This is a genomic window from Comamonas sp. JNW (assembly GCF_003105075.1).
Classification (GTDB): Bacteria; Pseudomonadota; Gammaproteobacteria; order Burkholderiales; family Burkholderiaceae_C; genus Comamonas; species Comamonas squillarum.
This window is the reverse complement of the sequence record NZ_QETI01000001.1, coordinates 1-112814: the sequence shown is the minus strand read 5'-3', so window position 1 is coordinate 112814 and position 112814 is coordinate 1. Positions and strand designations below refer to the sequence as shown.

The window sequence follows — 112814 nt, the reverse complement described above, 5'->3', positions numbered from 1 at the left end:
ACGTGGGCCTGATGGCGCAAAAGGCCGAGGAATACGGCTCGCACGACAAGACCTTCGAGATCAGCGAAGACGGCGTGGCCAACATCGTGGACATCGCCACCGGCGAAGTGCTGATGAGCCAGAACGTGGAGCAGGGCGACATCTGGCGCATGTGCCAGGTCAAGGATGCCCCAATCCGCGACTGGGTCAAGCTGGCTGTCACCCGCGCCCGCAACTCCGGCATGCCTGCCGTGTTCTGGCTGGATCCGTACCGCCCACACGAAGCCGAGCTGATCAAGAAGGTGCAAACCTACCTGAAGGACCACGACACGAACGGCCTGGACATCCACATCCTGTCGCAAGTGCGCGCGATGCGCTTCACGCTGGAGCGCGCAGCCCGTGGCCTGGACACCATCTCGGTGACCGGCAACATCCTGCGTGACTACCTGACCGACCTGTTCCCGATTCTGGAGCTGGGCACCTCGGCCAAGATGCTGTCGGTGGTGCCGCTGATGCAAGGCGGCGGTCTGTACGAAACCGGCGCTGGCGGCTCGGCCCCCAAGCATGTCGAGCAGCTGGTGGAAGAAAACCACCTGCGCTGGGATTCGCTGGGAGAGTTCCTGGCGCTGGCCGTGTCCTTCGAAGAGCTGGGCATCAAGAACAACAACGAGCGCGCCAAGCTGCTGGCCCAGACCCTGGACCAGGCCACCGGCAAGCTGCTCGACGAGAACAAGTCGCCATCGCGCCGCACCGGTGAGCTGGACAACCGTGGCTCGCAGTTCTACATCGCGCTGTACTGGGCCCAGGCCCTGGCCGCGCAAACGACCGATGCCGAACTGGCAGCCAAGTTTGCGCCCCTGGCCAAGAGCCTGGCCGAGAATGAAGCCAAGATCGTGGCCGAACTCAAGGACGTGCAAGGCAAGCCTGCTGACATCGGCGGCTACTACCAGCCTGACGCCGCCAAGCTGGACGCCGTGATGCGCCCCAGCAGCACCTTCAACGCAGCGGTGGCTGCACTGGGCTGATAAGGCCCATGCCCGGGCTGGCTGATGCCGCCCAGGCTGTTTTTGCGCAACCGGCAGACCCGTGAGGGCTGCCGGTTTTTTTTATTTGCTGTCGGGTTGGAGGCCGGCATGTGTTGGCGCCATATACCTTCGTATATCGCCCCCATCCCAATGGCGGCGGCATCTACCCCAAAGACCAGTGGCGATTGGCGCGCCAGCCTGCGAGAATTCTTTTTGTCGTCGCGAAAGACCTGCACTGTCGCACAGCGATGACGCTCCGCCCCGGTCCATGTAAGCGCCCGACGATTGCCGCCGATGCGCACCTCAGTTGTTGAAGCACGACATGGGCATCCGCAGAACTTTTGACCTGGAGAAAAGCCATGGACCCCGATCCTGAGCCTGACATGCGCTGCTGCAAGCGCCGCCTCCCTTTGCAGTGCACACCACCCCCTATCGGGCCATCGCCCTAAGTCCATCTCGCGCCTGAATGCATGAGAGGCCTTGGCGAGGCGCTGCCCCAAGGACCTTCTCATGCTGTTTTTTCACTCCCCATCCACCGCGCTTTTGCAGCGCGTCATCCGGGCCGCTGTGGCGTCTGACGCCTCTTCGGTGCTGCCCGCCTTTCTGGCATCCCAGGGCGACAAGCCATTCGCCCAGGCGCTGTCGGGCCTCTCCGGCCCGGTGGCAGCCGATGCACTGGCAATGCTGCCCACCGCTGACCGGGCACGGGTGGTCGCCCTCTTGAGCCGGGTTGCCCGTCAGCGCCTGCAGGGCCTTGACCGCCCAGCCAGGTTGACGGCTTCCCGGCCCTCGGGCCGCTCCCGCGCGCTGTGCTGGCTAGGGGGCCCACGGGCCGATTTGCCCGCAGACCGGTCCGCCGCGAGCGCCCGCCGTTAGCACCTGCGCTGCGCGTTGCCACACGCGGCGCCTGCAGGCCTTTTCTTGCCAACCCGCTATCCCGCCAGCCCCTGGCACGCGCTTTTGCGCGCCAGGGCCGGGCAGGGCTGCGCCAACCAGGATGCACCATGCCATCTTCCCAATACCCGTCGCCCGGTGGATTACCACTGCCGGTCAACACCGAGCGGGCCCTCCATGGCCTCGTCTGGAGCCGGCCTGCACGCCGCCCCTTTGCAGTGCCGCCGCAGCGGCCCCGGCACTGGTCACGCTATGAGCGCCTGTCCTTGTCGATGCTGGGTCTTACCTGGGGCATCTTGTTGCTTGCCGTGGCAGCTTTGCATTTTGGCAACTACCACCGGGATACCAAGACCTCGTCCACCTCGGGCTCGCACGCGGGCTTTTACGAAAGCGCGCGTTCTCTCACATCCGATGCATCCGTGCAGGAGCCGTCGCCATGAGTATGCAGCGTAGCTCCCACCTGTTCCAACCCGCTGCCGATGCCAACGGGGACGCTGTGCCCCAGTGGCTGCGGATCCGTGCCGATGAGCCTGGCAAGCTGGCAGACATCAAGCAAAGCCTGGGGCTGGACATAGCCTACGGCCTGCAACGCAACCTGAGCCAGGATGGCGAGTTCAGCTACTTTGCGATCACGTTTTTAGGCGTGGAGCAAGGCTGCAAGAGAGCCAGTCGCGTCATTTTTGTGCTTGGCCGGGACATGCTCCTTTCTCTGGAGCCCAGCGACGCACCCCAGGCGCTGGAGATGGCGCAAGCCAGGATGCAACGCCAAGGCCATGGAGCGCGGGCATTCGAGAGTTTTGTGCTGGTCCTGCAGGCCATCAATGATGCGACCGATGCGTTGCTGGACTCGCTCAACAGCGATCTGGGGCGCGTGCTGGTGCAGACCAACGCGGTGCTGGGCAGCCTGGAGGCGCGGGACCGCGATTTTGGCGTAAGCGATGTGGTGGCAGCGCAGCTGGACCTGGGCGAGGTCGAAGAGCTGCTGTCCGATTGCCTGGAGAGCCAGCTGCAGCTGGCGCTGGCGGCCCGCCATGCGCTGGCGCGGATGCCCCTAGCTGATGCGCCACTCCAGCCGCTGCTTAGCACCTTGATCGAAGACATCGAGGCCGTGGAGGAGCATGTGAGCTTTGTGCATGACCGGGTGCGCCTGCTCCAGACCACCAACAACATGGCGCTGAACGTCAAACAAAACCAGATCGTCAAGGTGTTCTCCGTCGTGACGGCCGTGTTCCTGCCCGCGATGCTGATCTCTACCTACTACAGCATGAACGTTGCCCGCATGCCGATCCTTGAGTGGCAATACGGCGAGCCCTTCACCATCGCCCTGACGGCTGGGTTGGCGCTGCTGCCGCTGCTCTATGTCAAACACCGCGGCTGGCTGCGTTGAGCGCAGCGATGCCATTGCAAAGACCACATTTCTGCTTGCCACAAGAAGCAGTGCGAAGTCTGGTGACCCCCTACCTGGAGTATTTCTGATGCCGCCAACGACTGACAAAATCAGCTTTAGCTACACCACGCTCAACCGCCAACTCGAAGGCCTGGTGTGGAATGCCGACCTGAGCTTGCAAGATGCTAGCCAGGCCGCATCGCAGCGCCGCCAGGCGATCAACGAGGCACGTGCCAGCCGCCCGCGTACCGCGCAGATTGAGCGCGAAATCATGATCGCGGTGATCGTGCTGTATGCACTCATCCTGGGCAGCTTTGCCGCGCTGCATCTGTATGGGGGCTATGTGCTGGACCAGCAGGACAGGGCCAACCAAGCCGCTGAACCCGCGCCGACCGCCAGTGAGGTGCAGCGATGAGCGAGGCACGTATCCACTGCCACGCGGCCGGTGGCCTCATAGACGCCCGCCTGGCCCAGGCCGGCTGGCTGCGCCTCAACGCCCAGCAGGGCGAGTCGCTGGCGGCTGCGCAGCGTCTGCATAGGCTCAACCTGTCCTGGGAGCGCGGCCGGGCGGCAACGCAGGAAGGTGACTTTATCGTCATCCCTGTGGAGCTGGTCCTGCTCCAGGACGAGGCGTTCCGGGAGACGGTCGTGCTTTTTGCGCTCGGCAAGGAGCGGCTCATCAGCGTGGAGCAGGGCCCGCGCATGCATGCCCTGGACCAGGCTGGCGAGCAACTGCTCGCGTCCATGGGCGATGGCTGCGCCCTCGACCCCTGCACAGCGATGTTCTGCATGCTCGACGCACTCAACGACGCGGCCCATGCCAGCTTGCGCGATATCGCCGCGCGCCTGGACGAGCGCAGCGATGCCGTGGCCGCGGCCAGCGGCGGGTTTGACACCGCCAAGCGCCAGGCAGGGGTGGCGGATATCGCCAGCACCGCCATGGCACTGGGTGAGGCCGAGGAGCTGGTGGCCAAGGCGGTTGAGGGGCAGTTGATGCTGGCGCGTGCGGGCCGTTGGCTGCGGCGCGCGGCAGGCGATGCACACTGGGGGCCGCGCTTGCCGGTGCTGCTGTCGGACATCCACAGCCTGCGGCGCTATGCCCGGTTTCAGCATGACAAGATCCGCAACCTGCAGCAGTCACTGATGACGACCCTCGATATCAAGCAGAACCAGGTGATCAAGGTGTTCACCGTGGTCACCGCTGTTTTCACACCTCCCACCCTGGTCGCTGCGTTTTACGGGCAGAACTTTGCCTACATGCCCGAGCTGGCGCTGCCTTGGGGGGAGTGGATGGTCATGGGGCTGACAGGCCTGTTCGCGCTGGTGCCGCTGGCCTACATCAAACGCAAGGGGTGGATGCGATGACGTGGGATCAAACCTTGTCTCTATGGACGCGCCTGCATGCCGCCAGCCCCCAGGCGCTCGATGACCTGGGCAGGCGCCATGGCATCGACCTGCTGCCAACAACCGCGCAGCGCCAATGGGGTGCGGGTGCTGCGATGCGCATCCGATGCGCGCGCGTGCAAGACGGGAGGGTGCTGGTGGCCGATCTGCTGTGGCACCAGGCTGCGGATGCGCAGGCGCTCTACACGGTCGAGACAGGCTACCGCATGCTGCGCCCGGGTCAGGCGCTCGAGCGCTTCAAGGCGCAGGGCTTGCCAGCGGGCAGCGCGCATGCCGTCGCGCTGGTGCTGCTGCACCAGTTGCTGGGCCAGACCGGTCTGGTGCTGGACGGCATCGACAAGGGGCTGGCGACCTCGATGCGCTCGCTGCGGAGCTTCCAGTTGACGGTGGGCACGCCCGGCACCCGGGGTGCCCAAGACCTGACCGATGTAGACAGCCATCTGTCCATGCTCCACCGGCCGCTGTCGGTGGTTGTGCAGGCGCTCGATGACCTGGCCCAGGCAGCCATGCAGCTGCGCCGCGGTGCTTGGCAGGGATCACAGCTGCAGAGCATTCATGTGGATGCGCTGCTGGCCGAGATCGAGGGCGTACAGCGGCGGGCTCGCTGCATGCTCGATCGCCAGCGCTTCCACCGCCGTGCGGCCGAGGAGACGGTGGCAATGAGCGACCTGAATGTGACCAAGGTATTCAGTGTGCTCTGGGCGGCCTTTATTCCGGGTACGGCCCTGATCAACTGGTATGGCCAGAATTTTCGGGTGATGCCCGAGCTGTCCTGGCAGGGCTCGCTCTGGATGCAGTTGCTCGCCGTATTGGTGCTCACCGCCATCCCTGTCTGGATGGTCAAGCACTCGGGCACATTGCGATGACAGCACCAAGTCCATTGCATCGGTTGTTTTTGCGCCATTGCCTCACCCGCCGTTTGCCCTTTATCTTTCACCTGCCCCTTTTTCAGCAGCCAGGCCGCTGCGCCTGTCGCAGGATGCGACAGCGCCCTGGCCGCGCCATGACCGAGCCCGCTATGTCGCCATTGTTTTTTCCCAGGGTCGCCTTGCGCTCGGCCCCGCCCCGGCAGCCATCCGTCCGCCGGGCTTGGGCCCGTACGCTGTCCGGCGGTGCAGCCGCACTGGCCGCCGCAGCCGCAATGCCAGCCCTGGCGCAGACCAGCCTGCGCCTGTATGGCACGGTCGATGCCGCCATCGGCTGGACCCGGGTGAGCGGGGCGCCAACGCAAAAGAACCTGCTGAGTGGCGGCCAGTCCGATTCGCTCTGGGGCCTGCAGGGCCGTGAGGCACTGGGTAGCAGCAGCTACGCCGCCTTTGCGCTGGAAGGCGGCCTGGATGCCGCCCACGGCGCGCCCGATGACCCGACAAGGCCATTCAACTACCAGTCCTGGGTGGGGGTGGGCAATGCGAGCCTGGGCGAGCTGCGCCTGGGGCGCCAGTACACCGTGGGCCAGGCCTTTGTCAGCGCGATCGAGGTGGGGGCCTGGCGCGACTTTGGCGTGGGTGCCTTGTTGCGGGCCTCGGACAACTACCAGGTGTCCCAGCAGATCAGCTGGCGCAGCCCGCAGTGGGGCGGTGTACAGCTGGGCGCCAGTTACAGCTTTGATGCGGGTGACGCGCCAGCCGCAGGCACGACGGGCAGCGCCACCCACAAGCTCTACAGTTTGGCACTGCGCTATGAGGACGGCCCCTGGCTGCTGGCTGCGAGCTGGGAGCAGGCCAATGCCGTCCTTTTGCACGCTGGCTTGGCTGGCCGGCACCCCAGCGCCGCGCAACTGGGTGCCAGCTACAACTTTGGTGTGGCACGCCTGGCGGCGGGCTGGAGCCGCCAGCGCAATGGCTTTGTCGGGCGCAATGGCGGCGATGGTTCGGCGGATTTGCAGGCGGCCGGGCTCAAGGGGCTGGGGCCGATCGAGTTCATCGATGGCGGCCGCCTGGACGCGCTCTATCTGGGTGTGTCCATTCCTCTGAACCACGGCGAGCTGCAAGCACAGTGGTCCCAGGCGCGGCCCAACTGGGATTGGCAGGACAGCGGTGCGCGCGCGAAAACCAGCCAGGTGATGTCGTTGGGCTATATCCACCCGCTGTCGCTGCGCACCAGTGTCTATGCCTTTGTTGCCCATGGGCGTGCCTATGCACTGGATGCGGCCGTGGATGCCAGCCAGACCACCGTGAGCCGGGTGGCTTTTGGACTGAACACCCGTTTTTGATGTGGGGGGCCTTTGGTCCCACGTTGCCGTTGACGTGGTAGCCTTTTGCGATCCCTGCAACCCAGCGCCGCTTTGTGTGCGTGTTTCTGATGACGACCCCGTTCCTGCCACCCCAACTCTGGCGCCGCCCAGGCCTGCACGTCATGGCGATGCTGCTCGCGCTGGTGCTGCTGTTTCTGATCGACACGGCGACCCGTTACGAAGTGGCGGTGTCGGTGTTCTACACCGTGGTCATTGTGGCGATGGCCCATGTGCTGGCCTTGCGGGGGCTCATGGTGCTCACCGGCAGCTGCATTGCGCTGACTTGGCTGAGCTTTTTCATCACCCGCTATGGCGACCTGCGCGCAGGCCAGATCAATATGCTGATCAGCACGGTGGCCATTCTGATCACGGGCTACCTGGCCTGCAGGGCGGAATTGGCGCGCGCGGCCGCCCATGAGGCCCAGGCCAGGCTCTTGCGCATCTCGCGCATCCACAGCCTGGAGGGCTTGGCCACCTCGATTGCGCATGAGCTCAACCAGCCGTTGGCAGCGATCGTGACCAGCGGCCATGCCTGCCAGCGCTGGATGGAGCAAGACCCGCCCAACCTGGACAAGGCCCGGCAGGCGCTCTTGCGCATTCTGGGCGATGCCGACCGGGCCAGCGCCATCATTGGCCGGGTGCGCAAGCTCAGCAAGGGCGAACCCGCCAGCCCCAGGCCCTTTGTCTTCAACGCCGCCGTGCGCGAAGTGCTGGCGCTGTCCCAGGCGGAGATACAGCGACTGGACATCGCGATGCGTGCCGATCTGGCCGCTGGGCTTCCCCTGGCGCTGGCCGATCCGGTGCAGGTCCAGCAGGTCATCGCCAATCTGGTGCTCAATGCGATGGAGGCCACGGCCTTGGTGGATATAGCGCGCCGCACCATCCTGGTGGAATCGCTGCAGCTGCAGGACAAGCTGGTGTTTCGGGTATCGGATGGCGGCCCGGGCCTGCCCGCTGGTGCGCAGGAGCAGGTGTTTGAACCTTTCTGGACCACCAAGCATGAGGGCATTGGCGTGGGGCTGAGCATCAGCCGCAGCATTGTCGAGAGCAATGGTGGCCATATCTGGGCGGAGCCCCATGTACAGGGTGGGGCGGTGTTTGCATTCAGCGTGCCGGTGGCGCCGCAGGAGGGCCCGGCATGACGGAAGCTGCGATGGTCTATGTGGTCGATGACGACCACTCGGTGCGCGCCGCGCTGGAGGATCTGCTCGCCTCTGTCGGCTTGCCGGTGCGCTCCTTCGCCTCTGCGGCCGAATTTTTGGCGCATCCGCCCGCTGATGCGCCCGCCTGCCTGGTGCTCGATGTGCGCATGCCCGGGCAAAGCGGCATGGAGTTCCAGCGCCAGATGCAGAGCCTGGGCCTGCTGCTGCCCGTGGTCTTCATCACCGGACACGGCGATATTGCGATGGGCGTCAAGGCCATCAAGCAGGGCGCCATCGACTTTCTGGCCAAACCTTTTCGGGACCAGGATCTGCTCGATGCCATCCACCACGGCATTGCGCAAGACCGCGCCCGGCGCCTGCAGGATGCGGACCGGGCCGAGAGCCATGGCCGCTGGCAGGCGCTCTCCGAAGGCGAGCGCGACGTGGTGCGGCTGGTGGTGCAGGGCCTGCTCAACAAGCAGATTGCGCACCAGCTGCAGCTGAGTGAAGTGACAGTGAAAGTGCGGCGTAGCAATGCGATGCGCAAGCTGCAGCTGAGCTCAGTGGCCGATCTGGTGCGCCTGACTGAAAAGCTGGGCGTCTAGCTGCTGGCCAGGACCCCAGTGCGGTGCGGGAGAGGAGCCGAGGCTGAAGCCAGCCTTACGCCATGATGGCGGCATGGGTGTTTCTTGGATGACCGATGCTATCTAATTGATAGCTTCAAAGCCATGTGCGCGATGATAAGATATGCGTTTTTGCTTGTAAATGCTGTGCCCGCATGTAGGCGGCCTTCGGTTGCGCTGACTGCGACGGCGGTTTGGTCTTAACATGCTGCACCTGCCTTTGTTGCATCGCCGCATTGTCTGCCTGCGGCTGGCCGTGGGCCGTTCGGCGCGGTTGGGCATTTATCGACAGAACTGAGAAAGATCAGCAGGCGGCGCGGCCCTTGGCATGCGCCCCCGGCTTGAGCAACACATTACATGCTGGTTCCATTTTTGATTATGTTGCGCGAGGGCATCGAGGCCGCGCTGATCGTTGGCATCATTGCCAGTTTCCTGCGCCACACGGGCCGCGCCCGCCTGATGCCCGCCGTCTGGGCCGGGGTGTTTCTTGCGCTGGGCCTGTCGCTGTTTGTCGGCGCTGGGCTGCAGTGGATGGCGGCCGAGTTTCCGCAAAAGCAGCAGGAGCTGTTTGAAGGCCTGGTCGGTTTTATCGCCGTGGGCATGCTGACGGGCATGGTGTTCTGGATGCGCAAGGCCTCGCGCTCGATCAAGGGCGAGTTGCAGGCCTCGGTCGACAAGGCGCTAAGCACCTCGGGCAGTGCCAGCTGGGCGCTGATCGGCATGGTCTTTCTGGCCGTGGCACGCGAAGGGGTGGAATCGGTCTTCTTCTTGCTCGCCATCTTCCAGCAAAGCTCGGGCTGGAGTGCCGCTGCCGGCGCGTTCCTCGGCGTGGCGCTGTCGGTGCTGCTGGGCATTGGACTCTACAAAGGCGGTGTGCGCATCAATCTGCGCCAGTTCTTCCGCTACACCGGCGTCTTTATCTTGGTGGTCGCGGCTGGCCTGCTGGCTGGCGCGGTGCGCCGCCTGCATGAGGCCGGTGTCTGGAACCAGCTGCAGCAAGTCGTGTTCGACAGCAGTGGTGTTTTGCCCGAGGACAGCCCGCTGGGCGTGATTCTGGGCGGCCTGCTGGGCTATATGCATGCGCCGGTCGTCGGCGAAGTGCTGGCCTGGGCGCTGTACCTGGCCGTGACCTTGGTGATGTTTTTCTGGCCGGTCAAGGTGGCGCCTGCTGTGGCCGACGTGCCTGCCGCATCCACCCCCGCCGCTGCACCGACCCCCGTGCCCGCTGCCGAGCCTGCGCCCCGGCTGGGCCCGGTGGTGCTGGGCAGTGTGGTCGTGTTCCTGCTGGGTGCTGCTGCCTTCTGGCAGGCGTCGACCGCGCCGCATGCCAGCGGCGCTGCTGCGGGTAGCTCCACCTCGGCCGATGGCGTGCCGGTGGTGACCATTGAAATCAACCAGGGCACCTGCACCCCCAATGCGGTGACGGTGCCGGCCGGCAAGGTGATCTTCCGCATCGTCAACCAATCGCAGCGCGCGCTGGAGTGGGAGATTCTGGACGGCGTGATGGTGCTCGAAGAGCGCGAGAACATTCTGCCGGGAATGACGCAGCAGCTGAGCGCGCGCCTGGTGCCTGGCAACTACGAGATGACCTGCGGGCTGCTCAATGCTGCGCGCGGCAGCCTGACGGTGACGACCTCGGACGCCTTCAAGGCCGAGGCGGCCAAGCCGCCGGTGACCGCCTTCCTGGGCGCACTGGCCGAGTACCAGGTCTATATGCTGACCGAGACGGCCAGCCTGCAAGAGATGGTCGATGCGCTGCAGCAGCGCCTGGCCCACCCGCTGGACGCCGGTGCGATGCCGCAAGACGGCTACCCCGCCGATGCACAGCAGCTGGCTGCGCTGGGGCGTGGCCAGTACCAAAAGCTGGCACCGCTGGCGGTGCAGTATGGTGATTTGAATGGCCGCATCGATGCGCGTGCCGCAGACTTTGCGCTGCGCGACAAGGACCCGGCCTTTGTGGGCCTGCAGCGCATTGCTGCTGGCCTGCAAGCGGGTGAGGCGGCAGACCAGCTGCTGCCGCTGGCCACCAGCTTGCAGACGGATGTGCAGCAACTGGCCCAGCGCCTGGGTGATGCAGCTCTGCAACCCCAGTCGATTGCCGCCGCTGCGGCCAAGGCGCTGGAGCGTGCCTCCACCTTGATTCCTGGCGAGGCGACCACGCCCGAGCAGGGCCTGGCCGTGCTGCAGTTTGTCTACGGCAGCTGGGCTGCGGCCAACAAGGCCCAGCAAGTGCTGGGCCCCGTGCTGGCCAATGCCAACCCGGGCCTGAACCAGCAGCTGCAAGACAGCCTGGCCAAGCTGCGCCAGCGCATGCAAGAGCTGGGCGTGCCCGCCGATGACAGCCAAGTGGCCGACACAGCCGGCACCGCGCTGAACCCGGTGCAGTGCCAGAACCTGGCCCAGGCGCTCTACCAGGCATCGCAAAGCATGGCCAAGGTCAATGCAGCGCTGGGCTTGCAGCCCTGAACTTTCCGCCTTCTATTTCTACAAATAACACACAGAAAGCACCACATGTCTTTGTTCAAGAACAGGAACGCGTCTCAATCCGCAGCTCCGGGCAGCACCGACCCCGCCAGGCGGCGCTGGCTGGGGGAAGCCGCTGGCGTCATGGGCGCCGGTGTGCTGGCGGGCATGCCTGCACGCCAGGCGCTGGCTGCGGAAGACGCCTCGCCCGGCAACACCCAGGTGGCCGATGCGCCGCATACCAGTGTGTCGCAGCAGCGCGTGCCGTTCTACGGCAAGCACCAGGCCGGTATTGTCACGCCCCGGCCGCTGGCCGGCATGTTGGTCAGCTTTGATGTGCTAGCCAGCAACCAGGCGGAGCTCGAGCGCCTGTTCAAAACCCTGACCGAGCGCATCCACTTTCTGACCCAGGGCGGCGCGCAACCAGTGCTCGATCCCAAGCTGCCGCCGGCCGGCTCGGGCATTTTGGGCCCGGTGGTGCAGCCCGATGCACTGACGGTGACCGTCGGCGTGGGCCACAGCCTGTTTGATAGCCGCTTTGGTCTGAAGAACCAGTGCCCCAAGCGCCTGACCCCCATGCAGCAGCACCCCAATGACGCGCTGCAGGCCGCGCTCTGCCATGGCGATCTGTCGATCCAGTTCTGCGCCAACACGCCCGATACCAATATCCATGCGCTGCGCGACATCATCAAGAACCTGCCCGATCTGCTGATGGTGCGCTGGAAGCAGGAGGGCTCGGTGCCGCCGATCCCCGCCGCCGTGGGCCAGCCCGCTGAGAGCGCGCGCAACTTTCTGGGCTTCCGTGATGGCTCGGCCAACCCGCAGTCCGATGACGACGCGATGATGCGCCGCATTGTCTGGGTGCAGCCCGAGTCGGACGAGCCCGCCTGGGCCGCTGGTGGCAGCTACCAGGCCGTGCGCATCATCCGCAACTTTGTCGAGCGCTGGGACCGCACGCCGCTGGGCGAGCAAGAGGCCATCATGGGCCGTGACAAGGACAGCGGTGCGCCGCTGGATGCGCGCAAGAAGACCGAGCACGACACGCCCGACTATGCGGCCGACCCCGAAGGCAGGAAGACGCCGATGGATGCGCATATCCGCCTGGCCAACCCACGCAACCACGGCAGCGAGGCCAACCTGATCCTGCGCCGCCCCTTCAACTACTCCAATGGCGTGACCAAGTCGGGCCAGCTGGAGATGGGCCTGCTGTTCATCTGCTACCAGGCCGATCTGGAAAAGGGCTTTGTCACGGTGCAAAAGCGGCTCGACGGCGAGCCGCTCGAAGAATACATCAAGCCCATTGGCGGCGGCTTTTTCTATGTGCTGCCGGGCGTGGCCGACGCCCATGACTGGCTGGGACGCGGCCTGCTGGCCGCTGCCGCCAAGGCCTGATCTCGTTTCCTAACCAGCCACTGGTGTCTGTACTGCAAGGCCTGGGCGCGTCCATCTTCATGAAGGACGCCAGCCTGGGTCTGGCATTGGGATGCTGGAAGCCAAAAATTATCAATCTAACAGTATCTAGGAGTTCTCGTATGTCCATGCGTCGCCAATTCTTGCAAGGCCTGCTGCTGGCCGGCAGTGCCAGCGTCATTCCCCTGTCCAGCTGGGCAGCAGACGGCGTGTCTGCGCTGGAGCTGGTCAAGCCGCTGGCCGAGTACAAGCTGTACGTCAACACCAACCTGCGCGAGCTGGTCAAGGGTGTGCAGGCCTTTACCGATGCGGTCAAGGCCGGCAAGGTCGAAGAAGCCAAGAAGATGTACGCCACCGTGCGTCGCCCTTATGAGCGCATCGAGCCTATCGCCGAGCTGTTTGCCGATCTGGACAAGAGCATGGACTCGCGCGCCGATGACCATGAAAAAGCCGAGAAGGACCCGGGCTTCACCGGCTTCCACCGCATCGAGTACGGCCTGTGGGTCGAGAAGAGCACCAAGGGCCTGACCCCCTTTGCCGACAAGCTGCTGGCCGACGCCAAGGAGCTGCAAAAGCGCGTGAGCGGCCTGACCTTCCCGCCTGAAAAGGTCGTGGGCGGCGCAGCCGTGCTGATGGAAGAGGTGGCTGCCACCAAGATCTCGGGTGAAGAAGAGCGCTACAGCCACACCGACCTGGACGACTTCCAGGCCAATTTTGAAGGTGCGGACAAGATTTTTGAACTGCTGCGCCCCCTGGTCGAGAAAAAGGACAAGGCCTTTGTCGAGAAGACCGCATCGAACTTCAAGACCGTGTTCGACATCTTGGCCAAGTACCGCAAGCCCGATGGCAGCTTTGAGCTGTACACCAAGCTGAATGAGGCCGACCGCAAGATCTTGGCCGGCCGCGTGAACACGCTGGCCGAAGACCTGTCCAAGCTGCGCGGCATGCTTGGCCTGAACTGATAGCGCCCTCAGCTTGCTGAACGATGGACCGCACCTGTGCAAGGGGCGGTTTTTTTAGGGCCGACGCGGTTGCTGACCAGCAGGCCCGGATTGGCCGACAATGGCGGCTGCATTTTGAACCGCTAGCGCTATGAACGACACCACCACCAGCCCCAAAGGGGGCGAGACCGACTGGGCCGCCTGGAGCCGCGAAGCCGTCGAGACCATGATGGCCCGCAATACCGAGTGGCCCCGCCAGTTTGGCCTGCACAGCGCGCCGCACTACCACTGGGATCTGCAAAGCGCCAGCCTGGTGCTGCAGGCGCCCTTGCATGAGGTGCAGGGCACCGTCTGCCTGGTGGGTACCAGCAGCGAGAGCGAAGGCAGCTTTGTGTGGAGCTGGGCCAATGCCAATATCCCCGCCCAGCATGGCCAGGCCTTGGAGGTCGTCCACGACTTTGGCCGCGAGCACCAGCTGGCCTTGCTGACAACCGCAAGCATCCCCGGCGGCCGGCCCGAGGCAACCGAGTGCCTCTGCATTGCCGCCCGGCTGCAGCGCGCCATTGGCACCTTTATCGACCAGCAAGGCGATATCACGCTGTACTTCAGCATCCTGCATCTGCAGGTGGTGCAGAACCCGGACCAGGCGCTGCAGTAAAGGCTCGTCGCCCGCAGCTTGCCGCCCGCAGCTAGCTAGCTGCTCGGCAATGCAAGCCCAGGCTGCAACCAAAGGGGTCCAGCAGCATGGCCGCTGTGGCCCCCAGGCTGGTCGTCATCGGCCCCCGGTAGAGCCGCGCGCCATGGGCCTGCAGGCGCTCGATAGCAGCGCCCAGATCAGCCACCTCCCAGTACACCGTCGTGCCGCCCACCCCGCCCGGGCATTTGCCATCGGCGGGATGAAAGCCGATCAACAGCCCCGGGCCCTGCACAAAGGCATAGTGCGCGTTCTCGTGCTGCACCTCTGTGCCCAAGAGCTGGGCATACCAGGCCGCTGCGGCATCGATATCGGCGACAAACAGCACGACGGAGTCCAGTTTTTTGAACAAGGCTATTCTTTGCTTTGAGGGGGAGGTGGTGGGCTGCGCGATTGTGGCATGGCGCAGCGGGGCGTGAGCTTCGGTGCAGTACATCCGCGGTGTTTGCTTCATACAAACACTCATTCAGCCTAAGGCAGATATTGTGTTGCATTGACCGGCTGAATTCACAACCCGTTGCAGCGGGACGCTTCACAAAGCTGAACTACAGCAGCGCAGCGATTGCCGTCCTCGCTTTCGTCATCTGAGTCCGAATGATTCAAAATGAATCCGATCCATCAAATGCCGGGGCCAAACACCTAGGGCAGCGGTGGCGATCCAAGGTTTCATAGTAGCAACTCCGTGCGAAAAGACAGTCTCAAAAGCGTAGAGCAGTCTGAATCTGCCTTTTGTTGGAGGAGTTCGATCCATCTGCGGTCTCAATCCATTTTGACTTGCGCGGCTTTCACCGCCGCCTGCATGCGCAGCTTTTCGCTCGCCATAAAACGGGTCGCCACATCCGGCGGGGTGAGCTGGATTTCGTAGCCCTGGGCGATTAGCGCTTCGCGGGCTTCTGGGGAGGCAATGCCTTGGACAAAGCCTTGGTAGAGGCGGTCCATTTCGGCCTTGGGTACACCCGCTGGGGCAATGGCGGCGATCCAGCCGTCCAGCTCGTACTGCGGCAGGCCTTGTTCGGCAATGGTGGGCACATCGGGCAGGCTGGCGCTGCGTTTGGCGCTGGTGATGCCAATGGCGCGCAGGTTCCCGGCCTTGATGTGGGCCATGGCGGGTGCGACCGCCACCACCCCCAGCTGCACCTGGCCGCTGAGCAAGTCATTCATCAGCTGGCCCATGCCCTTGTAGGGGATGTGGGGCACATCGATCTGTGCCTGCTCGACAAACATGGCAGCGCCCAAATGCAGGATGGTGCCATTGCCCGATGAGCCGTAATTGAGGGTGCCGGGATGGGCCTTGGCGTGGGCAATCAGCTCCTGCACAGTACGTGCGGGCACCTTGGGGTTGGCCACCAGCACAAAGGGCGTGGTGCCGATGATGGTGATGGGCGCGATGTCCTTGATCGAATCAAAGGGAATGTTTTTGTACAGGCTGGGGTTGACGACGTGGTTGTTGCTGACGATGCCGATGGTGTCCCCATCTTTGGATGCCCGCACAATCTGCGCCGTGCCGGTGATGCCGCCTGCGCCAGGCAGGTTCTCAATCACCAGGGTCTGGCCCAGGGCTTTGCTGATGGGCGTGCTGATGGCGCGAATGGCGCCGTCGGCCCCCGAGCCCGCCGATAGCGGCAAGATGACGCGCAGCGCTTTGTCGTGCCCTGCCGGCTTGGTTTGCGCCAGCGCGGGCAAGGCGCCACTAGTGAAGCTGGCCAGCGCCATGGCCAGTACGGTGCGGCGGGTGAATGGGCGGGTGGGGTGCATGTTTGTCTCCTGATTGCGGCTTTTCGCCTGTCTATAAAGGATTTTATGCTCTTATATTAGTAGCATTATGCAGCTGCCTGGGCGGCCTGCATGGCGCTGATCTGCGCGGCGTCGTAGCCCAGGCTGGCCAGCAACTCGGCGGTGTGCTCGCCCAGACGCGGCGGGTTTTGGCGTACGGTCAGGCGCTCGCCCGCCATGCGCAGCGGCAGCAACGTGGTCTGTGCGGTTTGGCCGGCGCGTTCGCCGTCGGTCAGCGTTACCTCTGCCAAACCGCCGGAGGCCTGCAGGTGTGGGTCGTCCAGCAGTTGTTCTGGCTTACTGATGGGGGCGTAGGGCAGAGCGTTGTCTTCAAATATTTTGGCGACCTGTGCGACATCCATGCGGGCCAGGCGCGCGCGCAGATCGGCGAGCAGGGCCGAGCGCTCGCGTACGCGTTCGTTGTTGGTGGTGTAGCGCGGGTTGGCCAGTAGATCGGCCCAGCCAAAGGCCTGGCACATGGTGCGCCACTGGGCATCGCTCACGGCGGCCAAAAAGATCTGCTCGCCGTCTTGGACGGTGAACACGTCGTACACTGACCAGGCCGAGATGCGGTTGGGCATGGGCTCGGCCGCCTCGCCCGTCACGGCAAACTGCATCATGTGCTGGCCGACGAGGAAGACGTTGTTCTCGAACAGCGCCGAGTCAATCTCTTGCCCCTTGCCGGTTTGGGCGCGCTGCATCAGCGCTGCCATGGCGCCGATCGCGCCAAACATGCCGCCCATGATGTCGTTCACGCTGGTGCCCGCGCGCAGCGGGTCGCCGGGACGGCCCGTCATGTAGGCCAGGCCCCCCATCATCTGCACGACCTCGTCCAGCGCTGTGCGGTGCTCGTACGGCCCGGGCAAAAAGCCAGTGTGGTTCACATAGATCAGGCGCTCGTTCAGCTTGGACAGCGCGGCATAATCCAGGCCGTACTTGGTCATCACGCCGGGCTTGAAGTTTTGCGCCACTACATCGGCCGTGCTGGCCAGGCGTATGGCCGCTTCCAGTCCCTGGGGCTGGCGCAGGTCCAGCGCAATGCTTTTTTTGTTGCGATTGAACATGGGGAAAAAGCCGGCGCCCGCACCCAGCAAGTAACGCGTGCGGTCACCCTCGACAGGTTCGACCTTGATGACTTCGGCCCCCAGGTCGGCTAGCACCATGCCGCAGGTGGGGCCCATGACCATGTGGGTGAATTCGACCACGCGGATACCGGCGAGGGGGAGCGATGGAGAGGGAGATGGAGTACTCATATTTTAATAGCTACTAGCGCGCATGGGGTGAGCGTCAGCGGTTGATTTGGTCTAAAACTTAAGGGCAAATGGCGGTAGAGGCCTGGGGTGCTGCAATCACCCCCGCTTGCCACAGGCTGCCGTGCAGCCGCTCGTTGGGCAGCCAGGCGTGCATGCGTTGGCGCAGCTGCAGAAGGGCGGGAACATCCAGACCCGAATCAATGCCCATGCGCTGCAGCATATAGGCCAGGTCTTCGGTGGTCACATTTCCACTGGCACCCGGTGCATGCGGGCAGCCGCCAATGCCGCCCAGGCAGGCGTCAAAGTGGGTGATGCCGGTTTGCCAGGCCGCATAGGCGTTGGCCAGACCCATGCCGCGGGTGTCGTGAAAATGGGCGGTGCGCAGCCGGTCGCCCACCAGGTTCCGGGCTTTTTCAAACAAACGGCGCACGCTGTCGGGGTCGGCATAGCCCACGGTATCGGCCAGGCTCACATGGTCGGCGCCTGCGTCCAGCAAGGCCTGCATCAGGCGCAGCACCTCGCTTTCGGCCACATCGCCTTGCAGCGTGCAGCCAAAGGCCGTACCCACGCCGCCTTCAATGTGGGCGCGGCTGCCCGCTGCGTCGCGCACTGCGCGGATGCGGGCGACTTCCGCCACGACATCGTCAGGTGTTTTGCGCAGGTTGGCCAGGCTGTGCGCATGGCTGGCCGACAACGGCACGACCATGGACTGCGCGCCCGCTGCCAAGGCGCGCTCGGCGCCTTTGAGGTTGGGTACCAGGACAGAGGCGAGCAAGCCGGGTTTGCTGCAGGCATGGGCGAGAACGGCTTCGGTATCGGCCAGCTGGGGCAGCAGGTGCGCGGGCACCATCGATCCCACCTCCATCTCCCGCATACCGGCGTCGTAGGCGGCGTCAATCCAGGCGCATTTGTCGGCGGTGCTGACGATGCTGGCCAGGCTTTGCAGGCCATCGCGCAGGCCAACTTCGCGAATGCTGGCGCGCCGTGTAGCAAGGGTTGAGGTGGCGGTCATCGTGTCTCCTGGCTTTTGTCGTTGGCTCTGATTTTAGATTTTCCAAAGCATCAGCAATAATCCAATGCGGAAGCGGTTTCGTTCCAAAAAGGAAAATCATGTATGACCTGAGTCTGCTGAACCTGCGGCTGTTTGTGCAGGTATGCGAGCAGCGCAGCATTGCCCGTGTGGCGCAGGCCGAGGCGCTGGTGGCATCTGCCATCAGCAAGCGCCTGGCGCAGCTTGAGCACCAGATGGGCGCGCCCTTGTTCATCCGCGAACGGCGCGGCCTGCGCCCCACGGCGGCGGGTGAGACTTTGCTAGAGCATGCGCGCACCATGCTGGCCGCCGCCAACCACATGCAGCAAGAAATGGCGGCCTATAGCAAGGGCGTACAGGGGCAGGTACGGGTATTGGTCACGGCGTCGGTGATGGCCGAATCCTTGGCCGACCATGTCGCAAGTTTTTTGCAGCAACCCGCGCACACCAGTATCCGTGTGACTTTGGAGGAGTGCGTGAGCCCGGATGTGGTGCGCGGCGTGCGCGAAGGGCGTGCGGCCATGGGGATTTGCTGGGACGCAGCCGATTTGAGCGGCCTGCAGACCCAGCCCTATAGCAGCGACCACCTGGCCATTGCGGCCCACAAAAGCCACCCCATCGCACGCATGGCGCAAAGCGCAGCGGTGCACTTCTCTGACGTACTGGACTACGAACATGTCAGCATGCCGGCGTTGAGCGCAGTGCAAATTTTGCTCACCCGCGCCGCCGCACAAGAAGGAAAGGCGCTGCGCCACCGCGTGCACGTCTCCAACTTTGATGCCGCGCTGCGCGTGGTCCAGGCCAATCTGGCGATCAGCGTGGTGCCGCGCGAAGTGGCACTGAGCTTTGCCGCCAACACGGATGTTCGGGTGATTCCGCTGGCGGACAGCTGGGCGAAGCGGCAGTTTGCGATCAGCTACCGGGACGCGGCCTTGCTGTCGTCGGCGGCCAAGGCTTTGTTGAACCATTTGGCGGCGCAGTAGCCGCAGGCCTTGCAGGGCAAGGCGACGGGCGAGACCTTCAATAGGGCGGGCAAGACCGATATTCTCCTGCGCGAGGGCGACCGCAACGTCTTCATCGCAGAGTGCAAGTTCTGAATGGGGCCGAAAGCCTTCGGTGAGGCCATTGACCAGCGGCTTGGCTACACCACGTGGCGCGATAGGAAAACCGCGATCCTCGTTTTCAATCGTGGCACTGAGACCTCAACCGTTCTCACCGGCATCGACACTGTTGCCAAGCCGCACGGCAACTTCAAACGCGCCGTGGCGTGACCGCACGAGAGCGGCTTCCGATACGTCTTTCATAGCAGCGGCGACAAGAACCGCGAGTTGGTCCTGACAGTGCTCGTGTTTCACGTGCCGACATTGCGAAAAACGGTGATGCCTTACGGAAAAGCGTATGGCAATGGCGATTGGCAGGTTTCGACGTCAGCGGCTGTTCGATGCCGCATTCTGACCGGCAGCAATCAGCCTGAAGTCGTCTATCGGAGCTGCCTTGCGGCTGTCCTCTACCGGCCGATAGCCGCCATCCTAGTTTCGAATGGACCAGGCGCATCAGCAGTCTCACGGGCCGGCGACAGGCTTGAAGCCGCCCCTGCACATCCTCTGGCTGAGCTCAAAACGCTCCGAGTTCAAACTTCAGTGAGAAAAATTCAAAACCCATGGAGAACCGACAAAAACTTGCAAGGTCGATAGAAATCACAACAAGCGCTTGACCTTAGCGGGGGTAATGGTTCTTTGCAGAGCTGATGGCACAGATTCATTTCATGTAACTACAATAGTTGCATGAAGCATAACAGCCAGTTTTCAGATGTTCTCCATGTGCTGCTGCACCTGGCCGAGGCGCAGACGCCGCTGACCTCCGAGGTCCTGGCGCAGACCATGGACACCAACCCAGTGGTGCTGCGGCGCTTGATGGCCGGCTTGCGCGAGGCGGGCATGGTCTCGTCCGGCAAGGGCCATGGGGGCGGCTGGCTGATTGCGCCCAGCTGGGGCGAGACGACGCTGCGCGATATCCACCAGGCGCTGGGCGCACCGGCGCTGGTGTCGCTGGGCTTTCGCGAGGACCACCCCGAGTGCCTGGTCGCACAGGTCGTGAACAGCTCGCTGCGCAGCGCGATGCAGGAGGCCGAGGCCTCGCTCCTGGCCCAGCTGGGCGGCATCACCCTGGCGCAGCTGTCTGCCCAGATCGGCGCTTCGCTGCGTGCGCACCGGCTGGCCAAAACATCCACCCCCCACCGTATAGAGGACCACCATGGACATGCACACTGATTTCGCCATCGTCGGCGGCAGCTATGCCGGTATGTCGGCTGCGTTGCAGCTGGCACGGGCGCGCCGCCAGGTCACCGTCGTCGATGCGGGCCTGCGCCGCAACCGTTTTGTGGACGAGGCCGGCAGCAGCTCGCACGGCTTTTTGTCGCGCGACGGCATGGCGCCTGCCCAGCTGTGGCAAGAGGCGCGTGCGCAATTGCTGCAATACCCAACCGTGCGCTGGATTAAAGGTGAGGCCCGGCAAGCCCGGGTGCTTCCCAGCGGCGAGCTGGCCTTGGAGGTGGGGGGCCAGTTGCTGGTGGCGCGCCGCCTGGTGCTGGCCACCGGTGTGCGCGATGAACTGCCCGCCGTGCCGGGCCTGGCCGAGCGCTGGGGCCGCAGCGTTTTCCATTGCCCGTACTGCCATGGCTATGAGGTGGGCGGCGGCGCGATTGGTGTGATTGCCGCGTCACCACTGGCCCAGCACCATGCACTGATGCTGCCCGATTGGGGCCCGACCACCTTGTTCCTCAACGGGCTCTACGAGCCGACGGAGGCGGATCTGGTCGGGTTTGCCCGGCGCGGCACCCAGATCGAGGCCACGCCGGTGCTGCGCATCGATGGCTGGGCGGATGTGGTGCTGGCCGATGGCCGGACCTTGGCTATGCAAGGCCTGTTCACGCAGCCCCGCACCACGCCCGCGAGCCCCGTGGCCCAGCAGCTCGGATGCGTGCTGGCCGATGGCCCGATGGGCCCCTATGTGCAGGTCGATGCAATGCAGCAGACCAGCGTAGCCAATGTGTTTGCCTGCGGCGATGCTGCGCGTGCAGCGGGCAGCATTGCGCTGTCGGTGGCCGATGGGGCGATGGCCGGGGTGGCGGCGCACCGCGCATCGATGCTCTGAGCCAAGGGCCGGATGCAGAAAGCGCCCCTGGCGGGCGTTTCTTCCTGGGCGGCTTGCAGCTGCTCGGCGATCAGCTGGGCTTCCAGCCCTTGGGCACGCGGGGCCGCTCGATCTTGGCCAGCTCGCAGACCACATCGGCCATGCCGGAAAAATCGATACCGCCAAACGCGCTGGCACGCGCCAGGCTAAAGGACTCATGCACGGCAGCGGCCACGGGCATAGGCACACGGGCCGCGTGCGCGGCGCTGATGACCAGTGACAAATCCTTGTGCGCCAGATCGATGGTAAAGCCCGGCGAAGTATCGCCAGCCAGCACCTTGTTGGGAAAGTTCATGCGCAGCTGGCCATTGTTGGCCGAGGTACCCAAGAGCACCTGCAGGGTTTTGCTGATGTCGAGCCCAAAGCGCTGCGACAGGGCCAGCGCCTCGGCATTGACCTGGCACAAGGTGATGGCCACATAGTTGTTGACCAGCTTGGTGCGCCCGCCTGTGCCCACCGGGCCGCAGTGGTAGGTAGTGGTGCCCATCGCATCGAGCAGCGGTTTGACCTTGGCGAAATCGGCCTCGCTCGCGCCCACCATGAACAGGCTCTCGCCCCGGTCGGCATGCTCGGCCAGGCGCCCCACTGGGGCGTCGACCACGGTTATCTGGCGGCCGGCGGCCGCTTTGCTGAGCCGGTCGGTGGCGAGCGGGTCAATGGTGCTCATGTCCAGCAAGATGGTGCCGGGCAGCGCGTTGGCAAAGATGCCATCGGCACCCTGGGCGATCTGCTCGACCTCGACCGAGGACGGCAGCATGGTGATGACCACCGAGCAGCGGCGTGCAATGTCGGGCACGCTCGCGGCCTCGGCGCCCAGCACGACCAGTGCCTCCACGGCCTGGGGGTTGAGGTCGGCCACCAACAGGCTGAAGCCTTTTTTCTGCAGATTGGCGGCCATCGAGCGGCCCATGCGCCCCAGGCCGATAAAACCGATGCTGTCTGTCATGGTGAGGGTCTCCTGCGAAAAGTTCTAAGTGGTATGGGAATGGAAAGAGGGCTCAGTACGCGATGTAGGCCGTCTTGATGCTGGTGTAGAAATCGACTGCATAGCGCCCTTGCTCGCGCGGGCCGTAGCTGGAGGCGCGCGTGCCGCCAAAGGGCACGTGGTAGTCGAGCCCGGCGGTGGGCAGGTTGACCATGGCCAGCCCGCTGCGCACATGCAGGCGGAAGTGGTTGGCAGCGCGCAACGAGGTGGTACAGATGCCGGCCGACAGGCCGTAGCGCGTGTCGTTGGCGGTGGCCAGTGCCTCGTCGTAGTCAGCCACCTTGATGACGCTGGCGACCGGGCCAAAAATCTCTTCCTGGTTGATGCGCATGGCGTTGTGGGTTGCGGTGAGCAGGGCAGGCCGCACAAAGTAGCCCGGGGTCGCCGCCTGCACTGGCGTGCCGCCTTCGACCAGCTCGGCGCCTTCGCGCCTGCCCAGGTCCAGGTAGTGCTGGATCTTGTCGAACTGCGACTGGTTGATGACCGGCCCGATCTGCGTGGTCTTGTCCAGGCTGTTGCCGACGACCATGGCACGCATGCGCGCCGTCAGCGCCTCGACAAAGCGGTCATGCACCCGCTCGGTGACGATGAGGCGGCTCGACGCCGTGCAGCGCTGGCCGGCCGAGTAGAAGGCGCCGTTGAGTGCGCATTCCACGGCCACATCCAGGTCGGCGTCATCGAGCACCACCAGCGGGTTCTTGCCACCCATCTCCAGCTGCAGCCGGATCATCTCGCCGATGGCGGTCTGCGCAATGCTCTGGCCCACATGCACGCTGCCGGTAAACGACACCGCATCGACGCCGCTGAGCAAGCCTTGCGCCGCATGCTTGCCGCTGCCGTTGACCAGGTTGGCCACGCCCGGCAGCAGGCCTTGCTCATCGAGAATGCGAAAGAGCGCATGGGCCACGCCGGGCGTGTATTCCGAGGGCTTGAGCACCACGGTGTTGCCAAAGGCCAGCGCCGGGGCAATCTTCCAGGCGGGGATGGCGATCGGAAAGTTCCAGGGCGTGATCAGGCTCACGACGCCCAGCGCATGGCGGCTGATCTGCACGCCGATGTCCGGCCGCACCGAAGGCAGGCTCTCGCCGCCATAGCGCAGGCATTCGCCAGCAAAGAACTGGAAGATCTGCGCGGCGCGCACCACCTCGCCCAGGCCTTCGGCCAAGGTTTTGCCCGCTTCGCGCGAGACCAGCAGGCCCAGGCTTTCCTTTTGCGCCATCATCTGGTTGGACACGCGCTGCAAAAAGTCCGAGCGCATCTGCGTGGTGGTGTGCTGCCAGCGTCCAAAGGCGGCGCGCGCTGCGGCCACGGCCTGCTGCATCTGCTGGGCATCGGCCGCCGCATACTCGCCCACCAGTTCGCGGGTGTCAGAGGGGTTCCAGCTTTGGATCGTGCTGGCGCCGGCCAGCCACTGGCCATTGATCAGGTTCTCGTTCATGTCTCACTCTCAAGGCAATAGGTGGCGCTGCGCGCATGGTGGGGGCGCAGCGCAGTCAGTCGGAAAGCGCGAGCCGGGCTTCAGGCCGCAGGCTTGAGCAGCGGGCAGGCACCTTCCTTGGACGGTGCATAGGCCTTGTCGCCCGGGATGGTGCTGACCACCTTGTAGTAGTCCCAGGGCTTGGTCGATTCGGCCGGCTTTTTCACCTGCATCAGGTACATGTCATGCACCATGGCGCCATCGGCTCGGATGTAGCCCTTGGCAAACATGTCATCGATGGGCAGCGACTTGAGCGCGGCCATCACCTGGTCGGGCTCGGTGCTGCCCGCCTTTTGCACGGCCTTCAGGTAAGTGGTGGTGGCCGAGTAGTCACCCGCCTGGAAGGTGGTGGGCATCTTCTTGTTCTTGTCGTAGAAGCGCTGGGAGAATGCGCGCGAGGCATCGCTCATGTCCCAGTACCAGCCCTCGGTCAGGTACATGCCGCCGGTGGTGCCTAGGCCCAGGCTGTGGATATCGGTGATGAAGGCCATCAGCGCGGCCACGTTCATCTTCTTGTCAATGCCAAACTCTTTGGCGGTTTTGATGGCGTTGATTGTGTCGCCGCCGCCATTGGCCAGGCCCATCACCTTTGCGCCCGAGCTTTGCGCCTTCATCACATAGGACGAGAAATCGGAGGTGCTGAGCGGATGGCGGATCGCGCCCACCACATTGCCGCCGGTTTGCTTGACCACATTGATCGCGGCCTGCTCCATCGAGTGGCCAAAGGCGTAGTCCGACGTGAGGAAGTACCAGTCCTTGTAGCCCTGGCCCACCAGCGCGGCGGCCGTGCCGCGTGCCTGCGCTGAGGTGGAGTAGGTGTAGCGCACCATATAGGGCTGGCAGGCCTCTTCGGTCAGCGAATCGGCACCGGCGCCGGCGCTGATGAACACCTTTTTCTTGTCCTTGGACAGGTTGCTGATTGCCAGCGACACGGCCGAGTTCGACCCTCCGATGATCAGGTCGACATTGTCGTTATCCCACCATTGGCGCGCCTTCGATGCGGCGATGTCGGCCTTGTTCTGGTGGTCGGCCGAGATGATCTCGATCTTGCGCCCCAGCACCTCGCCGCCAAAATCGGCCACGGCCATGCGGATCGCGTCCAGGCCACCGGGCCCATCAAAGTCCGAGTACAGGCCCGACATGTCGGTGATGAAGGCGATCTTGACCTTGTCGGGCGCGGCCTGCGCGCCGGTGGCGAGCAGGGCGGCCGTAGCCAGTGCCGCGGCAGTCAGGGGGCCGTGTGCTTTTCTCATGGTTTGTCTCCTGGAGTTTTTAAACGAAAGGCCTGCGGTGCTCTGTGTCACCTGTTAGGCGCGGGAACTAACGCAGTACAAAGGGGTTGCTCGTGGTCGCTCCGCTATTGATCCAGACCGACTTGGTCTGCAGGTATTCGTAGATCGCGCTCTGGCCGTTTTCGCGGCCCAGGCCCGAGTCCTTGTAGCCGCCAAAGGGCGCCATAAAGCTGACGGCGCGGTAGGTGTTGATCCAGACGGTGCCCGCCTGCAGGCGCTCGGACATGCGCAGCGCGCGCCCGATATCGCTAGTCCAGACGGCAGCGGCCAGGCCAAAGCGCACATCGTTGGCAATGCGCAGCGCATCGGCCTCGTCGTCAAAGGGGATCACCGACAGCACCGGGCCAAACACCTCTTCCTGCGCAATGCGCATGCCGTTGTGCACGCCGGTGAGGATGGTAGGCTCAATGAACCAGCCCTTGCCGCATTCGGCGCGGCTGGCTTTCGCACCTCCCAACACCACCCGGGCACCCTCGGCCTTGGCGATGTCGATATAGGACAGCACTTTCTCGTACTGGGGCAGGGTGGTGACCGGGCCGACCTGGGTCTCCAGGCTCATCGGGTCGCCCATGCGGGCGGTGGCGGCAAAAGCCACCAGGCGCTCGACAAAGGCATCGTGGATGCTGCGCTGTACCAAAAGCCGCGATCCGGCGATACAGGTTTGCCCCGTGGCGGCAAAGATGCCCGAGATAGCACCATACATGGCCTGCTCCAGATCGGCATCGGCAAACACGATGTTGGGCGATTTGCCGCCCAGCTCCATGGAGGCATGCTTGAGCTGGCCGGCGGCCGCCTGGTTGATCGCGCGGCCGGTCACATCGGAGCCGGTGAAGCTGACCTTGGCGACCAGCGGGTGCGCCACCAGCGCGCTGCCCACCTGCGCGCCATAGCCGGTGACCACGTTGAACACGCCGGGCGGAAAGCCAGCTTCATTGAACAGCTCGGCAAACTCCAGGGTCGAGGCCGAGGTGAACTCGGACGGCTTGACCACCACCGTGCAGCCGGCTGCCAGCGCCGGCGCAATCTTCCAGGCCAGCAGAAACAGCGGGGAGTTCCAGGGCGTGATGGCAGCCACTACGCCCAGCGGCTCATGGCGGGTAAAGGCGAAATAGCCTTTCTTGTCCAGCGGCAAGGTGGCCCCTTGCACCTTGTCGGCCAGGCCGGCGTAGTAGTGGAACCACTGCGGGATGTACTGAAGCTGGCCGCGCATCTCGGCGAACAGCTTGCCGTTGTCCATCACTTCGGTGCGGGCGAGCTTCTCGGCATCGCGCTCGATCAAGGTGGCGAGCTTGCGCAGCAATGCGCCGCGTTCGGTCGCGCTCAGCTGCGGCCAGGCGCCGCTGCTAAAGGCTTGGTGCGCCGCCTGCACGGCCGCATCGACATCGGCGGCGCTGCCATCGGGTATTTCAGCCCAGGCTTCGCCCGTGTAGGGGTTGAGGCTGGCAATCCATTGGCCGCTGGCGGGGGGCTGGGCCAGGCCGGCAATCTGAAGGGAGTAGCGTTTCATGGCAAAGGGCATTCGATGGCTGAGGGCAGCTCTGGGTGGTGCTGGCTAGTGCTGAAGAGAGCTGGATAGAGCTGAGAAGGGATGCCGGGCGGCATCCCTGCTATGGCTAGAACGGCTGCAGGCCCAGCGCGCTGCGAAAGCGGTTCTTGATGAAGGGGCCATCGCGCGGCGGCAGCGCGCGGGGCGGCTCATCGGCATGGATCAACGCCTGCACAAAGGTGGTGGCCTTGCGGGCGTTGATATGCGCGGCCAGCGCATCGGCTTCGTCCAAGGTGCGCAGCTGCTGCACCTGGGCAATGCCAAAGCCGCGCGCCACGGCCACCAGGTCGGTGCCCAGGCTGCTATGGCTCTTTTGCATGCCAGTCTCGCCGTAGTGGCCGTTGTCCAGCACGACGATGCTGAGGTTGGCGGGCGACTTGGCGGCAATCGTGGCCAGGCTGCCAATGCCCATCATCTGCTCGCCGTCGCCGGTGATGACCACTACCGGGCGCGTGGGCTGGGCCAGCGCAATGCCCAGGGCCACCGACGAGGCGCCGCCCATCGCACCCCAGAGGTAGTAGTTGTGGTCACGGTCACCGGCGGCAAACACATCGTAGGAGGCCGAGCCCAGGCCGGTGACGACCAGCGCCTCGGGGGTTTTGACCAGCAGGCGCGCGACAAACAGGCGGCGGTCCATGGCGGCGGAATTCTCGTGGGTCTGCATTACTTTCTCTCCCATTTCTTGCGGCCGATCACGTCCTGGCCAATCAACACGGCGATGCGGGCGCCGGCCATGAAGGCGCCATCGAGCGCCGCGCTGACGACCTCCTGCGCATCTTCGGGGCGGCGCACGCGCATCACATGGATGCCCATCAGCTCCATCGCCGCCTGCGTGGCCCGGCCCATCGGCGCTTGCCAGGGGTTGAACTCGGCGTACTCACCGCGCATTGTGACGATGGTGACAAAGGGGATGTCGGCGGCGCTGAGCAGCGAGAACATGTTGATGCAGTTGCCGACACCGCTGCTTTGCATCAGCAGCACCGCGCGCTGGCCGCCCAGCCAGGCGCCAGCGGCCACGGCCACGCCTTCTTCTTCGGTGGTCAGCGCCACATCGGTGATCTCGGGATCGGCGATCGCGCTTTTGATGACATAGGCGTGGCCGGCATCGGGCACATAGGCCACTTGCTGCACGCCGGCATCCTTGATGGCCTGAAAAATGTCTTTTTGCCAGGGAGGTGGGTTGGGATTGGCGTTCATCTGCTTTCCGTTTTGTGAACCAGTGAAGGCATCATAAAATGTGATGATGTGATTTGAATAATCACCATTTTTGATATCACTATCACGCAATCTGATCGAGGCTGCAGCATGGATTTCAAGCAACTCAAGGCCTTTTTGACCGTCGCCGACACCGGCAGCGTGACCCGCGCATCGGAGCTGCTGCATGTGGTGCAGCCGGCGGTGTCGCGTCAGTTGAAGCTGCTGGAGGAAGACCTGGGCTGCGCGCTGTTTGAGCGCGAGCGCCATGGCATGGTGCTGACCGAGCAGGGCCAGGAATTGGCCAGCTACGCACGCCGCGCCTTTGGCGAGCTGGAAAAAGCGCGGCTGCAGCTGGCCGGCACGCAAGACGAGGTGACGGGTCTCGTCACCATTGGCCTCTTGCCCAGCACCTGCGATGTGGTCTCCAGCGCGCTGGTCGCCGCGCTGGCCAGCCGCTACCCGGGCATCAAGCTGCGCCTGACGGTCGCCTACGCCGGCACGCTCAGGCCCTGGCTGGTGAGCGGCCAGGTCGATGTGGCCTTGCTGTATGCGGCTGAGAAACACCCCGATCTGGTGCTGGAGCCGCTCATCGAAGAGGAGTTGTGGGGCCTGGGCCCCAAGGGCTGCGGCATGGCTGGTGCCACGGCCGTGCGCATGGCCGATATGGCGGGCCGGGCGCTGGTGCTGCCCAGCAACCCGCATGGCATCCGGCTGCTGGTCGAGCATGCCTGCGCGCTGGAGAACCTGCAGCTCAACATCTGCGTGGAGACCGATGCGCTGCCGGTGCAGCGCAGCGTGGTGATCGATGGCCTGGGCTACACCATCTTGCCCCCGATTGCGGTGGTCAGCGACCTGGCAGCCGGCAGGTTGGAGGGCGCGCCGTTGACCGAGCCCGAGCTCAAGCGGGTGATTGCGCTGGCCTATGCCGCCAACCGCAGCATGACCAAGCCGGTACGCGCCACCTTGGCCGTGCTGCGCGAGATTCTGGCGGCGGCCGTTGCCTCGGGCGGCTGGCCCAGCGGCAAATGGCTGGCCGCAGCAGCAGCCAAGGCCAGCCCACCATAAAAATGCCCGCCCATCCCTGCGGCAGGGATGGGCGGGCGGCTTTTTATGGCGGCGGCTTACTTCAGGTCAAAGCGGTCCAGCTCCATCACCTTGGTCCAGGCGGCGACAAAATCCTTGACCATTTTTTCCTTGGCACCGGTCTGGGCATAGACTTCGGCCACGGCGCGCAGGATCGCATTGGAGCCAAAGACCAGATCGACGCGGCTGGCCGTCCAGCGCTGGGCACCGCTCTTGCGGTCCACGCCGACAAAGCTGCCGTCGTCCTGGGCCTTCCATTGCGTGCCCATGTCCAGCAGGTGCACAAAGAAGTCATTGCTCAAGGTGCCGGGCTTGGCCGTCAGCACGCCTTGCGGGTTGCCAGCGGTGTTGATGTTGATGGCGCGCAGGCCGCCGACCAGTACGGTCAGCTCCGGCGCGGTCAAGGTCAGCAGCTGGGCCTTGTCGATCAGCAGTGCCTCGGCCGGCGCGGCAAAGCGGCCCTGCAGGTGGTTGCGAAAACCATCGGCCTTGGGCTCGAGGTACTGGAAGGATGCGGCATCGGTCTGCTCGGCCGTTGCATCGCTGCGGCCGGGGTGGAAGGGCACGGTGGTGGGCACACCGGCATCGGCAGCGGCCTTCTCCACACCGGCATTGCCGGCCAGCACGATCAGGTCGGCCAGCGAGATACGCTTGTCACCATCAGCGGCCTTGTTGAAGCTGCGCTGAATGCCTTCGAGCACGCCCAGTACCTTGGCCAGTTGCTCGGGTTGGTTCACTTCCCAGTCCTTTTGCGGAGCCAGGCGGATGCGGGCGCCATTGGCGCCGCCGCGCATGTCTGAGCCGCGGTAGGTCGAGGCCGAAGCCCACGCAGTGCCCACCAGCTCCTGCACGCTCAAGCCCGATGCCAGGACCTGCGCCTTGAGGCTGGCCACATCATCGGTATTGACCAGCGGATGGCTGACGGCCGGGATCGGGTCTTGCCAGACCAGCTCTTCGCGGGGCACTTCGGGGCCCAGGTAGCGGCTGCGCGGGCCCATGTCGCGGTGGGTGAGTTTGAACCAGGCGCGGGCAAAAGCTTCGGCAAAGGCCTGGGGATTTTCCAGAAAGCGGCGCGAGATCTTTTCGTAAGCCGGGTCCTGGCGCAGCGACAGATCGGTGGTCAGCATGGTGGGCTTTTTGTGGGGGCCGCCATGCGCGTCGGGGATGACGTCGGGGGCATCCTTGGCCACCCATTGGATCGCACCGGCGGGGCTTTTCTCTTGCACCCATTCGTACTTGAACAGGTTCTCGAAGAAGAAATTGCTCCACTGCGCGGGGGTCTGCGTCCAGGTCACTTCAAGGCCGGAGGTGATCGCATCGCGCCCCGAGCCCGAGCCAAAGCTGCTGGTCCAGCCCAGGCCCTGGGCTTCGATGCCATCGGCCTCGGGCTCGGCGCCCACATGGCTCGCCTCCGCAGCGCCATGGGTCTTGCCAAAGGTGTGGCCGCCAGCGATCAGCGCGACAGTCTCTTCGTCGTCCATGGCCATGCGGGCAAAGGTCTCGCGGATGTCGCGCGCCGCCGAGATCGGGTCGCCATTGCCATCGGGGCCTTCGGGGTTCACATAGATCAGGCCCATCTGCACGGCAGCGAGGGGGTTTTCCAGGTCACGCTCACCGCTGTAACGGCTGTTGGCCTTGTCGCTGGTGGCCAGCCATTCCTTCTCGGCGCCCCAGTACACATCCTGGTCAGGCATCCAGGTGTCGACGCGGCCACCGGCAAAACCAAAGGTGCGAAAGCCCATGGTCTCCAGCGCGACGTTGCCGCACAGGATCATCAGATCGCCCCAGGACAACTGGTTGCCGTATTTTTGCTTGATGGGCCACAGCAGGCGGCGCGACTTGTCGATATTGACGTTGTCCGGCCAGCTGTTGAGCGGCGCAAAGCGCTGCTGCGCACGGCCTGCGCCGCCCCGGCCATCCTGCACGCGGTAGGTGCCAGCGGCATGCCAGGCCATGCGGATGAACTGAGGGCCATAGTGGCCAAAGTCGGCCGGCCACCAGTCTTGCGAGTCGGTCATCAGCGCGCGCAGGTCGCGCTTGACGGCCTCGTAATCGAGCTTCTTGAATTCGTCGGCGTAGTTAAAGTCTGCGCCCAAAGGGTTGTTGGCCGGGTGGTGCTGGCTGAGCAGATCGACGCGCAGCTGGTTGGGCCACCAGCTTTGGCTGGTCGTCCCATTGCCTTGGGCGGCCGTTTCGCTGTTGCGTGCAGTGGCGCTGTGAAAGGGGCACTTGGATTCTGTGGTCATGGGGGGTTCTCCGGTTCAAGCTGACGGGACGCCAGATACCGCGGGGGTATCCGATGAAAGGAAATTCCGATGAATATACCGGATTCCATGTTTTTTGATTATGAACGCCTTGGTGCTGCCCCACACGCTTGCGCTGATTGAATATCCGCAACGCGGTGATTGAGAAAAATCACAGGCGCCGCGAGCGGGTGGACAGCACCTGCGCAAGACCAGGGCAGACACGCGCCATTACAGCACCGCTGCATGAATCGGTGCTGTCAGACAATGACTACAAGAATGCTTCTCTGAAGCGCAGTGTGCAGGAGCGCGCTGGCCCCTGCTGTGATCAGCTGCGCATATCCTTGACCAGGGTGCTTTTGCCAAACAGGCTTTGCACCAGGTCCACCACCAGCTCGGCGGTCTGGTTGCGCAGGTCGAGCGCCGGGTTGAGCTCGACGATGTCGATCGAGCCGAGCAGGCCCGTGTCGGCAATCATCTCCATGCACAGCTGCGCTTCGCGGTAGTTGGGGCCGCCGCGCACGGTGGTTCCTGTGCCCGGTGCAATCTCGGGGTCGAGAAAATCCACATCAAAGCTCAGGTGCAGATGGGTCTGGCTGGGATCGCAACCGGCCAGCGGTGCCAGTGCGCGTAGCATGGTCTCGCGCATACCCAGCTCATCGATGGCGCGCATGTCAAACACATCGATGTTGTGGGTCTTGATCAAGTGCTTTTCCTGCGCATCGACACTGCGCAGCCCGATCTGGCACAGCGACTGCGGGCCCAGCGCCGGTGCAAAACCGGCCAGGTGCGTCAGCTCGCGCGGGCCCAGGCCTGCGAGGCAGGCCACCGGAATGCCGTGGATATTGCCCGAGGGAGAAGTCTCGGGCGTGTTGAAGTCCGCATGGGCATCAAGCCAGAGCACAAACAGGCGCTTGCCGGTGTCGCGGCAGTGGCGGGCCACGGCGCTGATCGAGCCGACCGCCAGGCTGTGGTCGCCGCCCAGCATCAAGGGCATGCGGCCTGCTGCCAGCTGCCCGTGCACGGCGTCATGCACCGCCCGGTTCCAGGCGACGGCTTCGCCAAAGTTGCGCAGATTGCCATGCTCGGCATCGCGCGGCTTGCGCTGGTTGGCCGGGCCCGCCAGGTTGCCCAGGTCGCGCACCTCGCAGCCCAGCTCTGCCAAGGCGGGCCCCAGTTGCGCTACGCGCAAGGCATCCGGCCCCATCGCAGCGCCCAGGCGCCCGGCACCGATGTCGGTGGGCACGCCGATCAGACTGAGGGCGGTGGAGGGCGAGCGAAGGAGGTCAGGCTGGGATGGCATGGCAGTGGGCTTGTTCGTGGTCGTGATGGGGGACGTCGGGCGGCAGCAGCAGCGCGAACAGGTTTTTGGGATTGCGCAATTGTGGCAGCAGGGCCAGCGGTTGCAACAGCTGGTGCTCCCGGGCCAGCGCATGCATATAGCGCAAGGCGGTGTAGTCTTCCAGCGCGAAGCCGACCGAGTCGAATACTGTTATTTCGTCCTCGTGCTGGCGGCCCGCTTGCTCGCCGCGCAGCACCTGCCACAGCTCGGTGACGGCAAAGTCCTCGGGCATATGCTGGATCTCGCCTTCGATACGGCTTTGCGGCGCAAATTCGACGAAGACCTTGGCGTCCAGCAGAATCGCCGCGTCCAGCTCGGTTTTGCCCGGGCAGTCGCCGCCCACGGCGTTCAGGTGCATGCCCGGCTCGACCATCGCGCGGCTGACGATGGTGGCATTGGTCTTGTCGGCAGTAACCGTGGTGACGATATCGGCGCCTTGCACAGCCTCGGCCGCGTTCTTGCAGCGCTGCAGTTGCAGTCCGGGCAACTGGGTTTGCAGGTTGTGGATGAGCTTGTCGGTGGCGGCAGGGTCGATATCAAACAGGCGCAGCGACTGAATGCCCAGCAGGCGGACAAAGGCCAGGGCCTGGAATTCGCTCTGTGAGCCGTTCCCAATCAGCGCCATGCTGCGGCTGCTGCGCCGTGCCAGCAGCTTGGCGGCCATCACCGAAGTGGCCGCAGTGCGCAAGGCGGTGGTCAAGGTCAACTCGCTCAGCAAAATGGGCGCGCCGGTGTCGCTGCGCATCAAGGCACCAAAGGCCATGATGGACGGAATGCCCTGCTGTGGATTTTTGGGGTGGCCATTGACATATTTGAAAGCAAAGTGGCTGGCATCGCCCACTGGCATCAATTCCATCACGCCATCGGGCGTGTGGTGGGCCAGGCGCGCGGTCTTGTCAAAGTCTTGCCAGCGCGAGAAGTCCTGCTCCAGCGCGCTGACCAGGCCGCGCAGCAGCTCGGTCAGGCCGACACGTTGCACCAGCGTGGCGGCGGCATCGGTGCTGAGAAAGTCAACTTGGCCTGGATGGTTTGTCATGGTGATGGCTCCTGGTTTTGCGTTATGGCATGCCCGCTGCGCGCACCAAAAGGCGCAGCTGCAGCGGCTGTAACCAGTGTCTGTCCACGCGGCCATAAAGCAAAGTGCAAAAAATGGTAGAAAATGACAGGATCCAGAGCAATTAGTCAGGCCGTGTTGTGCATATCGATAATATTGACCAAGCCTTGATCAGCCTGCTGCGCCAGAATGCGCGCGAGAGCGTGGCCACCTTGGCGGGCAAGCTGGGCGTGTCGCGCGGCACCGTTACCAACCGCATGGACCGCCTGGAGCGCGAGGGCCTGATCGTGGGTTACAGCGTGCGCCTGCGCCCCGACGTGCAGCCCGATGTGCTGCGCGCCTGGATGAGCATCGAGATCACCGGCAATGACACGCGGCGCGTGATGGCATCCTTGCTGGGCGAGCCCGGGGTGGCGGCGCTGCACAGCACCAACGGCCGCTGGGATCTGCTCGCCGAGCTGCAGGTGGCCAGCCTGGAGGCGCTGTCGCAGGTGCTCGAGCGCATCCGGCTGATCAAGGGCATCAGCAACAGCGAGACCAGCATCCACCTGGAGAGTTTTCGGGTGTCCTGAGTGATCTTCTGTTCAGGGCTTGTCGCTCAGCAAAAACGCCAGCGCCTGCTGCAGTTGCTGCTGAGCGTCTTCAGTGATGAGCGCATCATGGGCCAGCACCAGACGCTGCACCGGCCAGGCGCAGATGCGCGCTGCCGCGGCGCTGGCCGCTGTCCGGTCCCGGATCGCAAAGCGCAGTGCACGCGGCATCGCCAGGCGGCTGCGCGTGCCATTGAGGCTGTTGAACAGACGCGCCGACAGCGACAGATCCTGCGGGTAGTACTGCAGCACATCGGTCACGACCAGGCTGGCGCTGGGCTGGTGCAGCCAGACGCATTCATTCAGGATGGGCAGGCCTGCAAAGGGCTGCATCTGCAGGCTGTTTTGCCAGGCTGCCGGCAATGCCTGGTCCAGGCTGTGCAGCTGGGGCAGGTCCGGGCGCTTGGCCGCCAGGCCCGGTGCCCCCCATAGCGCTGCCAGCGGGTAATGCGCCTGCCATGCACCGGCAAACAGGTGGTGCATGCGGTTGGGGGCGACGATCCAGCGCACGTCGCCCAGTGCATCCAAGGCTGCGCGCAGCGTGGGCGCGGGCGCAATGGGCGAATGCAGCCACAGTGCGCCGCCGGGCAAGCGCACCACGGTCATGCGGGTGCGCACGGGCAGGCCGTGCACGCTGATCTGTTGGGTGGCGCTCCAGAGGTTGTCAGCGATCTGTTCAAGCATGGTGGGCCTTGCTGCGATGGTGGGGAATGCCTTGGATTTTCATTGTGAATCCAGGCGCTCAGGTGCAGAGAATCTGGCAATGGTCAACAATGGCAGCCATCTTTTGAGGAATCGTACATGCACTATGACGTGGTGATTGTGGGCGGCGGTGCAGGTGGACTGGAACTGGCCGCACAACTGGGGCGCAAACTGGGTGCGCGCGAAGGGCGCGAGCGGGTCTTGCTGGTGGACAAAATGCCTTTCCACATCTGGAAGCCCACCTTGCACGAAGTGGCAGCGGGCACGCTCGATGCGCACCAGGAAGGCCTGTCCTACACCGTGCTGGCGCGCCGCAACCATTTCAGCTTTGCGATGGGCGAATGCATGGGGCTCGATGCCGCCAAGCAAAGCATTGTGCTGGCGCCGGTCATCAACGATGCGGGCAAGCAGGTGGTGCCCGAGCGCGTCATCAGCTACCAGCATTTGGTGCTGGCGATGGGCAGTGGCTCCAATTCTTTTGGCACCCCAGGTATCGAGCATGCCTATCTGCTCGAGAGCGTGCGCGATGCGCAGCGCTTCCATGCCGACTGGCTTGGCGCCTGTGCCCATGCCTCGTATGCCGAGCCGCGCTCGCTGGCGGTCGCCATTGTGGGCGCCGGTGCCACGGGTGTGGAGCTGTCGGCCGAGCTGATCGAGGCGCACCAGATGCTGCTCGAGAGCCTGTCGGACAGCCAGCGCTTCCGGCTCGATATCAGCCTGATCGAAGGCGGCGAGCGGATTCTGGGCGGGCTGCCGCCCCGTATCTCGGAGCAGGCCCGTGTGGCGCTGGAGCGCAAGGGCGTGCGGGTGATGACCGGCACGCGTGTGCAGTCGCTGGCGCAGGGCCAGGTGATCACGTCCAACGGCGAGGTGCCGGCCGATCTGATCGTCTGGGCCGCAGGCATCAAGGCCGCCGACAGCAATGCGCGCCTGGGGCTGGAAGTCAACCGTATCAACCAGTTTGTCGTCGATGACCACCTGCGCACCAGTGCCAGCCGCATCTATGCGATGGGTGACTGCGCCGCTGCCACCTGGACCGAAGGCAAGACTGTGCCGGCCCGCGCCCAAGCCGCGCACCAGCAGGGCAGCTATTTGTGCAAGCTGCTGTTTGCCGCGCTCAAGCAGCGCTCGTTCAACGAAGTGTTTGTCTACCAGGACTTTGGCTCGCTGGTCTCGCTGGGCGACAACAAGGGCGTGGGCAATCTGATGGGAGGGCTCTCGGGCAAGAACTTTTTTGTGCAGGGCCTCATTGCCAAGTGGATGTATATGTCCTTGCACCTGATGCACCACCGCGCCATTTTGGGCACCGGCAAGACGGCGGTGCTGGCGCTGGCCCGTTTGCTGCAGCAGCGCGTATCGGGCCGCATGAAGCTGCACTGAAAGAACCTTGCTCGGCAGCGCCGAGCAAGTTCTTGTGCCGGGTTCAGATATCGTCCGGTCCCAGCACGATGTCGAGCGAGCTGCCCCCGGCCAGCAGCTTTTGCACCAGCTCGGCCGATGAATCTGCGCCATATTTGCGCATCAGCCGGGTGCGGTAGATCTCGACCGTGCGGTGGCTGATGCCCAGGCCTCGGCCAATTTCCTTGCTGGTCATGCCTTCGAGCAGATGGGCGGCCACTTCGCGCTCGCGGGCCGTGAGCTCGGCGCGCACCGGGCGCAGCGCGCTCAGGTCCTCAAAGCTCCAGACGCCGCCTTCATGCGGGTCCTCGCGGTTGAAGGCGCGGCCCATCACGTGGCACCAGAACATCTCGCCATTGGCGCGCTTCATGATGCGGTTGTCCGAGTACAGGCCATGCGTGCCCATGATGGGGGCGATGCGGCGGCCCAGGCGCTCGAACTCGTCGGCGCTGGGGTAGAGGATCTGAAAGGACTGGCCCATCATCAGCTCGCGCGAGGTGCGGAACATGTCGCAGACCTGCTCATTGCAGTCGATCATGACCCGCCGGTGGGACACCACCAGGCCCACAGGCGCCATTTCGAAGGCTTGTCGGTAGTCGAGTGGTGTCACTGCCATGGCAAAAATTGTCCCCTTTACGAAATACTACGTATCCTAATACGTAGTATGCTTGATTGGCGATACAAGCCCTTCTTATCAGGAGACAAGTGTGAACAAGATCTACCCCAGTGCTGCGGACGCGCTCAAAGGCGTGGTGGCAGACAAGCAGTTAATGGCCGTGGGCGGCTTTGGCCTTTGCGGGATTCCCGAGGCCTTGATCGAAGCGCTGCGCGACAGCGGTGTCAAGGACCTGACGGTGGCATCGAACAATGCCGGTGTCGATGGTTTTGGCCTGGGCAAGCTGCTGGAGACGCGCCAGATCAAGAAGATGATTGCGTCCTATGTGGGCGAAAACAAGGAGTTCGAGCGCCAGTACCTGGCCGGCGAGCTGGAGCTGGAATTCACCCCGCAAGGCACCCTGGCCGAGAAGATGCGTGCTGGCGGCGCCGGCATCCCCGCCTTCTTCACCAAGACCGGTGTGGGCACGCAAGTGGCCGAAGGCAAGGAGCTGCGCGAGTTTGACGGCGAAACCTATGTGATGGAGCGCTCCATCGTCGCTGACGTGTCGCTGGTCAAGGCCTGGCGCGCGGACAAGAGCGGCAACCTGCAGTTCCGCCTGACGGCACGCAACTTCAACCCGGCAGCAGCCACCTGCGGCAAGGTTTGCATCGTCGAGGTCGAGGAGATTGTCGAAGTGGGCGCCTTGAAGCCCGACGAGATCCATCTGCCGGGCATCTATGTGCACCGCCTGGTGCTCAACGCCACCCCCGAGAAGCGCATCGAAAAGCGCACCATCACCGAAAAGCACTAAGGAGCCAGTCATGCCTTGGACCCAAGACCAAATGGCCGCACGTGCGGCGCAAGAGCTGGAAGACGGCTTCTATGTGAACCTCGGTATCGGCATTCCTACCTTGGTGGCCAACCACACCGGTGACAAGGAAGTGTGGCTGCAATCGGAAAACGGCATGCTGGGCATCGGCCCCTTCCCAACGGAAGAAGCCATCGACGCCGACCTGATCAATGCCGGCAAGCAGACGGTGACCACAATTGCCGGCTCGTCCATCTTCAGCTCGGACCAGTCCTTTGCGATGATCCGTGGCGGCAAGATCAACCTGTCCATCCTGGGCGCCATGCAGGTGTCCGAAAAGGGTGACCTGGCCAACTGGATGATTCCAGGCAAGATGGTCAAGGGCATGGGCGGCGCGATGGACCTGGTCGCCGGCGTCAAGCGCGTCATCGTGCTGATGGAACATGTGGCCAAGAAGAAGGACGGCACCACCGACCTGAAGATCTTGAAGGACTGCACCCTGCCATTGACTGGCGTGGGCGTGGTGGACCGCATCATTACCGACCTGGGTGTGTTTGATGTGGTGCCCGAAGGCCTGAAGGTGGTTGAGCTGGCCCCCGAAGTGAGCTTTGACGATGTGCAGTCCAAGACCGGCGTCAACCTGATCCAATAAGCGCAGCTACCCAGCCCTTGCGCGCTGGTGCTGCACAAGCGAGCCCGCCCATCGATCGATGGCGGGCTTTTTTGCGTGCGGGTGGTTGCTGTCGCTTTCCCCATTGCCGGGCCAGTGCTCAGACGACATACTGCGCAGATTCCATTCGATTCCCCCCGTCCCATGAACGCTCCCTTTGCGCCTGCCGATCTTTCCCACCCCCTGTTTATCCGCCCCGATGTGCTGCGCATGCGCGAGGACATGGCGCTGGCCTTGCGTGCTGCTGCACACTTTGGCCTGGGTGAGGGCGTGTGCAACCATTTCAGCATGGCGCTGCCCGATGGCCAGCATTTCTTGCTGAACCCGCGCGGCCTGATGTGGGGCGAGATCCAGGCGGACGATGTGGTGATGGTGGACGCGCAGGGGGCCGTGGTGGCGGGCGGCCATGTGGTCGAGCCCACGGCGATGTTCATCCATGCTGCCGTGCACCGCATTGCGCGCAAGACCTGCGTACTGCACACCCACATGCCATATGCCACGGCCTTGACCTTGACGGCGCAGCGCGCGCTGGACACCACCTTGAGCCAGAACGCCATGCGCTTCCATGGCCGCCTGGCAGTTGACGCCCAGTACAACGGTTTTGCGCTCGACGACCGCGAAGGCGAGCGCATTGCGCAGGCCATGCAGGGCGCGGACATCAGCTTTTTGGGCAACCACGGCATCATCGTCTGCGGTGAGCGCATGGACTATGCGTTTGACGATCTGTACTACCTGGAGCGCGCCTGCCAGGCCCAGGTGCTGGCGCAATCGACCGGCGTGCCGCTGGCGCCCTGCGATCCGGCGCTGGCCGCGCGTGTGGCCGAGCAGGCCAATGGTGAGCGCCTGCAGTCCACCTTGTTCTTCGAGGCGTTGCGCCGCCAAATTCCTTAGAACCTGTTCAAAGTCTCTACGCAGCCGCGTTGGAGTGCAATCGGGATGAGTTCGAAGGGATGGAACGCAGCTTGCACCGAGGTGCAAGCAAGGGCCAGCGCGCAGAAATCGCCCGATTTCACTCCAACCCTTCGGGACAGTGGCTTTGCGCTGCCCGGGAAGGGGCGCCCGGCGAGGGCCGCCCGGGCAGGGGCGGTCTGCGTCGTTGCAAATCCTCGCAATAGCGCGGCTGGGCGCCCCCCTAGCATCCCATCCCGCAAAGACACTGTCGCCGCGCGAGGAGACATTGAACAGGTTCTTAAAGCGCCAGCAGCATGTCTCTCACCCAGTGCGCCACTTGCCAGGTGGCAATACCCGCGTATCGCTTAAAAATCCAATATACAGGAATTAATTTCTGATAAAGTGGGTGTATGACGGTTGACGAGTTGCTCTCTGCCAAGGTGCGCACCCTGCGCAAACAGCGTGGCTACACCTTGGAGGTGCTGGCGCAGCGCAGCGGTGTCAGCCGCTCGATGATTTCACTGATTGAGCGTGGGCAGACCAGCGCCACCGCCGCCGTGCTGGGCAAGCTGGCCCAGGCCTTGCAGGTGCCGCTGGCAGCGCTGTTTGCCGATGAGCGCCAGGCGCAAGCGCCCCAGCCCCTGGCGCGCGCAGCTGCCCAGCCGCGCTGGCGTGATCCTGCCACCGGCTATGAACGCCGGCAGCTGAGCCCGGTGGGGTTTCCTGCGCCGTTCGAGATGGTGGAGGTGGTGTTTCCGCCCGGCCAGCGCGTGGCCTTTGACAACGGCCTGCGCAGCCAGCCGCTGCACCAGCAGCTGTGGCTGCTGCAAGGCGAGCTGCAGCTGAGCCTGGGCACGCAAAGCTGGCATTTGCAGGCGGGAGACTGCCTGGCGATGGTGCTCAACCAAACCCTGGTATTTAGCAACCCCGGCACCGAGTCCGCCCGCTATTTGCTGGCGCTAGCGGCGCTGGGCGCCTCCCTGCCGGCCTTGCCTGTAGTTTTTCCTGGAGAGATCGATGACTGAGAGACACTGGGTGCGCTGTACCCATGACCGGCATGCGCCAGCAATTTTGGCGATTCTGAACGACGCCATTGTCAACAGCACGGCGCTGTATGACTACCAGCCGCGCAATGCGGGCCATATGCGTACCTGGTTTGATACCAAGCTGCAAGGCGGCTACCCGGTGATCGGCATCGAGGATGCCGCCGGCGAGTTGCTGGGCTTTTCCAGCTATGGTGCCTTCCGCGCCTACCCGGCCTACAAATACACGATGGAGCATTCGGTCTATGTGCGCGCCGATCAGCGCGGCCAGGGCCTGGGTCTGCAGCTGATGGATGCCATCATTGACGAGGCGCGCGAGCACGATGTGCATGCGCTGGTCGGCGCCATCGATGCGGCAAATGCCGGCTCGATCGCCTTGCATGAACGGCTGGGTTTCAAGTCGGTCGGCCTGATGCCCCAGGTGGGCTTTAAATTTGGGCGATGGCTGGACCTGGCCTTGTACCAATTGCTTTTGCAAACGCCGGCGAATCCGGTAGACGGCTGAGGCCGCTGGCCGCGCGCCGCTGGCCGCGCGCCACTAGCCGTGCGCCACTCGCCGTGCACCACTAGCCGTGCACCACCCACAACAGCCCACGCTGCCATGGGATAATCACTTTTTTCGCGCAGCGCAGGCCCGGCGCTGGTCAACCGACCGCACCGGCTTGCGATGGCTGTATCGAGGCTCGATCACTCTGCGCAGTGGCCGCACAACCTCTGGGTTGTCTGCGGCACTTGCCCTGATCCTTGGACTGGCACTTCGCTGCCAGCATCTGCCTTATGTCCCATCGCCAGCCTGTTCGCATCAGCGACATCCACAAGTTTGACACCATCGTCGACGCCCGCTCCCCTGCCGAGTTCGCACTCGACCATATCCCCGGGGCGATCAACTGCCCGGTGCTCAGCAACGAAGAACGCGCCCAGATCGGCACCATCTACAAGCAAGTCAGCCCCTTTGAGGCCAAGCGCCTGGGCGCTGCCTATGTGAGCGCCAATCTGGCGCGCCACCTGCACGATACCTTCCATGACCGGCCCGCGAACTGGAAGCCGCTGGTCTATTGCTGGCGCGGTGGCCTGCGCAGCGGCTCGATGGTGACCTGGTTGCGCCTGGTGGGCTGGGATGCGCAGCAGCTGGCAGGCGGCTACAAGGGCTTTCGCGGCCATGTGATCGAGCGGCTGGAGTCACTGGTACCGCGCCTGCGCTTGCAGGTGCTGTGTGGCGCCACCGGCAGCGCCAAAACGCGGGTGCTGCATGCGCTGGCCGAGCAGGGCGCGCAGGTGATTGACCTGGAAGGCTATGCCAGCCACAAGGGCTCGCTGCTGGGCCAGCTGCCTGGTGTAGAGCAGCCGAGCCAGAAGCACTTCGAGACCTTGCTGGCCACGCAGATCGGCCAGTTCGATCTGGAGCGCCCGGTGTTTATCGAAGGCGAAAGCGCCAAGATCGGCCGCATCTCCGTGCCGATGGCGCTGGTCGAGCATATGCGCCAGGCACCCGTCATCGAAGTGCAGGCCTCAGCGCAGGCGCGCCTGGACTATCTGCTGCGCGACTATGCCTACCTGGGTGCCGATGCCGGTGTGCTGGCCACCAAGCTGGGCTATCTCAAGGATCTGCAGGGCAAGGAGGTGGTCGGCCGCTGGCAAGGCTGGGCAGCGCAAGGCGAGCTCGCGCCGCTGTTTGCCGAGTTGATGGACCTGCACTACGACCCGCATTACGAGCGCAGCCAGGCGCGCAACTTTGCCCACTGGGATTCGCGCCAAAGCCTGCAGACGGAGGACCTGTCGGACGCGCGCATTGGCGAGTTGGCCGCGCAGATCAGGCAGCTGGCTGTTTAGGCCTGATTGGGCATCAGAACGTCGGCAGCCCGAATCGCTGGCCCAGCGGCGAAAACAGCAGGCACAGCGCCACCAGGTTGAGCAACACCGTCAGCCAGAACACCTGCAGAAAATCCCGCTTGCTGGATTTGTGGCGCAGCCAGCGCTGGGCCAGCAAGGCCCCCGGCCATCCGCCCAGCAAACCCAGCAGCCACAAATGCTTTTCAGGGGTGCGCCAATGCCCCTGCTGCGCGGCAGCCTTGTCCCAGGCATACCAGGCAAAGGTGACGAGCGAGGCCAACACATACCAGCCTGCAGCGCGCCAGGTGGAGCCAAAGCACAGGCCCAATCCCAGCAGCAGAATCGCCAATGTGGGGATCAGCAGCAGGGCTGCCCCGCCGGATGGGCCTGATCTGGCGGCACTGGTAGCCTGGCGCTGAGTGCGCGCAGCTGCGGCCCGTGGGCGTGCGGTATGCGAAGCGGGCGATGCCGCTGCGCCTGGTGCGCCCGCGCCCAGCACGCGGGCGCGGCTGGCCCGGGGTTTGTCGCCTGCGGGCTTGTCCAGCTCATAGCTCAGCCGCTGGCGGGCTTGGGGCCGGGCGGCAGGGTTTTGGAAGGCGGAGATATGCACAAACACCTGGGGGCCGCCGCCATCGGGGGCGATAAAGCCAAAGCCGCGCTCGTCGTTCCAGGATTGTAAGGTGCCTTCAAGCAGCATAGGCCTCCAGGTGCGCTGCGGCTTCGTCCCATTGGTTCTCGCTGAAGACAGCGACGCCGGCTTGGCGCAGCAGGCTGCAGGCCAGGCCTTCGCCGGGCACGGTGCGGCCGGCAAACTGCCCGTCATAGACCTGGCTGGAGCCGCATGTAGGGCTGAACTCCTTGAGTACCGCGACGCGGATGCCATGGCGCTGCACCAGTTGCAGTGCCAATTGGGCGCCGTGCAAAAAGGCGGCGGTCACATCGTTGCCCGCGCTGTCGCGCACCTGGGCCGCATGGCGCAGCACCGCGATGCTGGTGCCACCAACGATTTCGGCTGGCAATCGGGGCGTTGGCAGGCCTGCGGCCATCTCGGGGCAGAGGCTGACCACCTGCTGCTGCGCGAGCCAGCGATCGAGCACTGTGTGTTGCGCCCTTTTGTGGCTGCCGTCATAGCGCACGGGCTGGCCCAGCAGGCAGCCACTGACCAAGACCTTGGGCGCTGCGGGCTTCAGCATGCCAGCAGCTCCACCTGCAGGGCCTGCGCGCTGGTTTCGCAGCGCAGGCTATTGCCGCCCAGCTGCAATTGCAGCCCATTGGCAAACTGCAGCTGCAGGCAGAGCGTCTCTGCCTGAAAATCGCTGGGCACTGGCAGCGTGCTGAGCCGTTGCTCGCCCAGCTGCAGCCAGCCGCTGGCCAGCAAGCCAAAGGCTTGCGCTTCATGCGCGAGCGCGGGCGGGCAGGGGTTCAGCACCAGGCGCAGACCATTGCTGTAGCGGCGCTGGGTCTCGATCCCCTGGCGCTCGCTGATCAGCGCGGCTGAGAATTCGATGCTGCAGCCTTCGGTAGTGCGGTGGATGCGGCTGATTTCGGAGTCGGCAAATTCAAACTGGCGAGGCATTCCGCGATTGTCGCAGACCCAGGGTGCGGCCTGCAGCAACTCTGCAGGGCTCATGCCGCCCCGGATGGCGCCACGCAGTCAGCCAGCCAGGGCATCGCTGATGCACTCCAGATCTGCCGCTGTGGCGGCAGCTGCGCGCGCTCTTCCACGCAGCCCAGGCGGATCACCACGAACTCCGGGTTCTGCGCGGCGCAGCCATACAGTGGCGTTGCGCAGACGGGGCAGAAGACCTGGTCGCGGCGCTGGCCGCTTTGCGCGGTCTTGGTATAGGTCTGGATCGTGCCTTGCAGCGAGAAATCGGCGATCGCGGCGCTGACAATCGCCCGCATCGGCGCGCCCGACAGCACTTGGCAGTCGCTGCAATGGCATACGCTGACCTGGGCAGGATCGATCAAGGCGGTAAAGCGAACCCCTTGGCAGTGGCATGCGCCGTGGATGAGCATTGCAGGACCTGAGGAAAGTGGGCAGGGATTGCTGCTTTGTACTGCATCGTGCCCACCCTTGCATAGGCCTACTCGCTACCCATGAGGCGATGCAGCTAGAGGCCTTGATGGCATGACTCTTGCATAACTGTCAACAAGCGAAAGCCGCAGCTGCGCCGCAGGCCTGTAGGAATATCTTTACAGTCTCTGGCGCAGTAACTATGGTTGCATATAGAAACAACCAAGGGTTCTGTGTGAAAGCTTGATGAATTGCAGAAAATCAATAAAAACAATTAGTTATGGAGTACTTGAGCCTGAACTCATGCATAATTTCGCAAAATTCCACGGGAAAACCCCGGTAATTTGGGGAATAACTGGTTTGGATTTTGTTACATATTTATGAATTGTCTTCAAAATAAACCGTGCTAAAGTCGCCCGCTATGTCACCGAAATGGATTTGCACCCTCATCGTCGCCGCGTCTGTCAGCGCACATGCCGCCCCCGAGAGCGAACACAAGCCATCCGATCTGGATTTGCTGCTGGGCATTGGCCAAAGCAGTCTGTCCAAGCTCGATTCGGTGCATCACCAGGTCAAGGACCAGGCCAATGTGCTGATCAGCAATGCGCTGAGCCTCATTGGCGTGCCTTACCGCCGTGGCGGTAACAGCGCAGAGACGGGTTTTGATTGCAGTGGTCTGGTACGCGCCGTGTATGCGGAGAGCTGGGGCAAGATCCTGCCGCGCCGCGCAGAAGAGCAGGCGGCTGCGACCGACAAGATTGATAAAGCGGAGCTCAAGCCCGGTGATCTGGTGTTCTTCAACACCATGCGCCGGGCTTTCAGCCATGTGGGGATCTATATGGGCGATGGCAAGTTCATCCACTCGCCCCGCACTGGCAAGACCGTTCGGGTCGAGAGCATGGATATTGCCTACTGGGAAAAGCGCTTTGACGGCGCCCGCCGGGTAGAGCTGAGCGATGAGGCGCGTACCAAGCTGATGCAGCAGGTCAACCTCGATGGTGCGGAAGCGCAGGACCTGATCGGCCGCGTGATGTCCAAGGCCAATATGCGTGTGAACTGAGCGCCTTGCCCTGTGCGTCAGGCGCTGCAAGCGAACCAAGCTTCCTTCGGGAGGCTTTTTTGTTGCCTGCGCGGTGCTGGTTGTCTGGTTTGCGCCGTGGGGTAGGGTCTCAGTCATGCGCCCCCCCGCTATATATATATAAAAGCGGCGCGGGGTACTGGCGTTAAAAAGGCTGCCTCCTGGCAGCCTGGGTGGGCGACTTGCTGGGCAGGCTCCAGCAAGGTCTTACTTGACCATCTGCAAGATATCGCGGAAGTCTTCGTGCTCGCAACTGCGCAGCCATTCGAAGATGACCATCTCGGTGGTGACCAACTCGGCGCCGGCGCCGGCCAGGCGGTCAAAGGCGGCATCGCGGTTGCGCTCGGTGCGGCTGCTGCAGGCGTCGGTGACCACGCAGACATCAAACTCGTCTTCGAGCAGCTCCAGCGCAGTTTGCAGCAGGCAGACATGGGCCTCGCAGCCGGCAATGATGATGCTGTTGCGCTCAGGCGCGGCTTGCTGGGGCTTTTGCAGGTGCTTGGGCAGGCTGCGGGCATTGCCGCCCTGGGGTTTGGCGGGAGGGCGCAGCCATTCGTTCAGGCCTTCCGGCACTGCACTGAAAAACATCTTGGCCAAGGTCTTGTTGCACAGGCCACGCAGCTGCGCCGCATTGGGGCCGAGCTTGCTGGGGTTTTGCTCGGTACCAAACACGGGCACCTGCAGCTGCTGGGCTACCTGGGCCAGGAGCGTGGCGTTTTTCAACACCTGCGCGCCATCAAAAATGGCGGGCATCAGTTTTTCCTGGTAGTCAACCAGCACCAGCTGGGATTCTTCAAAATCTATAAGCATGCGGCATTTTACCCGTGGCAGCGTGCAGCTGCTGGAGCGGCATGGCGCAGGCGTTGGAGGGGAGGGAGAAATGCACTGGCGCGCGGCGCAGCGCCGAGCCAGTCTGGCGCAGATTTAGTGCTTGTCCTGGTCCAGCGCAGGCGCATACACCACCGGCAGCACAATCCCCGCTTCATGCGCCACGCGCACGCAGTCGCGCAGGTGCTGCTCGCCCAGGTAGCGCAAGGTGGCGTAGCCCAGGGCAGCCGACACCGCCTGGCCGGCAATCGGCACATATTTGCTGGCCTGCTGCACCGTCAGGCGCATGCCCAGCGCCTTGGCGCCGCGCAGGATCACATCCTTGGTGATCAGCTTGCCCACCAGCACACCGCCGAGCATGTTGACGGTGTTTTGCACCTTGGCGCGTTTGGCAGGGGTCAGGCGCGCAATCTGCTCGTCGCTCAGACCAAAGTAATTGCTGATTTGCGGAATCAGCCGCGACAGCAGGGCTGCATCGACCGCCATGTCGAGCCCGGGCACCGGCGTGGCGCTGGCCAGGGCGGCCATCAAGGCTTTGCGGTGCAGCAGCTTCTGGGACTGCTCAACCGCCTCCAGCAGCGCAGGGTTGCCCGTCTGGGCGGCCAGTTGCAGTGCGGAGAGGGGGCGGGGCTTGCGTCCAAGTTTCATGGGTGTTCGGGAGTGAGGTCAAAAGCGGAAAAAACCTGCGGCAGCGGGTGGTCCCGGCTGGCGCAGGCTGCCGGGTGCTTAGCGCTTGCGCACCAGGCCGTAGATCACCAGCAAGATGATGGCGCCGACGACGGAGGCAATCCAGCCAGCGGCCTGGCCTTCCTGGTACCAGCCCATCGCCACGCCGGCGTAAGTGGCCAGCAGCGAGCCGGCAATGCCCAGGAGGATTGTCATGATCCAGCCCATCTTGTCGTCCCCAGGCTTGATGGCGCGTGCAATGAGGCCAACAATCAGGCCGATGAAAATGGTTCCAATGATGGACATGCGTAGTTCTCCGTTGAGCTGTGAACGCCAGCGCCTCGGGTTGAGGCGGCCCTGGCCAATACGCCCTGAAGCGTACCAAGGCACTTTAAGGCCGTTTGTAGGAGAAGGCTTCAAATCCCGCGGCTTTACGTCATAAACAACGGTGAACTGGCGCTGTCATGCGCATGAAAAAAGCAGCCGGCGCCGCTAAGAACTTGTTCAAAGTCTCTACGCAACCGCGTTGGAGTGCAATCGGGATGAGTTCGAAGGGCTGGTCCGCAGCTTGCACCGGGGTGCAAGCAAGGGCCAGCGCGAAGAAATCGCCCGATTTCACTCCAACCCTTAGGGACAGTGGCTTTGCGGGCGCCCGGCTAGGGCCGCCCGGGCAGGGGCGGTCTGCGTCGTTGCAAATCCTCGCAATAGCTGGGCTATTGCTGCGGTATTGCGCGGCTGGGCGCCCCCCTCGCATCCCATCTCGCAAAGACACTGTCGCGGCGCGAGGAGACATTGAACAGGTTCTAAGGGCGCGGGCTGCTTTTCGCTGGCCTGGGCCTCAACGGGCTCAGGCTGCAGAGCGGTTATGCGCTCAGGCGACGACCTTGGCGATCGATGCGCAGACGTGCTCGATGTTCTTGCTGTTGAGCGCAGCCACGCACATGCGGCCCGTGTCCGTGCCGTAGACGCCGAACTCGGAGCGCAGGCGTACCATCTGGTCCTTGCTCAGGCCCGAGTACGAGAACATGCCGATCTGGGTGGTGATGAAGCCCATATCCTGCTTCACGCCAGCGGCCTTGAGGCCGTCGACCAGCTTCTGGCGCATTTCCTTGATGCGCACGCGCATCTCGCCCAGTTCCTTTTCCCACAGCGCGCGCAGCTCGGGGTTGTTCAGCACCGCAGCCACCACGGCGCCACCGTGGGTTGGTGGGTTGGAGTAATTGGTGCGGATGACGACCTTGAGCTGGCTCAGCACGCGGCTGGCTTCCTCCTTGTCGGTGGCAACCACGGACAGCGCGCCCACGCGCTCACCGTAGAGCGAGAAGCTCTTGGAGAACGAGGTCGACACAAAAATGTTCAGGCCTGCTGCGATGAACTTGCCGATCACGGCGCCGTCTTCGGCGATGCCGTGGCCAAAGCCCTGGTAGGCCATGTCCAGGAAGGCGACCAGGTTTTTGGCCTTGACGACTTCGATGACCTTGTCCCACTGGGCGGCGCTGATGTCGTAGCCGGTGGGGTTATGGCAGCAGGCGTGCAGCACCACCACGGTGCCAGCGGCGGCTGCGTTCAGGTCGGCGATCATGCCGTCGAAATCGATGGCGCGGTTGGCCGCGTCGTAGTAGCGGTAGCTGGCCACTTCAAAACCGGCGTTCTGGAAGATCGCGCGGTGGTTTTCCCAGCTCGGGTCGGAGATCAGCACCTTGGCTTGGGGGTTGAGGCGCTTCAGGAAGTCGGCACCGATCTTCAGGCCTCCGGTGCCGCCCACGGCTTGCACCGTGGCCACGCGGCCGGAAGCGACAACCTCGGAGTCAGCGCCGAACACCAGGGCCTTGACGGCGTTGTCATAGGCAGCGATACCGTCGATAGGCAGGTAGCCACGGGGCGTGGGCTTGTCCATCATGGCTTTCTCTGCGGCCTGCACGCACTGCAGCAGCGGCAGCTTGCCGTTGTCGTCGAAATACACGCCCACGCCCAGGTTCACTTTTTGCGGGTTGGTGTCGGCGGCATACTGCTCATTGAGACCCAGGATCGGGTCGCGTGGGGCCATTTCGACGGAAGAGAAAAGAGACATGTGTAGTCCTTGGTAGGTAGAAATCTGGCTTTGTACCCCCAAATGCCAAACAAGAGGCCATCGCCTCCACCGCAATTTTGCAGTACGCTTTGGGGTTAACCCCGTATTCTAGCGACGCCCGCTCGCGCGTGGCATACCCGACCTATGCACGAAGTCACTCCAGAGGCACCCCGCGAGGGGGAATTCATCCAATATCCGGGCTCGCCCTTCACCTTGTTCCAGCCGTATCCGCCTGCGGGCGACCAGCCGGCGGCCATCGATGCGCTGGTGGAAGGCATTGATGACGGTGAGGCCTTTCAGACCTTGCTGGGCGTCACGGGCTCGGGCAAGACCTTCACGATGGCCAATGTGATTGCGCGCACCGGGCGCCCGGCCATCGTGTTTGCGCCCAACAAGACGCTGGCCGCGCAGCTGTACAGCGAGTTTCGCGAGTTCTTTCCGAAGAACGCGGTGGAGTACTTCGTCAGCTACTACGACTACTACCAGCCCGAGGCCTATGTGCCCCAGCGCGATCTGTTCATCGAAAAGGACAGCGCCATCAACGAGCACATCGAGCAGATGCGCTTGTCGGCCACCAAGAGTGTGCTCGAGCGCCGCGACACCATCGTCGTGGCCACCGTCTCGGCCATCTACGGTATCGGCTCGCCAGAGTCCTATACCAAGATGCGTTTTATCCTGCGCGTGGGCGATGAGCTGAGCCAGCGCGATGCGATTGGCCAGCTGGTGCGCATGCAGTACAAGCGCAACGATGCCGATTTCTCACGCGGTACCTTCCGGGTGCGGGGCGACACCATCGATGTGTTTCCGTCCGAGCACAGCGAGATGGCGGTGCGCATCGAGCTGTTTGACGACGAGGTCGAAAGCCTGCAGCTGTTTGACCCCCTGACGGGCCGCGTGCGCCAGAAGGTGCCGCGTTTCACGATCTACCCCAGCAGCCACTATGTGACCCCGCGCGACCAGGTGCTGGTGGCCGTGGAGACCATCAAGGAAGAGTTGGCGCTGCGCCTCAAGCAGTTGGTGGGCGAGGGCAAGCTGGTCGAAGCCCAGCGCCTGGAGCAGCGCACCCGGTTTGACCTGGAGATGCTGACCGAGGTGGGGCACTGCAAGGGCATTGAGAACTACAGCCGCCACCTCTCGGGCGCGGCGCCGGGCGACCCGCCGCCGACGATGACCGACTACATGCCCAAGGACGCGCTGATGTTTCTCGATGAGAGCCACCAGATGATCGGCCAGCTCAACGCCATGTACAACGGTGACAAGGCGCGCAAGACCACCTTGGTCGAGTATGGCTTTCGCCTGCCCAGCGCGCTGGACAACCGCCCGCTCAAGTTTGGTGAGTTCGAGCAGCGCATGCGCCAGGTGGTGTTTGTCTCGGCCACGCCGGCTGAATACGAGAAAACCCATGCGGGCAAGATCGTCGAGCAGGTGGTGCGGCCCACCGGCCTGGTCGACCCCGAAGTGGAAGTGCGGCCCGCCACCCACCAAGTGGACGATGTGCTGCAGGAAATCCATGCACGGGTGAAGGTGCAGGAGCGGGTGCTGATTACCACCCTGACCAAGCGCATGGCCGAGCAACTGACCGAGTACCTGACCGACAACGGCGTGAAGGTACGCTACCTGCACTCCGATGTGGAGACGGTGGAGCGCGTCGAGATCATCCGCGACCTGCGCCTGGGCACTTTTGATGTGCTGGTGGGGATCAACCTGCTGCGCGAAGGCCTGGATATCCCCGAGGTCTCGCTGGTGGCGATTCTGGATGCGGACAAGGAAGGCTTTCTGCGCGCCGAGCGCAGCCTGATCCAGACGATTGGCCGTGCGGCGCGCAACATGAACGGCAAGGCCATCCTCTATGCCGACCGCATTACCGACTCGATGCGCAAGGCGATGGACGAGACCAGCCGCCGCCGCGAGAAGCAGATGGCCTTCAATGCGGAGCATGGCATCGTGCCGCGCAGCATTGTCAAGCAAGTGCGTGATTTGATCGATGGCGTCTACAGCACCAAGGCCAGTGACGACATGGACCGCGCCCAGCAGGTGGCGATGAGCCGCGCCCAGGTCGAGGACATGTCCGAGAAAGAGATTGCCAAGGAAATCAAGCGCCTGGAAAAGCAGATGCTGGAGGCAGCGCGCAACCTCGAATTCGAGGCCGCAGCCCAGGCCCGCGACCAATTAACCATATTGAAACAAAGGGCTTTTGGTGCCTCTCCAGAGGCAGGGAATACCCGCAGCCTCTAGTGATGTCAGTTTCTGTAAGTAATCTTTGCTTACCCGAGCGAATTCAGGGGGCATTGTGCTATACTGACACAAATTACTCAACAACAAGAAAAAAGCCTATCGATGAATGGGACCTACCCTGCATGCAGGGTGGAGCGACAGGCTACGACGATGTCATTGCGGGTGGCTTGCTTGCATTGGGCGTCTATGGTTATCAAGCCTGACCTCTAAGGAACGATTATGCGTCTCACCACCAAAGGCCGATTTGCAGTGACTGCAATGATTGATCTGGCTTTGCGCCAGAACAATGGCCCGGTAACTTTGGCTGCGATCAGCCAGCGTCAGCAGATCTCGCTGTCGTATCTGGAGCAGCTGTTTGGCAAGCTGCGCCGCCACGAACTGGTGGAGTCCACCCGTGGCCCTGGTGGCGGCTACACGTTGGCCCGCAAGGCCGCTGAGATCACAGTTGCCGACATCATTGTGTCGGTAGATGAACCTATTGACGCCACGCAGTGTGGTGGCAAGGAAAACTGCATGGGTGAGGCCGGTCGCTGCATGACGCACGAGCTGTGGGCATCGCTGAACCAGCGCATGGTGGAGTTTCTCGATTCGGTCACCTTGCAAAAGCTGGTCGATGACCAACTGGCCAAGGGCATCCAGATCGAAGACAAGCCCATCGTGCGCCGCGCTATCTCGACCACGCCGGTTGTCAAGCCCATCCGTGTCACCGCACCGAACTCGGTGTTTGCACTGGGCAATGTATTTGCCAAATCCTGATTCTTGATGCGGCGCTGGTCGCCGCATCCCCCGGTGTCTTCCAGGGTGCCGGGAGGTCTTGTTACGCCCTGAACGGGGTGCGGCAAGTTCATTCGATGATTGCGTTTTGAGTTTTTGCGGGTGCCCACCAGCACGCGCCAGTAGAGCCAGATATGGACACGACCCCACATTTCCCCATTTACCTTGATTACGGCGCCACTACGCCAGTGGACCCCCGCGTGGTTGAAGCGATGATTCCCTGGTTGTCCGAGAACTACGGCAACCCTGCGTCGCGCAGCCATGCTTGGGGCTGGACGGCGGAAGAGGCGGTTGAAAAGGCCCGTGCGCAGGTCGCCGCGCTGATCAATGCCGATCCGCGTGAAATCGTCTGGACCAGTGGCGCGACCGAGTCGGACAACTTGGCGCTCAAGGGTGCTGCGCAGTTCTACAAGGGCAAGGGCAAGCACCTGATCACCGTCAAGACCGAGCACAAGGCCGTGCTGGACACGATGCGTGCGCTCGAGCGTGAAGGCTTTGAGGTCACCTACCTGGATGTGAAGGAAGACGGTCTGCTGGATCTGGATGTCTTCAAGGCCGCGATTCGCCCCGACACCATCGTGGTCAGCGTCATGTTCGTGAACAACGAAACCGGCGTGATCCAGGACATCGACACCATTGGGAACATCTGCCGCGAAAAGGGCATCATTTTCCACGTGGACGCTGCCCAGGCCACCGGCAAGGTCGAGATCGATGTGACCGCGCTGAAGGTCGACCTGATGAGCCTGGCCTCGCACAAGACCTACGGTCCCAAGGGCATTGGCGCGCTGTATGTGCGCCGCAAACCCCGTGTGCGCATCGAGGCGCAAATGCACGGCGGTGGCCATGAACGCGGCATGCGCTCGGGCACCTTGGCTACGCACCAGATCGTCGGTATGGGCGAGGCTTTCCGCATCGCCAAGGAAGACATGGCCAAGGACTACGCCCACGCTAAGGCGCTGCAGCAGCGCATGTTGGACGGCCTGATGGACATCGAGCAGGTGTTTATCAACGGTGATCTGAACCACCGCGTGCCGCACAACCTGAACATCAGCTTCAACTTCGTCGAAGGCGAATCGCTGATCATGGGCATCAAGGGTCTGGCCGTGTCCTCGGGTTCGGCCTGCACCTCGGCCAGTCTGGAGCCCAGCTATGTGCTGCGCGCGCTGGGCCGCAGCGATGAGCTGGCCCACAGCAGCCTGCGCATGACGTTTGGCCGCTTCACGACGAATGAAGACATTGACTACGCCGTGGCATCGATCCGTGAGAACGTGACCAAGCTGCGCGAGTTGAGCCCGCTGTGGGAAATGTACAAAGACGGTGTGGATCTGAGCACCATCCAGTGGGCTGCCCACTAATCCGGCGCAGCCGCTAACTGTAAAGAGGTACCAAGATGGCATATTCTGACAAAGTGATTGATCATTACGAGAACCCCCGCAACGTGGGCTCTTTTGACAAGGGTGATGAATCGGTGGGCACCGGCATGGTCGGCGCTCCTGCCTGCGGCGACGTGATGAAGCTGCAGATCAAGGTCAATGCGGACACCGGCGTGATCGAAGACGCACGCTTCAAGACCTATGGCTGCGGCTCGGCAATCGCCTCGTCGTCGCTGGTGACTGAATGGGTCAAGGGCAAGACGCTCGACGAAGCCGCTGCGCTCAAGAACGCGCAGATCGCCGAAGAGCTGGCCCTGCCACCGGTGAAGATCCACTGCTCGATCCTGGCTGAAGACGCGATCAAGGCGGCGGTCAACGACTACAAGGCCAAGCACACTGCCAAGGCGGAGGCTTAAAACGCCATGGCTGTCACGCTTTCTGAGTCGGCTGCGCGCCACATCAACCGCTACCTGTCGCGTCGCGGCCATGGGGTGGGTGTGCGCCTGGGCGTGAAGACCACCGGCTGCTCGGGTCTGGCCTACAAGCTGGAGTACGTGGACGAGGCAGCGCCCGAGGACGTGGTGTTCGAAGACCATGGCGTCAAGGTGCTGGTCGATCCCAAAAGCATGGCCTACATCGACGGCACCGAGCTGGACTTTGTGCGCGAGGGCCTCAACGAGGGCTTCAAGTTCCACAACCCCAACGAGCGTGATCGCTGCGGTTGTGGCGAGAGCTTCAGAATCTGAGGCCTCAGGTTCAGGCGCCCGGTTTGTCGTCACTGACAGGCCTGGCCTTGTTTGTCGGCATCGCTGATGCCAAAACTGCAAACCGCCTGTGCTTTTGCCAGGCGGTTTTTTCATGATGAATCTGCAATCCAACGATTTTGAACTGTTCGCCGTGCCGGTGCAGTTTGCGCAAGATGCCCAGCAATTGGCCGAGCGCTGGAAGGCCTTGCAAAAGCAAGCCCACCCGGACCGCTTTGCATCGCAAGGCGCTGCTGCTCAGCGCGTGGCCATGCAGTGGTCGGTGCGCATCAATGAGGCCTACCAGCGCTTGAAGGACCCGCTCAAGCGCGCCGCCTACCTGTGCGAGATGCATGACGCGCCCATCCGCGCCGAAGACAACACCGCCATGCCCACCGCTTTTCTGATGGAGCAGATGGAGTGGCGCGAGGCGTTGGAAGAGGCGCAGAGCCAGGCCGATGTCGATGCGCTCGATGACCAGGTCGCCAGCGCGCGCCGTGCAATGCTGCAGCGCTGCCAGCAGCTGTTGGATGTGGAGCGCGACTACGCGCAGGCGGCCCAGCAGGTGAGAGCCCTCATGTTTGTTGCGCGATTTAGTGGCGACATCGACCGCCGTCGCGAGCAACTGGGACAATAGGCTGGTGACCAAAGCAGGGCGGCCCATGAGGCCGCACAGCATGCTTTGGCGAACCCTCCGTTGAGACCGCTTCCCCCGCGCCCCGTGCGGGCCGCAGGCAAGAGAACACAAGATAGATCGCATCCATGGCATTGCTCCAAATTTCAGAACCTGGCCAATCTCCTGATCCGCACCAGCGCCGTATTGCGGTGGGCATTGATCTGGGCACCACGCACTCGCTGGTCGCTGCCGTGCGCAACGGCGTGGCCGAATGCCTGCCGGATGACGAAGGCCGGGTGCTGCTGCCATCGGTGGTGCATTACCGGGCCAATGGCAAGCGCGATATCGGCTATGCGGCGCTTGGCCATCCCGGCGTCGATGCCGCCAACACCATTGCCTCGGCCAAGCGCCTGATGGGCCGCAACCTGGCCGATATCCATGCGCCCGAGCAACTGGCCTATGCGCTTGTGCAGCCCGACGATAGCGGCATGGTGGCCATCGAGACGGTGGCCGGCCTCAAGACCCCGGTGGAGATCAGCGCCGAGATTCTGGCCACCTTGCGCTACCGCGCCGAAGACACCTTTGACAATGACCTGTACGGCGCCGTGATCACCGTGCCAGCCTACTTTGACGACGCGCAGCGCCAGGCCACCAAGGATGCGGCCCAGCTGGCCGGCATCAAGCTGCTGCGCCTGATCAACGAGCCCACGGCAGCGGCGATTGCCTATGGCCTGGACAATGCCTCCGAAGGCATCTATGCCGTCTATGACCTGGGCGGCGGCACCTTTGATATTTCCGTGCTGCGCCTGACGCGCGGCGTGTTCGAAGTCATCGCCACCGGCGGTGACTCGGCGCTGGGCGGTGACGACTATGACGCCGCACTGGGCCAGTGGGTGCTGGAGAAAACCGGCGGCGCGGTGCAGAGCGCGCAGGACAAGGCGGTATTGCGCCTGGCTGCCAAGACCGCCAAAGAGGCGCTGACCGATGCCGACCAGGTGACGTTCTCCGCGCAACTGTCCGGCCAGAACATTGCGCTGCCGCTGAGCCGGGCCGATTTTGATGCGGCCACGCAAGCCTTGACGGCCCGCACCCTGACGGCCGTGCGCCGCGCGCTGGCCGATGCCCAGCTGGCCAAGGACGAGGTGCAAGGCGTGGTGATGGTGGGGGGCTCGACGCGCATGCCCCAGGTGCAGACGGCGGTCGGCAACTTCTTTGGCAAGCCACCGTTGACCAACCTGAACCCTGACGAGGTGGTGGCCCTGGGCGCCGCGATCCAGGCCAACCAGCTCGCCGGCAACGACAACAATGGCGACCTGCTGCTGCTCGATGTGATCCCGCTGTCGCTGGGCATCGAGACCATGGGCGGCCTGGTCGAGCGCATCGTCAGCCGCAACGAAACCATTCCGACCGCACGCGGCCAGGACTTCACGACCTACAAGGACGGCCAGACGGCCTTGGCCATCCATGTGGTGCAGGGCGAGCGCGATCTGGTGGCTGATTGCCGCAGCCTGGCGCGCTTTGAGCTGCGCGGCATCCCGCCGATGGCGGCGGGCGCTGCACGCATCCGTGTGTCCTTCACCATCGATGCCGATGGCCTGCTGAGCGTGGGCGCGCAAGAGCTGGTGAGCGGGGTGGAGGCGCATATCGATGTGAAGCCCTCGTACGGTCTCTCGGACGACCAGATTGCAAACATGCTGCGCGACAGCTTCAGCACCGCCCAGGCCGATATGCAGGCGCGTGCGCTGGTCGAAGCGCGCGTTGATGGCGACCGCCTGCTGATTGCTACCCAAAGTGCGCTCGATGCCGATGGCGACCTGCTGGCCGAGGCCGAGCGCAGCCAGGTCGATGCGCTGATGGACCAGCTGCGCCGCGCCCTGTCCAGCAGCGAGAGCGCCGCTGAGATCGAGGCCAGCACCGATGCACTGGCCAAGGGCACCGAGGCCTTTGCCGCCGAGCGCATGAACCGTGGCATTCGCCAGGCCCTGGCCGGCAAGAACGTGCAATCCATTTAACCGACTACAGCAAGAAGAATCTCATTCCCATGCCTATCATCAAAATCCTGCCCCATGCCGAATACTGTCCCCAAGGCGCCGAGATCAAGGCGCCCACCGGAACGTCGATCTGCGAGGCGCTGCTGGACAATGGCATCAACATCGAACACGCCTGCGACATGAGCCGGGCCTGCACCACCTGCCACGTGATCGTGCGCCAGGGTTTCGACTCCATGGACCCTTCCGAAGAGGAAGAAGACGATCTGCTCGACCGCGCCTGGGGCCTGGAGCCGCAGTCGCGCCTGTCCTGCCAGGCCATTTTGGCGCGCGAGGATGTGACCGTGGAGATCCCCAAGTACTCGATCAACCACGCCAAGGAAAACCACTGAGCGTGGGCTGGGCCGGGCGCGCGGGTGCGAGCGGCTTTTACAATCGGTGTTTTGAGTCGAGGAAGCTGTAGATGTCGCGCCAAATTGTTCTGGATACGGAAACCACGGGTCTGTCAGTCGTCGATGGTGACCGTGTCATTGAGCTCGGCTGCGTCGAGCTGCTCAACCGCAAGCTCACCGGCAATAACCTGCACCTGTACTTCAATGCCGACAGGGAAAGCCATGAAGACGCGCTGCGCGTGCACGGCATCACCAGCGAGTTTCTGGCCGACAAGCCGCGTTTCCACGAGAAAGCCGAAGAGATCCGGGCTTACCTCGAAGGCGCCGAGCTGATCATCCACAATGCGCCATTCGACATGGGCTTCCTGAACAAGGAGTTCGAACGGGTGGGCATGCCGCCCCTGGTCAGCATGGTGAGCGGTGTGCTGGATTCGCTCCTGATGGCGCGCGACATGTTCCCGGGCAAGCGCAACTCGCTCGACGCGCTATGCGACCGCCTGGAAGTGGACAATTCCGGCCGCGACCTGCACGGCGCTTTGCTCGACGCTGAGCTGCTCGCTGACGTCTACATCAACATGACGCGCGGGCAGGAACAGCTGCTCTCGTCTGAGAGCATGGCATCGAACAACAAGTCCAACGCGGCCATGGTGGTCAAGAAGGTGGATTTTGCACAGTTCGATCTGCCCGTGATCCTGCCGTCGGAGGCGGAGCTGGCCGCCCACGACGAGGTGCTGACGCAGCTGGACAAATCCAGTGGCGGCAAAACTATTTGGAGAAAATTGGCCTAATTTTCACAGCCAGCAAATATTTGCTGTCATAATAGAGGGCTTGACGGCGAGAGATTTTGGGTGATTAGCTCAGCGGTAGAGCACTGCCTTCACACGGCAGGGGTCACATGTTCGATCCATGTATCACCCACCAATCCATCGTCGTTGCGGTATGTCCCTTGAGGCATGCTTGGGGTGATTAGCTCAGCGGTAGAGCACTGCCTTCACACGGCAGGGGTCACATGTTCGATCCATGTATCACCCACCACAATTTAGTTTCGGTAGGCCTCTTTGGGGCGTGCCTGGGGTGATTAGCTCAGCGGTAGAGCACTGCCTTCACACGGCAGGGGTCACATGTTCGATCCATGTATCACCCACCAACCAACAAACCTCTTGAATGTTCTGTTCAAGAGGTTTTTTGTTTTTTGCGCGCTTGTGCACACGCTGCGCAGGCTACAGCGCACCGCCGTCCACCACGCCGTTCATGTATCGTGCCTGTCGCTGCCAGGTAAATCCCGCCCCGGTGCTGCACAACTCGGCCACCAAGGCCTAGGATGGCAGGTTTTGGGACTACCACCGTACCGATATGACCGCTCACACACTCGCTTTGGGTGCTGGCCTGGCCGCCTTGCTCGCTGGCAGTGGCTGGGCAGCTTCAAGCTCGCCATCCACCCCCACCCCACCATCGGCACCACAGACCTGTACCGAACAGGCTTCAGACGCCTGTTTCCAAGGCTTTGCGCTGCCGGGCCAGGCCGGGCGCATGCATTTCTATGCCTCGCAGGCGCCGCAGGCCGAAAAGGCCGACGGGTCGGCCGGGCCGCAAACGGTGCTCTTGATCATGCATGGCTTCCCGCGCGATGCCAACCGCAGCTTCAATGCCGCGCTGGACGCCGCGCGCAAGGCGGGGCGCCTGGATGAGACCCTGGTCATTGCGCCGCTCTACCAGGTGGGCAGTGACAAGGCCGAGCACTGCCATACCAAGGGCACGCCTGCGCCGGAGCCAGGTGATGCCTTGTGGACCTGTGGCAGCTGGCTGGCCGGACAAAACTCCCAGGCCGGTGCTGGCAGGACCCCGATCAATGCCATTGCTGCGCTCGATGCCTTGGTCGCCCATATCCACCAGCGCTGGCCCAGCGTGCGCCACATCACCTTGGCGGGATTTTCTGCCGGTGGACAAATGCTCCAGCGCAGCATCGGCTTTGCCCAGCAGCCGCCTGCCGGTGTATCGCTGCGCTATGTCGTTGCGGACCCTGGCATCTGGCTGTACTTTGATCCGCTGCGCCCGCAGCCCCAGCGCGCGGGCCGCGATGTGGACTGGGCGGCCTGCAGCGATGGTGGTTGCGACTACCGCATGCAACTGCCTCAAGAGGCATCCTGCCCGGGCTACCACGACTGGAAATACGGCACGCAGGCGCTGCCGTCCAGCCTGGGGCCCGCCGCTGCGCAGGCGCGCGAGCGCTACCGCCAGGCGGATATTCACTATCTGGAAGGTGCCCTCGACAACCATGCCGGCAAGGGCACGAGCTATGGCGCGCTCGATAAATCTTGCGCTGCCATGCTGCAAGGGCCGTTTCGCCGCCAGCGGGGGGAGGGCTATGCCGCCTATGTGGCCCAGGTGCTGCAGCCAGTGCGCCCGCAGCCGCTGTCCATCGTGCCGGGCTGCGCCCATGATGTCGCCTGCGTATTGCCCTCGGATGCAGCGCGGCCGGCCTTGTTTGGCATCCTGCCTTGATGGCGCGCTGTGCGGCTCTAACGAGGCGCGCGGAGCGCTTTAGCGTGCGGGCTGGGTTGCAGGCAGCGCAGCTGGGATTGCCGCAGCAGGTGCCGTGCTGGTCAGCATGCTGCGGTCCAGCACCTCGATATCGTTCAGCGCCAAGGTGCCGGCCGCCTGCTTGAGCTTGAGCTGGCCGAGCAAGGTGTTGTAGCGGGCAAGGGCCAGGTCGCGCTTGGTCTGGTAGAGCTGGCTTTGGGCGTTGAGCACATCGATATTGATGCGCACACCCACCTGGTAGCCGGTCAGGTTGGCATCGAGCGCGAGCTGGCTCGATGCCTCGGCGGCTTCCAGTGCCTTGACCTGGCTGGCGTTGGACTGCAGGCCAAAGAAGGCGCTGCGCACGTTCTGCGCCACGGTGCGGCGGGCATTGTCCAGGTCGGCCTCTGCCTTGCTCTCCAGCGCCAGGGTTTCCTTGACCCGGTTCTGCACGGAGAAACCGGCAAACAGCGGCACATTGAGCACCACGCCCACGGTGGCCTGGTTGGCGTTGTAGCCATGGGTGGGCATGGTGATGCTGCCCTTGGGGTAGAGCTGGCGGCCAACAGTGGCCTGCAGGTCGATGGTGGGCAGGTGGCCGGTTTCGGCCTTCTTGGTGTCCAGCCGGGCGTTGGTGGTGGCCAACTGGGCGATGCGGATCTGGGGCTGCTCGCTCTGGGCCTGGTCCACCCACATCAGCACATTGTCGGGCGTGGTCGCCGGCAGCAGCACCGGTTGCTTGAGCGGCCAGGGCTGGTTGCCAGGCGTGCCCACGGCATTGTCCAGCGCCAGGCGCTTGACGGTCAGGTCATTCTCGGCGGCGATCTCTTGCGCACGCACCAGGTCATAGCGGGCCTCGGCTTCGCGCGAATCGGTGATGGTGGCCGTGCCCACATCAAAGTTGCGTTTGGCAGCGGCCAGCTGCTCCTTGACGGCAGCCTTTTGGGCCTGCACAAACACCATGCTGTCCTGCGCGGCCAGCACATCAAAGTAGGCCTGGGCCACCCGCACCAGCAAATCCTGGCTCGCGGCATCGAGCTGCAGCCGGGCGATATCGCCGCCCAATTTGCCTTGTTCCAGCGCAATGCGGTTGGCCGGGCGGTAGAGCGGCTGGCTGGCCGTGATGCCAATCTGGTGGTCGGGGCCGTTCAGGCGCAGCTCGGGGTTGTTGATGGCCGTGTGGCTGTACTGCGACTGCGCCTGCAGGCCCACCTGCGGCAGCAGCCCGGCGCGTGCCTGCTCGCCCCGGGAGATGGCCGCGTCCAGGTTGGCGCGGGCTGATTGCCACTGCGCGTCATAGCCGCTGGCCTGCTCCACCATCTGCATCAGGCTCTGGGCCTGGGCCGGCAACTGGGCCAGGCCCAGCAGCAGCGCAGCAGCTGCGGCGCGGGTTGTTCTCAGACGAGGCAGGGCTGGGGCTTGGCGCATGGTGCAGAAGGGGGGTGGTACAAGGGGAGGCGCGGCCAGGCCAGAGGCCCGATGCCGCGCCGCAAACGGCGCGGGCCGCAGGTCAGTAGCGCGGCACCGAGGGGTCGCGCTCGGCCGTCCAGAGGTCGATGCCACCGGTCAGGTTGCTGACCTGGCTGTAGCCCTGGCGCTCCAGGAACACGGCGACCTGCATGCTGCGCATGCCGTGGTGGCAGAGGCAGGCGATGGGGCGGTCTTCATCGAGCAGGTTGAGCGACGCGGGAATCTGCTGCATCGGGATATTCAGCAGCTCAAAACCTTCGGGCTTGACCGAGGCAGTCTGCAGCTCCCAGGGCTCGCGCACATCCAGCACCAGGGGGTTCTGGTCCGCATGCTGGGCCAGCCATTCGTTGAGTTGCGCGGGGCGGATTTGCTCCATACATCACTTTCTGCAGCGCAGCCGGCCCTAAGGCCGCCGCGCTGCGGGGGTCATCAGAACTTGAAGCGGGGTGCCTCGGCAAAGCCCTTGAGGCGGGCCACCACGGTGTCCCAAGGCTGGCTGATCGTCAGCTTGCCTTGCGTGCGGGTGTAGACGGTGGTGCGCATCATCGGCTCGGTGCCCACAAAAGCGATCAGACGGCCGCCTTCCTTGAGCTTGTCGAGCAGCGCCGCTGGCACTTCGTAGACCGAGCCGCTCAGCACGATCACGTCATAGCTGCCGCCGATGGCCTGGGCGTTGGAGCCATCTTCCAGCACCACATCGACATTCTTGATCTGGGCGCGGTGCAGGTTGGCACGGGCCAGCTCGACCAGCGCAGGCTCGATCTCCAGCGAGGTGACCTGCTTGGCCAGGCGCGACATCAGTGCAGCCATGTAGCCCGAGCCGGTGCCGATTTCGAGCACGTTTTCATGGGCTTGCAGCTTCAGGTCCTGCAGCACGCGTGCTTCGACGCGGGGAGGAAGCATGCAGTGGCCATTGGCTACGGCTTCTTCGCCGTCATCGCCCAGCAGTGGCAGCTGGATGTCCATGAACGCCATGTCCTGCAGGCCATCGGGAACAAATTCTTCACGGCGCAGCGTGCCGATCAGCGCCAGCACCTGTTCGTCGCCCAGGCTCCAGGGGCGAACCTGCTGCTCGACCATGTTGTAGCGTGCTGCGCGGTATTTATCATCCGTGCTGGGGGACATGTTCAGTGGCAAACTCATTGCAGACTCCGGTTGGCTTGTTGGGGGTGGGGCAAGAAAAAACCCCTTATTTTAGGCCGCTTAGGGTTCCATAGCGGGACGCCGCCACTTTTGAGAGGCCCATTTCGCAAAATCATCGAGGTAGCAGTACACCACGGGCACCACCACCAGGGTCAACAGCGACGAGGTGATCACCCCACCAATCACCGCCTGGCCCAGTGGCGCGCGCTGCTCGGCCCCTTCGCTCATCGCAAAGGCCAGCGGCACCATGCCAAACACCATGGCCAGGGTGGTCATCAAGATGGGGCGCAGCCGCACCTGGGCCGCCAGCAGCAGTGCCTGCTCACGCGGCAGGCCCGGCACCATCTGGCCGTCTTCGCCAGGCTGGGGCTGGCGGGCGCGTATCGCAAAGTCCACCAGCAAGATCGCATTCTTGGTGACCAGGCCCATTAGCAAGATGACGCCGATGATCGAGAACATCGACAAGGTGGTGCCAAACATCATCAAGGTGAGCACGACGCCAATCAAGGTCAGTGGCAGCGAGGTCATCAGCGCCAGCGGCTGCAAAAAGCTGCGGAACTGGCTGGCCAGGATCATGTAGATAAAGATCACCGCCAAGGCCAGTGCCGAGAGCGCGTAGCCAAACGACTCCTGCATGTTCTTGGTGCTGCCGGCAAATTCATAGCGGTAGCCGGGCGGGAAGGTGGTCTGCGCCAGCACCGCGCGGATATCGGCTGCCACTTCGCCGGCGCTGCGCTGGTTGGCGTTGGCATTGAAGGCGACTTCGCGGTTCATCGCGCGGCGGTTGATGCGGTTGGGGCCGGTGGTCTCGGTCAAGGTGGCCAGCTGGCTCAGGCGCACCGTATGGGGCTGGCCATTGGCGCCGATCGCCGTCAGCGGCAGCTGGGCCAGCATCTGCGGGTTCTCGCGCGCCTCGGGCGCCAGGCGCACCCGCACGTCATAGGTCTGGTTGTCGCCCGCGCGCCAGTTGCCCACCGTGTCGCCTTCCACCAGCGTGCGCAATGCGGTGGCCACCTGGCCCATCGGCAGGCCCAGGTCGGACGCGGCATCGCGGTTGAACTGCAGCTGCACGATGGGCTCGCGCTCCAGCACGCTGCTGTCGAGGTCCACCAAGCCGGGGATGTGCTGCAGGCGCTCGCTCACCTGGCGCGCCAGGCGCTCGAGCTCTTGCAGATCCGGGCCTTGCAGTGAAAACTCCACCTGCTTTTGGCCGCCCACCGCTTCGAGCAGGCCCACGTGCGTCACCTGGATGCCGGCGATCTGGTTGAGCTCAGCGCGCAGGCTGGCCGATATCTGCTGCACATCCTGGCTGCGTTCGCTGCGGTCCACCAGGCGCACATACATGCTCGCGTAGTTCTTGCCGTTGGCATTGCCGGTGTTGATGGTGGTCAAGGTGTAGCGCACGGCCGGGTTGCGGCGCACCACGTCCTCGACCTGGCGCGCGCGCGCCTCGGTCGCCTCCACCGACGCGCCCACTGGCACATTGAAGCGGATCTGGGTTTCGGAAAAATCAGCGCGCGGCACAAACTCGGTGCCCAGCAGTGGCAGCAGCAGCAGGCTGAGGATAAAGATCGCCAGCGCCACCAGCAGGCTGGTCAAGCGGTGGCGCAGCGCCCAGGCCAGCATGCGCTGGTAGCCGGCGCTCAGCTGCTCGGTGGCGGCCTCAAAGCCGGCCAGCGCCCGGTCGAGCGCCCGTGCAAGCCCGTTGCGCGCGGGCTTGCCGCCCTTGTGCACGCTGGGGTCATGCCAGACGCTGGAGAGCATCGGGTCCAAGGTGAAGCTGACAAACATCGACAGCAGCACGGCGACCACAATGGTCAGGCCAAACTCATGGAAGAACTTGCCGATGATGCCGCCCATGAAGCCAATGGGCAGAAACACCGCGACGATCGACAAGGTGGTGGCCAGAACGGCCAGGCCAATCTCCTGCGTGCCTTCCAGCGCCGCGCGGTAGGCCGATTTGCCCATCTGCAGGTGGCGCACGATGTTCTCCCGCACGACGATGGCGTCATCGATCAGCAGGCCCACGCACAGCGACAAGGCCATCAGGGTCACCATATTGATCGTGAAACCAAAGGCATACATGAAAAAGAAGGTGCCGATGATGGAGATCGGCAAGGTCAGCCCGGTGATGACCGTCGAGCGCCAGGAGTGCAGGAACAGATACACGATCAGCACCGTGAGCACGGCCCCCTCGACCAGGGTCTGGCGCACATTGTCTACGGCAACCCGTATCGGGCGCGAGGCATCGGCAATCGGCTCCAGCCGCAGGCCCGGCGGCAGCTCGGGCGTGATCTCGGCCACCGCGCGGCGCAGGCCGTCGACCACCTCGATGGTGTTTTCCTCCTGCGATTTCTGGATCGACAGCAGCAGGGTGCGCGTGCCGTTGTACAAGGCCAGGTTCTTCAGCTCCTGCGCGCCATCCTGCACGCGCGCTACCTGGTGCAGGTAGATGGGCGCGCCATTGCGGCGGGCCACGATGATCTGGTTGAAGTCCTCGGGCCGCTTCATGCGGGAGTCAATCTGCACCAGCCGGTCCTGCTCGCGCGAGCGCACCGAGCCCAGCGGCAGATCCTGGTTTTCGCGGCGCACGGCATCGGCCACTTCGCTCGCCGAGATGGACAGCGCCTCCATCTGCTGCGGATTCAGGTAGACATTGATCTCGCGCGGTGTGCCGCCCACGAGGCTCACGGCCCCCACGCCGCGCACATTCTCGAGGCGCTTCTTGAGCACCTGGTCCGCCCAGGAGGTCATCGCAATCGCGCTCGGTGGCGTGCCCCGGCTCGGATCGGGCAGCAGGGCCAGCGACCAGACGGCGGCGTCCGCCGGGTCAAAGCGGATCACGCGCGGGTCTTTGACCTCGTCGCGCAGCAAGGGGCGCACGGCAGCGATCTTCTCGCGCACATCCTCAGCCGCGCGGCGCCCGTCCACATAGATCTGGAACTCCATGATGATGACGGCCGTGCCCTCGTAGCTGCGCGAGGTAAGGGCGCTGATGCCGGCGACCGCATTGACCGCTTCCTCGATTTTTTTGGTGACTTCGCTCTCGACAATCTCCGGCGCAGCGCCGGGGTAATCGACCGTGATGACGACCACCGGAAAATCGATATTGGGAAACTGGTCGACCTTGAGGCGCTGCAGCGAGAACAGGCCCAGCACCACCAGCGCGGCCATCATCATCGTGGCCAGCACCGGGTTGTTCAGGCTGAGGCGGGTGAACCACATGGATCAGGACGCGGGCAATGCGGATGGGGGCGGTGCTGCAGACTTAGGCGCATGCTTTGGGGCGGCATCTGGCGCAGGGGCCAGCCGCACCGGCGTCGCTGCGCGCAGCTGGCCCACCTGGCCACCCAGAATGCGTTGGCCGGCCTGCAGGCCCTGGGTCACCGCGACCCAGGTCTTGCCATCGCGCTGGCTGCGCGCGCCCAGCACCACGGGCTGGTGCTGTACCCGCAGCGTATCGCTGCGTTCGCCCGATCCGCCGTTTGGGCTCAGCAACTGCACATAAGGCTCGGGCTTGTCGGTGCGCACGGCAGCCAGCGGCACGGCAAGCGTCTGCAGCTCGCCGGTAGCCAACTGCCCCTGCAGGTACAGCCCCTGGCGCAGCGCCGGTGCGGCAGCGCCTGCGGGCGCCGCTGGCGGCGCAATGCGCAAATACACCGTCACGCTGCGGCTGCTGGCGTCGGCTTGGGGGTTGATGCGCGCCACCTGCGCGCTGACGGTCTGGCCGCTGCCATCGACCTGCAACTGCGCTGTCTGGCCCAGGCGCAGCTGCAGCGAATCGGCCGCCGGCATCTGGGCCTGCAGCTCCAGCTCACGCAGGTCGACAATCTCCAGCACATTGGCGTCCGGCCCGACCTTTTCACCGTTGCTGACCCATTTGCGGGCCACCTGGCCCTGGATGGGGCTGCGCAACACGGTATCACTGAGGTTTTTGCGCAGCACATCCGCGGCCGAGCGGGCCGCCTGGTAGTTGGCCTGCGCAGCCTGTAACTGCGACTGCGAAGATTCAAGGGCCGTCGCCGAGATAAAGCCCTGGTTGGCCAACGCGCGGTTGTTGTCGTACTGGCGCTGCTGGATATCTTGCTGCGCGCGGGCGGCATCGGCCTGCTGCTGGGCCTGGGCCAGGCGGGCCTGGCTCTCGGTGCTGTCCACCCGGGCGACGACCTGGCCGGCCTGCACCGGGTCCCCTTCGCGCAGTTGCAGCTGCTGGAGCTCGCCGGCAATGCGGGCCTTGATGATGGCGGTATGCACCGCCTGCACCGTGCCGCTGATGGGCAGGCTCAGCACCAGGGTCTGCGGCGCCACGGTGATCGCGTCGCTGGCGGCCAGCTGGTAGACCGCCTGCGCCTTGGCCTGCTCGGCCTGGGCGAGGGCTTGCTGGCGCTGCTGTTGGGTTTTCAAACCACGCCACAGCCCGCTGGCGAGCAGGGCGACGACCACGGCAGCGGCCAGCCAGGGCAGTGCGCGCTTCATGGGACAGCACCCTGAGGTGGGCGGCCCAGCCCATGCATCAGCGCATCGGCCTGCATCTGCAAAAAACGTGGCACATCAAAATCCGGGCTGGGCAGGCAAAAGCCGCCGGTGCTTTTGACGCTGGCGCAAAAGATCAGCGGGGCCAGCACCAGGGTCACGCCATAGTCCAGGTCCAGCGGGGCGAGCTCACCGCGCTCCATGCCCCGGCGCAGCACGCGCTCGATCAGGCGGTTGCCGGGCAGCACCACTTCCTGGCGGTAGAAGGCCGCGATCTCGGGAAAGTTATGCGCCTCGGCCATCACCAAGTGCGGCAGTCCGCAGGCCTTGGTCGAGCCAATGCGCTGCCACCAGACCTCGTAGCAGTAGTGGACCAAGGTGGCCGTGTCATGCTGGTAGCTGTCGAGCTCCAGATCCCACTCGGCAAAGCGGCTGCTGAGCACATGGCGCACCACGGCCTGGAACAGCTCTTGTTTGCTCGGAAAATACAGAAACAGCGTGCCCTTGGAGACGCCAGCCTGGCGGGCCACTTCTTCGACCTTGGTGGCCGAATAGCCTTTGCTGACAAACAGGTCCAGCGCCGCATCCAGCAGCTCGCCGGGCCGGGCCTCTTTGCGGCGGCTGCGGCGGGGCGCAGGCGTGGCCACAGCAGGGGGGGAAGGCGGGGTGGACACGGTGGGCAACGCAATCTAACAGTTAATGACCAGTGGGTTAGTAATGTAGGCGGCTGCCCGCGACAAGTCAAGCAAAACGACCTGAAACAAATAGAGCACCCATTGGCATCAGGCTGTCTTTTTCTCTGCTAAAAATGGTTCCGGCCCCCGCCTTTTCTCAGTGAGCCGGAGTCCATTTTTGCCCTTTTTGTTGCCGGAGTCATGATGTCCAGTGAAACCCAGTCCCCCGTGGAAAAAATCTATCTCGCCGGTGGTTGTTTTTGGTGTACCGAGGCCGTGTTCGGGAGGGTGCGTGGCGTTGTCAAGGTCGTCAGCGGCTATGCCAATGGCCAGATCGCCAATCCCACGTACGAGCAGGTCTGCACGGGCACGACGGGCCATGCCGAATGCGTAGAGCTGACGTTCGAGCCGCAGGTGCTGCCGCTCGATAAGGTGCTGCACATCTTCTTTGCGACGCATGACCCGACGACGCTCAACCGCCAGGGCAACGATGTGGGCCCGCAGTACCGCAGCGGCATCTACACCACCACGCCCGAACAGCTGGCCCAGGCCCAGGCCTTTGTCGACAAGCTCAATGCCTCGGGTCAGATGGGCGCGCCGGTGGTCACCGAGGTGGAGCCGCTGCAGCATTTCTGGAACGCCGAGGCCTACCACCAGGACTATTTCGACAACAACCCGCGCCAACCCTATTGCACCTACGTGGTGGCGCCCAAGGTCGACAAGCTGGAAACCCGCTTTGCAGACTGGTTGAAGTAGGGCCGCTTGCCTGCCGGGCCCGCACGATGGGCATAATGCAACACAATTGCATCAAAGCCATTGCTCCCAGCCACCGATGTCCGCCCGCACTCCATCCCCCGCCACTGCCGCTTTAAGCGTGCAGTCCCTGCCGCCCGGCATGCGTGCCACGCGCGCCACCAAGGCCTTGCTGGCTCTGGTCGGCAGCCAGCCGGGCATGCAGTGGTCCGTGGCCGAGGTGCAGGCCCGTCTGCAGAAGATGGGCGTCGATGTCAACCGGGTCACCAGCTACCGCCTGCTCGACCGCCTGGCCGCTGCCGGCAAGCTGGTCAAAAGTGTAGATGCCGAGCGCCTGACGCGCTATGCGCTGCGGGCTGAAGCACAGGAGCCGCTGCAGGTGCGCTATGAATGCACCGACTGCCATTCGGTGCAAAGCCTGGAGGAGCGTGCCGGTGACGCCGCCACGGCCCAGGTCAACCAGGCGATGGCGCAGTACCTGCAGGTGCTGCAGGAGCAGGGCCTGGCGCCGGAACAGACCGAGCTGCGTCTGCAGGGACTATGCGCCGACTGCAAGCACGACCCCAAAAAATCCTGATCTCCACTCAGGCCCGCTTGCGGGCAATCAGCCCCGTCGACAGCATGGTGCCGCCAATCACGACGGCACCGCACCCCAGCATCCAGGCGGTGATGGGTTCTGCCAAAAACCAGTTGCCATAGACCAGCGCAAACACTGGCGCCAAAAAGGTGACCGCAATCGCGCGGCTCGGCCCGGCCGTCTGGATGATGTGGAAATACAGGATATAGGCCACGCTGGTGCACAGCAGCGCCAGGGCCGCGACGGCCAACCACGAGCCCCAGGACGGCGTCTGGCTGGGCCACATCGCAATCGTCGGGATCAGCAAGCACAGGCTGGCACCGACCATGCTGCCGGTGGCAGTGGCCAGGGGCGGCACGCCCACCAGGTAACGCTTGGCAAAACTGGCTGCCACGCCGTAGCTCAGTGACGCACACAGACAGGCGGCGATCGCGGCATAGGCGCTCCAGCTGGCCGCGCCAGCGGTGGCGGGCTTGTCATGCAGCGCGAGCAGGGCCACGCCGGTAAAGCCGATCAACAGGCCGGTGACGCGCAGGCCGGTGATGCGGTCGCCCAGCCAGAGCCAGGCCACCAAGGCGCCAAACAGCGGGGCGCAGGCATTGAGCACCGAGGCCATGCCGGTGGGCATATAAACCACCGCATAGGCGAACAGCGAAAAAGGAATGGCCGAATTGATGATGCCCGAGAACAGCACCGGCTTCCAGTGCTGGCGCAGCGCGGGCCATTCGCCGCGCAGCAGCATCAGCGGCAGCAAAAACAGCGCAGCCAGGATGACACGCAAGCCGGCCGTAGGCACGGCACCAAACTGCGAAGCGCCCAGGCGCATGAACAGAAAGGACGCGCCCCAGAGCACCGCCAGCAGCACAAAGGGGGGCAGCCAGCGGCTGGCGCTCGGCGCAGCCGCGGCAAGGGCGGGGCTAGGGACAGACGCAGCAGCAGAGGATGGGGTGGGGCGCATAGGATCTCGCAAGGGCAGACAGCATGCTAGCGGGCACCGTACTTGCCATTGGTGACATTCTTGCGGTGTATTGATGCGCGCCGTGCAAGGAGCAGTAAAAGCGCAGTGGCGGCGCGGCAAACCCGCGTCTGGCTGGGTCCCATTGTGCGTTTGGCGCTGCGGCGCCCTGGTCACCATATGGACAACTGGCCGGCCATCGCCTCGAGCGTGCCTACAATAGCTGTCTCGCAGCAAAGGCGCGGCTTCTCATGGAGGCCGTTTTTCATGCCTGTTTTGCGCCAACAACAAGGTGAGTTCTGTGCCGATTTCTTCTGCAATCTTCAAAGCCTATGACATCCGCGGCGTTGTGCCGAGCACGCTCAACGAGAGCGTGGCACTGAAGCTGGGCCGGGCCTTTGGCCAGCAGGCGATTGCCGCTGGCGAGCTGGTGGTCGCCGTGGGGCGTGATGGCCGGCTGTCAGGCGATGCGCTCAGCCGCGCGCTGATGCAAGGCCTGGTGGAAGCCGGTATCGAGGTCATCGATGTGGGCCGCGTGACCACGCCCATGCTGTATTTTGCCGCCAGCACCTTGTGCCACAGCGGCATCCAGGTGACCGGCAGCCACAACCCCAAGGACTACAACGGCTTCAAGATGGTGCTGGCCGGCCGCGCGATCTATGGCGAAGAGATCCAGAAACTGCGCCAGATCATGGAGAAGGAATGCTGGCGCTTCCAGGGCGGCGGCAAGCTGCGCCAGGCCGATGTGACGGCCGCCTATGTCGAGCGCATCGTCTCGGACATCAAGCTGGCGCGGCCCATGAAGATCGTCGTGGACAGCGGCAACGGCATTGCTGGCGCCACCGCACCTGGCATCTTCCGCGCGCTGGGCTGCGAGGTGACTGAGCTCTTCTCCGAGGTCGATGGCAACTTCCCCAACCACCATCCCGACCCCAGCAAGCCCGAGAACCTGCGCGACCTGATCGAGGCACTGCAGACCGGTGATGCGGAACTGGGCCTGGCCTTTGATGGCGATGGCGACCGCCTGGGTATCGTGACCAAGGATGGGCAGAATATTTTCCCCGACCGCCAGATGATGCTGTTCGCCCAGGATGTGCTCTCGCGCGTGCCTGGTGGCGAGATCGTCTACGACGTCAAGTGCTCGCAGCGCCTGGCGCCGGCCATTGAGGCGGCCGGCGGCAAACCGGTGATGTACAAGACCGGGCATTCGCTCATCAAGGCCCGCATGCGCGAGACCAATGCGCCTTTGGGCGGCGAGATGAGCGGCCATATCTTCTTCAAGGAGCGCTGGTACGGCTTTGACGACGGCACCTACGCCGGCTGCCGCCTGCTGGAGATCCTGAGCAAGGCCCAAAACCCTTGCGCGCTGCTGCATGCGCTGCCCAGCAGCTACAGCACGCCCGAGCTCAATGTGGAATGCCAGGAGGGCGAGCCGCACAAGCTGAGCGCCCAGCTCCAGGAGATGGCGGCCGATGTGTTCAGCGCGCCGGCCCAGATCAACACCATTGATGGCATGCGCGTGGACTGGCCCGATGGTTTTGGCCTGATCCGTGCCAGCAACACCACGCCGGTGCTGGTGCTGCGCTTTGAAGGCCATACCCAGGCAGCCCTGCACCGCATCCAGAACGAGATGAAGGCGCTGCTGCTCAAGGTCAAGCCCGATGCCGTCATCGGCAGTGCGTCGCACTGAAGGACGACGCAGTCCATGGGTCTGAGCCTGACGCTCTACGGCTGGGTCGCACGGCTTGCCCGCCCGCTGGTGCGGCGCAAGCTGGCGCGCCGCGCGGTGCAGGAGCCTGGCTACGCCCAGAGGGTGGAGCAGCGCTTTGGCAATTATGGCGACCTGCCGCGCTACCAGGCCGTGCCCGAGATGCCGCTGGTCTGGATCCATGCGGTTTCGCTGGGCGAGACAAGGGCTGCTGCCATCTTGCTGCGCGAGCTGCGGCTGCAGATACCGGCCTTGCGCCTGCTGCTGACCAATGGCACGGCCACCGGCCGTGAAGAAGGGCAAAAGCTGTTGCTGCCCGGCGATATCCAGGTCTGGCAGCCCTGGGATGACTGCGCCAGTGTCAGCGCCTTTTTGTGCCATTTCCGCCCCACCATCGGCATCCTGATGGAGACGGAGATGTGGCCGGGGCTGGCCGCTGGCTGCCAGCGCGAACATATACCGCTGGTGCTGGCCAATGCCCGGCTCAATGAGAAATCGCTGCGCGGCGCCCAGCGCCTGGCTTGGCTCGCGCGCCCGGCCTACCGCAGCCTGCGCTCGGTGATCGCCCAGACCGAGGCTGATGCCAGCCGCCTGCGCGCCGCAGGCGCCGAGGTGACTGCGGTGCTGGGCAATTTGAAATTCGATGTCGAGCCCGATGCCGCGCAACTGGCCCAGGGCCAGGCCTGGCACCAGGCGGCGGGCAAACCGGTGGTGATGCTGGCCAGCAGCCGTGAGGGCGAGGAGGCCCTGTGGCTGCAGGCGCTGGCGCAGCTGCGCAGCAGCGACCCGCAAGCCGCCGCAAGCGTGCAATGGCTGCTGGTGCCGCGCCACCCGCAGCGTTTTGACGAGATCGTGCAACTGCTGCAGGGCGCCGGTTTGCAGGTATCGCGCCGCAGCCAGTGGCAGAGCGGGCCGCAGCCCGCCGATGTCTGGCTGGGCGACAGCATGGGCGAGATGCAGCTGTACTACGGTCTGGCCGATGTGGCCTTGCTGGGCGGCAGCTTTGCACCGCTGGGCGGGCAGAACCTGATCGAGGCGGCCGCTTGCGGCTGCCCAGTCGTCATGGGGCCGCATACCTTTAACTTTGCGCAGGCGGCAGACAGCAGCGTGCAAGCCGATGCCGCCCTGCGCGTGGCAGGCATGGACGAGGGCCTGCAGCAGGCTGTGGCCATCGCCAGCGATACGAGCCGCCACAGCCGCATGCGCCGCGCGGCACTGCAGTTTGCCCAGGCACACCGGGGCGCAGCCAAGACCACGGCGCAGCTGGTGGCCGCGGTGCTGGAGTCGACCGAGGGCTTTGTCAATTCCAGCTTTGAGGCCTCGCTGTTCGACGAGGATTCCGTCTAAACCGTTTTCGGGCTGGCGTTCATGCCTTGGGGCGGGTGGCAAAGGCCAGCACAAAGGTCAGCGCCAGGGTCGGCAAGGCCGATCCCGCTTGCGGCGCCCAGGCGGCCAGGCTGTGGTAGAGCGCGATGCCGCCCAGCCACAGCGCCAGCGGCAGCAGCTGCACGCCGGCCTGCGGGTAAGAGAGCTGGTAGCCGCCCCATGACAGCCGGCCCAAAATCACGCCAAACAGCGGTACAAAGACAGAACTCAGGATCAGCAAGAACGGCTCGAGGCTGTGCATCGGCAGCACCATGGCGAGGCCGGTGCTGGCCACCGCCATCACAATGCCCCAGGTACGCACACGCCAGGCGGGCAGCAGGCTGTGGGCCGATACCGCGCCCGAGTAGGCATCGCCATAGGCGTTGTCCACTTCGTCGAGCAGCACCAGCGACAGCGCAACCAGACCGCCCTGGGCCAGCAGCAAGGCGGCCACCAGGTCGGTGCTGGGCAGCACCAAAGCCACCAGCACGCCCAGCGCATAGCACCAGATATTGGCAATGCCAAAACCGATCCAGGTGCCGGCCATCGCGCTGCGGCCATGGCGCCCGTAGCGGGCATAGTCGGCCACCAGCGGCAGCCAGGAAATGGGCATGGCCACCACCAGGTCGAGCGCGGGCATCACGCCCATGCCGCCAGCCCCTGGCCTGCTCCATAGCGCGGGCAGGCCTTGCTGCAGCGCCATGCCGACAAACTGCCAGCTCAGCCACAGCAGCGACAGCACCACCAGCGGCAGCGCGATGCGCGAGATCAGCTGGCGCACCAGCCGCACCATGGAGCCCGTCATCAATGCCACCAGCAGGCCGCCCCAGAGCAAGGTGGCCAGCCAGGGCCAGTACGCGGCCTGCATGCCGCCTGCCTGGCGGCCAATGGCCACCGTCGATTCGCGCATCACCACCAGCTCGAACGCACCCCAGCCCAGCAGCTGGACGATATTGAGCAGCACCGGCAGCTTGGCAAAGTGGCGGCCATAGACATGGTGGATCAGTCCGGCGCTGGACAGACCGGTGTCGCAGCCGATCTTGCCCACCCAGGCGAGCAGTCCCGCCCCCACCACCGAGCCGCCGACAATCGCCATCAGAGCCTCGGGCGTGGACAGCGCAGGCATCAGATAGGCCCCCACCTGCATCACCAGCAGGCCCACCCCTAAGCTGAACCACAGCGAGGCCAGATGCCAGCCATTGAAAACACGCTCCTCTTGAGCGACGGGATGGAGGGCGACGTTGGAGGCGGAAGAAGCGTTGGCGGTCATGGCCTGTTATTGTTTGAAGTGCTTGTAGTTAGGTTGCAGTGCAAGGCAGTCCGGACGCCTGCAAGTGCGGCTATTGTGCCCAGCCTTCATGCCCCTAAAGAGATGACTACAATCGCCAGCGAGATGACGATACAGACGGACCCTTCTACCTGGATGCGCGACGGCGTAAGCCCCAGCTGCGTGGTGCTTCCCTCGCGCGGAGAGGGGCTGCTGCTGGATTTTCTGGCCCAGCGCCTGCCGCTGGTCAGCGCTGCGCAGTGGCTCGAACGCCTGCAGGCGGGCGATGTGGTCGATGGCGCGCGCCAGAGTTTGGGCCCCACACAAGCCTTTGTGCCCGGCATGCGGGTGTACTACTGGCGCAAGGTCGAGCAGGAGCTGCCCATCCCTTTTGATGCCGAGGTGCTGTATGAGGACGAGCGCCTGCTGCTGGTGGACAAGCCCCATTTCCTGCCGGTGCTGCCGACGGGAAAATATGTGCAGAACTCCTTGCTGGTGCGGCTGAAGAACGCGACCGGCAATGCCCATCTGTCACCGCTGCACCGCATCGACCGCGATACCGCCGGGCTGCTGCTGCTGTCCAAGGATGCAGCCACGCGTGGCCAGTACCAGGCCCTGTTTCGTGACCGGGCGATGGACAAGAGCTATGAGGCAGTGGCGCCCTGGCGGACGGACTTGGTGTTTCCGCGTGAGCACCGCAGCCGCATGGAAGAGAGCCAGCGTTTTTTTCTGATGCATGAGGTGCCTGGCGAGCCCAACAGCCACAGCCATATGGCGCTGCTGGAGCAGCAGGGCGCCTGGGCGCGTTATGCCTTGAAGCCCGTCAGCGGCAAGCGCCACCAGCTGCGTGTGCACATGGCGGCGCTGGGGCTGCCGATCCGCAACGATGCCTTCTACCCGGAGGTCAATGACCCGCCCGAGGGTGACTTCTCGCGGCCCTTGCAGCTGCTGGCGCGTGAGCTGCGCTTTGTCGATCCGGTCACGGGGCAGGCGCATGTGTTTCGCAGCCGGCGCCAGTTGCTGCCCCTGGCTGACTAGAAGCAACAAAGCCGCCCAGCGGCGGCTTGTGGTGAGAGCAGGGTAGTTGGTGGCCTTAGCGGCTGAAAGACCCCATGGCCTCGCCCAGTTGCACTGGCTTGGCCGCGGCCCAGTCGGCGTTGAAGGCGCTTTTGCCTTCGGGCAGCAGCAGCACGATGGTCGAGCCCAGCAAAAAGCGGCCCATCTCATCGCCTTGTTCGAGCACAATCGGCTGGGTCTGGTAGTCCCAGCTGCGCACCTTGCGGGTGCGGGGGGGATTGACCTGGCCGTGCCAGGTGGTGGACATGCTGCCGACAATGGTCGCGCCCACCAGCACCATCACGACCGGGCCAATGCGCGATTCAAACACGCAGACCACGCGCTCGTTGCGGGCAAACAGCCCGGGCACGCCCCGCGCGGTCAGCGGGTTGACGGAGAACAGGTCCCCGGGCACATAGACCATCTTTTGCAGCTTGGCGCGCAGCGGCATGTGGATGCGGTGGTAGTCGCGCGGGCTGAGGTAGATGGTGGCGAACTGGCCGTTGTTGAACTGCGCGGCCAGCTGCGCATCGCCGCCGAGCAACGCGGTGGTGCTGTAGCTGTGGCCCTTGGCCTGGAAGATCTGGTCCTGCGCAATGGCGCCGCACTGGCTGATGGCGCCATCGACCGGGCAGACCAGGTCGGCCTGGGCCATCGGCCGCACGCCTGCGCGCAGCTCGCGGGTGAAGAAATCGTTGAAGCTCTTGTACTGCGCAATATCGGGCTGCGCCGCTTCATCCATGTTGACCTGGTACTTGCCGACAAACCAGCGGATGAAGCGGGTGGTTGCGCCGCCCAGCTCTGCCGACGCCAATGAGCCGGCCAGCGCGGTCATCCATTTCTTGGGCAGCAGGTATTGGGGCAAAACAGCAATTCGATCGCGCATGGTCAGGGCCGTCACAGTAAACCGCCGATTCTATCGACACTGTGTCGTACCGATGACAAATTGCGTTGTGAAATGCAGCTTTTGTCGGCCATATGCTGACAATTTGTCGCCAAATGCTGGGGTCGTGATGCCGATGCTGCCTGCAGGGGCGACAGCACCGGCTGTGCCTGTAGTCCAGCGTCTGATTATGATGACAGACCTCCAGCCTTGATCTCGCCTTCTGTCTCGCCATGTCTTCAGCACGCCCCCCATCGCAACCCGCAAATGCTGCGCCAGGCTCGGTCAGCCGCCGCGCGCGGCTGCAGCTGTGGTTGCGCAACTTTCTGCCATCAGCGGCGCATGTCAATGGGCTGGAGCTGGCGCGCATGGTCGTGGGCGCAATGGTGGTGCTGTGGCTCACAGGCATGGCCAGCCAGACCTGGGGTCAGCATGACCACAGCCCCTGGCTGTTTGCCGCGATGGGAGCGAGTGCCTTGCTGCTGATCGGCACGCCATCGAGCCCCATGGCGCAGCCCTGGCCGGTGATTGGCGGCTCGATGCTGTCGGCGCTGGCCGGTTGGGTGGCGGTGTTGGTGTTTCCCGATCCGCTGCTGGCAGCGGCTGTGGCGGTGGGCCTGGCCATCATGGTGATGGTGGTGCTGCGCTGCCTGCACCCGCCGGGCGCGGCGTTGGCGATGTGGATGGCGATTCAGGGCTGGCACGATGTATCGGTGCTGCTCAACCCGGTGGCGCTGAACCTGGTCGTTCTGGTGCTGCTGGCCACCGCCTACAACCGCATGACCGGCAAGCGCTACCCCGCACCCCAGCACAGCCAGAAGGCGCAGGCCGCACAACCCTCACGCGCCTCGAGCGCGCGCATCGAGGGCAGTGATCTGGACGAGGCGCTGGAGCGCTTCAATGGCGTGCTCGATGTCAGCCGCGCCGATCTGGAAGCGCTGCTGCAGGGCGCAAGCCAGGCCGCCTTCAAACGCACCTTGGGCAATATGCGCTGCGAAGATGTCATGTCCCACCCGGTGCATGCCACGCGGCCCGAGGGCAGCGTCCAGGACGCCTGGGCCCTCATGCAGCAGCATGGCGTCAAGGCCTTGCCGGTGGTCGATGCCGCGCAGCGGGTGGTGGGCATCATCACGGCCACCGATCTGCTCAACCACGCGCTGACGGCGACACCGACCGCGCTCAGCAGCAAACTCAAGCACTGGGTGCTGCGCAAGAAAGACAGCGGCCAGCGGGTGGGCGACTTGATGACCGCCGAGGTCTCCAAGGTGGGCAGCTACGACCGCATGGTCGACCTGATTGCGATCTTCTCGCGCGCCCAGCTGCACCATGTGCCGGTAGTCAACCGGCAGGGCAAGCTGGTGGGCATCATCTCCCAGACCGATCTGGTGCGGGAGATGGCAGCTGCGCTGTCGCTGCCGCACGAAGACGCCTGAGGCGAACGCTGGGTGATGGGCATGGCCCAAAACAAAGCCCTGCGACAGCAGGGCTTTGTGCTTCAGGATGCGTAGAGCCGTCCTGGGTGTGGAGCGGGGCGCGTGGCCCCGCTACCTTCGCAGCACCAGCCAGCCAAAGGCCCCCAGCGACAGCAGTGAGTAGATCAGCCCGGGGGCCGCCGCGGTCAGCATCGGGTGCCAGTTCTGCAGATTGCCGGCAAAGCCGAACACATTGTTGAGCAGGAAGAAGCTGATGCCCGCCATCACGCCGCCAAACACATAGCCGGTGATGCCGCCCGAGCGGAAATGCAGGTAGGCAAAGGGGAGCGCCAGCACGACCATCACCAGGCAGCTGATGGGGTAGAACACCTTGCGCCACAGCTCGATCTCGTAGCGCTGCGCGCTTTGGCCATTGGCCTGCAAATGGCTCACGTAGAGGAAGAGGTCGTAGGTGCTCATCTGGTCGGGCTTGAGCACGGCCGCGGCCACCATGCTGCTGGTCACCGCAGTCGGCCAGTCCATGGTGTCCAGGTTCTTGACCTCGACCCGTGCCTGGCGCTGGTCGCCCAGGTAATAGCGTTGCTCCTGGATATGGTGCAGGTGCCAGACGCCATTGCCAAACTTGCCGCCGGCGGCCGTGAGCTGCATCTGGATGCGGCCCTGGTCGTCGAAGTTGTAGACCCGCACGCGCTGCAGATCGCCTTCGGGCGAGATGGCGCGCACATTGATCGCGGCCATGCCGTCCTCGCGCTTCTCGCGCAGCCAGGCGCCGGTGCGGCCCGTGCTCAGCTGGCCAAAGCGCTGTGCGCGCACCAGCTGGCTGGCCTGCTCACCGGCAGGCGCCACATAGTCGCCAATCGCAAAAGTGAGCACCACAAAGGCCAGGCCAATGCTCAGCAGGCTGCCCAGCGCTTGCCAGGGGCCCAGGCCACTGGTGCGCAGAATGGTGAACTCGGAAGTCTGCGCCATGCGCGCCATCACAAAGATGGTGCCGATCAGCACGGTGATGGGCAGCAGCTCGTAGATGTGGTTGGGGATGTTGAGCGCCACGCTCAACAGCGCATCCTTGAGCTCATAGGTGCCGGTACCGATCCAGCGGAACTCATCGACCAGGTCAAAGAAAAAGAACAGTGCCAGGAAGGCGAGGGTGACAAAGCCGACGGTCACGGCGATGTCCCGGTAGATCATTTTGCGAAAGGTCTTCATGCGCGGCTCCCCTTGCGGCGTACCCATTGCATCAGCGAGAACTGCTGGTTGCGGCTGAGCAGCAAGGTCCAGGCGAGCAGGGCCGTCAAGCCGTGGATCAGCACGAAGGAGAGCGGCAGCGAGGCTTTGCCCGAAGACACCCAGTTCTGGGCAAAGGTCATGAGGTTGTAATAGACGATGAAGGCAAACAGGGCGAACACCAGGCTGCTGCTGCGGCCCGCGCGCGGGTTGACGCTGGCCATGGCCAGGCCCAGCACGACAAAATTGATCGCGGCGATCGCCAGGCCCAGGCGGTAACCCAGCTCGCCCAGCAGGCGGGGCTGGTCACTGGCCATCAGCTCGCGCGTGGGGATGTTTTTCACGGCGCCCATGTCGTTGGGGTCAATCGTGGCGGCGCTGCCGATGCGGGTGCCGTATTCCTTGAAGTCGCTGACCTTCAGGCCCGGATTGTCCTTGGATTTCTCGATGCGCTGGCCGTCATTGAGCACGGCAACGCGGGCGTTTTCCTGCACTTCGAGGTGGGCGCTCTTGGCGCTGGTCACAGTGTCCTTCTTCTCTTCGTTGGTGACGATGAAGACATTGCTCGCCTCGAGGTCCGAGTTGCGGTCGCGGTCGATGAAGAACACGCGCGAGCCGTCGGACGACTCCTGGAATTCCCCAGGCGCGATGCGGTCGACATCTCCGCGCTGTTCATATTGCGCGCGAAGCTGCACAATCTGCTGGTTGGCCCAGGGCCATACCAGCAAGGCCAGCACCGCAATGACGACCATGATGGGCCAGGAAAAGCGCATCAGCGGGCGCAGAAAGCTGACCAGACTTTGACCACTGCTGAACCACACGGCCATTTCACTGTCGCGGTACATGCGCGACAAAGTCGCCACCACCGCAATGAACAGGCAGAGGCTCAAAATGGTGGGCAACTGGCCCAGCACGGTGTAGCCCATCACCAGCAACACATCGGAAGGGTTGACGCTGCCACGCGAGGCCTGGCCCAGCACTTTGATGAGCATCATCGTCATCACCACAGTCACCAGCACCACCAAGGTGGCACCAAAGCTGCGGGATAGCTCTTTACGGATCGAGGAATCGAATAACATTGGCGAGAAGGAAAGCACCGATTATGAACTTTGAACTCAAAACTCTGGATTTGGCTTCGGCCGCATTGCAGTCTGGCGACCTGCTGATCGTGTTGGTGGCTGACAAGCAGCCCAAAACCAGTGATGCATTGTCTACCCTGATTGCGCACGCGCAGAGAAATGGTGATTTTGAGGCAAAAACCGGCAAGTTGCTGGCCATGTATGCGGTGCCCGCCATCGAAGCCCGGCATTTGTTGTTGCTGGGCATTGGCGATGGCTCCCCCCAGGCCGTGCGCCAGGCGCTGGCGGCTGCTTCCGCTCCACTGACGCGTGAGGGCATCGAGCGCGCAGCTGTTGTGAGCGCCCAGCCGCTTGACGCTGCTTCGCTGCACGCATTGCTGCAATGCCTGGCAGACAGCGCCTACCTCTACCGCACCACCAAGCCATCGGCCAAGGCCGTGGCGCTCAAGTCCGTGGTGCTGGGCGCGCCCAATGCTCCTGAGCTGGAGCAGGCGTTTGAGGTGGCCAAGGCCACCGCCCAGGGCGTGGCCTTTGCCCGCGAATGGGCCAACCGCCCTGCGAACTACGCCACGCCCAAGCTGCTGGCCGATGCGGCCGAATCGCTGGCCGAAGAGCACAAGCGCATCAAGTGCAAGATCCACAAGCCCGAGGACGTGGCCAAGCTGGGTATGGGCGCCTTCATCGCCGTGGCCCAGGGCTCCAAGGAGCCGCTGCGCTTTATCGAGCTGCATTACCACGGCGCCGACAAGGACCGCCAACCGGTGGTGCTGGTGGGCAAGGGCATCACCTTTGATACCGGTGGCATCTCCATCAAGCCTGCGGGCGATATGGACGAGATGAAGTACGACATGGGGGGCGCTGCCAGCGTGCTGGGCACCTTCCGTGCGCTGGCTGAGTTGAAGCCCGAGATCAATGTGGTGGGCCTGATCCCGGCCTGCGAAAACATGCCCGATGGCGGCGCGGTCAAGCCCGGTGATGTGGTCACCAGCATGAGCGGCCAGACCATCGAAATCCTGAACACCGACGCCGAAGGCCGTCTGGTGCTCTGCGATGCGCTGACCTATGCCGAGCGCTTCTCGCCCAGCGCCGTGGTCGATATCGCCACCTTGACCGGTGCATGCGTGATTGCGCTGGGCGCCCAGCGCAGCGGCCTGTTCTCGAACAACGATGCGCTGGCCCAGGCCTTGCAAGCCGCTGGCGAGCAGGCGCAAGATACCTGCTGGCGCATGCCGCTCGATGACGAATACGCCGAAGGCCTGAAGACCAACTTTGCCGATGTGGCCAATGTCGGCGGCCGGCCGGCCGGCGCCATCACGGCCGCCAAGTTCCTGCAGCGCTTTGTCGGCAGCATGGCCTGGGCGCACCTGGATATCGCCGGCACCGCCTGGCGCAGCGGCGCCAAGAAGGGCGCCACCGGCCGCCCGGTGGGCTTGCTGCTGCAGTACCTGCTTGGCAGCGCCCAAGGCGCAGCACCTGCCGAACAAGCCAAGACGGTCAAGCCCGCCAAGGCCAGCAAGGCGGACAAGCCTGCCGCAGCGGCCAAGCCGGGCAAGGCTGCGGTCAATGTGGACGGCGCTGACAAGGCGGACGCCCAATAAGCACAGCCTGCCTTATGACGACCTCCACGACGGTAGCCTTTCACTTCAACGCGCCCAGCAAGCTGGCCTATGCCTGCAAGCTGGCGCGCAAGCTCCAGCGCATGGATATTCCGCTGGTGGTGCTCGGCGAGCCGGCCATGGTGGCCCAACTCGACGAGGCGCTGTGGTCCTTTGGTGGTGCCAGCCAGTTTCTGGCCCACTGCCGGGGGGATGCCGCGCCGCAGGTGCTTGAGCGCTCGCCCACGGTGCTGCTGAGTGAGCTGGCCGATAACCTGCCGCATACCCGCGTGCTGCTGAACCTGGGCTCGGAGATGCCCGCTGACGTTACCCGCTTTGAGCGGGTGATCGAGGTGGTCAGTGCCGACGATGAGCAGGACCGGCAGCAGGCGAGGGTGCGCTGGCGCGCCTACGCCGCCATGGGCTATGCCATCGAGCGCCGCGATCTGGTGATGAAGTCGGAGGACTGAGCCATGACCGAGTCCAGAATCCCTCCCAAGTTTGTGCCCACCTTGACCGAGGAAGCCGCACAGGACGCCGCGGACGCGCTGCCCCAGGTGGTGCCCGGCGGGGCTGCCGCGGGCGCGCCCGACAGCACACCGGCTGGCGTGGATGTGCTGCGCAGGCGCCGCGATGCGGATGTGCCGGCCTCGGGCGCCTGGGCGCAGCCCGCTGCCGATATTGCCGACCTGCCCACCTACAGCGGCTGGGCGCAGCAGGCAGATGCAGCATTGCCATTGGGCAGCAGCGCGCAAGCTGTTGCCGCCCCCAATCCGCCTGCAGCGGACAGCAACAGCCTTCCGAGCTTGGTGCAGGGCGTAGGCCCAGCGGCCGCCTTGCCGCCCGCAGGCGCAGGGGCGGTGGTGGATGACAGCGATGGCCAGGGCAACCCCGGCCTGGTGCAAAGCGCGCTGGGCGGCGAGGGCATGGCCGTGTCGGATGCGACCAGCCACCTGGTCGAGTCCGCGGCCGAGACGGCGCAGGCGCTCGAAGACGCGATCACCCGCCGCGTCACCCGGCGCGTACAGGAGACCTTGGACACGCGCCTGTCGGCTGCCGTGCTGAAGGTGGTGGAGCAGCAGACGGCCTTGCTGCAATCGTCGCTGCAACTGGAGATTGACAGCACCATCCGTGAGGCAGTGGCCGATGCGGTGGCCCGCATTTTGCGCGAGACCCAGAATCCGCAGCGCTAGGGATTCTTGCGTTATCTGCTTTTTGATGACAAAAAAGACCTAGTGAAATAACCGGCGGTTGTAAAGAACTAAAATTTCGTTCTTTGCGGCTGTCTGTCGCATCGCTTACAGTACGGCTATTCACGGTTTTTCGAGCGCCCGCCTCAAGCTGCAGGGCGCTTTCTTTATTCCAATGATTGAACTACGGGGTATCACCCAAACCTACCCGGGCAAAAACGGCCCGGTCCATGCGCTGCGCGGTGTCGATCTGAGCATTGCCGCTGGTGAAGTGTTTGGCATCATCGGACGCAGTGGTGCGGGCAAGAGCTCCCTGGTGCGCAATATCAACCTGCTCAACCGCCCCACCACTGGCCAGGTGGTGGTCAATGGCAAGGAGCTGACGGCGATGGACGATGCGCAGCTGCGTGCTGCGCGCCGTGAGATCGGCATGGTGTTCCAGCACTTCAACCTGCTGTCCTCGCGCACGGTGTTTGACAATGCCGCGCTGCCGCTGGAGCTGGCAGGCATGAGCAAGGCTGCCATCAAAAAGCGCGTGGACCCGCTCCTGGACCTGGTGGGCCTGGCAGCGCTGAGTGACCGCTACCCCTCGCAGCTGTCGGGCGGCCAAAAGCAGCGCGTGGGCATTGCCCGCGCGTTGACCAGCGAGCCCAAGGTGCTGCTGAGCGACGAGGCGACCTCGGCGCTGGACCCGGAAACCACGCGCTCGGTGCTGGCCCTGCTCAAGCAGATCAACAAGGACATGGGTTTGACGGTGGTGCTGATCACGCACCAGATGCAGGTGGTCAAGCAGATCGCCGACCGCGTGGCGGTGATGGAGGCCGGCAAGGTCGTCGAGATGGGCTCGGTCATCGAGGTCTTCACCCGTCCCCAGCAACCCATCACCAAGAGCCTGATCGACGAGATCGTGCCCCAGGAGCTGCCCGCCAGCGTCATCGACCGCGTGCGCAGCCTCAATGGTGCGCTCTCCAGCGGCCAGGGCAAGCTGCTGCGCTTGTCCTATGCTGGCAACCTCGCCTACCAGCCCATCCTCTCGCGCCTGATCCGTGACTTTGGCCTGGATGTGAGCATCCTCAACGGCCAGGTCGATGAGATCCAGGACCAAACCTTCGGCTTCCTGGCGGTCTACGCCAGCGGTGATCTGGCCCAGCTCCATGCCGCTGTGGAAGCGCTGCGCGCCTCGGGCGTGATGGTGCAGGAAGTCAATACCGAGGCCTCGGCCGCTTAACACCCGCAAAGAGGTCATCGATGTTTGAGAATTTTTCTGAAATGATGCTGCAGCTGTTTGCCACATCCTTGTGGGAGACGCTGATCATGGTGGGCATCTCCGGCGTGGCCGGTGCGCTGATCGGCATTCCGCTGGGTGTGTTTCTGCGCCTGACAGACCATGGCGGCATCTTGCAAAACGGCGCTGCCAACAAGATCGTCGGCTGGCTGGTGAATGCCGTGCGCTCGACACCCTTCATCATCTTGCTGGTCGCCATCATCCCGTTCACCCGCTTTATCACCGGCTCGTCCATCGGCACGGCCGCGGCCATTGTGCCGCTGACGCTGGCCGCTGCGCCTTTTATCGCCCGCCTGGTGGAGACCTCGCTGCGTGAAGTGGACCATGGCCTCGTCGAAGCGGCCCAGGCCATGGGTGCGACCTCCTGGCAAATCGTCTGGAAGGTGCTGCTGCCCGAGGCGCTGCCCGGCATCGTCGCGGGCCTGACCATCAGCTTTGTGTCGCTGACCGGCTACTCGGCCATGGCCGGCGCCATTGGCGGCGGCGGTCTGGGCGATCTGGGTATCCGCTATGGCTACCAGCGCTTTTTGCCGGACATCATGCTGGCGGTGGTGGTCATCCTGATCATCTTTGTGCAGCTGGTGCAAAGCCTGGGTGACTGGGCGGTGCGGCGCCTGAGCCACAAATAATCCGCTGGCGCAAACGCTTGCCCGTCCAAAGCCCATGTGCCCTGCCCATGGGCTTTTTGCTTGGGGCCAGCCGCGGCTGTCACCCAAGGGCATTGCGCGCTCTGGGCGCTGCCTACAATGGCGCATTGCCCACGCCTTGGAGACTGCCATGAATGCCGCCTTGCCCACCGCCACGGCCACTGCCACCGCACATGCCCTGCCACTGCAGGCGCTGGATCCCGCGCAATGGCTGCGGGCCAAGCCCTTGCTCGATGAGAACTGGATCCACGCCCACCCGGCACTGGCGCGGGCCTTGCCGGTGGTGCTGGCCCGCGATGTGGGTCAGGACTGGCACAAGGCCGGCACCTTTCGCCACCATTTGCTGGGGGTGACGCGGACCTTGCAGCTGTGGCAGCAACCGGAAGATGTCAAGCTGCTGGGCCTGCTGCACAGTGTCTACGGCAATGCCTTTGTCGACCTGGTCAAGTTCGATGCCAGCAGCGAGCGCAGCCAGCTCGCCGCGCTGGTGGGCGAGCCTGCCGAGCAGCTGGTCTACGAGTTCTGCATTCTCTCGCGCGCCCAGTTTGTGCAGAAGGTGCTCGCTGGGGCCATCGAGCCCGATGGCGCCGTGCTGCTGGACCACAAGGGCGCGCCGCGCCGGGTTGCGCCCTATACCGTAGCCGCCTTCATCATCGTCAGCATGGCCGACACCATCGAGCAGTGGTTCAGCTGGCAGGACGATATTTTCTCCAGCTTCCCGCAGGTGCCTCAGCGTCCGCAAAAGGCGCACTGGATGGCCTCGCTCTGGCCCGGCCCGATGCGCCCCAGCGGCCGCATGCTGTCGCAGATTGCCAGCCTGGGCCTGGCCTTGCAGCACCCGGCCTTGCAGGGCTTGCTGCCCACGCCGCCGGTGTTTGCCAACTGCACCCAGGGTCTGAGTCCATCGGCCGATGCGGCGGCCGCGTCGCTCTACTGGTCGGTGATCCAGCAGGACCAGCCGCTCACGGACCTGGATGTGGCCACCGGTGTGCTGGAGCAGGCCGTGCAGCTCAACCCCTGGGTGGGTGAGCCGCAGATGGTGCTGGCCCAGCTCTACCTGAGCGCCGGGCGCGAGGCCGATGCGCTGGCCGCTGCCGACAGCGCGCTGCAGTGTTTCAGCCAATGGGGCAATGCCTGGGATAAGCGCGTGCAATGGGATGCCTGGGTCGCCTGGACCCGCATCCTGCAGCAGCACGCCAGAAACGGCAACTGGCCCGAGCGCCTCGACAAGCTCAACAACGTCGCACTGCGGCCGGAGTAAAACGCGCCCCGACAGCGGCCGGCGGGTTGTAAGCAAATGGCAAAAAGTTCTTTGTTGCGTTGCAAAATCGGGCGTACAGTTCGGTATCGCATTTGAAAAGGTATCGCTCCCGTGCAAAAACGTACATTGCTGCAATCCGTGCTGGCCCTGGCTTTGGCCGCCGGTGTCTCTGGCGCCGCAGTCGCACAAGACAAGGAAATCAAGATCGGTGTGACCGCTGGCCCGCATGGCCAGATCATGGAGCAGGTCAAGAAGATCGCCGAAAAAGACGGCCTGAAGATCAAGGTCATCGAGTTCAGCGACTACATCCAGCCCAATGCCGCGCTGCAGTCCGGTGAGCTCGATGCCAACAGCTACCAGCACAAGCCCTATCTGGACGCCCAGATCAAGGACCGTGGCTACAAGTTTGTGGCCGCCGCCGACACCGTCAATTTCCCGATCGGCATCTACTCCAAGAAGATCAAGAAGATCGAGGAGTTGAAGGAAGGCGCGCGCTTTGGCCTGCCCAATGACCCGACCAATGGTGGCCGCGTATTGCTGCTGCTGCAGGCCAATGGCCTCATCAAGCTGAAGGAAAGCGCCGGTCTCAAGGCCACGCCGCTGGATGTGGTCGAGAACCCCAAGAAGCTGCGCTTTGTCGAGCTGGACGCCGCCCAGCTGCCGCGCTCGCTCGATGACCTGGACGCCGCTGCGATCAACACCAATTTCGCGATCTCGGCGGGTCTGAACCCCAAGTCCGACGCCATCGTGGTTGAAAACGCCAAGAACCCCTATGTGAATATTCTGGTGATCCGCGAAGCGGACAAGAACCAGCCCTGGGTGGCCAAGCTGGTCAAGGCCTACCACAGCGAGGAGATTCGCAAGTTTGTCGACACCCAGTTCAAGGGTGCGGTGATGCCTGGCTTCTAAGCGACTCTAGACACAACAAAAAGCCTCGCGGTTTAGGACTGCGAGGCTTTTGCTTTTAAACGGATCGGCTTAACCGCTTTAACTGCGCACCGGTGGCTTGGCCTTGGCGCGTTTGCTGCCGGGCACCATGGCCTGGGTCGCCTCTGCCGGCAGCGGCTCGACCTTGACGATGGCCAGCGACATATTGTCGCCCGAGCCCGAAGCGCGCATGCGAGCCCGCTCGATGAGGAACTGGCTGGCCTCGCGCGGCGAGAGCAGGCGTGTGATCGATGACAGCTCATCGGGCGAGAAGTAATGCCAGATCCCGTCACTGCAGGCCAAGAGCACATCGCCTTGCTTGAGCATGGGGATGCGGTGGTGGATCAAAGGCGGGTCATCGGCCGTGCCCAGGCAGTGCAGCAAGATATTCGATTGCGGGTGGTAGCGTGCTTCTTCCAGTGTGATCTGGCCCTGGTCGACCAGGGTCTGCACATAGGAATGGTCACTGGTCTGGTAGAGCAGCTGCCCGTCACGGAAATGGAAGATGCGCGAATCGCCCGAATGCACCCAGGCGCAAGCGCCGTTGGGCAAAATCAGAAAAGCCGCAATAGTGCTGTGGGGCTCTTGCTCGGCCGCAATGGCCACCAGGCGGATCAGCAAATGGGCTTCGCGCACCAGGTTGCCGAGCATTTCTTCGGCGTTGTCGGTCTCTGGCGAGTAGCGCTCGAACACCTGCTTGGCTGTCAGCATCACCTGGTCCGATGCTGCACGCCCGCCGCTGCGCCCGCCCATGCCATCGGCCACCACGGCCAGCACGCAGCCCTTGGCGCGCGGGTGGGCGAGCATGATGACCTGGTCCTGCTGGTAGGGCCGGTCGCCTTTGTGGAGGCCGGTAGCGGCAGAGAGTCGGTAGCTGGTGCTCATGCGCGAGGGGGTGGTGGGCAAATGGGGTGACGAAGGGGGAATCATAGAGCAGATTGCCCGGCGGGGCGCCAAAGCATGCGGGGTGATGCTGCCAACCGATGTTTGTATACCAACGTCTGGGGCCGTTGGGCAAGCGCAAGCCGGGGCAGGGCGTCGAACGCGCTAGACTGCGATGCCCCCGAAACCGATCCATCGATGCCCTTGTCTGCCGCCTTTGCCCGTGATGCCCCGCTGCGCCTGCGTCCGCAGCAGGAGCAGATGATCGCGGCCATCGAGGCGGCCTGGGCCCAGGGCCAGCGGGTGGCGATCGAGGCGCCCACGGGCACTGGCAAGACCTATGCCTATCTGATAGCGGCCTTGGACCGCCAGGAGCGCTTTGTGGTTAGCACCGCCACCCGGGCGCTGCAGGACCAGCTCGTAGACCGTGACATCCCGGCGCTGCTGGCCCACCAGGGCCTGCAGCGCAAGGTGGCCGTGCTCAAGGGGCGGGAGAACTATGTGTGCCTATTGGGCCTGGAGCAGGCGCGCAGCAAGCTGCAAGGCCAGCATGCGGGGGCGTTGGCCCAGGTCGAGCGCTGGGCTCAGAGCACGCAAGGGGGTGATCTGTCCGAGCTGGACGATATCAGCCATCTGACCAGCCTCGTGCCGCACATCACGGCCAGCCATGACGAATGCCTGGGCCAGCGCTGCAGCCACTTTGAGCGCTGCTTTTCCAACCAGGCCCGGGCCCGCGCCGCGCAGGCCGATATTCTGGTGATCAACCACCATCTGTTTTTCAGCGAGCTGCGCCACCGCCAGATGCTGGGGGTGGGACACGGCTTTGTGCCGCTGGCGCAGACCATGGTGATGGACGAGGCCCACCAGCTGCAGGCCATTGGCCTCAAAGTGCTGGCCAAGGGCCTGAATGTGGGCGATATGCGCGACTACCTCCAGACGGTGGAGCGCGAGACCAGCCTGCATGCACGCGGCTTTGCGCCCTGGCATGCCCTGCTGCAGCAGGTGCAGCAGGCCTTGGTGCAGTGGATGGAGGCCGAGCAGCGCTTGCTGGGCCCCGCCGATGCCCCCACCGATGCGGCAAGCCGCACCACAGGCCGCCAGGCGCTGGTCAACCTGCACAACCTGCTATCGGCCCTGGTCGCCGCCTTGCAAGGGGTGGCCGGCAGTGCGGCCGCAGTGGCCCAGCTGGCAGGCCAGGGCGATGTGATGCTGCAGGCCTTGCGCCAGTGGGCCCAGGGCGGCGGCCAGGACCGGGTGCGCTGGTGGGATTCCCCCGGTTATGTGCGCGCGGGCCAGGCGGGCGACCTGCAGGCCCATGGGCGCTATGCCTGGCGCCAGGGCTTTCGGGAGTCGCCCCTATGGCTGTGGCAGGCGCTGCAGGCGCTGGGCCCCCAGGTGCAGGCCAGCAGCTGGCTGGGGCAGGGCGTGCAGCGCTGGCTGTTTACCTCGGCCACCTTGGGCGATGATGCGGCGCTGACCTGGTTTGCCCAGGGCCTGGGCTTGCGCAGTGACAGCAGCGATAACAGTGAGACTGGTGATGCGCCCTTGCTCGCCAGCCTGCGCTTGCGCAGCCATTTCGACTGGGGCCAACAGGCCCGGCTCGTGGTGCCCCAGGGCCTGCCCGGCACGGATGCACCGGCGGCCGAGCGCGCGCAGGCACTGGCCCAGTGGCTGCTGCCTCATCTGAAGGCGCTGGGCGGGCGCTGCATGGTGCTGTGCACATCAACGGCTGCCATGCAGGCCTTGGCCCAGGCCTTGCGCCAGGGCCTGCAGGGCCAGGCCATCACCGTGCTGCAGCAGGGCGAGCAGCCCAAGCGCCGCCTGCTGCAGGCGATGCGCACGGCGCCCGGCGGCAATACCGGCCGCGTGCTGGTGGGCACCCTGGGCCTGTGGGAGGGGGTCGATCTGCCTGGCGAGGCGCTGCAGCTCCTGGTGATCGACAAACTGCCGTTTCCGCCGCGCCATGATGTTCTGCATGCAGCGCGCGTGCAGGCGCTGCGGGCTGCGGGCCGGGATGCTTTCGAGCGCTATGTTTTGCCCCAAACCGCTATGCAGCTGCGCCAGGGCGTTGGGCGGCTGATTCGGTCTGCCAGCGACCAGGGTGTGGTGGTGATCGCCGATGAACGCCTGCATAGCCGCAGCTATGGCGCGGCCTTGCTGGCGGCGCTGCCGCCGCTGCCCAGTCTGGATGACGCAGCCTTGCCGGCGTTTTTGCAATCCTTGGCAGAAAAAGAGATCCGGCCGTAAGAAAACGGCTGCTGCAAGTGGTGACCCGCAGCAGCCGCTTGGCTATTTAATCACGCGCCTCAGGCGCGTAGCATCACCACATCTTCCACCAGGGGCGCTCTTCCTTGCGGAAGCCATTGGCCAGCAGGCGGGTGTTGGGGTAGCTCGCTTCCAGCACACGCTTGGTGTCGGCGGCCATGTCGGCCATGTTCAGGCGCTCGTAGGACAGCATCAGGATGTAGAGCGCGTCCTCTTGTGCAGGCACTTCCTTGTAGTCGGCAATAGCGGCTTGCGCGCGGTTGACGGCGGCCACATAGGCGCCGCGCTCGTAGTAGTAGCGGGCGACGTGCACTTCGTACTGAGCCAGCGAGTTGACGATGTAGCGCATGCGCTTTTCAGCGTCGGGCGCGTACTTGGACTCGGGAAAGCGCGTGGTCAGCTCACGGAACGATTCGAACGAATCCTTGGCGGCCTTCTGGTCGCGCTCGGACAGGTCCTGCTTGGACACCCAGGAGAAAAGACCCAGGTTTTCGTTGAAGTTCACCAGGCCCTTGAGGTAGAGCGCATAGTCCACGCCTTCGCTGGCGGGGTGGAGCTTGACAAAGCGGTCCAACGTGGCAATGGCCTGGGCCTTTTCACCGCTCTTGTACTGGGAATAGGCCTTTTCCAGCTGGGCTTGCTGCGCCATCGCGGTGCCAGCGGCACGGCCTTCGAGCTTTTCATACAGCGGAATGGCCTTGTCGAACGAGCCGGACGACGCCTCGTCACGCGCTTCCGAATAAATCTTGTTCGGGCTCCAGCCGGCGGTGGGATCCACATCGGTCGATGAACAGCCTGCCAGCAACGCGGCAAGTGCTACAGAAGCGATAGCGGGAACCTTCGATTTGGGGTACGCAAACAGCATTTTTGGCTTGAAATCCATGGACGGAAAGCTGAAAAACTGCGTGGGGCGGCAAAGCCCGCCACGCAGCGGGGCAGCCCGTGCCGCGCCCTCTGATCTGGGCCATTGTAATCGGCGCGCAGCCCGCTGCCGCAGAGCCGGACTTGTCGCCTGTAGGGCTGTGTAACATTCCGCGCCGGATATGCCATGGTTTGCAGCGGCGGTGCTGCGGCTTTCCTACAATGCAGGGATATGTTCGTACACCTTCGCATCCATTCCGAGTTTTCCATCATCGACAGCACCAATCGCGTGGGCGATTTGATCAAGTTTGCTGCGGGTGATAGCCAGCCGGCGATGGCGCTCACCGATTTGAACAGCCTGTTTGGCGCCATCAAGTTTTACAAAGCCGGGCGCGGCGCAGGTGTCAAACCCCTTCTGGGCGCCGAGCTGACCTTGGAGCCTGAGGTGGCAGGCGGGCCGCTGTCGCGCATCATCGTGCTGATCCAGAGCCAGCAGGGCTACCTGAACCTGTCGGAACTGCTGGCGCGTATCTGGATGGCCGACACCATCAAAGCGCAGCCGCAGTGCACCTGGGCCTGGCTGGAGGAGCTGTCAGACGGCCTGATCCTGCTGTCGGGCGCCCAGGCCGGCCCCGTCGGCCAGGCGCTGATGCGTGGGGATGAAAAGACCGCCCGGGGCGTGGCACTGCGCCTGGCGGGGCTGTTCCCGCACCGTTTCTATATCGAGCTGCAGCGCGCTGGCCGCGCCGATGACGAAAGCCATGTGGCCGCTGCGGTCGCGCTGGCTGCCAATCTCAAACTGCCAGTCGTGGCCACGCACCCGGTGCAGTTCACCAAGCCTACCGATTTTGAATCGCACGAAGCCCGCGTCTGTATTGCCGAGGGCGAGACCCTGGGCAATAAAAAGCGCGTCAAGCGCTTTACCCGCGACCAGTACCTGAAATCTGCTGCCGAGATGGAGGCCCTGTTCGCCGATCTGCCCAGCGCGATTGCCAATACCGCCGAGATCGCCCGCCGCTGCAGCGTCACCCTGCAGCTGGGCAAGTACTTCCTGCCCGATTTCCCCACGCCCAATGGCATGCCGATTGACGCGTATTTCCGCAAGGCCTCGTTCGACGGGCTGGAGGAGCGCCTGCAGCTGCTGTTTCCCAACGCGGCCAAGCGCGAGGCCGAGCGGGCCAAGTATGTCGAGCGGCTGGAGTTCGAGCTGGGCATCATCTTGAAGATGGGTTTTCCCGGCTACTTCCTGATCGTGGCGGACTTTATCAACTGGGCCAAGAACAATGGCTGCCCGGTGGGGCCGGGCCGGGGATCGGGGGCGGGCTCGCTGGTGGCCTATGTGCTCAAGATCACCGATCTGGACCCGATCCACTACAACCTGCTGTTCGAGCGCTTTCTGAACCCAGAGCGCGTCTCGATGCCCGACTTTGACGTGGACTTTTGCCAGGCCAACCGGGACCGGGTGATCGACTATGTGAAGGACCTCTACGGCCGCAATGCGGTGAGCCAGATTGCGACTTTCGGCACGATGGCCGCGCGTGCGGCGATCCGCGACGTGGGCCGCGCGCTGGATATGAGCTATGGCTTTTGCGATGGCATCTCCAAGCTGATCCCAAACAAGCCGGGCCTGCATGTGACCTTGAAGTACCCGCCCAATCCTCCGAAGGACGGCGACAAGTACACCTATGCGATCAAGGAAGAGCCGATCCTGGCCGAGCGCATCGAGAAGGAAGAGGACGTCAAGACCCTGATCGAGATGGCCCAGAAGCTCGAAGGCATGACCCGCAACATCGGCATGCACGCAGGGGGCGTGGTGATTGCGCCGGGCAAGCTGACCGATTTTTGCCCGCTCTACCAGCAGCCGGGCAGCACCTCGGCGGTGGCCATGTATGACAAGGACGACGTCGAGGCCGTGGGCCTGGTCAAGTTCGACTTCTTGGGCCTGGCGACCTTGACGATTCTGGAGATCGCGCGCGAATTCATCATCAAGCGCCACAAGGGGCAGGAGAACTTCAAGTTCGAAGAGATTCCGCTCGACGACGCCCGCACCTACCAGCTCTTTTCGGCCGGCAAGACCGAAGCCGTGTTCCAGTTTGAATCGCGCGGCATGCAGCAGATGCTCAAGGAAGCCAAGCCCAGCCGCCTGGAAGACCTGATCGCGCTGAACGCGCTCTACCGGCCGGGCCCGATGGACCTGATCCCCAGCTTTGTGGCGCGCAAGCACGGCAAGGAAGTGGTGGAGTACCCGCATCCGCTGGTCGAGAAGGTGCTGTCCGAGACCTACGGCATCATGGTCTACCAGGAGCAGGTGATGCAGACCGCCCAGGTGCTGGGCGGCTACAGCCTGGGCGGCGCCGACTTGCTGCGCCGCGCGATGGGCAAGAAAAAGGTCGAGGAGATGGTGCAGCACCGGGCCACCTTCCGCGAAGGGGCCTCCAAGATCGGCATCGACGAGGCCAAGGCCGACGAAGTGTTCGATTTGATGGAGAAGTTTGCCGGCTACGGCTTCAACAAGTCGCACGCCGCGGCCTACTCGCTGCTGGCCTACCATACCGGCTGGCTCAAGGTGCACTACACGGCCGAGTTCTACTGCGGCAATATGACCGTGGAAATGGACAACACCGACAAGCTCAAGGTGCTGTACGAGGACGCGCTGAAAATGGGCGTGACCTTTGAGATGCCCGATGTGAACCGGGGCCACCACCGCTTCGAGCCGGTGACCGACAAGGTGATCCGCTATGGGCTGGGCGCCATCAAGGGCACTGGCCAGGCCGCCATCGAGGCCATTGTGGCTGCGCGCGAAGGTAAGGGCACAGGGCCGCAGGGCGATACCAAGGGCCCGTTCAAGAGCCTGTTCGACTTCTGCCTGCGCGTGGACCGCAGCAAGCTCAACAAGCGCACGGTCGAGGCGCTGATCAAGGGCGGTGCCTTTGACAGCATCCAGCTCAACCGCCGCGCGCTGATCGAATCGGTCGACGTAGCCTTTGAATTTGCCGCCACCACCCATGCCAACGCCAACCAGGGCGGCCTGTTTGACATGATGGGCGATGACGCCGTGGGCTCGAGCACGCAGGAGCCGCCACTGGCCGATGTGCTGCCCTGGGGCATCAAGGAGCGCCTGGTGCAGGAGAAGACCGCCATCGGTTTCTACCTCTCGGGCCATTTGTTTGACGAGGTGGAGCTGGAGGTGCGCCAGTTTGTGCGCACCCCCATCTCCCAGCTCAAGGACAGCCGCGAGCCCCAGACGGTGGCGGGCATCATCAGCGACATGCGCGTCATCAACGGCCAGCGCGGCAAGCTGGTGCTGTTCAAGATCGACGACAAGTCCGGTGTCATCGAGGGATCGCTGGATGAGGCCACCTGGAACCGCCACAAGGAGCAGCTCAAGGACGATGAATTCGTCATTCTGAGCGCCCGTATCGGGCAGGACCACTTCAGCGGCGGGCTGCGCGCTAAGGCGCAGCATGTCTGGGGCCTGGCCGATGCGCGTGCCCGTTTTGGCCGCTATCTGCTGGTCAACACCGACCGCCACCAGCCCGATGTTGCGCGGCTGATTCAGGAGTTTCCCGCTGTCGAGGAGCACACCGACGAGGGCGTGCTGCGCCACGGCCTCAAGATTCGCCTGGGCGTCGTCTGCGGCCAGGGCCAGGCGCGGGCCGGGGTGGAACTCAACCTGGGCGACGCCGCACGCTTTTTCCCCAGCGACCAGGCCATGGCGGCCTGGTCCCAGGAAGCGGGCCACGAAGCCATCAAAATCGTTTACGAAAGCATGGCCTAAGAGCAATTGTGCCCGGGCTGAAAAACGGCTGGACCAGCGGTTGCTGGTGCCGCCGTATTGAAGTTCATAAAAGCATCACCATCTTTGTCCATGTGGAAATTTAGCCTTATAGAATGATCTCAATGGCCACGAAACCTGTTGTTCCTCCCTCGCCGAATCTGCCTGCAACGCCCCAGCCCCCGGAGGACGGCGGCGGGGCGCTGGTGGTCGAGCGCATCGCCCAGCGGGTGGAGCCACCGAAGATGTACCAGGTGGTCATGCTCAACGATGATTTCACGCCGATGGAGTTTGTGATTGAGGTACTGCAGCATTTTTTTGGCAAGAGCCGGGAGGCGGCCACGCAGATCATGCTGAAGATCCACCTGGATGGGAAAGGTGTCTGCGGGGTGTACTCGCATGAAATCGCCGAAACCAAGGTGGCGCAGGTGATGGATGCCGCCAACGGAGCGGGTCACCCGCTTCAAGCCGTATCGGAGCCTGTTGAATAACGGAATCTGGTCCTCATCTAGAAGCAAGTTGAGTGTATTTGGCAAGCAATAAAGGAGTTTCAAATGATTGCTCAGGAACTGGAAGTCAGCTTGCACATGGCTTTTGTCGAAGCCAGGCAGCAGCGCCATGAATTCATCACCGTGGAGCATTTGCTGCTGGCCTTGCTGGACAACCCGAGTGCTTCCGAGGTGTTGCGCGCATGCTCTGCCAATATCGACGATCTGCGCGCGTCGCTGACCAATTTCATCAAGGACAATGCCCCGCAGGTGGCCGGTGAAGACGAAGTGGACACCCAGCCTACCTTGGGTTTCCAGCGCGTGATCCAGCGCGCCATCATGCATGTGCAAAGCACCGGCAATGGCAAGAAGGAAGTGACCGGCGCCAATGTGCTGGTGGCCATTTTTGGCGAAAAGGACTCGCATGCCGTGTACTACCTGCACCAGCAGGGCGTCACGCGCCTCGATGTGGTCAACTACATCGCCCATGGCATCAAGAAGAACGACACGCCCGAGCTGCCCAAGTCCGAGTCCAGCTCGGATGCGGAAGAGGTGGGCAGCAACAGCGCCGAGCGCGCTGAAAAGGCCTCGCCGCTGGAGCAGTTCACCGTCAACCTGAACCAGCAGGCCAAGGACGGCAAGATCGATCCGCTGATCGGCCGCCAGTACGAGGTCGAGCGCACGATCCAGATCCTGTGCCGCCGCCGCAAGAACAACCCGCTGCTGGTGGGTGAGGCCGGCGTGGGCAAGACGGCGATTGCCGAGGGCCTGGCATGGCGCATCACGCAAGAAGATGTGCCCGAAGTGCTGGCCGAGGCCACGGTCTACTCGCTGGACATGGGCTCGCTGTTGGCGGGCACCAAGTACCGCGGTGATTTTGAGCAGCGTCTGAAAGGCGTGCTCAAGGCCTTGAAGGACAAGCCCCATGCGATCTTGTTCATTGACGAGATCCACACCCTGATCGGTGCCGGTGCGGCCTCGGGCGGCACGCTGGATGCGTCCAACCTGCTCAAGCCGGCGCTGTCGAGCGGCCAGCTCAAGTGCATTGGCGCAACCACGTTCACCGAGTACCGCGGCATCTTCGAAAAAGATGCAGCGCTCTCTCGCCGCTTCCAGAAGGTCGATGTGGTCGAGCCGACCGTGCCCGAAACCATCGATATCCTGAAGGGCCTGAAGTCGCGCTTCGAAGAGCACCACAACGTCAAGTACGCGGTGGCCGCTTTGCAGGCAGCCGCTGAACTGTCGGCCAAGTTCATCAATGACCGCCATCTGCCCGACAAGGCGATCGATGTGATCGATGAGGCCGGCGCCGCGCAGCGCATTCTGGCGCCCTCGAAGCGCAAGAAAACCATCGGCAAGACCGAGATCGAAGAGATCGTCGCCAAGATTGCCCGCATTCCGCCGGCCAACGTCAGCAATGACGACCGCGGCAAGCTGCAGACCCTGGAGCGTGACCTGCGAAGCGTGGTCTTTGGCCAGGACAAGGCGCTCGAAGTGCTGTCCTCGGCCGTCAAGATGGCGCGCTCTGGCCTGGGCAAGGTCGACAAACCGATTGGTTCGTTCCTGTTCTCGGGCCCCACCGGTGTGGGCAAGACCGAAGCGGCCAAGCAGCTGGCCTACATCCTGGGCATCGACCTGATCCGCTTTGACATGTCCGAGTACATGGAGCGCCATGCGGTTTCGCGCCTGATCGGTGCGCCTCCCGGCTATGTCGGTTTCGACCAGGGCGGCCTGCTGACCGAGGCCGTGACCAAGAAGCCCCATGCGGTGCTGCTGCTCGACGAAATCGAGAAGGCGCATCCGGATATCTTCAATGTGCTGCTGCAGGTGATGGACCACGGCACCTTGACCGATAACAACGGACGCAAGGCCGACTTCCGCAATGTGATCATCATCATGACCACCAATGCGGGTGCCGAGACGATGAACAAGGCCGTCATTGGCTTTACTAACCCGCGTGCGGCGGGCGACGAGATGGGCGACATCAAGCGCCTGTTCACGCCCGAGTTCCGCAACCGGCTGGATGCCATCGTCAGCTTCAAGCCGCTCGACGAACAGGTCATTCTGCGTGTGGTCGACAAGTTCCTGCTCCAGCTCGAGCAGCAACTGGCCGAGAAGAAGGTCGAGGTCACGTTCAGCGACAAGCTGCGCAAGCACCTGGCCAAGACCGGCTTCGATCCGCTGATGGGTGCGCGGCCGATGCAGCGCCTGATCCAGGACACGATCCGCCGGTCGCTGGCCGACGAGCTGCTGTTTGGCCGCCTGACCGATGGCGGGCGCCTGAGCGTCGACTGGGACGACAGCAACGCCGACAAGCCCGAGGTGATGCTCGACATCCAGCCGCTGCCCAAGAAGGAGCGCGCCAAGCAAGAGCCGGCCGAGCCTGAAGAGGAAGTCGCCGCCGATTGAGGCCCTCGGGCCTTGAGGACAGAAACAGCCGCTCCATGCGGCTGTTTTTTTGCGTCGGGCTGTCACGGTGGCAGGCTACACTGGGCAGTCCCCTCAACAGGAGCGCGCTGCTGTGGCGTCCCTCTCTCCGTATCTGACCAAGGAAAATATCGTCGCGGTGCTGTCCGTGATCTGGCCGATCTACCTTGGCGTGGTGGGTATCTGGATTCTGATGCAGCGCCGCGCGCCGGTGGCCACCTTGGGCTGGCTGCTGTCCATGGGCTCCTTGCCCGTGGTGGGGCTGATCGTCTACTACTTCATCGGCCCGCAGCGCATGAAGCGCCAGCGCATCAAACGCCTGCGCGCCCGCAACAAAAACCATGTGCGCGAGACCACGCGCCGCATCCGCGACGGCCAGCCCGAGGCCCCGGCCCAGCTGCGCGAGATGGTCAAGCTGGTCGAGGCCACCTGCGGCTTCCCGATCACCTCGGCCGAAAGTGTGGAGTTGCTCAGCGGCGGCGCGGCCACCTTTGACCGCATTCTGGAAGACGTCGCCCAGGCCCGCCACCATGTGCATCTGGAATACTATATTTTCGAGCCCGACCAGACCGGCACGCGCCTGCGCGATGCGCTGGTCGAGCGGGCCAAAGCGGGGGTTAAGGTGCGCATGCTGGTCGATGCGCTGGGCTCCAAGCGCGTCAACCGCAAGTTCATCGCGCCCTTGCTGGCAGCGGGCGGCGAGTTTGCGGTCTTCCACCCCACTCGCATCGGCAGGCGTCTGCGCCCGGTAATCAACTTCCGCAGCCACCGCAAGATCCTGGTGGTAGATGGCCAGATCGGCTTTACCGGCGGCGTCAATATCACCGACGAAGAAGACCGCCGCGTCAACACCAACGCCTACCACGATGTGCACCTGCGCATGGCGGGGCCCATCGTCACCTGGCTGCAGACCACCTTCTTGGAAGACTGGGCCTATGCGCTGGAAAAGTCGCCCCAGGACATGCCTGCCAACCTGGACTTGCTGCTGCCCGATATGCCCGATGGCCGCCACGCGATGCAGCTGGTGAGCTCAGGCCCGGACAACCCGACCGAGCCCATCCACCGCGCCCATGTGGCCGCCATCCAGTCAGCCACCGTGCGGGTCTGGCTGACCACGCCTTACTTTGTGCCAACCGAGCCGGCCATGTATGCGCTGACCAGCGCCGCGCTGCGCGGCGTCGATGTGCGGCTGCTGGTGCCGGAGAAATCGGACTCCATCTTTGTGACGGCCGCTGCCCGCTCGTACTACGAGGAGCTGATCAGCGCCGGCGCCAAGGTCTACGAATACAGCGCGCGCATGCTGCACTCCAAGACCTTGGTGGTCGATGACAACCTGACCATCATCGGCACGGCCAACTTTGACAACCGAAGTTTTCGCCTGAACTACGAGGTGTGTGCGATTGGCTACGGGCCGGAGCTGAACGCCCGGCTGCAGGACCAGTTCAACACCGATCTGATGCGTTCCAAGCAGGTGGCTTCGCGCCGCAAGCAGCGCTTTTTGCCCCGGCTGGGTGATTCGATCGCGCGCCTGTTCTCGCCGCTTCTGTAGTTGCTGGCCCACGTTGCTCTGCGGCAGTGACCGGAGCAGGCATACTAGCGGGCATGCAGAACTTCTCGTCCGCCTCCGCCAGCTTTTTCTGGCATGACTACGAAACCTTTGGTGCCGTGCCGCGCCGTGACCGGCCCGCACAGTTTGCCGGCATCCGCACGGACATGGACCTCAACGAGATCGGCGAGCCGGTCATGCTGTACTGCCAGCCTGCGCTTGACTACCTGCCCAGCCCGCAGGCGAGCCTGATCACCGGCCTCACGCCCCAGCACTGCCTGGAGCAGGGCGTACCCGAGCACCAGTTTGCCGCGGCTGTAGAGGGCGAGCTGGGCCGCCCGGGCACCATTGGCGTGGGCTACAACACTATCCGTTTTGATGACGAGGTGACGCGCTACATGCTGTGGCGCAACCTGCGCGACCCCTATGCCCGCGAATGGCAAAACGGCTGCGGCCGCTGGGATCTGCTCGATGTCGTGCGCATGGTCTATGCGCTGCGCCCCGAAGGCATCCAGTGGCCCCAAAAAGATGATGGCTCGGTCAGTTTCAAGCTCGAAGACCTGGCCCGCGCCAACGGCATCCTGCATGAATCGGCGCACGATGCACTGAGCGATGTGCGCGCCACCATTGGCCTGGCGCGCCTCATCAAGCGCCTGCAGCCGCGCCTGTTTGATTTTGCGCTGGGTCTGCACAAGAAGGACCGTGTGATGCAGGAGCTGGCCCTGCCAGCCACCTCCGCCAATGGCCGGCCTTTTTTGCATGTCTCGGGCATGTACGGGGTCGAGCGCGGCTGCATTGCCGTGGTCTGGCCGCTGGCCCAGCACCCGACCAACAAGAACGAGGTCATCGCCTGGGATCTGGCCCAGGACCCCAGCTACCTCGCTGAGCTGTCGGTCGACGAGATGCGCCTGCGCATGTTCAGCGCAGCTGCTGATCTGCCCGAAGGCGTGACGCGCCTGCCGATCAAGACGGTGCACCTGAACAAATCGCCGATGGTCGTCAGCAGCCTGCGTACGCTCAGCGCCGAGCAGGCCGCCCGCTGGCAGATCGACATGGACCAGGCCTTGCGCCATGCCGCGATTGCCCGCGATCTGCCCGATATGAGCGCCACCTGGGCTGCCGTGTTTGACCGCCCACCGCTCGAGGGTGTGGATGTGGACCAGGATTTGTACAGCGGCTTTATCGGCCAGGCCGACCGCCGGCGCCTGACCCAGCTGACGACCATGCACCCGCAGGAGCTGGCCGTTGCCAAGCCCGGTTTTGACGATGAACGACTGCATGAGCTGCTGTTCCGCTACCGGGCGCGCAACTTTCCCGATTCGCTCAACCCAGAGGAGCAGCAGCGCTGGCTGGAGCTGCGCGTGGCCTTTTTGCAAGAGGGCTTGGGCGGCGCGCGCACGGCCGAGCAGATGTTTGCCGAAATCGACCAGCTGTCGGAGACGGCCGATGAGCGCGCCGAAGAGCTTTTGGGCGCACTCTACGACTGGGCCGATGCGATCATGCCCGATGCCTGAGCGGCATTGAATCAGGCTATCGCCAGCGCCAGGGCCTGCTCCAGGTTCTGGCGCGCCTGCGCCTCCAGCCGGGCCCGCATGGTCGCCGTCTGGTAAATCGCCGGGCGCTGCAAAAAGCTGCGCAGCACCGCCTGGCGGCGCAGCGCATAGTCGGCAGCGGGCACCCAGGCATATTCGGCCTGGATCTGCGCCTGGTACTGCGCAAAACGCGCGGCTGGCGCGCCCAGGATAGACAGATCTATATCGAGCATCCAGGCGCTGTCTGCCGGCAGCGGCGCTTGCGCGGGCTGGAAATGGCAGGTGGCCATGACCAGTGCATCCACCCGCTGCAAGGCATCGGGCGCGGCCCCGGCTGCCTGCATCACCGCTTGCGCCCAGTTGGCACTGCGCCTTTCATTGTCCTTGGCCTGCGGGTCATAAATCGCGTCGTGAAAGCACAGGGCCAGTGCCAGCTCTGCCGGCTGCGCTATCTGCGGGCGCAGCTGCTCGAGCCATTGCAGACATTCGGCAATATGCTGCAGGCCGTGGTAATGGCGATCCGGCCCGGCATGCGCTGCCAGCAGCTGGGGCAAGGCGTTGGGCGCAGGGGTCAGGCCCAGATCCTGCCAGGCCCGTTCCCAAGCGGCGCTGAAGATCTGGGCATCCGAGGCGCGTGCACTGCTTGCCATGACCACTCCTTGAGGCATCCTTCCCGCCATCAACCAAAGAACTGGTAGCAGACCACAATGGCGGCCACCACGCCCGAGAACTCAGCCAGCAGCGCGCAGGGCACCGCATGGCGCGCGCGCTGGATGCCGACCGCGCCAAAGTACACCGCCAGCACATAGAACGTGGTCTCGGTGCTGCCCTGGATGATGGCAGCGGCCAGCGCCGGGAAGCTGTCCACGCCATGGCTTTGCATGGTCTCGATCAGCATCGCGCGCGCGGCGCTGCCCGAGAAGGGCTTGACCAGGGCAGTAGGCAGCGCATCGACAAAGCGCGTGTCCATACCGCTCAGATCCACCAGCCAGCGGATGCCGTCGAGCGCATAGCCCAGCGCGCCCGAGGCGCGAAAGAGCCCCACGGCGCAGAGCATGGCCACCAGGTAGGGAAGCAGGCCCTTGGCGACATCAAAGCCTTCCTTGGCGCCTTCGATAAAGCTCTCGTACACGGGCACCTTGCGCAACGCGCCCACCACGACAAACAGTACCACCAGGCCAAACAAGGTGAGGTTGCCCAAGAGGGAAGACACCTGCGCCATGGCCGTGGACGTCAAGGTCGCCAAAAAGGCCATGAATCCGGCCAGCACCAGGCCGACCGGCAGCAGATAGGCCAGCACCACCGGGTGCCACAGCGGCAGGCGCTGCACGATGGCCACCGACACCAGGCCGACCAGCGTCGAGACCGAGGTGGCCAGCAAGATCGGCAGAAACACCAGGGTTGGGTCGGGCGCGCCTTGCTGCATGCGGTACATGAAGATGGTCACTGGCAGCAGGGTCAGCGACGAGGCATTGAGCACCAGAAACAGAATCTGCGCATTGCTGGCGGCCGTGGGCGAGGGGTTGATCTCTTGCAGCGCGCGCATGGCCTTAAGGCCAATGGGGGTGGCTGCGTTGTCCAGCCCCAGCGCGTTGGCAGCAAAGTTCAGCGTCATCAGGCCCAGCGCCGGGTGGCCGCGCGGCACATCGGGCATCAGCCGGGCAAACAACGGCGCAAGCCAGCGGGCCAGCATATCGACCAGGCCGGCCTTTTCCGCAATCTTCAAAAAGCCCAGCCACAGCGTGAGCGTGCCAAACAGCAGCACCATCACCTCGACCGAGAGCTTGGCCATGGCAAACAGCGCCTGCACCATGTCGCCAAAAATCTGCGCATTGCCGCCCACCAGCCACTGCGCGAACGCGGCCAAGGCCGCCACCACAAAAAAACCCAGCCACAAGCCATTGAGCATGGGACATCCTTCGTCATCCGGCGCGCCGCAGCACCGGGGCGGTGCGCCATGCCGCTGATTGTGCGCGATGCCGCAGCCTGCCCGGCGCTGGCCCATGCGGAAACTGGGCCAGGTGCTGCAAAAGCCTCTCTGGGCACCCCGCGCTTATGCGGGAAAACCACAGGCATGCGGGCTGCAGCCCGCACCCGTTTGTCAGCGCGATGCAAGGCAAAGGGAAATAATGGCTGCACAACAAAAGATGGAGACAGACTTCGATGAGCCGTTTTGCCGACTTTTACGCCCGCTCGATCCACGACCGCGATGCCTTCTGGGCCGAGCAGGCGCAGCGCATCGACTGGCATGTGCCGCCCCAGCAGATCTGTGACTACAGCAACCCGCCATTTGCGCGCTGGTTTGTCGGCGGCCAGACCAACCTCTGCCACAACGCCATCGACCGCCATGTGGCCGAGCGCGGCGACCAGGCCGCGCTGATCGCGGTATCGACCGAGACGAATACCGAGCGCAGCTACAGCTATGCCGAGTTGCACCGCGAAGTGCAGCGCATGGCCGCAGCGCTGCTGGCGCTGGGCGTCAAAAAGGGCGACCGGGTGCAGATCTACATGCCGATGATTGCCGAGGCCGCCATCGCGATGCTGGCCAGCGTGCGCATCGGTGCCATCCATTCGGTGGTGTTTGGCGGCTTTGCCTCGGGCTCGCTCGCCACCCGCATTGACGATGCCCAGCCCACGGTCATCATCAGCGCCGATGCCGGCTCGCGCGCCGGCAAAGTCGTGCCCTACAAGCCCTTGCTGGATGAGGCCATTGCGCTGGCCCGCCACAAGCCGCAAGCGGTGCTGATGGTGGACCGGGGCCTGGCTCCCATGCAGTGGGTCGCTGGCCGCGACCACCGCTGGGCCGATCTGCGTGCCCAGCACCTGGATGCCCAGGTGCCCTGCGAATGGGTGGAGGCCACCCACCCCAGCTACACGCTCTACACCAGCGGCACCACCGGCAGGCCCAAGGGCGTGCAGCGCGATACCGGAGGCTACACGGTGGCGCTGGCCGCCAGCCTGCCGGCGATCTTTGATGCAAAGCCCGGCCAGACCTTTTTTTGCACCAGCGATATCGGCTGGGTCGTGGGTCACAGCTACATCATCTATGCGCCGCTCATCGGCGGCATGGCCACCCTCATGTACGAAGGTGTGCCGCTGCGCCCGGACCCGGGCATCTGGTGGAGCCTGGTCGAGAAATACAAGGTCACGCACATGTTCTCGGCGCCCACCGCGATCCGTGTGCTCAAAAAGCAGGACCCGGAGTACCTCAGCCAGTACGACCTGAGCAGCCTGCAGGCGCTGTGGCTGGCCGGCGAGCCGCTCGATGAGCCCACAGCCAGCTGGATCAGCGGCGCCATTGGGCGCCCCATCATTGACAACTACTGGCAGACCGAGACTGGCTGGCCGATCCTGACGCTGTGCAACGGCGTCGAGCCCCAGCCATCGCGCTTTGGCAGCCCGGGCAAGGCCGTGTTTGGCTACCACATCAAGCTGATCGATGGCGAGACCGGCGCCGAGCTGGCCCTGCCGATGCAAAAGGGCGTGATTGCCATAGAAGGCCCCTTGCCCCCTGGCTGCCTGATGACGGTATGGCGCGATGACCAGCGCTTTGTCAACACCTACTGGAAGAGCATTCCAGGCCGCCTGGTCTACAGCACCTTTGATTGGGGTGTGCGTGACAAGGACGGTTACTACTTCATCCTGGGCCGCACCGATGATGTGATCAATGTCGCCGGGCACCGCCTGGGCACACGCGAGATCGAAGAGAGCATCTCCGGCCACCCCGATATTGCAGAAGTTGCCGTTGTCGGTGTGGCCGATGCCTTGAAAGGCCAGGTCGCGCTGGCCTTTGCCGTGCCGCGCAGCAATGCGGTGGCGGGCGACAGCGCCGCCTGCAGCGCGCTGGAAAAATCCGTCTGCAACCATGTCGATGCCCAGCTCGGTGCCGTCGCGCGGCCAGCGCGCGTCTACTTTGTCGCCACCTTGCCCAAGACGCGCAGCGGCAAACTGTTGCGCCGCGCGCTGCAGGCGGTGGCCGAGAAGCGCGACACGGGCGACCTATCAACGATGGAAGACCCGGCAGCGCTGCAGCAGGTGGTGGCGGCGATGGCGGCGGCTGAGCGCTAAGGCGAGTCTCCAGCAAGAGCGCCTTGCGCGCTCCTTGGAGGCTGTCTGGGCACGCATCCAATGGGGTTGTGGACGCATTGAATCAACGCGTACCCTCCAGCCCGGATTACAGCTGGCGCGCCAAGCCAGCACAGGCAGACCCTGCAAGCGCCGATCTGATGGAGGGTATTTGCCTTACATGGGATGCGCTGACCCGTCGATACAGTGAAATTTTCCAATTTGACAGGAGTTGCGCTATGGCCCAAGAAAATCCGCGTGAAAAATTGTGGGAACTGATCAAGGACATTCGCTTTGCGATGATCACGCACCAGCATGAACATGGCAGCTTGCATGCCGCGCCGATGACCACGGCCAACAAAGAGGGCATGAACGAGGATAAAAATCTGTATTTCTTGCTGGGTAGGGATTCCGATTTGTCCCGGTGCCTAAGCACCTCCAGCGCCATTAACGTGTCGTACGCCGATCCCAATAAGGACAGCTATGTTTCCGTATCGGCAACGGGGTCCATCAGTGACGATCTGGCGCTGAAAGAGCAGTTGTTCAGCCCGATGGCCAAAGCATGGTTTCCCGATGGCCCGTCCGACCCCAATTTGCAGATCCTGGTGGCGCGGGTTGATTTTGCCGAATACTGGGATGTGAAAGAAAACAAGCTAGTGCAGCTGTTCAAGATGGCCAAATCAGCGGTGACCGGTGAACGACCCGATGGCATGGGCGAGCACCGCGAGATCAAGCTGTAAATCTCGGGCCATCGGCTCCAACTGCATGCCCTGCACCATGGCCCATGGCGCAGGGCATGCCTCGTTCAGGCTGCGCTGGCGTGCTGCATGCCATAGGCCCGCTCCACCTTCGCCACCCGCACCTGGTAATGCGCATACCAGCGCTCGGCGCCCATGCGCTGGGCAACCAGGTGGTCGCTCTGGGCCTTCCAGCGGCGGATGTCGTCCTCGGTCTGCCAGTACGACACGGTAATGCCCAGGCCGTCGCTGCCCCGGGTGCTCTCAGCGCCCAAAAAGCCAGGTTGCTGCTCGGCAAGCGCCACCATTGCATCGGCCATGTGGGCATAGGGCTGGTCCTCGCTGTTGGTGCGCTGCGAGGTGAAGATGACAGCGTAGTACGGGGGCTGGGGAGTGTTGGCAAAGGCGGCGCTGTGCATGGCGGTGGCTTTGGTGGGGCGCAAACAATAAAAAAGCCAGCATGGAGGCTGGCTTGGCGGGTTCAGGGTGCGGGCATCACAGCCTGGAATCCCTGCATTAGCTGGCTCAGCGGATCAAGTCCTTGAGCTTATCGGGCTGGCCGTTGGCCTCGTCGGCACCTTCCATCGGCGCCTTGCGCTTGGTGATGCTCTTCCAGCCATCGGCCAGTGCCAGCTCGGCATTGAGCTTGATGAAGGCCAGCTGGTCTGCGGGCACATCTTCCTCGGCGTAGATGGCGTTGGCAGGGCACTCGGGGATGCAGACGGCGCAGTCGATGCATTCGTCCGGATCGATGGTCAGGAAGTTCGGGCCTTCGCGGAAGCAGTCAACAGGGCAGACGTCCACACAATCGGTGTATTTGCACTTGATGCAGTTTTCGGTGACGACGTGGGTCATGGAATGGTTTTCGCCAGTGATTCAGACAAATAAACAGCGGAGGATTTTACGGTTTTTGTGCACAAGCACCTAGCCGACCTCCGAATAACGTGGTTTTTAACTGCGGGACTGCTGGCTTTACTCCACCAGTACCGCAGCGGCCGTGCTGTTGGAGGCCGTGTCCACGAGGATCAAGGAGCCCAGCTCACGCGAGCGCACAAAGGCCGCTGCCGGAATCGCTTCTTGCAGGCTGATCTCCACCCGGCCAATGGCATTGGGTTCGAGCTGCTCAGCAGCCTGGCGCTCCAAGTTGTTGATATCCAGGCGGTTGAGCACCTTGCGCACCTTGGCCTTGATCCAGCGGCGGCCATGCAGCGCCCAGTACACGCGGCCGGCCAGCAGGGGTTCGTTGTCCATCCAGGCGATGGTGGCCGTGATCTCGCGCGTTGCGGGCCAGGCAGGCTGCTCGGCGGGGGTGTCAAAGTCATCGTCGGCGGCAATCGTCGCAGCCGGTGCCGGGGCCGCAATGATCCAGTCGCCGCGCGAGACATCGACCTCGCGGTCCAGCACGATGCCGGCGCTCTGGCCTGCGCCGCGTGCGATGGGCTTGCGGGTGTGGTCCAGCACCTGGGCCACGCTGGCGCGCTGGCCGCTGGGCAGAATCTGCACCGCAGTGCCGGGCGCGACATCGCCAGTGCCCACACGGCCCCAGAAAATGCGGCGGCCCTGGTGAGTGTCGGCCGAGGCGGAGAACTTCTCCACCCACTGCACCGAAAACGCCAGCGGTTGACCGGCATCAGCCGGCGTGGTCGGCAGCGTCTCGAGCAGCTCCAGCAGGCTCGGGCCCTGGTAGCCGGCCCAGTCGGGGTGCGCGGTCACCACGTTCCAGCCCTTCAGGGCCGAGACGGGAATAGTGGCTGCTACGGTGATGCCGGCCGCCTGGGCGAAGGCGGCCAGCGCATTGCGGATATTGGCAAAGGCCAGCGCCGGGTCGGCCACCGCGTCGAGCTTGTTGACCGCAAACACCAGCGAGTGCACGCGCAGCAGATGGGCCAGCAGGCTGTGGCGGCGGGTCTGGGGCAGCAGCGCGAGCTGCGGGTTTTGCCAGTCCAGCTTGGTGGCATCGACCAGCACCACGGCGGCGTCGGCGCTCGATGCCGCGGTCACCATGTTGCGGGTGTACTGCTCGTGGCCGGGCGCATCGCCAATGATGAACTTGCGCGTTTCGGTGGCGAAGTAGCGGTAGGCCACATCGATGGTGATGCCTTGCTCGCGCTCGGCGGACAGCCCATCGGTGAGCAGGGCCAGGTCGGTCTCGCCGCTGCGCTGCACGCCGGCGAGCTGGTCTTGCAGCACCGATTTGCTGTCGACCAGCAGGCGGCCGATCAACGTGGATTTGCCATCATCGACGGAGCCGCAGGTGATGAAACGCAGCGCCGATGCGGTGTGCAGGTGGTCTTGGGCAGGGGTGCGCACGGCGGTCAGGGTATCGGTAGTCATCAGAAGTATCCGTCTTTCTTGCGCTTTTCCATCGAGGCATCGCTGGTCTTGTCGTCCATGCGGGTAGCACCTCGCTCGCTCACATCGGCGGCCAGCGTCTCCAGCACGATGTCGTCGGCCGAGGCGGCATCGCTGCTCACCGGGCAGGTGCAGGTGATGTCACCGACGGTGCGAAAGCGCACGGTGCGGCTCTCGACCGTTTCGCCGTCGCGGGCGGGGGTGAGCGGCGTGATGGGCACGAGCAGGCCCTTGCGCTCGACCACATCGCGCTGGTGGGCGTAGTAGAGGCTAGGCAGCGCTATGTTTTCGCGGGCAATGTACTGCCAGACATCGAGCTCGGTCCAGTTGCTGATCGGGAACACGCGGAAATGCTCGCCCGGAGCCAGGCGGGTGTTGAACAGGGTCCAAAGTTCGGGGCGCTGGGCCTTGGGCTGCCACTGGCCAAAGCTGTCGCGGTGGCTGAAGATGCGTTCCTTGGCGCGGGCCTTTTCTTCGTCACGGCGGGCGCCGCCAATCAGCGCGTCAAAGCGGAACTCCTCGATCGCTTCGAGCAAGGTCACCGACTGGTGCACATTGCGCGATTCGCCGGGGTGGGCCAGACGCACGGTGCCGCGCGCCATCGAGTCCTCGACGCTGCGCACGATCAGATCGGCACCCAGTTCCTTGGCGCGCAGATCGCGGAAATCGGTCACTTCAGGGAAGTTGTGGCCGGTGTCGATCATCAGCAAGGGGTAGGGGATGCGGCCGGCGCCAAAGGCTTTTTCGGCGCATTTGAGCATGACCAGCGAATCCTTGCCGCCGGAAAACAACAGCGCAGGGCGCTCAAAGGCGGCGGCGACTTCGCGCAGGATAAAGATGGTTTCTTCTTCCAGCGCATCGAGGTGCTGGTTGCTCAGGTGGTTGAGCACATCGGTTTCAACACGGGCGTTCATATCGGATGGACTTTCTTGTCGGGCGGGCTGCATGCGGTCAGTGGGCGATATCAGTGCGCAATGTGCAGGCCGCATTCGCGGTTGTCTTCGCCCTTGGTGGGATCCACATAGTCGAAGTTGTTGGGCAGACCGTGTTGTTCGCAGTAGTCGTACAGATCCTTGGACGACCAATGCAGCAGGGGTGCGACCTTGATGAGGCCATCGGGGTTCAGACTGACCGGATCCATCTGGGCACGCACGGCCGTGTCGGTGGCGCGCAGCGCGGTGAACCACACGCGCGGCTGGGTCTCGCGCAGCGCGCGGGCAAAGGGCTCGAGCTTGACCTCTTCGGTAAAGGCGGCGTGGCGCGGGTCATCCAGCGCGGGCGTGGCGCCTTCGACGGCTTCACGGTGGGCGCGCGAGCGGCGTGGCAGGTAGATCTGCAGGTTCAGCCCCAGCTGGCGCGTCACCTCGTCGGCAAAGCGGTAGGTGGCCTCGGTGTTGTAGCCGTTGTCCATCCAGACCACGGGCACATCGGGCTGGACCTGGCTCACCAGGTGCAGGATCACCGCTTCAAAGGGGCGGAAATTGGTGGTCACGATGCTGGTCTGGCCCAGCGACAGCGCCCAGCGCACCAGGGCTGCGGCGTCCTTGCCCAGCTCGGCATTCACGCGGACCAGTTCTTGGGGGGTGAGGGTGGTCGTGCTCATGCGGCAGCCTGGTCAAAATGGGGCTTGGCTTCCACGTCGCCTTGGTAGAACCCGGCAAAACGCTCGAACTGGCGCGCAGCATCGGCCACGTCCACGCCTTCCTTGAGCACCGCGCTGCTGAAGCCGGTGCGGTGCATCTGCACCAGCTGGTCGATCAGCACATCGCCCAGCGCACGGATATCGCCCTTGAAGCCACGGCGGCGGCGCAGCAAGTAGGCCTGGCTGAACGCGCGGCCATCGGTGAACGCGGGAAACTCGAGGTCAATGCGCGCCACGCCGTCAAGTGCTACCTGCAGCGCATCGGCATCGTTGGCCAGCAGCAGCACGCTGCGGTCGCCTTCGCCAGCGGGCTGGTGGTCGCCGGCGGCCAGGATCTGGAAATCGTTCGGAATGCTCATCGTTGTTCTGCTCAATGCTCAGGCTTGGGTGGTTTCTGCGGCGGTGTCAGCGGCTTCGGGCAGGCGGGCGGACTTGCCCGCTTCCTTGAAGGGATCCAGCCCCACGCGGCGCACGGTGTCGATAAAGCGCTCGCCGTTGCCACGCAGATCGCGGTAGGTGGAGAGGACTGCCTCGATCACGCCAGGCACTTCGGCGGCGCTGAACGAGGGGCCAATCACCTTGCCAGCCTGGGGCGCGCCCGACAAGGTGGCACCATCGGAGCCGCCCACGGTGATCTGGTACCACTCCTTGCCGTCCTTGTCGACGCCCAGGATGCCGATATGGCCGCTGTGGTGGTGGCCGCAGCTGTTGATGCAGCCGCTGATATGCAGGTCGATATCGCCAATGTCGTCGAGCTCGTCCAGATCCTGGTAGCGCTCGGTGATGGCTGCTGCAATCGGCAGGCTGCGGGCATTGGCCAAGGCGCAGAGGTCACCGCCGGGGCAGGCGATCATGTCGGTCAGCAGGTCCACATTGGTGCTGGCCAGGCCCAGGGCCTTGGCCTTCAGCCACAGGTCATGCAACTGGCTCACATGCACCCAGGGCAGCACCACGTTCTGGTCGTGGGTCACTCGGGCTTCGCCGGCTGAGAACTGGTCCACCAGCTGGGCCAGCGCATCGAGCTGCTCGCCCGAGGCATCACCCGGTGCCTGGCCGACGCGCTTGAACGACAGCACCACCGCGCGCAGCTGCGGGTTTTGGTGGGCGCGCACATTGCGGCTCACCCAGCGGCCAAAGGCTGGCTCACGCACGCCTTGCTCGGTCAGCTGGTGCTTGGCCTCGGTGGCGTTGACCTGCGGATAGCCCGACAGGTCCGGTGCCACAAAGCAGGCCGCCACGCGGTCAAACTCGGCCTGGGGGATGGTGTGCGGGCCGCCATCGACCTCGACGATCTGGCGGAACTCTTCTTCCACCGAGTCGATATAGACCTGGCCTTCAGCCTTGACCAGGATCTTGATGCGGGCCTTGTACTTGTTGTCACGGCGGCCGCGCTCGTTGTAGACGCGAACAATCGCCTCGATGTAGTTGAGCACCTGGTTCCAGGGCAGAAACTCGCGGATCGGAGTGCCAATGACGGGCGTGCGGCCCATGCCGCCGCCGACAAACACCTTGAAGCCGATCTCACCGGCTTCGTTCTTCGTCAGATGCAGGCCCACATCGTGCCAGCCAGTGGCGGCGCGGTCTTCTTGCGAGCCGCTGATCGCAATCTTGAACTTTCGCGGCAGGAAGGCGAACTCGGGGTGCAAGGTGGTCCATTGGCGCAGCACCTCGGCGTAAGGCCGGGGGTCGACCAGCTCGTCCACCGCCACGCCAGCGAGCGCATCGGTGGTCGTGTTGCGGATGCAGTTGCCGCTGGTCTGGATGCCGTGCAGGTTGACGCTGGCGAGCAGGTCCATCACATCGGCGGACTTGGACAGCGGAATCCAGTTGAACTGCACATTGGTGCGGGTGGTGAAATGCGCGTAGTGGGTGGGCAGGTAGGTGGTGCCCATCGCGCCCTGGGTCTTGAGCGCATCCTGGTAGAGCTGGGCGTCGGGCGCGTCGTACTCGCGGGCAATGCGGGCCAGCACGCGGATCTGCGCGGAGTTGATCTCGCCATAAGGCACTGCCACCCGCAGCATCGGTGCGTAGCGTTGCACATACCAGCCGTTTTGCAGACGCAGCGGGCGGAATTCTTCTTCACTCAGCCGGCCCGTCTCCCAGCGTTGGAGCTGGTCACGGAACTGGTCGGCTCGGGCCTGGACAAACTGGCGATCAAATGGGGTGTATTGGTACATCGTGGTGCGGAAGTTGCAGCTACCGAGCCCTGGTGTGCCCGCTGCCCCAATGGCGGCGGAGCTGGGCTGTTGCGATGTACTGTAAAAAAATTTCATATAAACTCAAACTACATTTTTCTCAGTCCTGTATGACATTGAGTTATATGAAAATGGCAAATGCTAGTGAGCAAATCGCATATGGGACGCTGTAGGGCGCCCCAAAGACAGGGCGGAGCGGAGGTGGCGTCTGCTCCGCCCCTCACTCTAAAAAGGCATAGCGGGCACCGCAGGCCACCCCATGGACAGGGCGGAGCGAAGACGGCGTTCGCATTCGCCCCTCCCGCTAAAGCGCTCGCTTATTTGCAGTAGCGGTCGCTGGCCAGCGCCAGGGCCAGCGGATTGGGCAGTGGCAAGGGCTCGGCATGCAGACGGGCGGCCAGCAGCTCGGCGCAGAGCAGCGCCCAGGTCAGACCGCGCGACCCCATCGCCGTGGCGACCCAGGGGCTGGCCAGGCCTTCAGGCAGCGTGTGCAGCGCCTGCAGGGCCTGCGTGGGCAGCAGCGGGCCCACCAGCGGCAGCCGGTCGGTCGATGCGCAGCGCAGCTGGGCCCAGTGCTGGGCGCGCGCAAAGGCCTGCGCATCAGGCCGGTGGCCTTCCGGCAGCAGGGTTTGCAGCTTGGCCCCGTTACCGGCATGCGCTGTGGCGGCATCCTCGGCCGACGGCGGCAGTGCGGATTGGCCACGCTCAAAGCTCGATCCCATGACCCAGGCCGCGTCTGCATCCTGCCCAATGCGGAAATAGGGCACCCAGCTGCCATGGCCGTTGACGGGTTGGTGGGCCGCGGGCGCCTGGCCTTCGGCATAGCGGCCCCAACTGACCTGGCCCCGGATGGTTTGCAGCGCCTGGGCGGCGGCCAGGCTTTGGCCGTTGATGCGGATGCTGGCCGATTGCGGCCCGGCGCAGAGGACGACCAGATCGGCCTGCGCCCATTGCTGGCCTTGGCCATCGCTCAGCGACCAGAGCGGCTGGCCCTCGGCGGTCTTCAGCGCGTCGAGCGCCTGTACCTGGGCATCGCCGACAAAATGGATGCCAGGGTGGTCCAGCAAGGCCTGCACCAGCGCGGCCGGCCGCAGCCAGCCGCCGCGCGGGTGCCAAAGCGCGGGGGTATCGGCCGGCAAGCCCAGCACTTCGAGCGTGGCGGCGCTGGCCTCTTCACTCCAGTCGGCCGCCGGCGCGGCCAAGGCGTCCTTCCAGGCAGGAGGCCGTTCATGGGCGCTGCGGCGGGTGGGCACGGCCGCGGGGCTGTCGCTGAGCGCAGCGGTTTCATCGGGCGGCGTGGCGAGTTGCCTGCGCTCCAGCACCCCGGTCATCTCCCAATCTTGCCCTGCTTGCAAGAGCTGCTGCAAGCATTGCAGGCTGCAGCGCTGGCCGGCGCGGGTGATGCGCGAGAGGGGGCTGTCGTCGCTGCTGGTATGGGGCGCAAAAATGCCAGCGGGCAGCGCAGAGGCACCGGCGGCCGGATGGCTGGCGGTATCGAGCACGGTGACCTGCCAGCCGCGCAGCGCCAGCTGGCGCGCGCAGGCAGCTCCGGCAATGCCGGCGCCGACAATGGCCGCGTGCCCACCGCC

General features: G+C 64.1%; 105 protein-coding genes and 3 tRNA genes (1 of these 108 running past the window's edge). 62 read left to right on the top strand and 46 right to left on the bottom strand.

The genetic code is table 11. From position 1 onward, the window contains the following. The 14 genes from DCO45_RS00535 to DCO45_RS00470 form a co-directional block, all read left to right on the top strand. Positions 1–1004, top strand: the end of a protein-coding gene (locus DCO45_RS00535) for an NADP-dependent isocitrate dehydrogenase (protein WP_116924459.1). 1231 nt of this gene lie to the left of the window's left edge; 1004 of the gene's 2235 nt are visible here — the last part of the coding sequence; its start codon lies off the left edge, out of view; the stop codon is at positions 1002–1004. Positions 1005–1514: 510 nt separating this feature from the next. Then, positions 1515–1880 (top strand): hypothetical protein, encoded by a 366-nt coding sequence (locus DCO45_RS00530; RefSeq protein WP_116924023.1) that lies wholly within the window; start codon positions 1515–1517, stop codon positions 1878–1880. A gap of 128 nt (positions 1881–2008) precedes the next feature. Continuing rightward, positions 2009–2338 carry a hypothetical protein gene (locus DCO45_RS00525; RefSeq protein WP_198424322.1) on the top strand — a complete coding sequence of 110 codons (330 nt, stop codon included), beginning with the start codon at positions 2009–2011 and terminating at the stop codon, positions 2336–2338. Continuing rightward, complete coding sequence (locus DCO45_RS00520) at positions 2335–3285, top strand: CorA family divalent cation transporter (protein WP_243419198.1); 951 nt, start codon at positions 2335–2337, stop codon at positions 3283–3285. The genes DCO45_RS00525 and DCO45_RS00520 overlap by 4 nt, the downstream gene beginning before the upstream one ends. An 88-nt stretch (positions 3286–3373) precedes the next feature. Beyond that, positions 3374–3700, top strand: a complete 327-nt coding sequence (locus DCO45_RS00515; RefSeq protein ID WP_207788031.1) for a hypothetical protein — start codon at positions 3374–3376, stop codon at positions 3698–3700. Beyond that, the gene (locus DCO45_RS00510) at positions 3697–4650 is read left to right on the top strand and encodes a CorA family divalent cation transporter (protein ID WP_116924021.1); all 954 of its coding nucleotides are present in this window, start codon (positions 3697–3699) and stop codon (positions 4648–4650) included. Before DCO45_RS00515 ends, DCO45_RS00510 begins: the two co-directional genes overlap by 4 nt. Beyond that, on the top strand, positions 4647–5555 hold the full coding sequence (locus DCO45_RS00505; RefSeq protein WP_116924020.1) for a CorA family divalent cation transporter: 909 nt from the start codon (positions 4647–4649) through the stop codon (positions 5553–5555). The genes DCO45_RS00510 and DCO45_RS00505 overlap by 4 nt, the downstream gene beginning before the upstream one ends. A 152-nt stretch (positions 5556–5707) precedes the next feature. Next, complete coding sequence (locus DCO45_RS00500; RefSeq protein ID WP_165841086.1) at positions 5708–6901, top strand: porin; 1194 nt, start codon at positions 5708–5710, stop codon at positions 6899–6901. Between the two features lie 89 nt (positions 6902–6990). Next, on the top strand, positions 6991–8064 hold the full coding sequence (locus DCO45_RS00495; RefSeq protein WP_116924457.1) for an ATP-binding protein: 1074 nt from the start codon (positions 6991–6993) through the stop codon (positions 8062–8064). Next, on the top strand, positions 8061–8669 hold the full coding sequence (locus DCO45_RS00490; RefSeq protein ID WP_116924018.1) for a response regulator transcription factor: 609 nt from the start codon (positions 8061–8063) through the stop codon (positions 8667–8669). Before DCO45_RS00495 ends, DCO45_RS00490 begins: the two co-directional genes overlap by 4 nt. Before the next feature lie 375 nt (positions 8670–9044). Continuing rightward, positions 9045–11153, top strand: coding sequence for an iron uptake transporter permease EfeU (gene efeU, locus DCO45_RS00485; protein ID WP_116924017.1), 2109 nt, complete (start codon positions 9045–9047; stop codon positions 11151–11153). Between the two features lie 45 nt (positions 11154–11198). Continuing rightward, a complete protein-coding gene (gene efeB, locus DCO45_RS00480) occupies positions 11199–12542 on the top strand; it encodes an iron uptake transporter deferrochelatase/peroxidase subunit (protein ID WP_116924016.1) in 1344 nt (447 codons plus the stop codon). Between the two features lie 140 nt (positions 12543–12682). Continuing rightward, positions 12683–13522, top strand: coding sequence for an iron uptake system protein EfeO (gene efeO, locus DCO45_RS00475; protein WP_198424321.1), 840 nt, complete (start codon positions 12683–12685; stop codon positions 13520–13522). Between the two features lie 130 nt (positions 13523–13652). Beyond that, positions 13653–14159, top strand: a complete 507-nt coding sequence (locus DCO45_RS00470; RefSeq protein ID WP_116924014.1) for a DUF6882 domain-containing protein — start codon at positions 13653–13655, stop codon at positions 14157–14159. 31 nt (positions 14160–14190) lie between these two features. On the opposite strand, the gene DCO45_RS00465 is transcribed toward DCO45_RS00470, so the two are convergent. From DCO45_RS00465 to DCO45_RS00450, 4 genes are all read right to left on the bottom strand, one after another. Further along, positions 14191–14547, bottom strand: a complete 357-nt coding sequence (locus DCO45_RS00465; protein WP_243419197.1) for a VOC family protein — start codon at positions 14545–14547, stop codon at positions 14191–14193. A gap of 407 nt (positions 14548–14954) precedes the next feature. After that, positions 14955–15908 carry a tripartite tricarboxylate transporter substrate binding protein gene (locus tag DCO45_RS00460; RefSeq protein ID WP_243419219.1) on the bottom strand — a complete coding sequence of 318 codons (954 nt, stop codon included), beginning with the start codon at positions 15906–15908 and terminating at the stop codon, positions 14955–14957. A gap of 107 nt (positions 15909–16015) precedes the next feature. Further along, positions 16016–17221, bottom strand: coding sequence for a CaiB/BaiF CoA-transferase family protein (locus DCO45_RS00455; protein WP_116924011.1), 1206 nt, complete (start codon positions 17219–17221; stop codon positions 16016–16018). Between the two features lie 58 nt (positions 17222–17279). Beyond that, positions 17280–18233, bottom strand: a complete 954-nt coding sequence (locus DCO45_RS00450; RefSeq protein WP_116924010.1) for a hydroxymethylglutaryl-CoA lyase — start codon at positions 18231–18233, stop codon at positions 17280–17282. Positions 18234–18331: 98 nt separating this feature from the next. Between DCO45_RS00450 and DCO45_RS00445 the strand changes: the two genes are divergently transcribed. The 4 genes from DCO45_RS00445 (at position 18332) to DCO45_RS00435 (ending at position 21404) form a co-directional block, all read left to right on the top strand. Further along, a complete protein-coding gene (locus DCO45_RS00445; protein ID WP_021025885.1) occupies positions 18332–19234 on the top strand; it encodes a LysR family transcriptional regulator in 903 nt (300 codons plus the stop codon). A gap of 114 nt (positions 19235–19348) precedes the next feature. Continuing rightward, positions 19349–19522, top strand: a complete 174-nt coding sequence (locus DCO45_RS22835; RefSeq protein ID WP_165841085.1) for a hypothetical protein — start codon at positions 19349–19351, stop codon at positions 19520–19522. A gap of 513 nt (positions 19523–20035) precedes the next feature. Continuing rightward, positions 20036–20521, top strand: coding sequence for an Rrf2 family transcriptional regulator (locus tag DCO45_RS00440; RefSeq protein ID WP_116924009.1), 486 nt, complete (start codon positions 20036–20038; stop codon positions 20519–20521). Then, positions 20511–21404: an NAD(P)/FAD-dependent oxidoreductase gene (locus DCO45_RS00435; RefSeq protein WP_116924008.1), complete on the top strand. Its 894-nt coding sequence runs from the start codon at positions 20511–20513 to the stop codon at positions 21402–21404. Before DCO45_RS00440 ends, DCO45_RS00435 begins: the two co-directional genes overlap by 11 nt. 70 nt (positions 21405–21474) lie before the next feature. Here the strand turns inward: DCO45_RS00435 and DCO45_RS00430 are convergent, their stop codons facing one another. From DCO45_RS00430 to DCO45_RS00405, 6 genes are all read right to left on the bottom strand, one after another. After that, a complete protein-coding gene (locus DCO45_RS00430) occupies positions 21475–22389 on the bottom strand; it encodes an NAD(P)-dependent oxidoreductase (RefSeq protein WP_116924007.1) in 915 nt (304 codons plus the stop codon). A 52-nt stretch (positions 22390–22441) separates the two neighbouring features. Continuing rightward, entirely contained in the window at positions 22442–23866 is a 1425-nt protein-coding gene (locus DCO45_RS00425) for an aldehyde dehydrogenase family protein (protein WP_116924006.1), read from the bottom strand. An 80-nt stretch (positions 23867–23946) separates the two neighbouring features. Further along, positions 23947–25158 (bottom strand): ABC transporter substrate-binding protein, encoded by a 1212-nt coding sequence (locus DCO45_RS00420; RefSeq protein WP_116924005.1) that lies wholly within the window; start codon positions 25156–25158, stop codon positions 23947–23949. 67 nt (positions 25159–25225) lie between these two features. Further along, on the bottom strand, positions 25226–26704 hold the full coding sequence (locus DCO45_RS00415) for an aldehyde dehydrogenase (protein WP_116924456.1): 1479 nt from the start codon (positions 26702–26704) through the stop codon (positions 25226–25228). 106 nt (positions 26705–26810) lie between these two features. Continuing rightward, on the bottom strand, positions 26811–27407 hold the full coding sequence (locus DCO45_RS00410; RefSeq protein ID WP_116924004.1) for a thiamine pyrophosphate-dependent enzyme: 597 nt from the start codon (positions 27405–27407) through the stop codon (positions 26811–26813). Further along, on the bottom strand, positions 27407–27940 hold the full coding sequence (locus tag DCO45_RS00405) for a thiamine pyrophosphate-binding protein (RefSeq protein WP_116924003.1): 534 nt from the start codon (positions 27938–27940) through the stop codon (positions 27407–27409). Before DCO45_RS00405 ends, DCO45_RS00410 begins: the two co-directional genes overlap by 1 nt. A 108-nt stretch (positions 27941–28048) precedes the next feature. Here DCO45_RS00405 and DCO45_RS00400 point away from each other — a divergent pair, with 108 nt between their 5' ends. Then, on the top strand, positions 28049–29005 hold the full coding sequence (locus tag DCO45_RS00400; protein WP_116924002.1) for a LysR family transcriptional regulator: 957 nt from the start codon (positions 28049–28051) through the stop codon (positions 29003–29005). A gap of 56 nt (positions 29006–29061) precedes the next feature. Here DCO45_RS00400 and katG read toward each other — a convergent pair whose 3' ends face one another. From katG to DCO45_RS00385, 3 genes are all read right to left on the bottom strand, one after another. Next, positions 29062–31269, bottom strand: coding sequence for a catalase/peroxidase HPI (gene katG, locus DCO45_RS00395; RefSeq protein ID WP_116924001.1), 2208 nt, complete (start codon positions 31267–31269; stop codon positions 29062–29064). A gap of 325 nt (positions 31270–31594) precedes the next feature. After that, the gene (gene rocF, locus DCO45_RS00390; RefSeq protein WP_116924000.1) at positions 31595–32569 is read right to left on the bottom strand and encodes an arginase; all 975 of its coding nucleotides are present in this window, start codon (positions 32567–32569) and stop codon (positions 31595–31597) included. Further along, entirely contained in the window at positions 32553–33644 is a 1092-nt protein-coding gene (locus DCO45_RS00385) for an ornithine cyclodeaminase (RefSeq protein WP_116923999.1), read from the bottom strand. Before DCO45_RS00385 ends, rocF begins: the two co-directional genes overlap by 17 nt. A 164-nt stretch (positions 33645–33808) precedes the next feature. Between DCO45_RS00385 and DCO45_RS00380 the strand changes: the two genes are divergently transcribed. Further along, positions 33809–34234, top strand: coding sequence for an Lrp/AsnC family transcriptional regulator (locus tag DCO45_RS00380; RefSeq protein ID WP_116924455.1), 426 nt, complete (start codon positions 33809–33811; stop codon positions 34232–34234). A gap of 12 nt (positions 34235–34246) precedes the next feature. Here the strand turns inward: DCO45_RS00380 and DCO45_RS00375 are convergent, their stop codons facing one another. Beyond that, positions 34247–34936: a DUF4336 domain-containing protein gene (locus tag DCO45_RS00375; protein ID WP_116923998.1), complete on the bottom strand. Its 690-nt coding sequence runs from the start codon at positions 34934–34936 to the stop codon at positions 34247–34249. Positions 34937–35053: 117 nt separating this feature from the next. Here DCO45_RS00375 and DCO45_RS00370 point away from each other — a divergent pair, with 117 nt between their 5' ends. After that, positions 35054–36334: an NAD(P)/FAD-dependent oxidoreductase gene (locus tag DCO45_RS00370; RefSeq protein WP_116923997.1), complete on the top strand. Its 1281-nt coding sequence runs from the start codon at positions 35054–35056 to the stop codon at positions 36332–36334. A 43-nt stretch (positions 36335–36377) separates the two neighbouring features. Here DCO45_RS00370 and DCO45_RS00365 read toward each other — a convergent pair whose 3' ends face one another. Next, positions 36378–36968: a PAS and helix-turn-helix domain-containing protein gene (locus DCO45_RS00365; RefSeq protein WP_116923996.1), complete on the bottom strand. Its 591-nt coding sequence runs from the start codon at positions 36966–36968 to the stop codon at positions 36378–36380. A 91-nt stretch (positions 36969–37059) separates the two neighbouring features. Here DCO45_RS00365 and DCO45_RS00360 point away from each other — a divergent pair, with 91 nt between their 5' ends. From DCO45_RS00360 to mnmH, 6 genes are all read left to right on the top strand, one after another. Then, positions 37060–37761 carry a CoA transferase subunit A gene (locus DCO45_RS00360; RefSeq protein WP_021025867.1) on the top strand — a complete coding sequence of 234 codons (702 nt, stop codon included), beginning with the start codon at positions 37060–37062 and terminating at the stop codon, positions 37759–37761. Between the two features lie 10 nt (positions 37762–37771). Beyond that, positions 37772–38410: a 3-oxoacid CoA-transferase subunit B gene (locus tag DCO45_RS00355; RefSeq protein ID WP_116923995.1), complete on the top strand. Its 639-nt coding sequence runs from the start codon at positions 37772–37774 to the stop codon at positions 38408–38410. 228 nt (positions 38411–38638) lie between these two features. Next, the gene (locus DCO45_RS00350) at positions 38639–39319 is read left to right on the top strand and encodes an aldolase (protein ID WP_232539680.1); all 681 of its coding nucleotides are present in this window, start codon (positions 38639–38641) and stop codon (positions 39317–39319) included. 410 nt (positions 39320–39729) lie between these two features. After that, on the top strand, positions 39730–40344 hold the full coding sequence (locus DCO45_RS00345; RefSeq protein WP_116923993.1) for a helix-turn-helix domain-containing protein: 615 nt from the start codon (positions 39730–39732) through the stop codon (positions 40342–40344). Further along, positions 40337–40867 (top strand): GNAT family N-acetyltransferase, encoded by a 531-nt coding sequence (locus DCO45_RS00340; protein ID WP_116923992.1) that lies wholly within the window; start codon positions 40337–40339, stop codon positions 40865–40867. Before DCO45_RS00345 ends, DCO45_RS00340 begins: the two co-directional genes overlap by 8 nt. A 272-nt stretch (positions 40868–41139) precedes the next feature. Beyond that, positions 41140–42192, top strand: a complete 1053-nt coding sequence (mnmH, locus tag DCO45_RS00335; protein WP_116923991.1) for a tRNA 2-selenouridine(34) synthase MnmH — start codon at positions 41140–41142, stop codon at positions 42190–42192. A 13-nt stretch (positions 42193–42205) separates the two neighbouring features. Here the strand turns inward: mnmH and DCO45_RS00330 are convergent, their stop codons facing one another. The 4 genes from DCO45_RS00330 to DCO45_RS00315 are packed head-to-tail and all read right to left on the bottom strand — an operon-like array spanning position 42206 to position 44211. Further along, positions 42206–42889, bottom strand: a complete 684-nt coding sequence (locus DCO45_RS00330) for a DUF1294 domain-containing protein (RefSeq protein WP_116923990.1) — start codon at positions 42887–42889, stop codon at positions 42206–42208. Next, positions 42879–43385 carry a DUF523 domain-containing protein gene (locus DCO45_RS00325; protein WP_116923989.1) on the bottom strand — a complete coding sequence of 169 codons (507 nt, stop codon included), beginning with the start codon at positions 43383–43385 and terminating at the stop codon, positions 42879–42881. Before DCO45_RS00325 ends, DCO45_RS00330 begins: the two co-directional genes overlap by 11 nt. Then, the gene (locus tag DCO45_RS00320) at positions 43379–43768 is read right to left on the bottom strand and encodes a hypothetical protein (RefSeq protein WP_133247956.1); all 390 of its coding nucleotides are present in this window, start codon (positions 43766–43768) and stop codon (positions 43379–43381) included. Before DCO45_RS00320 ends, DCO45_RS00325 begins: the two co-directional genes overlap by 7 nt. Before the next feature lie 50 nt (positions 43769–43818). Next, on the bottom strand, positions 43819–44211 hold the full coding sequence (locus DCO45_RS00315) for a GFA family protein (protein ID WP_116923987.1): 393 nt from the start codon (positions 44209–44211) through the stop codon (positions 43819–43821). A 419-nt stretch (positions 44212–44630) separates the two neighbouring features. Between DCO45_RS00315 and DCO45_RS00310 the strand changes: the two genes are divergently transcribed. Continuing rightward, positions 44631–45269 carry a C40 family peptidase gene (locus DCO45_RS00310; RefSeq protein ID WP_116923986.1) on the top strand — a complete coding sequence of 213 codons (639 nt, stop codon included), beginning with the start codon at positions 44631–44633 and terminating at the stop codon, positions 45267–45269. 225 nt (positions 45270–45494) lie between these two features. Here DCO45_RS00310 and DCO45_RS00305 read toward each other — a convergent pair whose 3' ends face one another. The 4 genes from DCO45_RS00305 to DCO45_RS00290 all read right to left on the bottom strand — a co-directional run bounded on the left by DCO45_RS00305 (position 45495) and on the right by DCO45_RS00290 (position 48852). Next, positions 45495–46097 carry an isochorismatase family protein gene (locus DCO45_RS00305; RefSeq protein ID WP_116923985.1) on the bottom strand — a complete coding sequence of 201 codons (603 nt, stop codon included), beginning with the start codon at positions 46095–46097 and terminating at the stop codon, positions 45495–45497. A 114-nt stretch (positions 46098–46211) separates the two neighbouring features. After that, the gene (locus DCO45_RS00300; RefSeq protein WP_116923984.1) at positions 46212–46763 is read right to left on the bottom strand and encodes a hypothetical protein; all 552 of its coding nucleotides are present in this window, start codon (positions 46761–46763) and stop codon (positions 46212–46214) included. Positions 46764–46841: 78 nt separating this feature from the next. Further along, a complete protein-coding gene (locus tag DCO45_RS00295; RefSeq protein WP_116923983.1) occupies positions 46842–47087 on the bottom strand; it encodes a GlsB/YeaQ/YmgE family stress response membrane protein in 246 nt (81 codons plus the stop codon). A 565-nt stretch (positions 47088–47652) separates the two neighbouring features. After that, positions 47653–48852, bottom strand: coding sequence for an amino acid aminotransferase (locus DCO45_RS00290; protein ID WP_021025853.1), 1200 nt, complete (start codon positions 48850–48852; stop codon positions 47653–47655). Positions 48853–48996: 144 nt separating this feature from the next. Between DCO45_RS00290 and uvrB the strand changes: the two genes are divergently transcribed. The 13 genes from uvrB to DCO45_RS00225 all read left to right on the top strand — a co-directional run bounded on the left by uvrB (position 48997) and on the right by DCO45_RS00225 (position 59475). After that, complete coding sequence (uvrB, locus tag DCO45_RS00285; RefSeq protein WP_116923982.1) at positions 48997–51087, top strand: excinuclease ABC subunit UvrB; 2091 nt, start codon at positions 48997–48999, stop codon at positions 51085–51087. A gap of 219 nt (positions 51088–51306) precedes the next feature. Continuing rightward, on the top strand, positions 51307–51843 hold the full coding sequence (iscR, locus tag DCO45_RS00280) for a Fe-S cluster assembly transcriptional regulator IscR (RefSeq protein WP_021025851.1): 537 nt from the start codon (positions 51307–51309) through the stop codon (positions 51841–51843). Positions 51844–51995: 152 nt separating this feature from the next. Next, complete coding sequence (locus DCO45_RS00275) at positions 51996–53216, top strand: IscS subfamily cysteine desulfurase (protein ID WP_116923981.1); 1221 nt, start codon at positions 51996–51998, stop codon at positions 53214–53216. Between the two features lie 35 nt (positions 53217–53251). Continuing rightward, on the top strand, positions 53252–53650 hold the full coding sequence (gene iscU, locus DCO45_RS00270; protein WP_021025849.1) for a Fe-S cluster assembly scaffold IscU: 399 nt from the start codon (positions 53252–53254) through the stop codon (positions 53648–53650). Between the two features lie 6 nt (positions 53651–53656). Then, a complete protein-coding gene (iscA, locus tag DCO45_RS00265) occupies positions 53657–53980 on the top strand; it encodes an iron-sulfur cluster assembly protein IscA (RefSeq protein ID WP_021025848.1) in 324 nt (107 codons plus the stop codon). A 115-nt stretch (positions 53981–54095) separates the two neighbouring features. Then, positions 54096–54614 (top strand): Fe-S protein assembly co-chaperone HscB, encoded by a 519-nt coding sequence (gene hscB / locus DCO45_RS00260; RefSeq protein ID WP_116924454.1) that lies wholly within the window; start codon positions 54096–54098, stop codon positions 54612–54614. A 125-nt stretch (positions 54615–54739) separates the two neighbouring features. Next, positions 54740–56605, top strand: a complete 1866-nt coding sequence (gene hscA, locus DCO45_RS00255) for a Fe-S protein assembly chaperone HscA (RefSeq protein ID WP_116923980.1) — start codon at positions 54740–54742, stop codon at positions 56603–56605. Between the two features lie 29 nt (positions 56606–56634). Beyond that, the gene (gene fdx, locus DCO45_RS00250) at positions 56635–56973 is read left to right on the top strand and encodes an ISC system 2Fe-2S type ferredoxin (protein WP_021025845.1); all 339 of its coding nucleotides are present in this window, start codon (positions 56635–56637) and stop codon (positions 56971–56973) included. A 71-nt stretch (positions 56974–57044) separates the two neighbouring features. After that, positions 57045–57761 carry a DNA polymerase III subunit epsilon gene (dnaQ, locus tag DCO45_RS00245; protein WP_021025844.1) on the top strand — a complete coding sequence of 239 codons (717 nt, stop codon included), beginning with the start codon at positions 57045–57047 and terminating at the stop codon, positions 57759–57761. A 58-nt stretch (positions 57762–57819) separates the two neighbouring features. Further along, positions 57820–57894 (top strand) — tRNA-Val (locus tag DCO45_RS00240). A 39-nt stretch (positions 57895–57933) separates the two neighbouring features. Continuing rightward, positions 57934–58008, top strand: a tRNA-Val gene (locus tag DCO45_RS00235). 37 nt (positions 58009–58045) lie between these two features. Next, positions 58046–58120 (top strand) — tRNA-Val (locus tag DCO45_RS00230). A 206-nt stretch (positions 58121–58326) separates the two neighbouring features. After that, complete coding sequence (locus DCO45_RS00225; protein WP_116923979.1) at positions 58327–59475, top strand: hypothetical protein; 1149 nt, start codon at positions 58327–58329, stop codon at positions 59473–59475. A gap of 39 nt (positions 59476–59514) precedes the next feature. Here the strand turns inward: DCO45_RS00225 and DCO45_RS00220 are convergent, their stop codons facing one another. The 6 genes from DCO45_RS00220 to DCO45_RS00195 all read right to left on the bottom strand — a co-directional run bounded on the left by DCO45_RS00220 (position 59515) and on the right by DCO45_RS00195 (position 67262). After that, complete coding sequence (locus tag DCO45_RS00220) at positions 59515–60921, bottom strand: TolC family outer membrane protein (RefSeq protein WP_116923978.1); 1407 nt, start codon at positions 60919–60921, stop codon at positions 59515–59517. 82 nt (positions 60922–61003) lie between these two features. Beyond that, a complete protein-coding gene (locus DCO45_RS00215) occupies positions 61004–61339 on the bottom strand; it encodes a rhodanese-like domain-containing protein (RefSeq protein WP_116923977.1) in 336 nt (111 codons plus the stop codon). A 53-nt stretch (positions 61340–61392) separates the two neighbouring features. Then, a complete protein-coding gene (locus DCO45_RS00210) occupies positions 61393–62106 on the bottom strand; it encodes a protein-L-isoaspartate O-methyltransferase (protein ID WP_021025840.1) in 714 nt (237 codons plus the stop codon). 60 nt (positions 62107–62166) lie between these two features. After that, positions 62167–65331, bottom strand: a complete 3165-nt coding sequence (locus DCO45_RS00205; protein ID WP_116923976.1) for an efflux RND transporter permease subunit — start codon at positions 65329–65331, stop codon at positions 62167–62169. Between the two features lie 3 nt (positions 65332–65334). Continuing rightward, positions 65335–66582, bottom strand: a complete 1248-nt coding sequence (locus DCO45_RS00200; protein ID WP_116923975.1) for an efflux RND transporter periplasmic adaptor subunit — start codon at positions 66580–66582, stop codon at positions 65335–65337. Further along, positions 66579–67262: a TetR/AcrR family transcriptional regulator gene (locus DCO45_RS00195; protein WP_116923974.1), complete on the bottom strand. Its 684-nt coding sequence runs from the start codon at positions 67260–67262 to the stop codon at positions 66579–66581. Before DCO45_RS00195 ends, DCO45_RS00200 begins: the two co-directional genes overlap by 4 nt. A 195-nt stretch (positions 67263–67457) precedes the next feature. Between DCO45_RS00195 and msrA the strand changes: the two genes are divergently transcribed. Together msrA and DCO45_RS00185 are read left to right on the top strand one after the other, a co-directional pair. Beyond that, positions 67458–68009, top strand: coding sequence for a peptide-methionine (S)-S-oxide reductase MsrA (gene msrA / locus DCO45_RS00190; protein ID WP_116924453.1), 552 nt, complete (start codon positions 67458–67460; stop codon positions 68007–68009). A 76-nt stretch (positions 68010–68085) separates the two neighbouring features. Beyond that, positions 68086–68583, top strand: coding sequence for a transcriptional repressor (locus DCO45_RS00185; RefSeq protein ID WP_133247954.1), 498 nt, complete (start codon positions 68086–68088; stop codon positions 68581–68583). Positions 68584–68590: 7 nt separating this feature from the next. Here DCO45_RS00185 and DCO45_RS00180 read toward each other — a convergent pair whose 3' ends face one another. Then, the gene (locus tag DCO45_RS00180; RefSeq protein WP_116923972.1) at positions 68591–69541 is read right to left on the bottom strand and encodes a DMT family transporter; all 951 of its coding nucleotides are present in this window, start codon (positions 69539–69541) and stop codon (positions 68591–68593) included. A gap of 298 nt (positions 69542–69839) precedes the next feature. On the opposite strand from DCO45_RS00180, the gene DCO45_RS00175 reads away from it, so the two are divergent. Together DCO45_RS00175 and DCO45_RS00170 are read left to right on the top strand one after the other, a co-directional pair. Continuing rightward, a complete protein-coding gene (locus DCO45_RS00175; RefSeq protein ID WP_116923971.1) occupies positions 69840–71228 on the top strand; it encodes a phosphomannomutase/phosphoglucomutase in 1389 nt (462 codons plus the stop codon). 15 nt (positions 71229–71243) lie between these two features. Then, positions 71244–72593 (top strand): 3-deoxy-D-manno-octulosonic acid transferase, encoded by a 1350-nt coding sequence (locus DCO45_RS00170; RefSeq protein WP_116923970.1) that lies wholly within the window; start codon positions 71244–71246, stop codon positions 72591–72593. Between the two features lie 19 nt (positions 72594–72612). Here the strand turns inward: DCO45_RS00170 and DCO45_RS00165 are convergent, their stop codons facing one another. Next, on the bottom strand, positions 72613–73881 hold the full coding sequence (locus tag DCO45_RS00165) for a cytosine permease (RefSeq protein ID WP_116923969.1): 1269 nt from the start codon (positions 73879–73881) through the stop codon (positions 72613–72615). Between the two features lie 102 nt (positions 73882–73983). Here DCO45_RS00165 and DCO45_RS00160 point away from each other — a divergent pair, with 102 nt between their 5' ends. Further along, positions 73984–74916, top strand: a complete 933-nt coding sequence (locus DCO45_RS00160; RefSeq protein ID WP_243419196.1) for a pseudouridine synthase — start codon at positions 73984–73986, stop codon at positions 74914–74916. A 55-nt stretch (positions 74917–74971) separates the two neighbouring features. Here DCO45_RS00160 and asd read toward each other — a convergent pair whose 3' ends face one another. Further along, positions 74972–75820: an archaetidylserine decarboxylase gene (asd, locus tag DCO45_RS00155; protein ID WP_116923967.1), complete on the bottom strand. Its 849-nt coding sequence runs from the start codon at positions 75818–75820 to the stop codon at positions 74972–74974. Between the two features lie 230 nt (positions 75821–76050). On the opposite strand from asd, the gene DCO45_RS00150 reads away from it, so the two are divergent. Continuing rightward, positions 76051–77250 (top strand): HPP family protein, encoded by a 1200-nt coding sequence (locus DCO45_RS00150; RefSeq protein ID WP_116923966.1) that lies wholly within the window; start codon positions 76051–76053, stop codon positions 77248–77250. 111 nt (positions 77251–77361) lie between these two features. Here the strand turns inward: DCO45_RS00150 and lptG are convergent, their stop codons facing one another. Next, positions 77362–78456 carry an LPS export ABC transporter permease LptG gene (gene lptG, locus DCO45_RS00145; protein ID WP_116924452.1) on the bottom strand — a complete coding sequence of 365 codons (1095 nt, stop codon included), beginning with the start codon at positions 78454–78456 and terminating at the stop codon, positions 77362–77364. Continuing rightward, positions 78453–79553 (bottom strand): LPS export ABC transporter permease LptF, encoded by a 1101-nt coding sequence (gene lptF / locus DCO45_RS00140; protein ID WP_116923965.1) that lies wholly within the window; start codon positions 79551–79553, stop codon positions 78453–78455. The genes lptG and lptF overlap by 4 nt, the downstream gene beginning before the upstream one ends. A gap of 23 nt (positions 79554–79576) precedes the next feature. On the opposite strand from lptF, the gene DCO45_RS00135 reads away from it, so the two are divergent. From DCO45_RS00135 to DCO45_RS00105, 7 genes are all read left to right on the top strand, one after another. Beyond that, positions 79577–81151 (top strand): leucyl aminopeptidase, encoded by a 1575-nt coding sequence (locus tag DCO45_RS00135; RefSeq protein ID WP_116923964.1) that lies wholly within the window; start codon positions 79577–79579, stop codon positions 81149–81151. Between the two features lie 14 nt (positions 81152–81165). After that, positions 81166–81618 carry a DNA polymerase III subunit chi gene (locus tag DCO45_RS00130; protein WP_116923963.1) on the top strand — a complete coding sequence of 151 codons (453 nt, stop codon included), beginning with the start codon at positions 81166–81168 and terminating at the stop codon, positions 81616–81618. Positions 81619–81621: 3 nt separating this feature from the next. Beyond that, a complete protein-coding gene (locus DCO45_RS00125) occupies positions 81622–82341 on the top strand; it encodes a hypothetical protein (RefSeq protein WP_116923962.1) in 720 nt (239 codons plus the stop codon). A 172-nt stretch (positions 82342–82513) separates the two neighbouring features. Continuing rightward, a complete protein-coding gene (locus tag DCO45_RS00120) occupies positions 82514–83566 on the top strand; it encodes a methionine ABC transporter ATP-binding protein (RefSeq protein WP_116923961.1) in 1053 nt (350 codons plus the stop codon). A gap of 20 nt (positions 83567–83586) precedes the next feature. Continuing rightward, positions 83587–84252 (top strand): methionine ABC transporter permease, encoded by a 666-nt coding sequence (locus DCO45_RS00115; protein ID WP_021025822.1) that lies wholly within the window; start codon positions 83587–83589, stop codon positions 84250–84252. Between the two features lie 148 nt (positions 84253–84400). After that, positions 84401–85531 carry a DUF6817 domain-containing protein gene (locus DCO45_RS00110; RefSeq protein ID WP_116924451.1) on the top strand — a complete coding sequence of 377 codons (1131 nt, stop codon included), beginning with the start codon at positions 84401–84403 and terminating at the stop codon, positions 85529–85531. Between the two features lie 111 nt (positions 85532–85642). After that, complete coding sequence (locus DCO45_RS00105; protein WP_116923960.1) at positions 85643–86440, top strand: MetQ/NlpA family ABC transporter substrate-binding protein; 798 nt, start codon at positions 85643–85645, stop codon at positions 86438–86440. Between the two features lie 78 nt (positions 86441–86518). On the opposite strand, the gene DCO45_RS00100 is transcribed toward DCO45_RS00105, so the two are convergent. Next, positions 86519–87343 (bottom strand): protein phosphatase 2C domain-containing protein, encoded by an 825-nt coding sequence (locus tag DCO45_RS00100; RefSeq protein ID WP_116924450.1) that lies wholly within the window; start codon positions 87341–87343, stop codon positions 86519–86521. A gap of 195 nt (positions 87344–87538) precedes the next feature. On the opposite strand from DCO45_RS00100, the gene DCO45_RS00095 reads away from it, so the two are divergent. Next, entirely contained in the window at positions 87539–89587 is a 2049-nt protein-coding gene (locus tag DCO45_RS00095; RefSeq protein ID WP_165841084.1) for an ATP-dependent DNA helicase, read from the top strand. A 73-nt stretch (positions 89588–89660) separates the two neighbouring features. On the opposite strand, the gene DCO45_RS00090 is transcribed toward DCO45_RS00095, so the two are convergent. Next, the gene (locus DCO45_RS00090) at positions 89661–90470 is read right to left on the bottom strand and encodes an outer membrane protein assembly factor BamD (RefSeq protein ID WP_116924449.1); all 810 of its coding nucleotides are present in this window, start codon (positions 90468–90470) and stop codon (positions 89661–89663) included. Positions 90471–90698: 228 nt separating this feature from the next. On the opposite strand from DCO45_RS00090, the gene dnaE reads away from it, so the two are divergent. The 5 genes from dnaE to sbcB all read left to right on the top strand — a co-directional run bounded on the left by dnaE (position 90699) and on the right by sbcB (position 100216). Further along, positions 90699–94244 (top strand): DNA polymerase III subunit alpha, encoded by a 3546-nt coding sequence (gene dnaE, locus DCO45_RS00085; protein ID WP_116923958.1) that lies wholly within the window; start codon positions 90699–90701, stop codon positions 94242–94244. A gap of 113 nt (positions 94245–94357) precedes the next feature. Beyond that, on the top strand, positions 94358–94732 hold the full coding sequence (clpS, locus tag DCO45_RS00080) for an ATP-dependent Clp protease adapter ClpS (protein WP_021025816.1): 375 nt from the start codon (positions 94358–94360) through the stop codon (positions 94730–94732). A gap of 63 nt (positions 94733–94795) precedes the next feature. Then, positions 94796–97138 (top strand): ATP-dependent Clp protease ATP-binding subunit ClpA, encoded by a 2343-nt coding sequence (clpA, locus tag DCO45_RS00075; RefSeq protein ID WP_116923957.1) that lies wholly within the window; start codon positions 94796–94798, stop codon positions 97136–97138. A gap of 112 nt (positions 97139–97250) precedes the next feature. After that, the gene (cls, locus tag DCO45_RS00070; protein ID WP_116923956.1) at positions 97251–98705 is read left to right on the top strand and encodes a cardiolipin synthase; all 1455 of its coding nucleotides are present in this window, start codon (positions 97251–97253) and stop codon (positions 98703–98705) included. A gap of 53 nt (positions 98706–98758) precedes the next feature. After that, on the top strand, positions 98759–100216 hold the full coding sequence (sbcB, locus tag DCO45_RS00065) for an exodeoxyribonuclease I (protein WP_116923955.1): 1458 nt from the start codon (positions 98759–98761) through the stop codon (positions 100214–100216). 11 nt (positions 100217–100227) lie between these two features. On the opposite strand, the gene DCO45_RS00060 is transcribed toward sbcB, so the two are convergent. Beyond that, positions 100228–100884, bottom strand: a complete 657-nt coding sequence (locus DCO45_RS00060) for an N-methyl-D-aspartate receptor NMDAR2C subunit (RefSeq protein WP_116923954.1) — start codon at positions 100882–100884, stop codon at positions 100228–100230. A gap of 29 nt (positions 100885–100913) precedes the next feature. Continuing rightward, the gene (locus DCO45_RS00055) at positions 100914–102143 is read right to left on the bottom strand and encodes a spore maturation protein (protein WP_116923953.1); all 1230 of its coding nucleotides are present in this window, start codon (positions 102141–102143) and stop codon (positions 100914–100916) included. A 254-nt stretch (positions 102144–102397) separates the two neighbouring features. Between DCO45_RS00055 and DCO45_RS00050 the strand changes: the two genes are divergently transcribed. Then, a complete protein-coding gene (locus tag DCO45_RS00050; protein ID WP_116923952.1) occupies positions 102398–104302 on the top strand; it encodes a propionate--CoA ligase in 1905 nt (634 codons plus the stop codon). Between the two features lie 68 nt (positions 104303–104370). Further along, complete coding sequence (locus tag DCO45_RS00045; protein ID WP_347707636.1) at positions 104371–105039, top strand: pyridoxamine 5'-phosphate oxidase family protein; 669 nt, start codon at positions 104371–104373, stop codon at positions 105037–105039. A gap of 65 nt (positions 105040–105104) precedes the next feature. Here the strand turns inward: DCO45_RS00045 and DCO45_RS00040 are convergent, their stop codons facing one another. From DCO45_RS00040 to mnmC, 8 genes are all read right to left on the bottom strand, one after another. Continuing rightward, on the bottom strand, positions 105105–105455 hold the full coding sequence (locus tag DCO45_RS00040) for an antibiotic biosynthesis monooxygenase (RefSeq protein ID WP_116924448.1): 351 nt from the start codon (positions 105453–105455) through the stop codon (positions 105105–105107). Positions 105456–105561: 106 nt separating this feature from the next. Then, positions 105562–105891, bottom strand: a complete 330-nt coding sequence (gene fdxA / locus DCO45_RS00035) for a ferredoxin FdxA (protein WP_021025807.1) — start codon at positions 105889–105891, stop codon at positions 105562–105564. Positions 105892–106008: 117 nt separating this feature from the next. Continuing rightward, a complete protein-coding gene (locus tag DCO45_RS00030) occupies positions 106009–107370 on the bottom strand; it encodes a GTP-binding protein (protein WP_116923950.1) in 1362 nt (453 codons plus the stop codon). Beyond that, positions 107370–108302, bottom strand: coding sequence for a sulfate adenylyltransferase subunit CysD (gene cysD / locus DCO45_RS00025; RefSeq protein WP_116923949.1), 933 nt, complete (start codon positions 108300–108302; stop codon positions 107370–107372). The genes DCO45_RS00030 and cysD overlap by 1 nt, the downstream gene beginning before the upstream one ends. A gap of 50 nt (positions 108303–108352) precedes the next feature. After that, positions 108353–108991 carry a phosphoadenosine phosphosulfate reductase family protein gene (locus DCO45_RS00020; protein WP_116923948.1) on the bottom strand — a complete coding sequence of 213 codons (639 nt, stop codon included), beginning with the start codon at positions 108989–108991 and terminating at the stop codon, positions 108353–108355. Next, positions 108988–109389 carry a DUF934 domain-containing protein gene (locus DCO45_RS00015; protein ID WP_116923947.1) on the bottom strand — a complete coding sequence of 134 codons (402 nt, stop codon included), beginning with the start codon at positions 109387–109389 and terminating at the stop codon, positions 108988–108990. Before DCO45_RS00015 ends, DCO45_RS00020 begins: the two co-directional genes overlap by 4 nt. 18 nt (positions 109390–109407) lie before the next feature. Then, positions 109408–111207, bottom strand: coding sequence for a nitrite/sulfite reductase (locus DCO45_RS00010; protein WP_116923946.1), 1800 nt, complete (start codon positions 111205–111207; stop codon positions 109408–109410). A gap of 335 nt (positions 111208–111542) precedes the next feature. Next, the coding region (gene mnmC / locus DCO45_RS00005) for an FAD-dependent 5-carboxymethylaminomethyl-2-thiouridine(34) oxidoreductase MnmC (protein WP_116923945.1) at positions 111543–112814 on the bottom strand (1272 nt) is incomplete at its 5' end.

Coding starts and splice junctions, on each gene's coding strand:
- DCO45_RS00090 (WP_116924449.1), bottom strand. CDS start 90,470: ATGCTGTTTGCGTACCCCAAATCGAAGGTTCCCGCTATCGCTTCTGTA.
- DCO45_RS00310 (WP_116923986.1), top strand. CDS start 44,631: ATGTCACCGAAATGGATTTGCACCCTCATCGTCGCCGCGTCTGTCAGC.
- cysD (WP_116923949.1), bottom strand. CDS start 108,302: ATGAACGCCCGTGTTGAAACCGATGTGCTCAACCACCTGAGCAACCAG.
- efeO (WP_198424321.1), top strand. CDS start 12,683: ATGTCCATGCGTCGCCAATTCTTGCAAGGCCTGCTGCTGGCCGGCAGT.
- DCO45_RS00055 (WP_116923953.1), bottom strand. CDS start 102,143: ATGCTCAATGGCTTGTGGCTGGGTTTTTTTGTGGTGGCGGCCTTGGCC.
- DCO45_RS00295 (WP_116923983.1), bottom strand. CDS start 47,087: ATGTCCATCATTGGAACCATTTTCATCGGCCTGATTGTTGGCCTCATT.
- DCO45_RS00470 (WP_116924014.1), top strand. CDS start 13,653: ATGAACGACACCACCACCAGCCCCAAAGGGGGCGAGACCGACTGGGCC.
- mnmH (WP_116923991.1), top strand. CDS start 41,140: ATGTCCCATCGCCAGCCTGTTCGCATCAGCGACATCCACAAGTTTGAC.
- asd (WP_116923967.1), bottom strand. CDS start 75,820: ATGCGCGATCGAATTGCTGTTTTGCCCCAATACCTGCTGCCCAAGAAA.
- DCO45_RS00110 (WP_116924451.1), top strand. CDS start 84,401: ATGAATGCCGCCTTGCCCACCGCCACGGCCACTGCCACCGCACATGCC.
- DCO45_RS00015 (WP_116923947.1), bottom strand. CDS start 109,389: ATGAGCATTCCGAACGATTTCCAGATCCTGGCCGCCGGCGACCACCAG.
- DCO45_RS00330 (WP_116923990.1), bottom strand. CDS start 42,889: ATGCTGCTTGAAGGCACCTTACAATCCTGGAACGACGAGCGCGGCTTT.
- DCO45_RS00165 (WP_116923969.1), bottom strand. CDS start 73,881: ATGACCGCCAACGCTTCTTCCGCCTCCAACGTCGCCCTCCATCCCGTC.
- sbcB (WP_116923955.1), top strand. CDS start 98,759: ATGCAGAACTTCTCGTCCGCCTCCGCCAGCTTTTTCTGGCATGACTAC.
- DCO45_RS00180 (WP_116923972.1), bottom strand. CDS start 69,541: ATGCGCCCCACCCCATCCTCTGCTGCTGCGTCTGTCCCTAGCCCCGCC.
- fdxA (WP_021025807.1), bottom strand. CDS start 105,891: ATGACCCACGTCGTCACCGAAAACTGCATCAAGTGCAAATACACCGAT.
- DCO45_RS00490 (WP_116924018.1), top strand. CDS start 8,061: ATGACGGAAGCTGCGATGGTCTATGTGGTCGATGACGACCACTCGGTG.
- DCO45_RS00185 (WP_133247954.1), top strand. CDS start 68,086: ATGTCCGCCCGCACTCCATCCCCCGCCACTGCCGCTTTAAGCGTGCAG.
- DCO45_RS00150 (WP_116923966.1), top strand. CDS start 76,051: ATGTCTTCAGCACGCCCCCCATCGCAACCCGCAAATGCTGCGCCAGGC.
- DCO45_RS00355 (WP_116923995.1), top strand. CDS start 37,772: ATGCCTTGGACCCAAGACCAAATGGCCGCACGTGCGGCGCAAGAGCTG.
- efeU (WP_116924017.1), top strand. CDS start 9,045: ATGCTGGTTCCATTTTTGATTATGTTGCGCGAGGGCATCGAGGCCGCG.
- DCO45_RS00455 (WP_116924011.1), bottom strand. CDS start 17,221: ATGAGTACTCCATCTCCCTCTCCATCGCTCCCCCTCGCCGGTATCCGC.
- DCO45_RS00095 (WP_165841084.1), top strand. CDS start 87,539: ATGCCCTTGTCTGCCGCCTTTGCCCGTGATGCCCCGCTGCGCCTGCGT.
- lptG (WP_116924452.1), bottom strand. CDS start 78,456: ATGAAGACCTTTCGCAAAATGATCTACCGGGACATCGCCGTGACCGTC.
- DCO45_RS00170 (WP_116923970.1), top strand. CDS start 71,244: ATGGGTCTGAGCCTGACGCTCTACGGCTGGGTCGCACGGCTTGCCCGC.
- DCO45_RS00220 (WP_116923978.1), bottom strand. CDS start 60,921: ATGCGCCAAGCCCCAGCCCTGCCTCGTCTGAGAACAACCCGCGCCGCA.
- DCO45_RS00520 (WP_243419198.1), top strand. CDS start 2,335: ATGAGTATGCAGCGTAGCTCCCACCTGTTCCAACCCGCTGCCGATGCC.
- clpS (WP_021025816.1), top strand. CDS start 94,358: ATGATCTCAATGGCCACGAAACCTGTTGTTCCTCCCTCGCCGAATCTG.
- DCO45_RS00120 (WP_116923961.1), top strand. CDS start 82,514: ATGATTGAACTACGGGGTATCACCCAAACCTACCCGGGCAAAAACGGC.
- msrA (WP_116924453.1), top strand. CDS start 67,458: ATGTCCAGTGAAACCCAGTCCCCCGTGGAAAAAATCTATCTCGCCGGT.
- efeB (WP_116924016.1), top strand. CDS start 11,199: ATGTCTTTGTTCAAGAACAGGAACGCGTCTCAATCCGCAGCTCCGGGC.
- DCO45_RS00370 (WP_116923997.1), top strand. CDS start 35,054: ATGCACTATGACGTGGTGATTGTGGGCGGCGGTGCAGGTGGACTGGAA.
- DCO45_RS00325 (WP_116923989.1), bottom strand. CDS start 43,385: ATGCTGAAGCCCGCAGCGCCCAAGGTCTTGGTCAGTGGCTGCCTGCTG.
- iscA (WP_021025848.1), top strand. CDS start 53,657: ATGGCTGTCACGCTTTCTGAGTCGGCTGCGCGCCACATCAACCGCTAC.
- DCO45_RS00060 (WP_116923954.1), bottom strand. CDS start 100,884: ATGGCAAGCAGTGCACGCGCCTCGGATGCCCAGATCTTCAGCGCCGCT.
- dnaQ (WP_021025844.1), top strand. CDS start 57,045: ATGTCGCGCCAAATTGTTCTGGATACGGAAACCACGGGTCTGTCAGTC.
- DCO45_RS22835 (WP_165841085.1), top strand. CDS start 19,349: ATGGGGCCGAAAGCCTTCGGTGAGGCCATTGACCAGCGGCTTGGCTAC.
- DCO45_RS00050 (WP_116923952.1), top strand. CDS start 102,398: ATGAGCCGTTTTGCCGACTTTTACGCCCGCTCGATCCACGACCGCGAT.
- DCO45_RS00365 (WP_116923996.1), bottom strand. CDS start 36,968: ATGGCAGTGACACCACTCGACTACCGACAAGCCTTCGAAATGGCGCCT.
- DCO45_RS00210 (WP_021025840.1), bottom strand. CDS start 62,106: ATGAGTTTGCCACTGAACATGTCCCCCAGCACGGATGATAAATACCGC.
- clpA (WP_116923957.1), top strand. CDS start 94,796: ATGATTGCTCAGGAACTGGAAGTCAGCTTGCACATGGCTTTTGTCGAA.
- DCO45_RS00225 (WP_116923979.1), top strand. CDS start 58,327: ATGACCGCTCACACACTCGCTTTGGGTGCTGGCCTGGCCGCCTTGCTC.
- DCO45_RS00515 (WP_207788031.1), top strand. CDS start 3,374: ATGCCGCCAACGACTGACAAAATCAGCTTTAGCTACACCACGCTCAAC.
- DCO45_RS00375 (WP_116923998.1), bottom strand. CDS start 34,936: ATGCTTGAACAGATCGCTGACAACCTCTGGAGCGCCACCCAACAGATC.
- rocF (WP_116924000.1), bottom strand. CDS start 32,569: ATGCCATCCCAGCCTGACCTCCTTCGCTCGCCCTCCACCGCCCTCAGT.
- DCO45_RS00300 (WP_116923984.1), bottom strand. CDS start 46,763: ATGAAACTTGGACGCAAGCCCCGCCCCCTCTCCGCACTGCAACTGGCC.
- fdx (WP_021025845.1), top strand. CDS start 56,635: ATGCCTATCATCAAAATCCTGCCCCATGCCGAATACTGTCCCCAAGGC.
- DCO45_RS00420 (WP_116924005.1), bottom strand. CDS start 25,158: ATGAGAAAAGCACACGGCCCCCTGACTGCCGCGGCACTGGCTACGGCC.
- DCO45_RS00400 (WP_116924002.1), top strand. CDS start 28,049: ATGGATTTCAAGCAACTCAAGGCCTTTTTGACCGTCGCCGACACCGGC.
- DCO45_RS00510 (WP_116924021.1), top strand. CDS start 3,697: ATGAGCGAGGCACGTATCCACTGCCACGCGGCCGGTGGCCTCATAGAC.
- lptF (WP_116923965.1), bottom strand. CDS start 79,553: ATGTTATTCGATTCCTCGATCCGTAAAGAGCTATCCCGCAGCTTTGGT.
- DCO45_RS00460 (WP_243419219.1), bottom strand. CDS start 15,908: ATGGCGCTGGCCAGCTTCACTAGTGGCGCCTTGCCCGCGCTGGCGCAA.
- DCO45_RS00340 (WP_116923992.1), top strand. CDS start 40,337: ATGACTGAGAGACACTGGGTGCGCTGTACCCATGACCGGCATGCGCCA.
- DCO45_RS00350 (WP_232539680.1), top strand. CDS start 38,639: ATGCGCGAGGACATGGCGCTGGCCTTGCGTGCTGCTGCACACTTTGGC.
- DCO45_RS00305 (WP_116923985.1), bottom strand. CDS start 46,097: ATGCTTATAGATTTTGAAGAATCCCAGCTGGTGCTGGTTGACTACCAG.
- DCO45_RS00530 (WP_116924023.1), top strand. CDS start 1,515: ATGCTGTTTTTTCACTCCCCATCCACCGCGCTTTTGCAGCGCGTCATC.
- DCO45_RS00275 (WP_116923981.1), top strand. CDS start 51,996: ATGGACACGACCCCACATTTCCCCATTTACCTTGATTACGGCGCCACT.
- DCO45_RS00215 (WP_116923977.1), bottom strand. CDS start 61,339: ATGGAGCAAATCCGCCCCGCGCAACTCAACGAATGGCTGGCCCAGCAT.
- DCO45_RS00415 (WP_116924456.1), bottom strand. CDS start 26,704: ATGAAACGCTACTCCCTTCAGATTGCCGGCCTGGCCCAGCCCCCCGCC.
- DCO45_RS00495 (WP_116924457.1), top strand. CDS start 6,991: ATGACGACCCCGTTCCTGCCACCCCAACTCTGGCGCCGCCCAGGCCTG.
- DCO45_RS00425 (WP_116924006.1), bottom strand. CDS start 23,866: ATGAACGAGAACCTGATCAATGGCCAGTGGCTGGCCGGCGCCAGCACG.
- DCO45_RS00115 (WP_021025822.1), top strand. CDS start 83,587: ATGTTTGAGAATTTTTCTGAAATGATGCTGCAGCTGTTTGCCACATCC.
- DCO45_RS00040 (WP_116924448.1), bottom strand. CDS start 105,455: ATGCACAGCGCCGCCTTTGCCAACACTCCCCAGCCCCCGTACTACGCT.
- DCO45_RS00505 (WP_116924020.1), top strand. CDS start 4,647: ATGACGTGGGATCAAACCTTGTCTCTATGGACGCGCCTGCATGCCGCC.
- DCO45_RS00320 (WP_133247956.1), bottom strand. CDS start 43,768: ATGCCTCGCCAGTTTGAATTTGCCGACTCCGAAATCAGCCGCATCCAC.
- katG (WP_116924001.1), bottom strand. CDS start 31,269: ATGACCACAGAATCCAAGTGCCCCTTTCACAGCGCCACTGCACGCAAC.
- DCO45_RS00160 (WP_243419196.1), top strand. CDS start 73,984: ATGACTACAATCGCCAGCGAGATGACGATACAGACGGACCCTTCTACC.
- DCO45_RS00430 (WP_116924007.1), bottom strand. CDS start 22,389: ATGACAGACAGCATCGGTTTTATCGGCCTGGGGCGCATGGGCCGCTCG.
- DCO45_RS00435 (WP_116924008.1), top strand. CDS start 20,511: ATGCACACTGATTTCGCCATCGTCGGCGGCAGCTATGCCGGTATGTCG.
- DCO45_RS00525 (WP_198424322.1), top strand. CDS start 2,009: ATGCCATCTTCCCAATACCCGTCGCCCGGTGGATTACCACTGCCGGTC.
- iscR (WP_021025851.1), top strand. CDS start 51,307: ATGCGTCTCACCACCAAAGGCCGATTTGCAGTGACTGCAATGATTGAT.
- DCO45_RS00405 (WP_116924003.1), bottom strand. CDS start 27,940: ATGAACGCCAATCCCAACCCACCTCCCTGGCAAAAAGACATTTTTCAG.
- DCO45_RS00205 (WP_116923976.1), bottom strand. CDS start 65,331: ATGTGGTTCACCCGCCTCAGCCTGAACAACCCGGTGCTGGCCACGATG.
- hscB (WP_116924454.1), top strand. CDS start 54,096: ATGAATCTGCAATCCAACGATTTTGAACTGTTCGCCGTGCCGGTGCAG.
- DCO45_RS00135 (WP_116923964.1), top strand. CDS start 79,577: ATGAACTTTGAACTCAAAACTCTGGATTTGGCTTCGGCCGCATTGCAG.
- DCO45_RS00450 (WP_116924010.1), bottom strand. CDS start 18,233: ATGACCGCCACCTCAACCCTTGCTACACGGCGCGCCAGCATTCGCGAA.
- DCO45_RS00385 (WP_116923999.1), bottom strand. CDS start 33,644: ATGACAAACCATCCAGGCCAAGTTGACTTTCTCAGCACCGATGCCGCC.
- DCO45_RS00290 (WP_021025853.1), bottom strand. CDS start 48,852: ATGTCTCTTTTCTCTTCCGTCGAAATGGCCCCACGCGACCCGATCCTG.
- DCO45_RS00500 (WP_165841086.1), top strand. CDS start 5,708: ATGTCGCCATTGTTTTTTCCCAGGGTCGCCTTGCGCTCGGCCCCGCCC.
- DCO45_RS00200 (WP_116923975.1), bottom strand. CDS start 66,582: ATGAAGCGCGCACTGCCCTGGCTGGCCGCTGCCGTGGTCGTCGCCCTG.
- uvrB (WP_116923982.1), top strand. CDS start 48,997: ATGCACGAAGTCACTCCAGAGGCACCCCGCGAGGGGGAATTCATCCAA.
- DCO45_RS00440 (WP_116924009.1), top strand. CDS start 20,036: ATGAAGCATAACAGCCAGTTTTCAGATGTTCTCCATGTGCTGCTGCAC.
- DCO45_RS00100 (WP_116924450.1), bottom strand. CDS start 87,343: ATGAGCACCAGCTACCGACTCTCTGCCGCTACCGGCCTCCACAAAGGC.
- DCO45_RS00315 (WP_116923987.1), bottom strand. CDS start 44,211: ATGCTCATCCACGGCGCATGCCACTGCCAAGGGGTTCGCTTTACCGCC.
- iscU (WP_021025849.1), top strand. CDS start 53,252: ATGGCATATTCTGACAAAGTGATTGATCATTACGAGAACCCCCGCAAC.
- DCO45_RS00130 (WP_116923963.1), top strand. CDS start 81,166: ATGACGACCTCCACGACGGTAGCCTTTCACTTCAACGCGCCCAGCAAG.
- DCO45_RS00125 (WP_116923962.1), top strand. CDS start 81,622: ATGACCGAGTCCAGAATCCCTCCCAAGTTTGTGCCCACCTTGACCGAG.
- dnaE (WP_116923958.1), top strand. CDS start 90,699: ATGTTCGTACACCTTCGCATCCATTCCGAGTTTTCCATCATCGACAGC.
- DCO45_RS00020 (WP_116923948.1), bottom strand. CDS start 108,991: ATGAGCACGACCACCCTCACCCCCCAAGAACTGGTCCGCGTGAATGCC.
- DCO45_RS00410 (WP_116924004.1), bottom strand. CDS start 27,407: ATGCAGACCCACGAGAATTCCGCCGCCATGGACCGCCGCCTGTTTGTC.
- hscA (WP_116923980.1), top strand. CDS start 54,740: ATGGCATTGCTCCAAATTTCAGAACCTGGCCAATCTCCTGATCCGCAC.
- DCO45_RS00030 (WP_116923950.1), bottom strand. CDS start 107,370: ATGACTACCGATACCCTGACCGCCGTGCGCACCCCTGCCCAAGACCAC.
- DCO45_RS00345 (WP_116923993.1), top strand. CDS start 39,730: ATGACGGTTGACGAGTTGCTCTCTGCCAAGGTGCGCACCCTGCGCAAA.
- DCO45_RS00445 (WP_021025885.1), top strand. CDS start 18,332: ATGTATGACCTGAGTCTGCTGAACCTGCGGCTGTTTGTGCAGGTATGC.
- DCO45_RS00010 (WP_116923946.1), bottom strand. CDS start 111,207: ATGTACCAATACACCCCATTTGATCGCCAGTTTGTCCAGGCCCGAGCC.